Here is an 88368-nt window from a genome sequence, read left to right as displayed (position 1 = left end):
AAGGGTAAGGATTTCCTACAAGGTTGTATCCGTTTCCTGCCGTTGACAATGGAAAAGTCTGGGTGCCATTGTTGGGAACTCCTATAAATTTTACAGATGTCTCAAAGTAATTAGAGAGGGGTGTTTTAATAGAATATCCTTTACCAAATAAAGAAGCCGTAGAAGCTGCGTTTACGAAATAATCGGTTGCTGTATTATATTCTGTGATGAATTGGGGAGTACCTCCGCTTTCGTAAATGCTACTTAGATTTTGAGACATGACAGGAGATGACCAGAAAGCATATTGATCAACGTAGCTTGTTCCTTTTTTTCTTACGGTAAACACTCCTGAATAATTTAAAACAGAACCATCTCTTTGAATAAGATTTCCATCATTTTTTATTGTTACGTCAACAGCATTAACTGTATTCCCTGAAGTTATTTCTAAAACAGCATCCTTATTAACAATGATGTTTTTAGCCGTAAATGAAGGATTTGAAATAGTAGAATAAGGTGCATCAATTATTACATTCATATTTGCTGTAGGAGTTCCGTTTGACCATATTGTGCCATTCCATATTGTTGTAACAAGATTATTACAATTGCTTGAAAAATTGATATCAGGATAAGTATTCTGCATATCATTCAATTGAGCATCGTCTACACAAACTGATAAATTATTATTGTAATTGTAAAATTCAAAACCTTGCTCAATGGAGTTGTTTTTGACATTTAAAGATGTGAGATTTGTCATATTCCACAAAGAAAATATTTCTAAAACAGAAGCGTTTGAAAAATCTAATTGTGTTATTGACGGGCATTGATTAAAAAATACCGTTTTTAAATTAGTATTATTAATAGCATTTAATTGTGACAATACAGGTAATTCTTCTATATTTAGATTTTCTAAATTTATATTATTTGCAATAGATATTTGCGTCAAAAAATGACAACCGATTACATTCAAAGACTTCAAATCGGTACAATCTGTTAAGTTTAATGTATTTATTTTAGTGTTTCTGATGTGTAGTTCTTCAAGACCTGAACATTGGAGTAGGTTTAATGAGTTAAGTTCAGTAAACGAATTATAAAGTGTAGATCCCGGTAAATTGATACCAAGAGTAAGATTTTGCAGACTTGAACAATTTTGTAAATTCAAAGTTTTCACATCATAATTGCCTGAAATATTCAAACTAGCAAGTGAAGTACAGTTTTGTGCATTGATTTGTTGTAAATTTATGGGAAGGCTGTCATTAGGTGCTCCTCTGTAAGCATTTAAGGTAACGAGATTAGGCAAATTACTTACATCAACATCAGTCATAAAACAAACTGAGTTTAGCACATCAATCTCTTCAAGTAGTGGACAGGCTGTAAAGTTGATGCTGGTAATTGGTTGATTGTATGCTAAAAGTTTTTTTAGTTTTGGAAGTCCGGTAAGGTTTATAGAATTCACATTTCCCAATGTAACAGTTCCAATAGAGCTTCCTGTGTATCCGTAACGATTATAATATGCACAGTCTAATTCCTCAAGATTGATTAATCCCATGTTGGAAAGATCTATATTGGGATAGTTTAGTCCTTTAAGTTTTTTTAGATTTGAACATCCATTAACATTAATTGCTGATATATAAACCATGAAATTATTATAATAATCTCCAGAAGTAATTATTTGCTGAAGGTTGCTGCTGTTATTTGCAATTAATTCCACTCCTTGAGAAGGATAAAAATTAAACCCGCTAATCAATTCAATATTTACAAGACTATTTAAGTGCGGTACAGAAAGTTTTTTAAATTCTGTTCCAACATTAATGGTTAAGTTTGTAATGGGAGAGTTTTCAATATACATTTCCTCTAAAATACCTTCAATATTTTGATTTCCGTTTACCTGCGTACAATTTTTAACAGTTAAAATCTGTGGAATTGTCATGATTGCGGGTGGAGACGATGAAGCGTACGGAGAAGTTATTACATCATTCAGATTTTGTAATCCTGAACAATTATCAAAAGAATAATTTATTGTTGTAGGCATTACATCCCCGCTATATATAAATTTTACCTTTTTAATTTTACTGTTGTTTAAATAATTCAAAACAGCCGCATTTGTGTGATAAATGTAAAGTTCTTCTACATTGGTAAATAATGTTGCATCTGAAACGCTGTCAGGAACCAGGTTTGCCGAAAATGTGGGAAGCTGTACTGTTAAAATTTTTACCTGTTGCGCTTCCGAGAGCTGAATTTCGCCATCTCCATTGGCATCAATAGCTATAGAGTTTTCGCCATTGTCTTTTGCAATTCCATTGGAGGTGTCTGAGCTTAAAATTAAAGCTTTAAATTTTGAATCAGAAAAATTGAGATTTTGTGAATAAGCCAAAGAAAAACAGCTTATACAAAGACTGATGAAAATTTTTTTCATAGTTGTGTTTTTTTGTTAGAATGAATTTTGAGGTAAATTAACACCACAAAAGTACAAATATTTTTTCTCTGCTACAAAAAAATCACATTACAGTGTTTTTATTTTTATTTATAAATTTCTCAATATGAAGTCTAAATTAAAATTTTTCTTTGACTAAATTTTCAGCAGATTGAAGAAATTTGGCTTTTACAGTATTTTTATTAACGTATTCAAAAAACTGAGACGGATAAAATGCTTCTTCAATATGCTTTTCTTTCTTAAACTCAGGAATAATGACCTTTGCAGTTTTTCTGCTGTTTTTTATGCTTAATTTATATGGTTTTATCAGTAAATAATTTTCACTTTTTTTCTCATTTAGTTCAAATCCGTACCATTTTCCGTTTTCTTTTAAAACGATGGGTGTAAAATAAGTTCTCTTATGGACAAAATCTCCTTTATCATTTTTTACTACATAAATAATTGCATAATCGTAAATAGAGTAATGAATCTGATTCATGTGAGTAAAAGAATTGAAAACAATTGTATCTGCTTTTATTTCGTTATCGAAACTTTGCTCAACCTTATAAATGTTTTTATATTTCAGATAAAAACTGTCATCAGATTTTACTCTTTCCACAGAAATTTTCTTTCCAACAAAAGCATAAATTTTAGATTGTGAATAAACAATATTTGCCAGCAAAATCATTAGAACATTTATGAATTTTTTCATTTTTATAATTTATTGATTCTCCTTAGTCACTTATTTATTGCATTCAAATTAAAATAAAATCATCATTCATAACGAACGATTAATAAATTTTTTGCTGCTTAGACTAATCATTCTCTTCAAGCTCAAAAATTTCCTCAACCTTTTTACCAAAATATTTTGCGATTTTTAAAGCCAAAACCGTTGAAGGAACATACTTTCCGGCTTCCATAGCATTAATAGTCTGTCTTGAAACTCCTATTTCTTTAGCTAAATCTTCCTGAGTAATATTTTTAAAGGCTCTTGAGAGTTTAATAGTATTTTTCATTTTTTCATCAGTAAATAATTAAACCTGAAAACATACAAAACCAAGGGCAAAAACATAATGAGAATCATCAAGGTAAAAAATAAGACTCCAAAAACGGTTAAAAATAATACAAGAACTATTGTATAAGCAACGATCAGACTCCAGAAAACTGATTTTAACCGTAAACTTGAAATATATTCGTCTTCAATTTTTTCTTCAGAAAATCCAACAAGCATTCCGCCAATAATGATTAGAATGCCAAATAAATTTGGAAATAGATCGACTTCTGTGGTTCTCATAAAACCTGTTTCTCCGTGATTAAAAAAACCTGAATTATAGATCACGGGAAATGAAATCTGAAAATCAAAAACCCCTGAAATAGAGATTAATCCAAGAATAAGTGAAGGAATAAAAATAAACCAGCCAATCGTTTTGAATCGGTTCGGTAAAAGTGGTAATGTATTCATTTTGAAATTTTTAATAATACAAATGTAAAAAATATTTTACATTTTGTAAAGTTTTTTTTACTTTAATATTCAATAAGAATTATTCAGCCGCTAAACTTTGATTTAGAACCATAAAAAACGTAAAACAGAAAACCGCAGAATTTTTTCTGCGGTTTTAATATATTTATAGCAACATGTTTGTCACTTTTAACTTGAATCATCTATTAAGCCTCGCAAGCCGAACAAGTCACAAAATTCACCATCATTTCCTTAGAGACAGACGAACTTCTTTGGTAGTATAATGTTTTCACTCCTTTCTTCCAGGCTTCGATATACAGATAATTCACATCTTTCACAGGCATGGTTGAAGGAATCTGTAAATTCAGCGACTGAGCCTGATCAATGTATTGCTGTCTTTGTGCAGCCTGAGAAATAATCTCCATCGGAGAAATTTCTTTAAAGGTTTTAAATACTGATTTCTCCTCGTCTGTCAATTCATTAATGTGTTGTACAGAACCGTGATTCAGCATGATGGTTCTCCATGTCTCCTCATTATCAAGTCCTTTTTCGGCTAATAATTTCGCAAGATATTTATTCTTACGCATAAAATTTCCTTTTGCCAGACCTGCTTTGTAATAATTAGATGCAAATGGTTCAATTCCCGGTGAAGTCTGCCCCAAAATTGCCGAACTCGAAGTGGTAGGAGCAATTGCCATTAAAGTGGTATTTCTCATTCCGTAGCCTTTCAGAAGTTCCGGTTCGCCGTAGATATTTGCCAGTTCTTTAGATGCAATATCAGCCTGCTCTCTGATGTGTCTGAAAGCTCTTGCATTAAACTGAGTCGCTTCAAAACTTTCAAACGGAATCATATTTTTCTGTAGGTAAGAATGGTAACCCAAAACCCCTAAACCAAGCGCTCTGTGACGCATGGCGAAGTTTCTTGCACCCTGCAAATAATAATTTCCTTCCGTTTTTTCAATAAACTCTGATAAAACCGCATCAAGGAAATAAATAGCGAGTTTCACAGCATCCGTATCTTTCCACTCGTCGTATAATTCTAAGTTCATAGAAGAAAGACAGCAGATGAAAGACTCTTCTCTGGTTGACGGAAGCATGATTTCCGAGCAAAGATTACTTGCATTAACGGTCAGTCCAAGATCTTTATAAACCTGAGGTTTATTTCTGTTGACATTGTCTGTAAAGAAAATATACGGAAGACCTTTTTGTTGACGGCTTTCCAAAACTCTTGCCCAGACTTTACGTTTATCCATATCACCGTCAATCATATCCTGCATCCAGTAATCCGGAACACAAATTCCTGTAAATAAGTTCTGGATGGGACTTCCGATGTCTTTGATAGATAAAAATTCTTCAATATCGCCGTGGTCGATATCAAGATATGCCGCAAAAGCACCTCTTCTTACGCCGCCCTGAGAAACCACATCCATTGCGGTATCAAAAAGCTTCATAAACGAAACTGCTCCCGAAGATTTTCCGTTGTCGGTAACGGCTGTTCCTCTGTTACGAAGTTCCCCGAAATATCCTGAAGTTCCGCCCCCGATTTTGGTCTGCATGATCACCTCACCCATTTTATGGGTAATTCCTTCGATGCTGTCCGGAATATGAACATTAAAACAAGAGATTGGAAGACCTCTCTGCGTTCCCATGTTTGCCCAAACCGGAGAAGAAAAACTGATCCATCCTTTCGTGATCATTTCCTTGAAAGCAGGCTGCAGTTCGGGTTTGTATAATTTTTTTGCGGCTGCGGTGGTAATTCTTTCAATAGCACCGTCTACTGTTTCGCCTTTCAGAAGATAGCCTCTGTTCAGCATTTGCTCAGATTCTTCGTTGAGCCACCAGATATTATTGTTTTGTTCTTCCATTTTTTATATTGTAAAATGCCAATGCATTGTTTTGTTATTTTTTAGGAGCAGAAAATTTAGTCTTTTTTTTTCATTTGTGTACCTGCTTTCGCTACTCGCTTTTTTCTTTTGCAAAGAAAAAGAGCTCAGACATGCCGCTCAATCAGGGCTAAAATGATGATTTGTCTTTTTTTCGCTGATCTAAAATTGAGCTGTTTTGTTTTTACTAACGTTGACAAATTTCTTTTCGAATTAATATCTCTATTTCAACCAAAACCTAACGGGTTTTTAAAACCCGTTAGGTTTTACTTTTCCATCAATTTCCATTTTTATCATCGGCTACGCCGAATCTTCAATTTCCGAGAAACAAGGAATCTCATATTTTTTTTAAGATTCTTCACTTCGCTTTGCTACGTTCAGAATAACAGATCTCTAATGCTAACTGTTTCGACGCTCGCTTCGCTCGCGCCACTTATTCTATTTATTCAACTTCAACAGACTGTAAAACTTCTACTTTATGAGAATCATTCAATCCGCTTTCGTCCCTTAATCTCTGAAATTCTTTGAAGGACGGAATATTTAAAACCTCATTCTGAACTTCTTCGTTTTCATAATTTGAAAAATGAACAAACGTAACACCATCTTCTTTCACAAAAACTTTATAATCAAATTTTGTCTGATCCAAAGTTTTAAAATCATTCAAAAACTTCTGAATATTGCTTTTGTTTTCAGAAACAAACTCAGGTTTTACGGTATAAGTTACGACGACGTTAATCATATCTTCTATTTTTTTTGTCATTGCGAGGTATGAAGCAATCTCATCTTTTGTGCGGATGCTTCGACAAGCTCAGCATGACATCTCTAATACTAACTGTTTTTTTATTTTTAGATAATTTGAGCGGCAGTCAATTTTTTACGGTAATTTTCTTCCGTACCTTCAAAAAAAGATTTATAAAAATTATTATTAAATATTTTCAGTAAATCAACGAATGTGTTTAGTCTTTTAATTTTCTCCTGCAAATGAAGAAGTGAATTTGCTTTATAATTTTCATTAAACATTATAGTTTGTAAATCAGTCAAATCTTCTTCGTTTTGCTTATGCCAATTAGCTAAGAAACTTCCAATTAACTTAGTCTGTTTAGCAGTAAAAGTAAAGTTTAAATTATTCTTTTCAATTTGATTTACAATTATTTTCCCTTCTTCTTTACTCTTTTCATAATCATATTGCTGAATACCTAACAAACAAGATTCTTCAAGTATAGTGAGTTGGTTACTACTTAACTTCATTTTGATTAAAACAAATCATTCGCCGTAATACTCTTATCATGCTTCGTATAATCTACCGGTCTTTTGGCAAAGAAATCATCCATAGAATTGGCAAAAACTTCTTCTTCAAACCACATCAACGGACGGTACTCTTCAGGAGAAATTTTATATCTCGGTTCCATACCGATTTTCTTTAAACTGTCGTCAACACGGTATTTCATAAAATTGATCAGATCTTCTTTAGAGAATTTATCCAATTCGCCCAATTCAAAAATCCAGCTTAGGATTTCGCCTTCCAGTTCAACCGACTGGTCAACTAAAGTATAAATATCCTCAATGTCAGAATCGGTTAAAAGATCAGGCTGCTCTTCACGGATTTTGTTGATCAGATAAATTCCGCCATTTGCGTGAATCTGCTCATCAACGGAAGTCCATGCGATGATATTGGAAACATTTTTCATGTACCCTTTAAATCTTGTAAACGAAAGAATGATCGCAAACTGAGAAAACAAAGACACATTTTCAATCAGAATACTGAATAATAGAAGCGATGAAACATACTCTTTCGGAGTTGCAGAATTAGCGTGTTTCAAAACATTCGATAAAAACTCAATTCTCTTTTTCAGGGCAGGAACTTCAACAACGTGTGTAAATTCTTCGTTGTAACCCAAAACTTCCAGCAATCTTGAATATGCTTCCGAGTGACGGAACTCACATTCTGCAAAAGTGGCTCCTAAACCATTCAGTTCAGGCTTTGGAAGGTGGTTGTACAGGTTTCCCCAGAAAGATTTCACGGAAACTTCGATCTGAGCAATGGCCAGAAGTGCATTTTTCACTGCATTTTTTTCGTGTGGTTCCAGCTGAGAGTGAAAATCCTGAACATCAGCGGTAAAATCTACTTCCGAATGTACCCAGAAAGACTTGTTGATCGCTTCCACAAACTGCAGAACTTCAGGGTATTCAAATGGCTTATAACTAACTCTTTTGTCGAAAATTCCCATATTAAAAATTTATTTTTTTATTTACTAAAATCGGTGGTCATTGCACTTTAGAAAGTTGTGTATTTGAATAACTTATTGTTTATCAGTATTTTAAATGTAAATCTAATTTAGATTTCTGATTTGATACTCATATCACAAACTATGTACAAAGTTAGAAAACGAACCTCTATTTTGAAAGAGCTAAAGACTAATTGGCTGACTTTTAACCCTAAAAGTTTTCCACATTTACATGAAACTCCCTTTGCTATTGGATCAGAGCGATTTAACATATTAAAACAATTGTCTAGGCATGGTTCTGGTTAAACAAGCGATTTTAAAAAATTGAAATTCAGTATATTAAATATTAAACAAGCTAAAATGAAAAGAAATTTGAAATATTGTAACAAATGTTCTCTTAAAACTACTTATTGAAAATAAAAACAGTCTTAGCTTAATGTTAGTAATTCAGGATTTACATAAGTCATACGATACAGGGAAAAGTAAACTGCACGTTCTCAAAGGGATTAATCTCAATATTTCCGAAGGTGAATTTGTCTCTATTATGGGAAGTTCAGGTTCGGGAAAATCTACTTTGCTGAATATTATCGGAATTTTAGACGAAAAAGATTCCGGAATTTATGAGCTGGACGGAATTCCTATTGAGCATCTCAACGAAGTAAAAGCTGCAGAGTACAGATCCAAATTTTTGGGATTTGTTTTTCAGTCTTTTAATCTGATCGGGTACAAAACAGCCGTAGAAAATGTCGCGCTTCCTTTGTACTATCAGAATGTTCCCAGAAAAGAGCGAAACCAGAAAGCTTTGGAATATCTGGAAAAAGTAGGATTGGGACAATGGGCAAATCATCTCCCCAATGAGCTTTCGGGTGGACAAAAACAAAGAGTTGCCATTGCAAGAGCCCTGATTACAGATCCGAAAGTCATTCTTGCTGATGAGCCGACCGGAGCTTTGGATTCCAAAACAACGCATGATATCATGAAGCTTCTTCAGGATATTAATAACGAAGGAAAAACAATTATTGTTGTTACACACGAGCCGGATGTAGCTGCACAAACCAAAAGAAATGTAATACTCCGCGACGGAATCATTGAGAGTGATGAGTTTATTGAGCAGATTGTTTTGTAAGGTTGGATCAATCACGAAGAATGAATGATGTATTGATTTAAGAATTGTTGGAAACAATTACAGTTTATATTTAAAAAAATGAAAAATCAGCGGCGAGATTGGCGATCTCAATCATCCAGCTTCCCGCATCAAACCAAAAAATATGTTTGACTTAGATCGTTGGCAGGAAATCTTTAGTTCTATCCGCAGCAATATTTTGCGGACGGTACTTTCTGGCTTTACTGTAGCATTGGGACTGTATATTTTCATTGTGCTTTTCGGGATCGGAAATGGTCTTCAGAATGCCTTTCAAGAAGGCTTTACGAGAGATGCACAAAATCTGATCTCAATTTTTACCGGACGTACCAATATTGCTTATGGTGGTTTGCAGGCAAACAGAAATATAACCCTTAATAACTCTGATTATGAAGCCATCATCGGTTCTCAACCGGATAAAGTACAGTATTCTACACCAAGATATTCTACTAATTTTTTGGTAAAATATGGCAAGGAAAGCGGAAATTATCAGATTTCAGGTGCCAATGATGAAGAATCTTTTATTGAAAACCGTAAGCTGATGAACGGAAGATTTATTTCTAAAAGAGATATTTCAAATAATCAATATGTGGCGGTTATCGGAAGAATGGTTCAGCGGGATTTGATAAAAAATGGTGATCCTATAGGAAAAGAACTTGAAGTTAACGGGAGTATCTTTAAAGTCATCGGGGTCTTCAGTGATGATGGAGGTGACTGGGATGAAAGAATGATCAGTATACCTGTTTCCACTTTACAGCAGATTAAAAAAGGTTCTGATACGATAAGCAGTATTTATATTGCTTATAACGAAAATATGAAACCTGAACAGGCTATCGAATACGGTAAAAACCTGGAAAAAGAGCTGAAAGCAAGAAAAAAGGTATCTCCTGATGATGAAAACGCAATTTTTGTCAACAACCGTGCAGAAGGACTTAAAGATTCTTTCACTTTCCTTTTTGTGATTACCATGATTGTCGGTTTTATCGGAATGGGAACTTTACTGGCGGGAATTATCGGGATCAGCAATATTATGGTATATATTGTTAAAGAACGAACCAAAGAAATTGGGGTAAGAAAAGCTATTGGAGCCAAACCGAAAAGTATTGTAGGACTTATCATGCAGGAAAGTATCGTCATTACCGTTATTTCAGGTTTTATTGGAGTAGGAATCGGAGTTTTGACACTGGAGCTGATAGGCGATAGTCTTGAAAAGTATTTCATCAAGGATCCGAGTGTAGGATGGGGGTTAATCTTTACAGCTTTTATCTGTCTGGTTATTTCGGGATTAATTGCAGGATTTATTCCGGCGTACAGAGCTTCCAGGATCAGACCGATTGAAGCATTAAGAACAGAATGACAATAGTGAATGGTAAATAGTGAATTTTAAGTTTGAAATAATAATTTTGAATATCCGCTATACTCAAAGAATCTATACATGATTAGAAGTGGACAATCGTAATTATAATTCAGGAAAAATCAAATTCACTTTGTAAATAAAAAGTTGATATTTAGAAAATGAACATCATATTCAGAAAAGATACATGGCAGGAAATTTATTATTCACTCAAGAATAATAAGCTTCGTACCTTTCTCACCATGATTGGTGTGGGTTGGGGAATGTTTTTGTACGTAAGTCTTTTGGGTGCTGCAAAAGGCATGGAAAATGGTTTTGATAAACTTTTTTCAGGTTTTGCGACCAATTCTATTTTTCTTTGGGCACAAAATACATCAATTCCATACAACGGTTTTCCAAAAGGAAGACAAATGTCACTTCATTTGCCGGATATGGATTTGCTAGAAAGAAAAATTCCTCAGATTGATTATATTTCTCCACAGAATTCCAGAGGAAGTTTCGGAAATCCGGGAGAGCAGATGAGCAGAAACGGAAAAACCGCAGTTTATACCTTAACCGGAGATTATCCTGTAGGAAATAAAATTTCAGAAAAGAAACTGATTTTCGGACGCTATCTCAACGATGCCGATATTTCTGGAAACAAAAACGTGACGGTAATCGGCGAAGGTATTTACAAAAACTTTTTCGATGCCAAGAAAAATGAAAATCCTATCGGAAAATCAATCAACATTAAAGGGATATTTTTCAATGTCATAGGAGTTTATAAAGTAGCCAAAGCCGGAGGCCCAAATAATAATGATACCACTGCTTTTATCCCGCTTTCTACTTTTACGAGAATGTTTAATGATGGTGACCGTGTAGATTTTTTTGCTATCGTAAGTAAACCCGACGCAGATCTGGCAATTGTGGAAGATCAGGCAAAAGATGAGCTTAAAAGTAAAAACAGCGTTTCACCGGAAGATACCAATGCATTCGGAACATTCAATCTAGGTAAAATGTTTGAAAAAATGACAGGGTTTCTTACAGGAATGCAGCTTTTAACGATTATTGTAGGAACATTAACCATCATTGCTGGAGTTATTGCGATTTCTAATATTTTACTGATCACCGTGAAAGAACGAACCAAAGAAATCGGAATCCGCCGTGCATTAGGAGCAAAACCTTCCGAAGTAAGAAACCAGATTTTGTTAGAAAGTGTTGTTATTACTCTTGTCTCCGGGCTAATTGGTTTTATGTTCGGAATTATTTTGCTGATGATTATAGATATTTTGACAAAGAATCAGGATGCTTTTCCTTTTTACAATCCTACAGTAAATTATGGTGACGTATTTTCGGCAATGGGTGTGATGATTTTACTGGGACTCATTATCGGAATGATTCCGGCACAGAGAGCGGTGAAGATCCGACCTATTGAAGCATTAAGGAGCGAATAATCAAATGATGAATTGGTTTTACATTGATTATTATAAAAATTGTATTTGAATTATCTTTTATAAAATTAAAATTTAGACTATTAAACATATGAAAAAGAAGTTTACCTGGAAAAAAGCAATTTACATTCTGCTCGGGCTTATTTTTGCTGTTGCATTATTCGCCGGAATCAGCTACCTCGTAAAATCCAACTCAAAAGAAAGTGTAACTTTTCTTACCCGAAAACCAACCATCCAGAATATGGAAGATAAGGTAATGGCGACCGGAAAAATTATTCCAAAAGAAGAAATTGAAATCAAACCCAATATCGCAGGGATTATTGATAAAATTCTTGTAGACGAAGGCGATCGTGTAGAAGCAGGACAGCTCATCGCAACCGTAAGAATTGTTCCGAATATTGCAGAGGTAAACAATGCACAGCAAAATGTGCAGAATGCGCAGCTTCAGATCAACAATGCCAAAATGAATGTTTCTAATATGCAGACTCAGTTTACCATGTCTGAAAAACTATTTAAACAAGGAGTGATTTCAAAACAGGAATATTTGACCGCACAACAGCAATTATACACACAACAGCAGGCTTTGAAAAACGCTAATCAACAATTCGTAACAGCACGAAAAGCTCTACAGATCGCAAAAACAGGAGCTATTCCGGAATTGCAGGGTTTAGCAACTACTCAGATTCGTTCAAAAGCTTCAGGAACCGTTCTTGAAGTTCCGGTGAAAGTAGGAAGCCAGGTAATTGAAGCCAACTCTTTCAATGCGGGAACAACCATTTGCTCTATTGCAGATCTTAATTCTTTGATTTTTCAGGGAGAAATTGATGAAGCCCAAGCCGGAAAACTAAAACAGGGAATGGATATGAATATTGTGATCGGAGCATTGCAGAATAAATCTTTTCCCGGAAAACTTACGATGATTGCTCCTAAAGGAAAAGACAACAGCGGAACCATCAAGTTTCCTGTGGAAGGAGATGTTTTTAACCCTAATAATGAATACATCAGAGCAGGATTTTCTGCCAACGGAGAAATTGTTTTAAGTTCTCAAAAAAATGCTCTTCTTTTGGATGAATCTCTTATTCAATATGAAAAAAGCAATGGTAAAGACAAGCCTTTTGTAGAGGTAAAACAAAAGGACGGAAAATTCAAAAAAGTTTATGTAAAACTCGGAGCCAGTGACGGAATCAACGTACAGGTTCTCTCAGGAATTGATAAAAATGCAGAGGTAAAGGTTTGGAATCCTTCCGATAAGGACAAAGAAGAGCTGAAAGAGAAATCCGGTAAATAATTTAATTTTAAAAAAAATCCTGAATTGATCAGGATTTTTTTAAGTTTAATAAATATGAGGTTTACTTTTTTTAATTTAAAAACTTTTTTATATTAGTTCAATAATATTTTTATGAAGCCGATTTTAGGAATTTTAATTTCAGTATTTCTTTTGTTAAGCTGTCACGCTCAGAAGTTTAACGGTAAAAAAAGTGAAATCGTTTATCAATCTAAGGATTTGAAAATTATTCAGTTATCAAATCACGTTTATCAGCATATTTCTTATCTCAATACCGAATCGTTTGGGAGAGTGGAATGCAACGGGATGATTGTAGAAAATGAGAATGAAACCGTAGTTTTTGATACTCCTGTAGATGATAAAAGTTCTGCCGAACTGATTGTCTGGATTAAAAATAAACTTAATTCTAAAATAAATGCTGTGATAGCGACCCATTTCCATGATGATTGTGTAGGGGGTCTGAAAGAATTTGATAAAAATAAAATTCCTTCTTATGCCAATAATAAAACGATTGAGTTGACAAAAAATAACAGCTTTAATATACCCCAGAATGGTTTCGATGGTCAACTAACATTAATGGTAGGAAATCAAAAAGTTTATGCGGAGTTTTTGGGGGAAGGTCACACCAAAGATAATATCATTGGTTATTTTCCAGAAGAAAAGGCAATGTTTGGCGGTTGTCTTATTAAAGAAATGGAGGCAACCAAAGGCTATATCGGAGATGCCAATACAAATGATTGGTCTGAAACGGTCAAAAAAATCAGAGCAAAATATAATGACACCAAAATTATTATTCCCGGTCACGGAAATGCGGGAGGAACAGAATTATTAGACTATACCATTCAATTATTTAAGAATAAACAATAAATTTTTCAATAGTAAATACTAAAAGTCCCTAAATTTAGGGACTTTTAGTATTTACTTTAAGATCTGAATCAACTCAGAAATTTGATTTCTTTATCTTTAAATTTATTTTTATTAACCATCTTATTCATCGTTTTCAGCATCTTTCTGCGAAGTTTTGCCAGTTTTCTGATGTTTTTATCTTCGCTGTAATCGAATATATTGTCTTTGAAACTAAAAGTGTCTCCGTTTTTAAATTCAATCTTGCTTTTCTTCAATTCCCCAAACAACATCAGATTGGTCATACTTTCCAAGATATAATGTTCCGTATTTTCCAGTGACTTCAGAGTACTGATTAATTGCTTTTTATATTTTTTCTTTCCCATAATTTCAGATTAATTATTTCTCTGTTGATGATGCAAATATACATTTTTCAAGATAGATTATTTTTAAATCTTAAACAAGAAAATTTCAAGATTTGACGGTCTGCAAAATATCATTCTTAGTCTGATGAGACAAATTTTCATTATTTTATTAAAAAATTGTAGCTTTGCAACTCAATGAAAAAGACAGTACAAACATCCTCCCAAGTTACACCGCCTTGATCTAAGGTTAAACTGTTATTTTACCAATTATTTATTGGCTATCTATCGTGCCTGATTGTTTCGATCGGGAGTATTTCAAATTCTACAATTTATATATTATGCAGAAAATAATCAACTTGTTTGATTTCAAACAGAAGATTAATTATAAAAATGAAATTTTAGCAGGATTAACGGTCGCTATGACTATGATTCCTGAAAGCTTATCATTTGCTATTTTGGCAGGACTTTCTCCTTTAACCGGGCTTTATGCGGCTTTTTTAATGGGACTGGTTACTGCTGTTCTGGGCGGAAGACCGGGAATGGTTTCGGGAGGAGCGGGAGCAACTGTTGTTGTCCTTATTGCATTAGCTGCCGCACACGGCGTAGAATATCTTTTCGCTGCAGTAATTTTAGCGGGATTATTTCAGTTACTTGTTGGTATATTCAAGTTGGGAAAGTTTGTACGATTAATTCCACAACCGGTAATGTATGGCTTTCTTAACGGTCTTGCGGTAATTATTTTTATGGCTCAGGTCGCACAGTTCAAAATTCTCCAAAATGGCACTGAAGTTTGGATGCAGGGAAATGCACTGTATGTTATGGCAGGATTAACACTGCTTACGATTGCCATTGTTTTTATTCTTCCCAAATTAACTAAAGCTATTCCTGCTTCTTTGGTAGCAATTATTGCAGTATTCGGGATTGTTTATTTTTTCAATATAGATACGAAAAAGGTGGTTGATATTGCATCTGTAAGCGGATCTTTACCTTCTTTTCATATTCCGCAAATCCCTTTTAGTTTAGATACTTTCAAAATCATTTTTCCTTACGCATTGGTGATGGCAGGAGTTGGATTGATAGAAAGTCTTCTTACACTTAATATGGTTGATGAAATCACCAATACCAAAGGTCGGTCTAATCGTGAAGCCGCTGCACAAGGTGTGGCTAACATTGCCAACGGCTTTTTTGGAGGAATGGGAGGCTGCGCGATGGTTGCCCAAACCTTGGTGAATATTGGTGCAGGTGCAAGAGCCAGACTTTCTGCAATCATAGGTGCATTGACTATATTGCTTGTTATTTTGATAGGAGGTCCTGTTATTGAGCAGATTCCAATGGCGGCTTTGGTGGGTGTGATGATGATGGTTGCTATCGGGACTTTTGAGTGGGTTAGTTTCAGAATTATTAATAAGATGCCGCGTCACGACATTTTTATAGGCATTTTGGTGGCAGTGATTACTGTCGTTCTGCACAATTTAGCCTTGGCTGTACTAATCGGTGTTGTGATTTCAGCCTTGGTATTTGCCTGGGAAAGTGCTAAACGTATCCGTGCCAGAAAGTTTATTGATGAAAAAGGGGTAAAGCATTATGAAATTTATGGACCGTTATTCTTTGGTTCTGCTTCGGCATTTACGGATAAATTTGATGTGGCAAATGATCCGCAGGAAGTCATTATAGATTTCAAAGAAAGTAAAGTAGTAGACATGTCCGCCATTGAAACCCTTCATAAAATTACCGATAAATATCACAAAGCCGGAAAAACAATACGTTTAAGACATTTGAGTCCGGATTGCAGACAATTGCTTAAAAACGCAGAAGAAGTCATTGATGTCAACATCATTGAAGATCCCACTTATAAAGTAATGACGAATAATTAAGAGAATTGTTAAATTTTTCACGCTTTGTAAAGCAATTTATTGTTTTTGCATCTTAAAATAGTTTGAAGAGAAAGCTTTGCATAAAAAAAATCAATCAGGAATAAGCTAAATATCAATAAAATATAAAGAAGAATAAAAAAAATTTTGTTTGATATTCTGGAAAAAACTAGAAAATACTTTTTTTTAAAAGAATTTACATCGTAATATTGCAATATTAAACTATTCAAGAATGGGCGCAACCAAAACAGAACATTTCACAGAACAACAAAACAGGATCGCCAACATTGCCAAAGCACTTGGACATCCTGCGAGAATTGCCATCATCGAATATCTGATGAAAGTCAACGAATGCATCTGTGGAGACATCGTCAATGAGCTTCCTTTGGCGCAGCCGACCGTTTCACAGCATTTGAAGGAACTCAAAAACGCAGGGATCATCAAAGGAAATATCGAAGGAAATTCTATCTGCTATTGCATTGATGAAAAAGCGATCGAAGTTCTGAATGCCTATTTCTCGAAAATTATTGAAACGGTTTCCAAAACAAAATGTTGCTAGACATTTTTTGAAAACATTAATCGTAATATTGCAATAAAACATTAAATTTAAAATAGTAATCTTATGACATTAGAACAAATCAAAGAAATTCTGCCAACATTGGAGAATGTAGAATTTCAACTGGAAAACGGAACTTTTGTACCTGAACATTTCCACGTAACCGAGGTGGGAATGATTAACAAAAACTTTATTGATTGTGGCGGAACGATTCGTAACGAAAAAGTGGTGAACTTCCAGCTTTGGAATGCGGATGATTACGAACATCGTCTAAAACCCGCAAAACTTCTCAACATTATTAAACTTTCCGAAGAAAAATTAGGTATCGAAAATTCTGAAATCGAAGTGGAATATCAAGCTGATACTATTGGAAAATACGATCTGGATTTCAACGGACAACATTTCGTCCTTAAGAATAAAACGACGGCGTGCTTAGCTCAGGATGCTTGCGGAATTCCTGCGGAAAAACCTAAAAGAAATTTATCTGAGCTGAAAGTAAATTCTGCCAATTCGTGCAAACCCGGAAGCGGATGTTGTTAATTTAAAAATAGATCATCATGTTTCAGAAAATAAAAGAACGCTGCGAAATTCTCACCAAAAATTTTAAAGAAATCAGCCCTGAAAGAAAAGCTTTGCTTGAAAAATTAGCTGCTCATATTCAAGGGAAAATCAATGAAAACAACGAGATTAATTTAATTTATGTTTGCACGCACAACTCCCGAAGAAGTCATCTGGGGCAGATTTGGGCAAAAGTTGCTGCTGATTTTTATGGTTTTAATATTAATACGTTTTCCGCAGGAACGGAAGCAACAACTTTCAATCAGAATGTGATCAATGCTTTGATTTCTGGCGGTTTTGAAGTCAAAAAAGCAGACGGTACAGCCAATCCGAAATATGAAGTGTTTTTTGGCAACGGAAAAGTGAATCTTTGCTTTTCTAAAACGATCGACGATGAAAGTCTGCCCAAAGAAAATTTTGCAGCAGTGATGACTTGCGGCGATGCGGATGAAAACTGTCCATTCATTCCGGGATGTGATCTGCGAATTGGAACGACTTACTTTGATCCGAAATCTTATGATCATTCTGTTCTTCAAGACGAAAAATACACTGAACGAAGCAACCAGATTGCAATGGAATGTTTGTATGTTTTTTCTTTAATTAAAAAATAAAATGCAGCCAAAATTAAAATTCCTTGACCGATATTTGACGCTCTGGATCTTTTTTGCAATGGCAATCGGAGTGGGAATCGGGTACTTTTTCCCGGATTTTTCTAAAGTGACAGAAGCTCTTTCCGTAGGAAGTACCAATATTCCGCTTGCAATGGGCTTGATCCTGATGATGTTTCCTCCGCTTGCAAAAGTAGATTATTCGCTGTTGCCAAAAGCTTTCAAGGACAAAAAAGTACTTTCTATTTCTTTGATCCTCAATTGGATTATTGGTCCCGTTTTAATGTTCATTCTTGCTATTATTTTCCTCCGAGACGAACCGGATTATATGGTTGGGCTGATTTTAATCGGATTGGCAAGATGCATTGCAATGGTCATTGTCTGGAATGATTTAGCAAAAGGAAACCGTGAATATGCTGCGCTTTTGGTCGCCCTGAACAGTATTTTCCAGATTTTTTCTTACAGTTTTCTGGTCTGGTTGTTTATCAACGTGATTCCAAATTCATTGGGATTAGGAAATTTTTCAGTGAACGTTCCGATGAGCGATGTTACCGAAAGTGTGCTGATTTATCTCGGAATACCTTTTCTGTCCGGATTTTTAACAAGATATTTTTTAGTTAAAACAAAAGGCATAGAATGGTACAACCGAAAATTTGTTCCAGCTATTTCGCCTGTTACTTTGTATGCTTTATTGTTCACCATTGTTTTAATGTTCAGTCTGAAAGGCGACAAAATTATAGAATTGCCGATGGATGTGGTAAAAGTTGCTGTTCCTCTGATTATTTACTTTGTACTGATGTTTTTTGTAAGTTTTTTCATTAATAAATCAATGAATGTTTCTTATGATAAAAATGCAGCCATATCTTTTACGGCAACCGGAAATAATTTTGAACTTGCGATTGCAGTCTCTATTTCGGTTTTCGGAATCCATTCGGCACAGGCTTTTGTGGGCGTTATAGGGCCATTGGTAGAAGTTCCTGTTTTGATTTTATTAGTGAAATTGAGTTTATTTTTAAAGCAAAAATATTATTAAATAAATGGCATTTATCATCCTGATTCTTATTGAAATCGTGTGGGAAATTCCGTATATTTGGGCTTGAAAATTTTAAATCTAAAAATAAATGGACATTATTTTTGACCTTATCGAAAAAGAAAGAGCGAGACAGTCTCACGGATTAGAACTTATTGCTTCAGAAAATTTTGTTTCTGAAAATGTAATGAAAGCGATGGGAAGTGTTTTGACCAATAAATATGCAGAAGGCTATCCCGGAAAAAGATATTACGGAGGTTGTGAGGTGGTAGATGAGGTTGAAACTTTAGCAATCGAAAGAGCAAAACAACTCTTCGGTGTTGATTATGTGAATGTTCAGCCGCACTCCGGTTCTCAGGCAAATGCCGCAATCTATCTCGCAGTTTTGAAGCCTGGAGATAAAATCATGGGAATGGATCTTTCTATGGGAGGTCACCTTACTCACGGCTCTGCGGTTAATTTTTCAGGAATTCAGTATGATGTAGTTTCTTACGGAGTTCAGCAGGAAAGCGGTCTGATTGATTATGACCAAATGAGAGAAACGGCTTTAAGAGAGAAACCTAAAATGATGATTGCAGGTTTTTCGGCATATTCAAGAGATTTGGATTATGCTAAATTCAGAGAGGTGGCAGACGAGATTGGGGCAACACTTTGGGCTGATATTGCACATCCTGCCGGTTTAATTGCTAAAGGACTTTTGAATAATCCGTTTGAACATTGCCACGTTGTAACCACAACAACCCACAAGACTCTAAGAGGACCAAGAGGAGGGATGATTATGATGGGGAAAGATTTTGAAAATACTTACGGACACAAAACACAGAAAGGAGAAATCAAGATGATGAGTCAGGTTTTGGATGGCGCTGTTTTCCCGGGAATTCAGGGCGGTCCGTTAGAACATGTGATTGGAGCAAAAGCGGTTGCTTTTGGTGAAGCAATTGACGATAAATTCTTAACGTACGCAAAACAAGTGAAATCTAACGCACAAGCTTTGGCAAAAGCAATGATTTCTAATGGTTTTGATATAGTAAGCGGCGGCACAGACAATCATTTGATGCTTGTGGATCTGAGAAACAAAGGGGTTAACGGAAAAGAAACCGAGAAAGCTCTGGTAAAAGCAGACATTACGTGCAACAAAAATATGGTTCCTTTTGATGATAAATCTCCATTCACAACTTCCGGCATCAGGTTGGGAACTGCTGCAATTACAACACGGGGTCTTAAAGAAAATGATATGGAGACTATTGCTGCATTGATCTCTGAAGTGGTAGATAATATCAAAAATGAAGAAGTAATTGCTGATGTCAGAAAAAAAGTAAATAACCTGATGGAAGGTAAGGCTTTGTTCAATTATTAAATATGCTTTTAATAAATAAAATCAAAAAAGAGGTGCAAAGTATTTTGTACCTCTTTTTTGCAGTTGTAATTTTGCATCAATCATTAATGATCAACTAAAATGAATCCCGACAAAAAATTGTTCACCTTTGAAGAAACAAAACAGAAGCTGGTTAATTATTGCGTTTACCAAGACCGCTGTCATGCTGAAGTAGAGCAGAAAATGCGTGAATTTGTTTTGATTCCGGAAGCGAAAGAGGAAATTCTTCTGTATCTGATGAAAGAAAATTATCTAAATGAGGAAAGATTTACGCGTAGCTACATCCGCGGAAAATTTTACATTAAAAATTGGGGAAAGACGAAAATTAAGATTCATTTAAAACAAAAAGGCATAACTGATAAACTAATCTCTACCTGTTTTAATGAAATTGATGAAAATGATTATTTAAAGATAATAAATAAGATCAGCGAAAACTATACAGGTAAATTGAAAGGATTGAAAGATTATCAAAAAAAATCAAAAATTATTAAATATCTTTTAAGTAGAGGCTTTGAATATGACCTTATTTTGCGGGTAATTGAAAATTAATATATATGTAATTTTAAGTTTTATTAACAAATAGAAATATTTTTTTAGTTTTGCTAAAAAATAAATTAGTTATATATGAAATTAAAATTACACACGAAATCAAAGACGCTGTATGCATTTTTGATGGCTCTTTTCTCGGTTTGGGGATGGGGGCAAGCAATTTTACCTGTGTCAAGAACTACTTGGACTGGTGCTGAACCAACAGGTTGGACACAAAATGGTACAACTGATAGAACTAGTACAAGTGCTTGTACTGGAAATAATGCCTTAATATTTGGAAATAATAATTCTTGGATACAAGTTAATTTTGATACTATTCCTGATAAATTAAATTTTTCTTTAAAAAAACAAGGCACATCTGGACAGTCAAAGGTAACAGTAGAAGAGTCTGTTGATGCTATAAACTGGACAACGATTGGTAGTTATGGAACAGCGACAGGTTCAGTCGCTATTTCCGATTGTGATAATATCGAAATCGCATTATCACCTGATTCAAGATATGTTAAATGGACTTACACTAAAGCTACCGGAAATGTGGATATGGATGATGTTTCTATTACTTCTGGATGTTTAGCACCAACATTTTCTTTTGCTTCTGCAACTCTAAGCAAGACAACTGCTGATGCTCCTTTTACAAATGTATTTACAACTAACAATACTTCTACACAAACATGGTCAAGTAGCAATACTTCTGTAGCAACTGTAGATTCTAATGGACAAGTGACAATAGTTGGTATGGGTAATACAAATATAGTAGTCACTCAAGTTGCAGATGGAACTCGTTGTGCAGTAAATGCAAGTTACCAGTTAACTGTAACAGCACCAACTTTTCCTGTTTCTGCAACATCAAATAATACAAATTTTGGAACTGTGTCTGTTTCTAGTAACATAATTACAGCTACACCAACTGCTGGATATACATATGCTACACCTGCTTATACAATTATTAGTGGATCAGCAACAGTAACACAAAATGGAAATCAATTCACAGTTACTCCAAGCGCTGCAACTGAAGTTCAGATTAATTTTGAAGCGAAGCCGAATTATACATTATCATTGATGAACGATGGTGCTGCTTTCACAAATGCTAATTTTCCTTTCGTAACTTATGAAGGAAATACAATCACATTACCAACATTGGCTAATTGTGGAAATTATACATTTGCTGGCTGGGATACTAACAGTAATACTACTGCTGCACCTACTTATTCCGGAGGTGATGTATATAATACTACTGCGGGAAATGTTACTCTCTATGCAGTATATCAAACAACTTCCGGTACACCAGCGATTACTTATTCTTATGGATTTGAAAATAATGATACAGGATGGACATCAGATGCGACACAATCAGATGTTGAAGCTAAATTAGGAACATATTCTGGAAGAATAAATACAAACAATGTGCATGTTACCTATGATAATATTGTAGCATCTCCATCTTCAATAACATTCTCTTTGAAAAAAACATCTACCAATAATAATTATAATATTGCGGTAGAAACATCTCCAGATAATCTAACTTGGACATCTGTAGTTACCTATCCAATGAGTGATTTTACGAATGGTAGTTGGACTGAAAAAACAACAGACTTATCAAATTATCAAAATGTTTATGTACGATTATATTATTATGGTACAACGGCAATAAGATATATTGATGATATTAGACTCGTAAATGGTGGGTTTACTACAATTTATACTACTACTCCAAATTGTACTGCTACTACCACGTGGAACGGTACAGTATGGTCAAACGGTACTCCGTTAACAAATGTTGATGCAATCATTGAAGGAGTTTACTCCACAATATCACAGCCTGCTTTCACCGCCAATAATATCACCATTAAAAACGGAGGAGTTCTAGAGATCAACGGAACAAATACAATCAATGCAGAAGATGTAATAGTAGAAGACGGAGGGAATTTAGTGATCAAAGATTCAGGAGCTTTGAACCATAGCGGAACTTTCAAAGTATTGAAAAACGGAAGCAGCGTACAAGACAAATATGCATTCTGGTCATCTCCTGTTGCTTCACAGAATCTAACGGCTATGTATTCGGGATCAACTCCTTCATTCATTACAGAGTATGATACAGCGACTGATTATTTCGTAAACGCAGTTTCTACTACTTCAGTTTTTGCGAAAGGATACTCTATTAAAACACCTGTGGTTTCTAACGTAGAGTTTATAGGAGTTCCCAACAATGGCACCCAGACTTTTCCATTGTCAACGGCAGGAAACGGATACAACCTTGTAGGAAATCCTTACCCTTCAAACCTTGATTTAACAGCATTCTATAATACCAACTCAGGAAGAATCTCAAATACTTTCTATTTCTGGGATAACACCAGCAACAGCGTAACAGTACAGGGCGGTGCAACGACAACCAATATCGGATATGCAACATACAACCCGGTATCTCAAATTTGGACTCCGGCTCCGAACATTTCGGCTATTCCTGCGGAAAACAGCGTTAAGATCGGACAAGGATTTATCGTAAAAGCAACCAATGCAGCAGATACTTCGCTAAGTTTTAGCAATGACATGAGAACTGCAGCTGCGGCAACTTTTTATAACAAAAACAATTCATCTACAGAAGGTAAATTCTGGCTGAGATTAAACTCTTCTTACAATACCAACAACACATTTGCCGTAGCATATATCAACGGGGCATCTAATTCTTTTGACCCGTACGATTCAAAAGCAATAGGAACAGGTTCTGATGCATTTTATACATTGGCAGGTACTCAGAAACTTGTAATTCAGGGAAGAGAAAGCTTCAACATCAATGATGTGGTTCCGGTAGGTGCAAAACATTTCCAGAACGGAAACTTCACTATTTCATTGGTTCAGAAAGAAGGAATCTTCAATAACGGACAGGCAATTTATCTTCATGATAAAGTAACGGGAACTTATACTGATCTTCAGAATAACACTTACTCATTTGCAGCCAATTCGGGAGATGTTTCCAGCAGATTCGAGATTGTTTACAAACTGGGGATATTATCAACTTCGGAGGTGTCTAAAGATTCTTTTGAGGTGTATAGAAACGGAGAGAATTTCTTTGTAAGAAACAATAAAAATATTGACAGTGTAACTATTTACGATGCTTCAGGCAGACAGATTCAGGCTATTGAGGGCGGTTCTAAAGAAATCAGAATCACTTTGAATGCAAAAGGAGTATATGTTGTAAAAGCAGTATCTGAAGGTAAAGAATACACGAAAAAAATAATGAAATAAGAACAATGGATCGCCTCCTGACTTGATTTTAATTTAAAACCACAGGCAGGCGATACATATCACTTAAAAAAAAAGAAAATTTAGATATGAAAAAGATCATAATAGCCGGTTTGTTTGCTGTTTCCGGTTTTGCACTGGCGCAGGAAGCAACAGATAATCCTTATGTATATGAAACTACTCAGGATGAGGTAGCAGAAGAAGACGAGTATCCCGGAAATCCGGGAGATCCTAAGTCGGCTCCTATTGATGATTATATTCCTGCATTGTTTGTTTTAGCTGCTGCCATTGCTGTACGAGCTAAAATGAAAAAGAAGCTAAAGGAAAGCAATTAAGAACCAACATAATTAAAATGATAAAAACTCCCGAAGAGGGAGTTTTTTTATGTTAATATTTAAACTAACTTAAGGATAAGTTTTTCTTATTAGAATACTAAAACTTTAAGACAACTCAGATTAAAGAATTACTCATTAGGCTTTACAGGCTGTATTTCCCCTGTATTCATATGTTCAAAAATGGTTGGGAAAAACATAACGAGTACAAAATAAATAACAATCATCAGTGCTATCAAAGCAACTAGAATAAGAACTAAATTGTTGGGTCTGTTTCTTTTTTGTGGTTCCATGATTTTTTGTGGTATTGGATTAATAGAATTTTTTTATAAAAACTACTAAGCCAATTTCTTGCCACACTGTTTACAGTATCTCGCATCATCATCAATATCCTCATTTCCGCAGCGTTCGCAAATCTTTTCCAGATTTTGTCTTTTATTTCTCATTTCTGCAGTTACAATTCCCGTGGGCACAGCAATGATAGAATAACCGGCAAGCATCAAAATAACCGCAAAAAATTTCCCGGCAGGAGTAATTGGTGAGACATCACCGTATCCTACAGTCGTTACTGTCACTACCGCCCAATAAATAGACTGCGGAATTGTTTCAAAACCCTGTCTTCCACCTTCTACCATAAACATTAGAGAACCCACAATAACAGAAAAAATAACCAGAAATAAAAGAAAAATGTAAATTTTTCTGGAACTGTTTCGTAAAGCTCTCACAATCACAAAGCCATCATTCATAAAATCCAGAAGATTAAAAATTCTGAACACTCTCAGCATTCTCAACATTCTGAAAATCAAAAAATATTTGGTAACAGGAAAGAAAAAACTAAGATAAAAAGGAATAAGCGAAAGAAGATCTATAATTCCGAAAAAGCTGAAAATGTAATTTTTTTTATTCTTAACTACAGCTATTCTCGTTCCGTACTCAATTGTAAAAAGCATAGAAATAATCCATTCAATAATAATAAAATAAATATTAAATTTTTTATTCAGCTTTGGAATACTTTCCATCATAATAATAGAAGTACTCAGCAAGATAAGAATCAGCAAAACTACATCAAAAAGTTTCCCCATTCTGGTATCTGCCCGGTAAATAATACGAAACCATATTTTTTTCCAAAGCTTGTCTCCGGCAACCAGATCGTGTTCTTTTTCCATGAATGTTTTTTTTGTTTTAACTAAATTAATAACTATTTTCGTAACAAACTTACAGAATAAAATGACAATAAAGGAAGTAATTACGATCATAGAAAAACAGATTGCCATTCCGCAGGCGGAAGATTTTGATAATGTTGGATTATTGTGCGGAGTTCCGGCAAGAAACGTCAGCGGTATTCTTGTTTGTCATGACGCTCTGGAAAATGTGGTTGATGAAGCCATTGAAAAAAACTGTAACCTTATTGTTTGTTTTCATCCGATCATCTTTTCAGGATTAAAATCAATTACCGGAAAAAATTATGTAGAAAGAGCGGTTTTAAAAGCCATAGAAAACAAAATTGCCATATATGCCATCCATACAGCTTTCGATAATGATTTTTTTGGAGTCAATGCCGGAATATGCAATCATTTAGGCTTAAAAAATTTAAAAATTCTTCAGCCTAAAAAAAATAATCTGAAACAGCTAACAGTTTTCGTTCCGAATCATCATATAGAAGCTGTAAAGGAAGCCCTGTTTGAAGCAGGAGCCGGAAATATTGGTTTTTATGATGAATGCAGTTTTACCATTGAAGGAAGAGGGACATTCAGACCCAACCAAGGTTCCAATCCTTTTTCAGGACACCAGAATGTGCGTGAAAATGCGGATGAAAGTATGATTTCTGTGATTTTTGAAGCTTATAAAGAAAAAGCAGTTACGGCAGCCATGAAAAAATCGCATCCGTACGAAGAAGTTGCGCATCAGATTTACAGTCTGGACAATCATAATCAATATTCAGGCTTAGGAATGTTTGGTGAATTTGAAGATGAAATGGAGGAAAAAGATTTTCTGAAGTTGATTAAAAATAAATTTGATGTAGAAGTGATCAGGTATTCAGATTTTACGGGCAAAAAAGTCAGAAGAGTAGGGGTTTTGGGCGGTTCCGGAGCGAGCGGAATCAAATCTGCTTTGGCAAACCAATGTGACGCTTACATTACCGGAGATCTTAAATATCATGACTATTTTCTGGCAGAATCCCGAATGCTGATTTGCGATGTAGGACATTATGAATCTGAACAATGGGTTGCTCAACAAATATTTGAAATTTTATCACAAAAAATTAGTACATTTGCAGTCTTAAAATCTAGTGAAAAAACAAACCCAGTAAATTATTTCCTTTAGATATGGCAAAAACCACCGAAATTTCAGTCGAAGAAAAATTAAGAGCTTTGTATGATCTTCAAATCATCGATTCAAGATTGGACGAAATCCGTAACACAAGAGGAGAATTGCCAATAGAAGTAGAAGATCTTGAAATTGAGATTGAAGGTCTTGAAACGAGAGCTGAGAAATTTCATGCAGAAATAAAAGATCAGAACGATCAGATCAGTACAAAAAATGAAGTGATCAATCACGCCAAAACGCTTATTGAAAAATACAAATCTCAGCAAGATAACGTACGAAACAATAAAGAATTTGAAGCGCTAGGAAAAGAAATAGAATATCAGGAACTGGAAATTCAGCTTGCCGAGAAGAGAATCAAAGAATTTGGTGCTAAAATTGGTCATAAAGAAGAAACTTTAGGAGATCTGAACAATAAGATCAATGATCTTAAAAATCACCTTAAATTCAAGAAAGAAGAACTGAACGGTTTGGTTTCTGAAACGCAGAAAGAAGAAGAATATTTGATCGAAAAATCTAAAGAATTTGCTTCTAAAATAGACGAAAGATTATTGGCTTCTTATAACAGAATCAGAAGCAATTCTTCTACAGGTTTAGCAGTTGTAGGTTTGGAAAGAGGGGCTCCAAAAGGCTCATTCTTTACGATTCCGCCACAAAAACAGATGGAAATTGCTCAGAGAAAGAAAATTATCATTGACGAACATTCAGGAAAAATCCTTGTAGATGACGAATTGGTAATGGAAGAAACAGAGAAAATGAAATCTGTGATTAAATTCTAAATATTACTTAGTTTTAAAATACAAAAGCTGCCTCAATTAAAGGCAGCTTTTCTTTTTCTATTAAACTGTGGACAATAAAGCAAGCTGAAAAATCAAAAATTTCCATCCTTCGGAGGGGTGGTGGAAATTCAGAAAAGAATTTTTGACGGGTGGTTATTAATATGACTAAAAGTTATTTTACGAAACATCTTGTTTCCAGTTATTGATTACCGAAAAGTTAACCCAAAATATAAAAACCGCTTCTTTTGAAGCGGTTTGTTTTTATTCCTGATGTCCATACATCTTATTATACAAATCTATAAATTTCTCTTTAATTGCTTTACGTTTTAACTTCAGAGTAGGAGTGAGGAGTCCGCTTTCGATGCTCCAGACTTCCGGTGTTAATTCAATTTTTTTAATTCTTTCCCAATTGCCAAGGTGTTCGTTAATTTTATCAATCTCTTTTTCAATTCTGGCTTTTAGTTCTGGGTTTTGGGCAATTTCCTGTGGTGTTGTTCCAATAGTTAAATTATTTCTCAATGCCCAGTTTTTAGCAAACTCAAAATCAGGCTGTACAAAAGCGGTCGGCATTTTTTCGCCATCACCCACCACCATGATTTGTTCGATAAACTTTGAAGCTTTTGCAAGGTTTTCTATCGTTTGGGGAGCAATATATTTTCCGCCGGAGGTTTTAAACATTTCCTTTTTTCGGTCTGTAATCTGCAGGAAACCTTCACTGTCGATATGACCAATGTCTCCTGTTTTGAAAAATCCTTCATCAGTAAATGTTTCTTTGGTCATTTCTTCATTTTTAAAATAACTTTTAAAAACAGAAGGTCCTTTTACGGTAATTTCTCCATCTTCCTGAATTTTCACGGTTAAATTATCCAAAGGATGTCCCACTGTTCCCACTTTCATTTTTCCGAAAGAGTTAACGGATATTACGGGCGAAGTTTCCGTCAGACCATACCCTTCTAGAATGGGAATTCCGGCATTCTGAAACATTAAATTTAATCTTGTTGATAAAGCCGCAGATCCTGACACTAAGGTGATGATCTCACCGCCCAAACCTTCTCTCCATTTTTTAAACACCAATTTGTCTGCAATGATTTCCTGTAATCCGGAAGGTTTTGAAATCACTTTCTTTTTCTGAATTAAATTCAAAGCCCAGAAAAATATTTTTTGTTTCAATCCGCCTGCATTTGAGCCAGTATTGTAAATTTTATCATACACTTTTTCTACAAGTCGAGGAACCACACTCATGTAATGAGGTTTTACCTCTTTTACATTTTCTCCCATTTTTTCAATACTCTCTGCAAAATAAATAGAAAACCCATTGTATTGGAATAAATAGAAAAGCATTCTTTCGAAAATATGGCAAATGGGTAAAAAGCTTAAAATACGGGTGTCTTTATAGTCCAGACTTTTATTTTTAGGAATTCTTGGAACAGAACCCAACACATTTGACACGATATTTTCGTGAGTAAGCATTACTCCCTTTGGCTTTCCTGTAGTTCCTGAGGTGTAGATAATGGTAGCGAGTTCTTCAGGATTAATTCCTTTAGAAAGATCTTCTACTTCTATTTGGGTAGAGTCATCTTCACCCAGATCAATTATTTCTTTCCAGTTGGCCGCACCACTGATGTCGTCAAAAGTAAAAACACCTTGTAAGCTTGCTACATTGCGTTTTATTTTTCTTACTTTATCCAGCAATTCTTTGTCAGATACAAAGCAGTATTTTACTTCAGCATTATTGAAAATAAAGTCGTAATCCTCCGGAGAAATGCTTGGGTAAACAGGCACAGAAACTACGCCAATCTGTGAAAGCCCCAGATCCATTACAGCCCATTCTGTACGTGAATTGGTGGTAATGAGGGCGATTTTGTCCCCGGGTTTTATGCCTAGTTTCAGAAGTCCGCGAGAGATTTTATTCCCCTGATTAATAAACTCCTGTGTGGATGTTTTTTTCCATTCACCCTGATATTTTGTAACAAACATATCATTTTTGGGGAGATTTTGCAGAGCATAATATGGTATATCGAATAATCTTTTTATAGTCATGATATTTAATATAGTTAGAAACCTAAATATAAGAATTTTTTTTAATTGTGAAATTGTTTCCTATTAATTATAAATATTTAAAATGCTTGCCATAATACCGAAGATAATTGAATTGATTTTTATTTTTATTGAATATTTAAAAATTATCTATGATAAGTGTTTTATCTGTAATCATTAATTTTTTTTAACATTAGCCTAAAAAGTGTAAATTTACGAGCATATAATTCTTACATTTTATGGACTTTAATTTATCAGAAGAACAGCTGATGATTCAGCAGGCAGCAAGAGATTTTGCACAAAACGAACTATTACCGGGAGTTATTGAAAGAGACCGTGATCAAAAGTTCCCGACAGAGCAGGTTAAAAAAATGGGAGAAATGGGACTTATGGGAATGATGGTAGATCCTAAATATGGCGGTGCGGGAATGGATAGTGTTTCTTACGTCCTTGCAATTGAAGAAATTGCAAAAGTAGATGCATCTGCTGCCGTAGTAATGTCTGTAAACAACTCATTGGTATGTGCAGGACTTGAAAAATTTGCTTCTGAAGAGCAAAAAGTAAAATATCTTACACCTCTTGCAAGTGGTGAAGTAATTGGAGCATTTGCTTTATCTGAGCCGGAAGCAGGTTCTGATGCAACTTCTCAGAAAACAACAGCAGAAGATAAAGGAGATTACTATTTGTTAAATGGCATCAAAAACTGGATCACCAATGGCGGAACAGCTTCATACTACATCGTTATTGCACAGACTGATCCTGAGAAAAAACATAAAGGAATCAATGCTTTTATCGTTGAAAAAGGCTGGGAAGGTTTTGAAATCGGTTTAAAAGAAGATAAATTGGGAATCAGAGGAAGTGATACTCATTCTTTAATTTTCAATAATGTAAAAGTTCCTAAGGAAAACAGAATCGGTGAAGACGGATTTGGTTTTAACTTTGCAATGGCAGTATTGAACGGAGGTAGAATTGGAATTGCTTCGCAGGCTTTGGGTATTGCTTCAGGCGCTTACGAATTGGCTCTTAAATATGCTAAAACAAGAAAAGCTTTCAGAACCGAAATCATTAATCATCAGGCAATAGCTTTTAAACTGGCAGATATGGCAACCCAAATCACTGCTGCAAGAATGCTGTGCTTTAAAGCTGCTGCAGAAAAAGATCAGGGTAAAGATATTTCCGAAAGTGGAGCAATGGCAAAACTATACGCTTCTCAAGTTGCAATGGATACAACTATTGAAGCCGTACAAATTCATGGCGGTTACGGATATGTGAAAGAATATCACGTAGAAAGAATGATGAGAGATGCAAAAATCACGCAGATATATGAAGGAACTTCTGAAATTCAGAAAATTGTGATTTCGAGAAGTATTTCAAAATAATTAAAACAAAAACTAAAAAAACACTGCTATGAAAAAACCTTTGTGGATTACAGCCGGAGTTATTCTGCTTTTATTGGGAGTTTTCTTCTGGTATAAATTTTTTTTCGTCTTCGGAGAGGGCGTGAAATCTGGTTATCTTAACTATGCGATCAAAAAAGGATATGTTTTTAAAACCTACGAAGGCAAACTGATCCAAGAAGGTTTCGGAAAAGGGAAAACAGGAACAATTACCAGTTATGAGTTTGAATTTTCTGTTTCTGATCCGGAAGTTTTCAAACAGTTGGAACTCAATAGCGGAAAAGTTTTTGATCTTCATTACAAAGAATATAATGGTGCTCTTCCATGGAGAGGAAATACAAGATATGTTGTAGATAAAGTAGTGAATATGAAATAAACAGTAAAGGCTCTCAATCTGAGAGCCTTTTACTTTACCAACCAAATATTTAATAAATATTATGCAACAAAAGTACTGTGTTTTTTTATAATTTCATAATCATTGTGATTAAAAAATGATTAAAATTAACTATAATTTTAATTGTTTTTTTTTATACAAGCTATTTTTTGTCTTTTTATAAGAAATAAATTGAATATCCTTAATTAGTTATAAAATCTTTGCGGGTCTTTATGTTAAAACATTTTTTCAATAGATTAAAACGGACAATTATAAAAAATAATACCACATTATATATAAAAAAACTTTTTTTGTAAATACAATAATAATTACCTTTGCTTTTTGAGACTTTTAAATGAAAAACTCTTTTTTGTTAACAGTATCGTTTTTACTTATGGTTGCATTTGTGAGCTGTAGTAATTTTGTGGGATATAACAATGCAAATAACCAATTGATAGTGAACCACCAGCAAAAGGCAATTGAGTTTTCTGAAATTAAAAGATTTAATAAAGATGTTTCTCTACCGGAAATAACTCTTGTGACTACATTTGAAAAGGTTGTAGAAATATATGACCAACTGAGTGATAAGAATTTCTCAAGATCTGAACCTGTTCCGACTCTGGAAGAAAATGAATATTTACTTGTGATAAAACCCAAGCTAAATAAAATTGTTTACGGAGATATTGAAGTTGCGGAAATAGAGAGTAAAGATCAGGATTTAGTAGTTAAATACAGAGAAATAGAAAGTGAAGAATACAAATCTGGTAAACTTAAAAATCCGGTTCTAATAATAAAATTATCTGGGAAAACTCCGGAAAATATAAAATTATTAACCATCAATTGAAATTAAATAAAATTATATGAAGAAAAAACTATTCATTCTGGGTATGGTACTTGCCTTTTCGGCATCAGGATTTGCCCAGCAAAACCAATGGAAAAAGCTTAGCTCAAATCCTATTGGGGAGGTTCGTGATAGTAATATTAAAATTTCAGATTATTCTCTATTTACGCTTAATGTTAATAAGATTCAGGATAATCTGAAAGATGCTGCAGATAGAGACTATAAAAACTATAGGAAAGGTATTTTGCTTAGTTTTCCAAATCCCGCAGGAACATTTGATACTTATGAAGTTTATGAATCTTCAACCATGCATCGTGATTTGCAAAACAGGTATTCTGATATTAAATCATATATAGGATATAAAAAAGGTGACGAATCTGTAACTTTAAGATTTACTATAGATCCTTATTTTGGTTTTAACGGAATGATCGGCAGCAATGAAGGAACTTATTATATTGATTCTTATACCAGAGATAATCAGGTATACAGAATTTATAAAAGAAATGATGCTTCTTCACTCAGTCAGTTTAATTGTCTTTTCAATGGAGAAAGTGACATGACAAATTCTTCATCACTTGTTCAGAAAACGGTTATTGACGGTCTCAACAGAAAATACAGACTTGCTATCACAACAACAACAGAATATACTGCTTATATTGCCGGACAGGCAGGTGTAGGAGGCGGAACTGATGCACAAAAAAAAGCAGCAGTTTTGGCAGCGGTAAATTTAGCTGTTACCCGTCTTAATAGTGTTTTTGAAAGAGATATAGCAGTTAGATTACAGCTTATACCCAATACAGATGCTTTGTTTTTCATTAGCACAGACACATTTAATACATTGAATGCAAGCCAGATGCTTAATGAAAACATCACGGTAACCAACAATATTATTGGTTCTGCTAATTATGACATCGGACATCTGTTTTTTCAGGCTAATGCAGGTAATGATAACGGATTAGCGGCTACGCCTGCTATTTGCGGTAACAGCAAGGCGGGTGCTGTAACAGGTTCTGCTGTCCCTGTGGGAGATCCTTTTGTTATTGATTATGTAGCGCACGAAATGGGGCATCAGTTTGGTGCTATGCACACACAGAATAATAACTGTAATAGAAATACACCTACAACCGTAGAACCGGGAAGCGCAAGTTCAATCATGGGATATGCAGGTATCTGTCCGCCAAATGTACAGCAAAACTCTGATGCTTATTTTCACTCAATAAGCATTAATGAAATGTATACCAGACTTACAACAGGCAACACATCAACTTGCGGAACCAAAACACCTATTGCCAATGCAGAGCCGGTAGTAAATGCGGGTTTAGATAGAAGTATTCCTAAAAGTACTCCTTTTATGCTGACTGCAACCGCAACAGATGCTAACAATGATCCACTGACTTATACATGGGAACAGATTGATGCAGGGGTAGCACCTATGCCACCTCAGCCGGCAAGTACGGTGGGTCCGCTTTTCAGATCTGTAATGCCTACAGCGTCTGCTTCAAGATATTTTCCAAGATTATCAACTATTGTTTCCGGATATGATCCTGCAATTGTAAATCCTACAGATTACAGAGCATGGGAAAAATTACCATCTGGGGCAAGAGAGCTTAATTTTTCTGTTTTGGTGAGAGACAATAATGCGCTGGGAGGGCAAACAGGACGTGATGATGTTAAACTTACGGTAGTAAATTCTGCAGGTCCTTTCGTGGTCACTTCACAAAATACTCCTGGAACAATGTGGACAGAAGGACAATCTCAAACCATCACGTGGAACGTTGCCAATACCACAGCTGCTCCTGTAAGTACACCAAATGTCACTATTTTATTATCAACTGATGGTGGAGTTACTTTCCCTTTTGTATTGGTTCCAAGTACACCGAATGACGGAACTCATACACTTACAGTACCTGGTAACTTAGGAAATAGTACCAATGCAAGAATTATGGTAAAAGCAATTGATAATGTTTTCCTAAACGTAAATTCACAAAATTTTACGGTTAATTCTTCTGCTGTGGTTGTACCTCCGGTACCTAATCCTGGAACACCTGGGACTCCGGGTACACCTGGAACTCCGGGGACGCCTGGAACACCGGGTAATCCTGGTGCAACTCCATCTACTTTCTTCGAAGGAATGATGATTTATCCTGTTCCATCTTATGACGGATACGTATATATCAAATTAGACTTCCCAAGACAGGCACCACTTCGTCCGTATGCATTTAATTATACTATTTATGCAATGGATGGTAAATTGGTAATTCCTAAAAGATCAAGATTGTTCTTCTCTGATCATTTAGAGAAAATAGATTTAAGACATCTGCCGACAGAAACTTATATGATCGAAGTTGAGCTTGAAGGTAACCAGATTGTGAAGAAGCTAGTGATGGTTAACAGATAATTTTATAATTATTAAACATAAAAAAACCGTTCAGTTTAAAATAACTGAACGGTTTTCCTTTTTAATGTGTATGTCCCGAATCAGGATGAATATGAAAAAGGTGAATCACCAATGCTAAAGAGACTCCTAAAATGACTAAACCTATTTTAGACCAATTGATGTTATGATTTTTATTACTTTCAAAAATAATAACAGATGAAATGTGAAGAAAAATTCCTCCGACGACAGCTAAAAAATAAGGTTGCCATTCCGGATTAAAATAATTTCCCAAAAACATTCCGAATGGTGATGCTAAAGCAAATAAAGCAACAATTAAAATAGAGGGATAAGACGCTTTGCTACCCTTTCGGTTGAATAAAAAGGTTCCCAGTATAAATGAAATGGGAATATTATGAACCAGAATCCCCATCAGATACGGAGAAAACGGATTGGTTTCGTTAGCGAGCGGAATTCCTTCAATAAAAGCATGGATAAAGAGCCCCACCATCAAAGCCATCGGAAGGATATTACTTTCATTATGATAATGAAAATGACCATGTTCAAAACCTTTGGTAAGTGCCTCAAGAATCATCTGAAGCAAAACTCCTGCAATTACAAAAATTCCTAAATTTCCTGCTTCGGTATGATATACCTGCGGAAATACTTCATTAAGACAGATTGTAATAAGAAATCCTGCACTTACAATCAGTAGATTTTTAGCAAATTTTTCTTTTTTGCCAAAATATTTTCCCAGCAAAACTCCGGAAATGACGCTTAGTATTAGTAAAATGAAAATCATATTAATCGAAAATAGGTAAGAGGCAATATAAAACTATCGTTAGGTTTACAAATAAGCAAATTTATTATGTAATTAATTTTATTTTCAAGCAATTCAGATTTTGCAAAAATTATTTCTTCTTAAATAAATTAATGCAGCGTGGCGATTTCTCTGTCTCAAAATCATTGAGCTGATAATCTCCCCATATTTTTATTCTTTCAAAACCGCATTCTTTTGCGTAATTTTCAATAGTTTCTAACGTGTGTAGTTTTACTTTTTCAAAGAAATGGTGAGATTTTCCATCCGCTTCAAATCTTATGTCTTTTATGATATGTCTCCCTTCAATTTTTTTTGAAATATTAAACTCAATATCTTCTCTGATAATCGTCATTTCAGGAATCAAAGTGTTTCTTACAAACACCTCATTAAGATAATCTAAAACGAAATAACCTTTCGGTTGAAGAGAGTCATAAACAGACTGAAAAACTTTTTTGTCATCTTCTTCATTGTCAAAATATCCAAAGCTGGTAAAAAGATTGAAAACGGCATCTACCGGTTGATGATTGATTGGATTCCGCATATCATGCACTTCAAAACGGAGTGCCGGATTGGACGAATCAGAAAGTTTTTCAAACTTTTTATTATGTTCAATACTTTGGCGTGAAAGGTCTAAACCCAAAACATCGTATCCAAGTTTATTCAGAAAAACGGAATGTCTTCCTTTTCCGCAAGCCAAGTCGATAATTTTAGCCGATTGTGGAAGCTGCAGCTCCGATGTAAGTGCAGTAATAAACTGTTCTGCTTCTGTGTAATCTCTGTTGCTGTATAACAAATGATAATAAGGGGTATCAAACCAAGATTCAAACCATTCCATCCTGCAAAAGTACGGAATTTTGTTGGATGCATAATGCAATGTATGATCTCTGATTATTGTTTTTGAGACAAAGAAGTCAGTAAAAATCACAATATAATTTTAAAATCTGTAATATTTTAAATCATCCAACATCCAACTTCCATCACCCCGCAAAAAATCGCTATTTTTGCAGAATGGATACAGACAATCTCAAAATTCAGATCAAAACATTCTTCGGGCTGGAACCCATTCTTGCAGAAGAAATAAAAAAACTCGGCGGCAGAAACGTGGAAATTAAAAACCGCGCTGTCAACTGTGAAGGCGATCTGGGTTTTTTATATAAAATTAATTATTCTGCGAGAACAGCTTTAAAGATCATTATTCCTGTTTTAGAATTTAAAGCTTTTAACGAGAGTAAATTTTACGATAAGCTCTTCAAATTTGAATGGGATCAATTGATGGATGTTGATCAGACTTTTGCGATAGATTCTACGGTAAATTCCGAAAGATTTAAGCATTCTCAGTTTATGACTTTTAAAATGAAGGATGCCATTGTAGACTATTTTCAGAATAAATATCAGAAAAGACCCAATATAGAGACCAAATCTCCGGATATTAAATTTCATTTGCATATTGATCGTGAACTGGCTACCATTTCTTTAGATTCTTCAGGAGATCCTTTGTTTAAAAGAGGATATCGAAAAGAGCAGGGTGAAGCACCCATCAATGAAGTTTTGGCAAGCGGAATGCTGCAATTGGCAGGTTGGGACGGAAAAGGAAATTTCCTTGACCCGATGTGTGGTTCGGGAACGCTTCTCATTGAAGCGGCAATGATTGCATTAGATCTTCCTGCACAGATTTTCAGAAGAAGATTTGCCTTTCAGAATTGGAAAAATTATGATGCCGATTTATTTTCTAAAATAAAAGAAGTTCGTGTAAACCGCATAAAAGAGTTTAACGGGAAAATTGTAGGTTATGATATTGATGCAAGAATGCTGAATGCAGCACGAACCAACATCGAATCTGCAGAAATGGAAGATATTATTGAAGTGAGAAAACAAAATTTCTTCGATTCCAAGAAAGAGCTTTTTCCTTTGCTGATGGTTTTCAATCCGCCTTATGATGAGAGAATTTCAATTAATGATGATGATTTCTATAAAAAAGTAGGAGATACATTTAAAACACATTATCCCAATACCTTAGCATGGCTAATATCTTCTGATCTCGAAGCAGTAAAGAAAATAGGACTTCGCCCTTCCAGAAAAATAAAACTGTTTAACGGCAAGCTGGAAACAAGATTTTTACAGTACGAAATGTATGAAGGAACCAAAAAAGTACATAAATTGGAAAATAAATAGAAATAAATGCCCTTTGATTTTTTAGACGGAATCAATTTTTTAACAGATTTATTAAGTCTCAGCTTTTCGGGAAGTTCAGGTCATAAAAATGATGATGATTCCAAAAGATCAGGAAAAAAATGGAAATCCAGAACCCTTTTTTGGTCAGCTATATTCACATCGATTGCTTTAGTAACTTTTCTCACAGCAGTCGGTGATTTTAAAGCTGAAAATAATTTGAACATTCTTTTAATCTGCTCATTTACCGGAATAGCTGTTTCTTTTGTCTTTTTTTATTTTCTCTATCATTTAGGGTTGTATTATTTTCGAAATATATGGTTATTTTTATTTTTTAATATTTCATTCATATTAATGATGATTTCAATTGTTTTGCTTATTTATATAAAGTGGATGATTTAATTTAGCAGTCTATTCAAAGTTTTTTGGCAAACTTTTTACATTTTTTTTATCCAACCGAAAAATAATTATTATGAAAAATGAAAACTTCTTTGATGTCATTATAGTTGGAGGTAGCTATGCAGGGCTTTCTGCAGCCATGTCTTTGGGCAGATCACTCAGAAAAGTACTGGTTATCGACAGCGGAAAACCCTGCAACAGACAAACGCCACAGTCACACAACTTCCTGACACAGGATGGCAAAGCACCCGCTGAAATTTCTGAAATTGGAAAAGATCAGGTTAAAAAATATGAAACAATTACTTTTTTTGACGGTTTGGCAACAGAAGGAAGAAAAACTGAAAATGGCTTTGAAATTAAAATCGAAAATGGAGATAAATTTGAAGCCCAAAAACTGATTTTTGCCACAGGAATTACCGATGATGTTCCTGATATCAAAGGCTTTAGTGAATGTTGGGGAATTTCTTTGATTCACTGTCCATATTGTCATGGTTATGAATTCAGAAATAAAAAAACAGCAATTATTGCCAATAGCGATAGGGGATTTCATCTTGCTTCTCTGGTGAAAAATCTTACCGATGATCTTACGATTTTGACAAGAGGTAAATCTGATTTTACCGAAGAACAAATTCAAAAGCTATCACAGAACAATATTTCAGTCATTGAAACTGAGATTGAAGAAATGATTCACGAAAATGGAAATATCACATCTTTGGTGTTGACTGATGGAAGTATACTTTATCCTGAAGCTGTCTACGGAGCTTTTCACTTTAAGCAGCATTCTGATATTCCGGGTTCTTTAGGATGTGAATTTACAGAACACGGACATCTGATCATTGATAACAAACAAACGACCACAGTACCCGGAATTTACGCCTGTGGTGATAATTCGTGCCCGATGCGTTCTGTAGCCAATGCGGTTTATACAGGAAGCTTTGCGGGAGCTATGGTGAATATGGAGCTTGCGAATGAAGTTTTCTGAGATTAGTAGCCCGATAAAAGGTTGTTTAATTTACAAGCAGTGAGTAAGTATAGAATACCCGCATTTTTTGTATTAAAAATCAATAATATGATCAATCTTATTTTTCAATTAAATTTAAAACCATCAAATATTAATGAATATTAATTCTTTCGGATACGCTTCCATTTTATAATTTTGCGGCAATGGAAAGAGTGGCTTTTATCATTAATCCTTTTTCGGCAAAAAAAAATTACCATCCATTTCTGAATGATCTGAAAATGAAGGTAAATAATCCTTTATTTTATATATCAGAATCTATTGCAGGAACAGATGAGTTTATTCAGAATCATTTTAATGATATTGATATTTTCGTTGCCATAGGAGGTGACGGAACCATTTCTACCGTTGCAAAAAACCTGATTAATACAGAAAAAATTCTGGCGATTTTTCCTGCCGGTTCCGGGAATGGCTTTTCCAATGAGACACAGTTCAGCAAAGATCTGGACGAGCTTTTGCAAAAACTTCAGGATAAAAAATCTAGAAAAATAGATACTTTTACCGTTAACGGCAGACTTTCTATCAATGTTTCAGGAACAGGTTTCGATGGGAAAGTGGTAAAAGAATTTGAAAAAACCACGAGAGGATTTAAAAACTACATTAAAGTTTCACTGAAAACTTTTTTCAGCTACAAACCCATAAAGCTGAAATTTTTTGACGAAAATTACAAACAATACAATGGGAAGTATCTGATGGTCAACATTGCCAACACCCGTCAGTTTGGAAACAATGCGTATATTGCTCCGATGGCGAGTAAAAGTGACGGTTTAGTCGATATGGTTTTGGTGAAAAAGTTTCCCATTACGTATTCTCCGCTATTTGCGTTCAGAATGTTTACCAAAAAACTGAAAGAAGATGATTATATCACCTATCTTCCTGTTTCAGAAATTGAATTTAAAGTAAACACCAAAAACTGGCATCTCGACGGAGAATTCAACAAAATAAAATCCCCGATTCATATAAAAGTACAGCCTTCGAGCCTGAATATTTTGATATAGAAGATTATAGAAAGCCTTTTGAAGAAGTAAAAATTACAGTTTTTTCTTTTCAAAGTGAGACGTGTCAACCGATAAAGAGACACGTCTTATTTACCCAATGACACGCATGATTTGATCAATTCATCCGCATCAATTCAAAGATTAATGCGGATCAGTTTTTAAAGTTATTAAGACCCCTCAAAAAGGTTCGCATCTTTTTATTAAAACCTAAGCATCTTTCACTCAAAACCTAAGCATCTTTTTACCGGAAGATGCGGACGTTTTTTCAAATAGTTTTTTTCTTTGTAATAAATGAGGGTGCTGAGAAAAAAGTCAGTCAGACTTCCAGTTTCTCTTCAATTTCATTCGGGTTCTCAAGACAGTACTTCAGCTGGTCTTTATCCAGTTGTTTTTCCCAGTTAGCCACCACTACTGTTGCCACCGAATTTCCGATCACGTTGGTTAAAGCGCGGCATTCACTCATAAATTTATCAATTCCCAAAATCAATGTCATTCCGGCAATGGGAATTTCAGGAACTACCGCAAGAGTTGCCGCCAAAGTCACAAAACCGGCTCCGGTAACACCGGCGGCTCCTTTTGAGCTCAGCATAGCCACCAAAAGAAGCATCAGCTGTTTTTCGATAGAGAGATCAATGTTTAAAGCCTGCGCTATAAAAAGTGAAGCCAAAGTCATATAAATATTGGTTCCGTCGAGATTGAAAGAATATCCGGTAGGAACCACCAAGCCTACAATGGCTCTGGAACAGCCTGCTTTCTCAAGTTTTTCCATAACTCCGGGAAGCGCAGATTCGGAAGAGCTTGTTCCCAAAACGAGAAGCAATTCTTCTTTCAGGTAATACATCAGCTTAAAAATATTAAAACCATTGTACCACGCCACTGCCCCTAATACCAAAACAACAAATAAAATTGAGGTAATGTAAAATGTTCCGACAAGAAAAATTAAATTGAGAACAGAGGCTAAACCATATTTGCCTATGGTGAAGGCCATTGCTCCGAAAGCTCCGATGGGAGCCAGTTTCATGAGCATATGAACGATCTTGAAAACGGGAGCGGCAAGAGACTGTAGCAAGTCTGTAATTTTTCCGCTCTTTTCTTTGGTTAAAACCAAAGCAACCCCCATCAGAATAGCGACCAGAAGAACCTGCAGAATGTTATCCCCGATCAGCGGGCTGAATAATGTTTCAGGAATAATATTCATCACAAAACCGGTAAGGGTAGTATCGTGTGCTTTTTGCTGGTATTGCGAAATATCTCCTGATAAACCTGCAGGATCAATGTTCAGACCAGAACCCGGCTGGATGAGGTTCCCGACAATTAAGCCGATAATCAGAGCCAGAGTGGAGAAAGTGAAAAAATAGATCATTGCTTTTATGGCAATTCTACCTACTTTTTTCAGATCGGTCATGTGGGCAATCCCCAAAGTCAGGGTAATGAAAATCACCGGTGCGATAATCATTTTTACAAGTTTAATAAAGCCGTCACCGAGCGGTTTCATTTTCTCTCCGAGTTCAGGGTAAAATTTCCCTAATAAAATTCCTAACGTAATGGCAATAATTACCTGAAAATAGAGCTGCTGATAAAGTTTTTTTGTTTTCAAAAACGTATTTATTTAAAAATAATCCTGAAATGTAATCAATTTTACAATATTTATTGATATTAAATTATAATTCTGAAGCAGAAGATCAGCTAATATAAAAGCTCATTCGGACTTTAAACTGCTGAAAACAAAATAAATAAACGGCTTACCTTTCTTTAAATTCAAATAATAATCAAATTTTGCTGTTAATTCGTCATTTTGTTTTCTTATCGCAGTCAAAATTTTTACTTTTGCTTTTCATCAACTAATAATAAATAAAAATGGAGTCCTTCACGGAAAAAATACTTATTACAGGAGCTTTAGGGCAAATCGGAACTGAGCTTACCAACAGACTTGTAGAAATGCATGGGGCAGAGAATGTGGTTGCTTCAGGTTTAGACAGATATCAGCAGGGTATTACCTCAGCAGGATATTATGAAAGAATGGATGTCACCAATACTCAGCTGGTAAGACAGGTTATTAAGGATTACGAAATTACCACGGTTTATCATTTGGCTTCTCTATTATCCGGAACTTCAGAAAAACAGCCGATTTTTGCATGGAAGCTTAATCTGGAGCCTCTGCTGCAATTTTGTGAAATGGCAAAAGAAGGACTCATCAAAAAAATATTCTGGCCGAGTTCTATTGCTGTTTTCGGGAAAGGAATTCCTAAGGAAAACGTAGGGCAGGATGTAGTGCTGAATCCTACCACGGTGTACGGAATTTCTAAAATGGCAGGAGAGAAATGGTGCGAATATTACTTTGATAAGCATGGAGTAGATGTAAGAAGTATCCGATATCCTGGGCTTATTTCGTGGAAAACTCCTGCAGGTGGAGGAACTACAGATTATGCTGTTGAGATTTTTTATGAAGCCATTGAAAAAGGAAAATATACAAGTTTTATTTCCGAAAATACAGGAATGCCCATGCTGTATATGGACGATGCCATCAATGCTACTTTAAAGCTAATGGAAGCTCCGAAAGAAAACGTAACGGTTCGCTCTTCTTATAATCTTGGCGGGATGTCTTTTACCCCTAAAGAATTGGCACAAGAGATCAAAAAAGAAATTCCTGAGTTTGAAATTGATTATCAACCGGATTTCAGACAGGCAATTGCGGATTCCTGGCCGGCTTCCATTGATGATTCGGTAGCAAAGAAAGATTGGGGACTGTCTTATGATTTCGGAATTGCTGAAATGACAAAAGATATGATTAAAAACCTTAAGGTTAAATTAAATAAAAACTAATATTTCTGATACAATCCCTGCATGATATTACTTACTTTCAACATCATTACCATTGAAGCGGAAGCTAAAAAAGGTTTTGAAATTTCTGATGAAGAAAGAGTAAAAATCACAGAAAGCAATGTCAGAGCAATTCTCAGAATATTAGATCTTCATGATCTTAAAGCGAGCTTTTTTATAGAAATTTCTATTGCTGAAAAGCTGCAGCAACTTTTAAAGGCAATTTCGGTTCATGGGCACGAAGTTGCTTTTTATTATCAGCATGGCTCACTGGAATATGTAGAGGAAATTAAAAAAAACACTCAGGATTTTCTTGAAAAAAGCATCCGCGGAATCCGTTATAAAAATACAGGTTTTTCTTTGGATGAACTGAAGCTTTGCGGGTTCAATTATGTTTCCAGGATTGATCATGCGGATATACTTTTCCCTTTCAAAAGACTCAAAATATCTCCGGAAATTACTGAAGAAAATGGCTTAAGCATTATTCCCGAAAGTGTTTCTCCTTACAGTCAGCTTCCTTACAATGATTTTGTGTTTCAGGCTTTGCCAATGCAGTATTATCAGAATATGGTGTATGAAACACTGAAAAAAGATGATTTTGTTTTGATTTATTTAGACTCATGGCAGTTTACAGATGTAGAAAAATTTCATTTTAAAATACCTTTTTACAGAGCATGGAATACGGGGAAAAAAATGGAAGACAAACTTGAATCTTTTCTCAGCTGGATTAATGAAAAAGAATTAGCCACCTCCAGAATTAAAGATTATATTTTTTAAACAGTAAATTAAAGTCAAGCCAAATGAGAAAATATTTGTTAGCAATTGCCACTTTTCCTTCTATTCTTTTTGCGCAGGAAATCCCTAAATTTTCAGATGAAATGGCTGTAAAGCTTGCTGAAAAACCGCTTCATTGTATCAATCAGGAATATCCCAACAAAACGGCACATATTATCAACAATGAAAATGAGGTTGCTCTAAGTCCAAAAGATCTTCACCCCAGTTTTTACGGGTGTTTTGATTGGCATAGCTCTGTTCATGGTCACTGGATGTTGGTAAGGCTCCTTAAAACAAAACCAAACCTTTCGGTAGCAAAAAATATTGAGCAAATTCTGGATCATTCATTTAAAAAAGAAAATCTGCAGACCGAAGCAGATTATTTTACTAAATATCAGCTTACCGGAACTTTTGAAAGAACTTACGGCTGGGCCTGGCTTTTAAAGCTAGATGAAGAACTCACCACTTGGAATCATCCTAAAGCCAAAATATGGCATCAGAACCTAAAACCATTAACCGATAAAATTTTAAATTCCTGGAAAACTTATCTTCCCAAACAAACTTATCCTAACAGAACCGGAGTACATCCCAATACCGCTTTTGCAATGGCATTTGCGATAGACTGGGCAAGGGCAAACAAAGATTCGGAATTTGAAAAGCAGCTTACTGAAAAAGCAAAATATTTTTATCTGAAAGATGAAAAAACACCGGCATATCTGGAACCCGATGGTTCAGATTTTTTTTCTCCGAGTCTGGAAATTGCCGATTTGATGAGAAGAGTGCTTCCTCAAAAAAAATTTGTGCAGTGGCTGAATAAGTTTTATGATAAAAGGAATCTCGAAAATATTGAAAAAATTCCCGTTGTAAGTGATTTGAGCGATTATCAGACTGTTCACTTGGTGGGTTTGTCGTTTTCAAAAGCATGGTGTATGAAAGGCATTGCGAAGAGTCTCCCTCAAAATCATCCTCTGAAAAAAGATTTTTTGAAAACAGCCAATGTATTCCTTAATAACGGGTTGCCTTTACTTTTTCAGGGGAATTATGGTGGCGATCATTGGTTGGCGAGTTTTGCCGTTTATGCATTGGAGGATTGATGAAGATTTAGTGCATCAGATTTTTCAATTTTGATGACAGATTCATTTTCGTTGTTGGGACTTTTAAAATCAGCAAAATTTCTTATTTTTAAGAATTAAAGATGATTTTATGAAGTTAATACAGCTTGCCAAAGAACTCAATGTTTCCCCCGAAGCTATTAAACGTTTTATTCAGGATTTTGATCTGGTTCTCTCAGATTGTATCGCGACCAATTTTGAAGTAAAGGAAGATTTTGAAAAGTTTGCGCGGGAAAATGTTGGTTTTCTAAGGCAGTATGAGAAAGATTTAGATAAAAATAAAACCATTGATCAGATTGCGGAAAAGATCAATCAGCCCAAAGAAAGGATAGAAAAAGCAATAAAGGAAAAAAATATTTTTGATAATGGCTTTTACCGTTCTTCAATTTCAAGTTATGGAATTGATAATAAATTGGGCGGAAACTACAAATTCGTATATGATTATTTCGGAGATAAAACCAGTCTGCAACAACGTGATTTTATTGGTTACAGGGATTTGTTTTTTTATATTTCAGCAGTTCTGGAGCCTTTTCTCAATCCTCAGCAAACTAAAGACTGGGGCATTAATAAACCCGCAGGAATCATTTTATATGGGCCTCCCGGAAGCGGGAAGATTTTCTGGGCAAATAAAATTGCTGAGATCATCAATTATCAATTCAAAGAAGTCAAAAAATATTATCTGGGAACTTCTTTTGTGAATGGTAACCAGACCAATTTCAACGATTTTCTTTTAACAATGATGAAGGATGACCGCGTTTTGCTGTTTCTTGAAGATTTTGATGAAATAATGATGCAGAGAAAAGCTGAAAATGATATAGCTTATGCCAATCTTGAAACCCAGGAAATGGTTCTGCACCATATTTCTAAGTTTGAAAGTGAAAATCTGCTCATGGTAGGTTCTGCAAACTCTGTTGCAGAAATTGATGAGGAGATACTTGCTCCCGGAAGATTTGACGTGATGATTCCTGTTTTTCCGCCTAATGCGGCTGAAAGAGCAGAAATTATTTTGTTTCAAATCACCAGAAACCTTGATAAAGATTCTTTATTATACAAAATACTCAGAAATAATCAGGCAGATAAAATTCCGTTCTGGACTCAGGTTGCTTCCAAGATGAAAGTGTTTAGCAATACGATGCTGATAGATTTTACCCAAAGTCTTAAAAAAAGAATTAAGAATGCTTATCATCGTAGTAGAAATGAAAATCTTATCATTGACGAAATTCTTCTTAATGGCGCTTTGAGAGACGCTGCAGCTAAACTTACTCAGGAATATCTTAGTTTGGTTGCAAGATTTTTAAATGATGTAGTAATCAATAATTTTGATGATTTTCAGAAAAGAGTTCAGGATATAAAAGCAGAGCTTCAGACCTATCAGATAATAGAAGAACCCAGAAGAGCTATTGGTTTTCAAAACAAACAAGAAAAAGAGTAACAAAATTTCCTTCAGTAAAATTATGTTTTTAAGAAAATATATAGTATTTTAAATGATTGATTTTCATCTGTTTATTAGCTTAATAGCTAATGATTGTGTCTAAAAGCTGTTAATTGTATTAACTTTTTATCGCTTTTTTTAACATTTTTTAACACTATGCTCTAAATTACCTGTTTATAGGTATTTATAAAAAAAATTAACTTTTATTTTATATTTTGTTAACGCTTGTTAACATTTAAAATAGGCGGATAAAAAGTTTCCCTATACTTTTGCCTCGTCAAACAAGTAAAAGTTCAAAATGATGAAAAGATTCATTCTCGTAATCATAATGATGATTTCAACCTTCGGTATTTATTCATTCAAATATAATACCGCAGATGCGAAGAAAACAAGTTATGCATCGTACTACCACGATAAGTTTAACGGTAGAAAAACAGCCAGCGGAGATGTTTTTGATAATTCAAAACTTACTGCAGCGCACAGAACGATTCCTTTTGGAACTGAAGTAAAAGTTACCAATCTGAATAATGGGAAAGAGGTGATAGTAATAATTAATGATAGAGGACCTTTCCATTCGTCAAGGGTATTAGATATGTCTAAGGCGGCGTTCGACGAAATCGGGAATATTGATCATGGTACCATCCCGGTTGAATTTGAAATTGTCGATTAATTTATGATTTAAATTAAAAAAATCGGTCTCAATTGCTATTGAGACCGATTTTTATTTTATAGGTATTTTATTACTTATATGAATAATAATTTTTGTATTGTTATTAATCAGTACGTTTTGATATATTTCACATTGAATGATTACGTTTTATCATGTTCTATAAATTTTCATCAATCATCATCTTTGATGGTTTCGATAAAAAAATCACTAACTTTGAGGTTCAATTTTAGAAATGGAAAATTTAGTGCAGGATACAACCGTTCAGAAGCCAAAATGGATCAGAGTAAAACTTCCGACAGGAAAAAATTATCGTGAACTCAGAACTTTGGTTGATAAATATAAATTAAACACTATCTGCCAGAGCGGAAGCTGTCCTAATATGGGAGAATGTTGGGGTGAAGGTACTGCAACATTTATGATTCTTGGGAATATTTGTACCAGAAGCTGTGGATTCTGCGGAGTAAAAACCGGTAAACCTCTTGATGTCAACTGGGATGAGCCGGAAAAGGTAGCAAGATCTATTAAGCTGATGAAAATAAAACACGCGGTATTGACATCTGTTGACCGTGATGACCTGAAAGATATGGGGTCTATACTTTGGGCAGAAACAGTGAATGCTGTAAGAAGAATTTCTCCGGGAACAACCATGGAAACTCTGATTCCTGATTTTCAGGGAATTACAAAACATATAGACAGACTGGTTGATGTGGCTCCGGAAGTGATCTCTCACAATATGGAAACCGTAAAAAGACTGACCAGAGAAGTAAGAATTCAGGCGAAATATGAAAGAAGCCTTGATGTATTAAAATATTTGAAAGAAGCAGGACAAAGACGAACCAAAACCGGAGTAATGCTTGGTTTGGGAGAAACTAAAGATGAGGTTTTTCAAACTATTGAAGACATTAGAAATGCTGAGGTAGATGTTATTACTTTAGGGCAATATCTTCAGCCGACCAAGAAACACTTACCGGTAAAAAAATTCATCACTCCGGAAGAATTTGATGAACTAGGAGATTTTGCAAGAAGTTTAGGATTCAGACACGTAGAAAGTTCACCTTTAGTAAGAAGTTCATATCACGCAGAAAAGCATATTCACTAAAATAATGACAGCTCAGAAAATATTCTAAATATTCTGAGCTGTTTATTTATACTGCTGATGTTTGTACTTCGTTTCCGTTCTGGCACCAAAACAAAGCATTGTAAAGATTTCTTTTTGGGAAAGATTTGAATTCTCCGGGCATTAGCACACTAAAAATTTCCGTAAAATTTTGCACTCCTTCATTGTCTGTGACAATGGCTGCCCGATTCCATCTCGTAAGGTTTTTGATGCCCAATAAAGCGTCCTGAAACCATGCTCCTGCTGTGAAATTACCTAAATCAGTGTCTAAATATAACAAATAGTTGAGCTCATTAAATTGCTCTACCTTTTTCTTCACACGCGGAATTACAATATTTTCAAAATCTTCTTTCGTTATTTCACCTGTAGCACAGAATGCAGCTACGTTTTCCGGAGCATCATTAATAATTGTGATCATAAATTTAATTTTAAATGGTGTATATTAAATTAATTTATCAATAATTAAACCATAATTGTATATTAACCTTATTTAAGGCGTAATTATTGATAAGTCTTTGAAAAATATTTTTTATGAACCTTAAATCTAATGAACCTTTTTGGCTGATAAAAAATGGCTTGGTATCTTCTTATCCATCACTGAAATCAGACGAAATATGTGATGTGCTCATCATTGGCGGGGGAATCACAGGAAGTCTTATTGCGCATCAGATGATAAAAGATGGCTATAATACTATTTTGATTGATAAAAGAGAAGTTTGCAATGGCAGTACTTCTGCAACCACATCTATGTTGCAATATGAAATAGACACTCCTCTTTATGAATTAATAGAAATGATTGGTGAAAAAGCTGCGGTAGATAGCTACAAAGCTTGTTCAAAGGCAATTGATCAATTGGAGAAGCTGACAAAAGAAATCAAATCAAGGTCAGGATTCAAGAGAAAGCAGTCACTTTATTTTGCTTCTAAAAAGAAAGATGAAAAATGGTTGGAAAAAGAATTTGAAGCAAGAAAAAAAGCTGGTTTTGAAGTTTCATGGCTTGGAAACGAAGAGGTAGAAGACCGATTTGGTTTTCAGAATACCTACGGAGCTATTTTATCTAAGCAGGGTGCAAGTATTGATGCTTTTAAATTTGCACATGAGTTGCTTAGGTTTAATGTTAAAAAAGGACTCAAGGTTTTTGATAAAACAGAAATGAAATCGGTGAAATATCTAAGAGATCATAATTTAGCATTAACCACTGAAGGCTTTAATATCAAAGCAAAAAAAATCATTTATTGCGTAGGGTATGAAAGCAGTACTATGATCAAAGAACATTTTGTTGATCTGAAAGTTACATACGCTGTTGTCTCTGAAATAGATCAGAATCAATTTAAAAATATGGAAAACACTTTGGTATGGAATACGGATGATCCTTATATGTATATGCGCTCCACAGATGATCACCGGTTGTTGATAGGAGGGGGCGATGAAGATTTTTCTAATCCTGAAAAAAGAGATTCTCTATTAAATAAAAAAGAGAAAGAAATTTTGAGAATATTAAAGAAGATCAAACCAGATTATCCTTTTTATACAGATTTTGTATGGGCAGGAACATTCGGTGAGACAAAAGACGGGCTTCCTTACATTGGAACTCACGAGAATTTTAAAAATTCTTATTTTGTACTGGGTTTTGGCGGAAACGGAATTACCTTTTCGGTGACCGGAATGGAAATGGTTTCGACATATCTAAAGAATAAAAAACATCCACTTACAGAATATTTCAAATTTGGAAGATAACTTTACTTTATAAAAAAAATGTTTCATGGTTTGGCAAAGCCAAACCATGAAACTTATAACAGATTCAAGATTTTTCAATTACAAAGCTAAAAACTGTACCCGTTTTTCTTCGCAATTTCAGTAATAGATTGTTCAATTGCTTTTCCCAGATCATCAGCATTAGAGTTTCCCCTTTTCTTCATTTCATCATCTATGAATTGCTGTCTTTTTTTAGCTAAAATCTCAATCTCTTTTTGAATTTTTTCTCGTTCTGAAGCTTTTTGAGCAACAATTTTTGTAATTTCATCTTTAGTTTTACCTTTCAATTCAGAAGGCAGTTCCTCTTCTTTTATGGATGAAATGTAGGTTTTGTCTTTTTCAACTTTATCCACCAGATCCCAATGGTCATTTTTGTAGGCATTTTTTTTAGATTTGCTTACAGCTCTTTCTACGGCATTTGATGAGGAGAGAGATTCAGCATTTACGTCCTGCAAAGCTTGTTTGTTTTTCATTTCATAGCCACGATTTCCATAAGAAATATAAGTGTCGTTTAGCTGAGAGTTATATTGTGAGATTTTTATATCATAAGGTGTTTCAATATAAATAACCTTCTGATTGCTGTCGATATTGAAATATCTACCGTTTCCCAGATTTGCTCCGTTTTGCCAGAAACTTCTAATCCCTTCTTCTCTGTTTCCGCAAAAAATAGTATTGGTATAGATATTCTTATTTTTAGCAACCGTAATAACGTCTTTGTAATTGATATTTCCCTGATCGAAAGGTTCATTTCCTGCAATATAAATGAGTTTCATACTTTTTTCATTTCCATCCCATTTGAGATTATTGGATGCATCTCGAATAGCTGCTCCGCAATATTCGCTTCCGCCGTTGGTTCTCAATGCGAAAAGCTTTTCAGACACGAGATCCAGATCCTGCGTAAGTGGGGTGACCTGTCTTATGTAGTTTTCGTCCTGCAACCCGTCATTTCCGTATTCATAAAGAGAAATTTCGACCTGTGGTGCTTTTCCGTTATATTTTAAAGTTGTTAAAGTGTTGACAATGTTCCAGAGTCTTGATTTTGCCTGATCAATTAATCCATCCATACTGTTGGAGGTATCCAGAAGCAAAGCTACCTGAATTTTATTGTCTTTCGAAACTTCACTTTGCTGGTAACCTGCAATTCTACTTTCCTTCACTTCTTTCGGATAAGTTTTCTTGCTACATCGGTTGTCGGATACTTTACCTGCATTCAGAAAAGCAAGTGTACCGGCTGTTACTGTTAGAATTTTTAAAATATTCATATCATTTGTTTTTAAAGAATCTCATATTTTGTTTTAATACTGTACTTAAGTTTGATGTTCTCAATGTTGTCAAACGAATAATCAACACTTTGATCAGCGACTTCCAACTGTACATTTGCCATTTTGCTTTTGTAGGCAACAGGAAGAACAGAATCACTCATATAGTCTTCAACTTCTATGATTTCCATAGGATCACCTGTTTTTTTATTGATGCTTACTAAAAGATAATCTGCTTTTTCTTTAGCAGCTTTTAATGCATTTATTTTAACTGTTTTTCTGAAATCTGCAATCTTTGTATTTTTAATTTCAGCAATATTCAGGCTGCTGACCCACTTCTGGTTAAGCTCTTCCAATAGTTTGCTTACATTAGTTTTAGCATTTGCTTTAAACTGAAAACTTTTGGTGAATTTTGTTGTTTTTGAATATAAATTCTGATACATCGACTTAAACTTGATGTCTTCATTTTTTACACCGTTGCTTTTCAGGGTTTCAAATAAAAGTTTTTCATTGTCTGCCAATTGATTTTTGTTGTCGGCTTTTATTCCGATATTAAAAATAATTTCATCCGGTTCCACTTCCATTTCTGCAACTCCTGTTACTTCGATGAAGTTTTTCTTTATTTCCTGTGCATTCATCAGACTTGCTGTTGCGAAAATTCCTGCTAATAAAAGATGTTTCAGTTTCATAATATTTATTATTTAAATTTCTAAAGTAAAATTACCACGAATGAACGCTGAAATTTTGAAAACTTGGTGAACGGATGTTTTCACTTGGTGAATCTCACAAACAAAAAAAGACAACTCGTGAGAATTGTCTTTTATATCGAATAATTAATAGTTGTTAAGGAATTACGCCTATTTAAAATATGTAAAAAGGCTGTTTTATGGATTGGTAGAAAAAATTGAACCATTGGCAATCATTGCTCTTCTGTTCATTTTAAGAATATCTCTTACCCATTCTGCAAAATCTTCCGGCTGAAGTACTTTTTCAGGATTTCCATCGGTAAGACCTCCCTGAATCGACATATCTGAAGCAATAGTACTTGGCGTTAAGGTGATGACTCTTATGTTCTGTTTTCTCCATTCTGCCATCATTGATTGTGAAAGCGAAATTACGGCAGCTTTGGAAGCTGCATAGGCAGACATATTGGGTCCGCCTTTCAGACCTGCTGTTGATGCAACATTGATAATGTCGCCCTGTCCTTTTTCTTTCATGTAAGGATACACTGTTTTTGCAGCATAATAAACCCCGAAAAGATTGGTCTTTATTACCTGTTCCCAAGTTTCTGTCGGCATTTCTTCAATAGAACCAAAATCACCGATTCCTGCATTATTGATCAGAATATCTACGCCACCCAGCTGTTGAGCTAAAGTTTCTAATCCTGCTTTTACCTGAATTTCGTTATCCATACTGAAAATTGCATAATGTGCATTAACACCCAGTTTCTGGATCTCATCCACCGTCATTTTCAGATTTTCTTCATTCCTTCCGGTAATTCCTATGTTTACTCCTTCATTGGCAAGGATCAAAGCAACTGCTTTCCCTAAACCTCTTCCACCTCCTGTAATGATGGCATTTTTACCCTGTATTTTCATTAATAATAATTTTACGGTGCAAATTTACGCAAGAATAATTTTAATTATGTTAAATGAAAAAAACAATTTATCAATTGAGCTGAATAGTATTTTCAATGATTAGTTTCTAATCCACTTCCAGAGTTCTTTCAATGTTGCTTTATTTCCGTACATTAAAATCCCGACACGGTAAATCTTACCGGCAAGGAAAATCATAAAAATGGTGGTTCCCAGAAGAAGGGCAATAGAAAGTGCAATTTCCCAAGCAGGAACCCCAAATGGAATTCTTGCAATCATCGCAACAGGAGAAGTAAACGGAATGATAGACATCCAGAACCCTACAGGTCCGTCGGGATTGTTCAGAATAGAAAAACTTCCATACATTCCTAAAGTTAGGGGTAAAATTGCAAATAAAGTAAACTGTTGTGTTTCAGTTTCATTATCTACAGCCGAGCCAATTGCGGCATATACAGAGCTGTAAAAAATATATCCTAAAAGAAAATAAATGATAAAAACGAAAATTATCAACGGAAAGTTCAATTCCAACAGGCTATGGGAAACCTGTGTGGCAATTTGAGGAATATCAAGTTTGCTGAGAGCTGTTTCATCTCCGCCGGGAATATTTTTTTGTATAGAATTAAAACCTGTATTTAAAATAAGCGCACCAATTACAGACATTGAGATCCATACGAGAAATTGGGTAAGAGCAACCATAGTGACTCCCAAGATTTTCCCCATCATGAGTTCAAAAGGCTTTACCGATGAGATGATAATTTCTACCACACGGTTGTTTTTTTCTTCTAAAACGCTTCGCATAACACGTACACCGTAGATGATGATAAACATAAATGTAACATACATTAGAATCATGCTCAGTCCACTTTTGATTCCGACTGCAAGATCAGAATCTTCTTTGTTATTTTCAGAAACATTAATGGTTTTCAGGCTGAAACTCTTATCAAGATTTTTAAGCTGGCTTTCCTGTATTCCCAGCTGTTTTATTTTCTCTTTTTTGATGACATCGGTAATATCTGAAACAATTCGCTGCTTCGTATCAAAACCAATTTTTGTATTGATAACAAGGCGAGTATTTTTTTCAAGATCATCAAAGCTATTGCTCGTTAAAGGAGGTAAAACCAAAATTCCGTCAAGGTTTTTGTTACCTTTTAAAGTTTTAATTTTTGATTGTTCTTCTTGTGAAGAGATAAATTCATAGTTGATTTTATCGTCAGATTTCAATTGGTTTTTAAAAAGCCCACTGTTATCTACCACCTGAATTGCCACATGAGATTCATTGGCTTTAAACATCATCCCAATGACTGCTCCAAAAGCAATAATCATCAAAGGAGCCAAAAGGGTAAGTATAATAAAAGATTTTTTCTTAACCTGAGTAAGAAATTCTCTTTTGGTAATTAAAAAGATATTATTCATAAATAAGAATGATTGCTTACTGCATTAATAAATACTTCGTTCATGCTTGGGATTTTCTCGTCAAAGGATCTTACTTTACCCACATTGATGAGGTCTGATAAAATAAGATTCTGATCATTTTCATTCTTTAGATCAAATGAAATAAGCTGGTTTTCGTTGGTAATATTAAAGATACCGTATTTATCTTTGAAATAATCAAACTGTTGCTCGTTCACATCAGATAAGATCACTCCGAAAATATTTTTTTTAAATTTTTCGCGAACGTCAAAAACTCTTCCGTCAATAATTTTTTTAGAATTGTTGATTAGTGCTACATAATCACACATTTCCTCTACACTTTCCATTCTGTGTGTAGAAAGAATGATAGTGGTGCCGTTGTTTTTTAGTTCAATAATCTGGTCTTTTATCAGATTTGCATTTACAGGGTCAAAACCTGAAAAAGGCTCATCCAGAATCAAAAGACGGGGTCTGTGAAGAACTGTGACTACAAATTGTATTTTTTGAGCCATACCTTTCGAAAGTTCAGATAGCTTTTTTTTCCACCATTGATCAATGTTGAGTCTTTCAAACCATTTTTTAGCTTCATTCAAGGCATCATTTTTTTTCATTCCTTTCAGTTCACCGAAATATAGAATCTGGTCTCCGACACTCATGTTTTTGTAAAGACCTCTTTCTTCAGGCATATAGCCGATGTCTTTGATGTGGTCAGGATTTAGTTTTTGTCCGTTGATAGATACTTCTCCGGAATCTGCTTGCGTAATCTGATTAATGATTCTTATGAAAGACGTTTTTCCCGCTCCGTTGGGTCCTAGAAGTCCATAAATGCTCCCGTTTGGAACGTGGATGCTAAAATCATCCAAAGCAGTTTTCTTTCCTGCATTGTATGTTTTAGTAATGTGTTCAGCTTTTAACATGCAATTGTTTTTACAATTAGTTTAAAAATATTCCGAAAGTTACGGAATAATTAAAATAAATATTGCCAAAAGAAAAAATCCTGATGATTATCAGGATTTAAGTTTTATTGTTTAACTATTTGAGTAACCTTTTGGGTATTATCGCTCAGAATATATCTGATGAGATATTTCCCAGGCTTCAGTCTTTGGATATTAATCTCTGCACTATTGCTGTTGACATTGTAACTTGCAACCTGCGTTCCCAAAATAGAGTAGAAGCTCACATTTTTAATTTTTAAAGAAGAATCTTTGGCTTTCACCATCAGAAAATCTTTTGCCGGATTAGGATATGCGGTTAACACCCCATCATCAGACTTTTGAGAAAACGACGAAGGTTCTCTTGTTTGAGCTTTTGCACCGTCAGAAAAAGCGACAGAAGCGGTGATTAATATAATTAAAAGTAAAAATTTTCTCATCAATGAATAATTTGCTTACATATTACTAACAAAAATAATATATTCTACAATACAATGCAACAGTTTTTTGCTCAAGTTGTATTAAATTTGCAATAAATTATTCAAAAAGTATTCCAAAAATGATATATTCTAGAAACAGAAGGTTGAGAGTAAGCGATTCTATGAGAGGATTGGTGAGAGAATGCAGTCTTTCTGTCAATGATTTTGTAATGCCGGTTTTTGTGATGGAAGGTGAAAATAAACAAGAAGCCATTTCGTCAATGCCGGGAATTTTCAGAAGAAGTATTGATCTGACCGTGAAAGAATGCAAAGAGCTGTTTTCTTTAGGTGTAAAAGCCGTCAATCTTTATATGAAAGTTTCTGAAAACCTTAAAGACAATACCGGAAAAGAAGCCTGGAATAAAAACGGGCTGATGCAGAATACCATCAAAGCTATTAAAGACGCTGTTCCCGATATGATTGTAATGCCCGATGTTGCTTTAGATCCTTATTCTATTTATGGTCATGACGGAATCATAGAAAACGGAAAAATTGTAAACGATGCTACCAACGATGCCCTGGCAAAAATGGCAGTTTCGCAGGCAGAAGCTGGAGCTGACATTGTAGCACCGAGTGATATGATGGACGGCAGAGTTATGATTATCCGTGAAGCTTTGGAAGAAAGCGGTTTTCAGGATGTTGGCATTTTAAGCTATGCTGCAAAATATGCCAGTTCTTTTTACGGACCTTTCAGAAGTGCTTTAGACAGTGCTCCGAAAGATACTATGGAAATCCCTAAGGATAAAAAAACATATCAGATGGATTTTCACAATTCCCGTGAAGCTCTCAATGAAGTTTTCAAAGATGTGGAAGAGGGAGCAGATATTATCATGATCAAACCAGGACTTCCGTATCTGGATATTGTTTCAAAAGTTCGTGAAGCGATTGACTTGCCTATTGCGGTTTATAACGTAAGCGGAGAATATGCCATGCTAAAGGCGGCTGCCCAAAATGGCTGGCTTGATAATGATAAGGCAATTATTGAAAGTTTAACATGCTTTAAAAGAGCTGGAGCTGATATGATTTTTACATACGCTGCAAAGGAAGCAGCAATGATTTTAAATCAGTAATCATTAAAACATTAAAATCCCTGGTTTTTTTCTAGGGATTTAATTTGCTATCATTTACGACAAAAGAACTTCATGGAACAAATTATAAAAATACTTCAATCAGGCGGCACCATACTTTATCCTACAGATACTATTTGGGGAATTGGATGCGATGCGACAAATGTTGATGCAATCAATAAGATTTTTGATATAAAAAAAAGGGAAAGAAATAAATCAATGATCATTCTGGTAGAATCAGAAAAACGATTGCAGAACTTGGTAGATGTTCCGGAAATGGCTTGGGAAATTATTGATCTGAGTGAAAAACCCGTGACCATCGTTTACGAAAATCCGAAAGGCTTGCCCGAAGAACTTCTGGCAGAAGACGGAAGCATTGGAATTCGTCTCGTAAAAAATGATTTCTGTAAAAAACTGATTTCCAGGCTCAACAAACCTTTGGTTTCTACTTCTGCGAATTTCAGCGGAGATAAAAGTCCTTTGAAATTTTCTGATATTTCTCCCGAAATGATTGGGATGGTAGATTATGCCGTAGAAGAAGACAGAGAAAAAGTTTCAAAATATTCAGGATCATCTGTTATAAAAATCTGGAATGATAACCGCATCAAAGTTTTAAGGGAATAATCAATTTGTTACGGAAATTTTCACGATTCAATAGTTAGCTGTCTTTTGTGGTTTTTGCCTCAAATGGTTATCTTTGCCACTCTACAGCCATTATGAAACTTGAATAAAAAACTATTGTTTGATTTCTTAATGGTTCATATTTAGACAAATCTTTCAAAATAAGATAATTTGAAGTCTATGTCTTCAATCAAAAATTTAACATCCAAAAAAAATGTTCATCAATCTTGCTCAAAATAAAAATCTTACCCTTTTTAAGCTCATTTCTCAAGCTGCATCACGAAACAATCAATCGGTTTATATTGTCGGAGGATATGTTCGTGATCTGCTTATGAAAAGAAAAGCTTCTACCGATATTGATTTTGTGACCGAGCAGAGCGGAATTGCACTTGCCCAAAATGTAGGAAAAGAAATTGATCCTAAAATGAAGGTTTCTGTTTTTAAAACCTACGGAACAGCCATGATCCGTTATAAAGATTTGGAACTTGAATTTGTGGGTGCAAGGAAAGAAAGTTATACTGAAAACAGCCGTAAACCAGAAGTGGAAGGAGGCACTATTGAGGATGACCAGAAAAGGCGTGATTTTACAATCAACGCAATGGCAATTTCCCTTAATCAGGATAATTTTGGAGAATTGATTGATCCTTTTAATGGAATGGAAGATTTGGAAAAAGGAATTTTGAAAACACCGCTTGAACCAGAACAGACGTATTCGGATGATCCGCTCAGAATGATGAGGGCAATTCGGTTTGCATCAACTTTGGATTTTCAGATTGAAGAAAATTCCTTGAATGCGATCAAAAAGGAAGCAGAAAGAATCAAAATTGTTTCTACGGAAAGAATTATGGTTGAATTTAATAAAATTATGCTTTCCGGAAAACCTTCAGTCGGACTCAAACTGATGGCAGAAGTAGGTTTAATGAAACTTATTATTCCTGAGCTGATTGATTTGAAAGGGGTGGAAGAAGTAGAAGGACAAACCCATAAAGACAATTTTTATCACACTCTGGAAGTCGTAGATAATATTTCTGAAAATACCGATAATCTGTGGCTTCGATGGTCTGCCTTGCTGCACGACATAGGAAAAGCTCCTACCAAAAAGTTTGTGGAAGGAACAGGTTGGACTTTTCACGGACACGAGTTTTTAGGTTCGAAAATGGTGAAACATCTTTTCCAGCGGTTAAAGTTGCCATTGGGAAGTGATATGAAGTATGTTCAGAAAATGGTTAAGCTTTCATCAAGACCCATCGCTTTGATTACTGATGATGCCTCAGATTCTGCATTGAGAAGACTGCTTTTTGATGCGGGTGAAGATATAGAAGATCTTTTTACGCTTTGCAAAGCTGATATTACCACCAAAAACTCCAGAAAGCAGGAAAAATTTAAAAAGAATTTTGAATACGTTGCAGTAAAAATAAAAGAGGTGGAAGAAAAAGATCAGGTAAGGAATTTTCAGCCGCCTATTTCAGGAGAAGAAATTATGACGATGTTTAATTTACAGCCGGGTCGTGAAATAGGTATTTTAAAAGAAAAAGTAAAGGAAGCTATTCTGGAAGGTGAAATTGCCAATGACAGCGAAGAAGCTAAGAACTTTGTGATTTCAGAGGCCGAAAAGCTCGGGTTGAAGGTGGTTTAAATTTTTAATGATAAAATAATATAACTTCGGCGGCATCTTTGATGCCGCCGAAGTTTATTAAAAGTGATTGGTAACTAGTTAGAGTAAACTCCGTTTGCACCCATTCCTACAGTAAATTTCTTGATCAAAGTTCCTGAAGTTGTATAGACACTCATTTCACTTACCTGAGAAAATCCTTTTACATCAGACGTGAAAATTCTTCCATCCATAACATTGAAGCCGTACAAAGTGTAATATTGTCCGCCATCAACTGCTGTGATAATTGGAGCAGTAGGAGCAGCTGTCGCATTCATATTCATAGAATAGATTTTGTTTGCTGAACTGAAGAAAAATTTTCCACTTTCAATCTGCAGATTGGTTGCGTTGGGAATGTTTAACGTAATATTCTTTGTAATACTTCCTGCAGGAGAAATTTCATAAAGAAATGAGCTGGCAGCTCCTTCTGCAATTACATATACATTGTTGTTGTAAGCAATTGTTTTATTGATATTTCCATTAGGTACAGAGATAGGTGTGCCGTCAATTTCATTGGTTGTAGTATTTATTTTAGTAAGGGTATTCCCAAAACCATAAGTAGCATTTTGCACAAAAATACTTCCACCTGCTGATACAACTCTTTCTGCGGTATCAGAGAACGGAATTTTTTTCACTAAGGAAAAATCGGAAGTTTTATAAACACTTACATATTTCGCTCCCATATACTGGTCATTAGAAACATACAGCATATTATTGGCAATTGCCATATAACGAGGCTGGTTGATCTCATTTGTAATAGTTCCAATTTTTTTGAATGTATAACGGTTAACTACCTGAATTTTGTTGGAATTATTTAATAATAAAAATGCTTTGTCTCCGCTGATTACCATCGTCTGAAGAACATCACCTAGATTTTCATTATTATTGTTGGCTTTGTATAAATCGTTTTGCAGCACATTAAGATCCTTCGTAATAAAGCTTACTTCTGCATTGGGCTGTCCGAAATTTCCTTCATTGGTAATGAAATATCCGTTTTCGTAAGTAGCTTCAGGAATAATTTCCTCATATTCTGAAGTACATGAAAGTGAAAATAGCAATACAAATCCGAAAATAATTTGTAGTAATCTGTTGAATTTCATAAGTATATATTTTAATTGTTTTTAAAAGTTAATGCTTGCATAAATACTGTAATTTCTTTTAGGCATGAAGTAAAATGCTACCGTTTCGTAAACTGTATTAGTAATGTTATTCACTCTTAATCCTATAGTGTATTTTTTTGCTATGGTTGCCGAAGCTCCTGCGTTCATCACAAAATACGGATAGATCGCATATTTTTTACTTTCATCAGAAGTAGTATAAGTCAGCCCGTTAAATAATCCCTGTGCATATATTTTTACAACATCATATTCATAATCTATATTGGCAGAAAGCTTATGCAGCGGGACATACATGAGCTGGTTCTGTGTTTCCATATCAGTAGATTTTGCGTAGACATAACCTGCGGCTAATCTCAATTGATGATGATTCAGTTTTTTTTGATACGTCAATTGTGATTCTAAACCGTAAGATTCTACCTTTCTGGTGTTAAATGCAGACCAGTAGCCAAAAGGTGTTGGAAGCCAACGGATCATTTGGTCGATTTTCATGTAATAAGGACTCACTTTCAACGTGAAATCTGAGACTTTAAACTCATGAGTCATATCTGTTTGGATAGAGGTTTCTGGTTTCAGGTTGAGATTTCCGCCTGGTTCCCAGTATAAGTCATTAAATGATGGAAATCTGAAATTTCTTGAAAAATTAAGTGTAAGGCTATACCATTTGTTCGTATTCCATTTCCCTGAAAAAGAATACAAAAACGGTGAATCTATATCTTCTACAAAATCCTGTTTTACCCCGGCTTCAAAAGAAAGTGTAGGCGAAGCGAAATATCTTAATAACCCTGCAGCAGAGCCAATATTTCTACTTACATCACCAATTCCGGATTTATATCCTTCCCCTTCGTTATGCTGAAATTCTCCAATGATATTAAGATTCAATTTTGGAATGATAAAGAAATTAAAATCATTTTTTATAATATAATTTTTACCTTTTCCTCCGCTGGTTTTCTGAGCTTTTTCAATCCCGAAATACTGGAAATTTTCTTCCGTGTAAGCTGCTTTCAGGCTGTTGGATGTTTTTTTATGATTGAAATCCCAGGCGAGCAAACTTCTAATAGTCTGCGATTCATACTTTGTACGGTTTCCTTTATTTTCAAAAACAGGATAATTTTGTACAGCGTCATACCATTGGCTTTGCCAAGAGATTATATTTTTTCTTGAAATCCTGTATGAAGTTCCGAGGTTGAAAGTAGTATTGTAAAATTTTCCGTTTCGGTTGATGTAATTTTCTTCCTCCACCTGATAATTGTTTTCACTGATCAGATAATTACCGGAAACTTTAAAACTGAAACGATCATTGCTGAAAGATCCTTTTGCTAAATTATTGTAGGTGTTAAACGAACCAGCTTCAGTATGAATTATTCCGTGAAAACCTTTGTTAAAGTTCAGTTCATTATTTAGGTGAATACTTCCTCCAATAGCACCACTTCCGTAAATGACACTTCCGCCGCCGGATTTTATTTCCATTTGGTCATATCCGAAAAGTGCAATATTATTTACATCCCCTTGTCCGAGAAACTGAGAATTAATGTTGATCCCGTTCCATACAAAAGCAGTCTGCTGTGCAGTCGTTCCTCTGAATGAAGGTGAAGAAACAGCTCCACGACCATTTTCTTTAATGTAAACGGGAGACTGAAACCTTAAAACTTCAGATAAATTGGAAGAATTTTTTTGAATATCTGATGCACTTAAAGTAGTAACCTCATGAAAAAGTTTAGCCTTTTTCATTTGGTTATCAAAAATGTAAACCGTATCAATTGGGGTTTCCTGACCGAAATACAGGTCTAAACAGAAAAACGCAGAAACGAGAACGAATGATTTCTTTAAACTCATAATACATTTGCCTTTCCTCCGAAAGCAATTTTTTTTATGTTTAAATTCTGGCAGGTCTCCTGACTTTCGTTTTTCTGCACCTTCCCGTTGTTCACAGTGGTTTTTACAGAAAATTTTTGTACGATTTACAGTTGCGGGGACAGTTTGGGATTTTCACCCAATTCCCTCTTAGTTCCAATCTCTTGGAAACCAAAATTTTTTGCAAAGATAAGTTTTTAAATGAATCTGACAAATGGAGCACTTCAGACATCAAAGAGTTTTTTAGTCATCAAACTTAAATCAAGAATCATTATTAAATTTATGATTTTAATAATGATTGATCATAATTGCTTATTTTGCGTTAAGTTAAATAGCATGATTAATAACAGTAAATATTTTAATACTCGTTCTAATCAAATTAAATTTTGAAGAATTAAATAAACACCTATGGAAAATTATCTAGAGATCAACAAAAACTCATGGAATGCCAAAGTAGAAACACATCTTCAATCTGATTTTTATTTTGTTGGTGAGTTTATAAAAGGACGTACTTCTTTAAATCCTATAGAACTGGAACTGTTGGGTGATCTTAACGGTAAATCAGTTTTACATCTTCAATGCCATTTCGGACAGGATTCTATTTCACTTTCAAGAATGGGAGCAAAAGTGACCGCGGTAGATCTTTCCGATAAAGCCATTGAGGCGGGAATAAGTCTGGCTGAAAAATGTAAAGAAAAGGTTGAATTTATTTGTTCTGATATTTACAATCTACCAAATGTTTTAAATAAAAAATTTGATATTGTTTTTACCAGTTATGGAACCATTGGCTGGCTTCCTGATCTTGAAAAATGGGCAAATGTAGTTTCACACTTTTTGAAACCAGACGGATATTTTATCATGGCTGAGTTTCATCCTGTCGTTTGGATGTACGATGATGATTTTACAGAAGTATCTTATAATTATTTTAATGAAAAACCAATCTCAGAGACCTATGAAGGGACCTACGCAGATTTTTCAGCAGACATTGTTCAGGATTATGTGATGTGGAATCATTCTTTATCTGAAGTTTTGCAGAATTTAATCAGTAAAAATATAGAAATTCAAAATTTTAAAGAGTTCGACTGGTCTCCTTATCCATGTTTCAAGGATATTGAAGAATTTGAAAAAGGAAAATGGCGCACCAAAAAATTTGGGAACAGAATTCCGATGGTTTATTCTATTAAAGCACAAAAAAAGCCATCGTAATGATGACTTTTTCTGTATATGAATGTTTTGAATAATATATATATATGTTGCCGGTTAAATATTGGAAGCCGTATCTTCTACTTTCGTTTTGGCTTCATCCATTTTATTTTGTGCCTGAGAGACAACTTCATTCGCTTTATCTTTCAGGTCATTTCCCCATTTGTTGATATTGTCTTTTGCATTGTTGATTTTATCTTTTACAACCTGTTGTTGTTCTGGAGTAGATTTTTTATACTTCCAATAAGCTAATGCACCCAATCCTAATAATGCTAAAAGACCACTTGTTTTATTTCCCATGATTTCTGATTTTTAAAATGTTATAATATTAAATTTGTTAATATTAAGTATGTAAAATACGTGCCAAAAAATCAGGAGTTAGTAATAAAAATATGTTAAATTTTATTTAAAAACCTCAAAATCAGTTCCGTCGAAACTTGCGAAAACCATGGTAGGATAAGAGTCCTGATGAAAAATATTTCCGTTTTTATCAATGGCAATAGCACCTGCGAAACCATCAATAGTTTTTAATTCAGAAAAAGTTTTATTAAAAGCTTCCTGTATATTAAAACCATCTGTTACTCTGGTTACGATTTTAGCAGCAGTTGCGTTGCTTACAATATCTTCACCTACTCCTGTGCAGCTTACAGCACAAAATTCATTAGCATAATTTCCGGCTACAGTAGCAGAATCTGAGATTCTTCCGGGAATTTCAAACCCTTTTCCGCCCGTTGAGGTAGCAACAGCCAATCTACCTTGTTTATCCAAAGCTACACAGCCCACAGTTCCTTTTCCGCCATTTTGAAGTTTAGCTTCATATTCATTTCTGCGTTGAGGAATTTCTGTAGAAAAATTGTCAAAACCATGTTCGGAAGCATATTTTTTGGCTCCGCTTCCACCCAAAACTCTGTCATCCTCTTTCATCAGTTCCTGAGCAACAAAAACAGGGTTTTTTACATCCTGAATATTGATTACACCACTCATTTTCTGGGTATTTCCATCCATTAAAGCAGCACTCATCCTGATGATGCCGTCACTCTGAATCTGCGAACCGATTCCAGCATTATATAATTCATCATCTTCTAAAAGCGAAACAGCATAGGAAACAGTTTCAACTGCAGAATGATTTTGTAAATACTGATAAGCCTTTTCTATAATACTTTTCAATGAATTCTGCTTGGCAGTTTTTGTATCTTTGCTTTGATCGCTTTCAGAGAAAAATCCGCCGTGTATGATGATTTTCATAATTTGGTTAGATAAATGTTTATGTTTGTGGAATTGGGTTAAACTGAGAATTTTCAATCGTTAATGTTTTTGTCTTCAGGTCATAGTGATCATTCATAGACATTACGTGAACGGTAAGGTTATCAATTGAAATAGGTTCTCCCAGATTGATATTGGTGAGATTGGTATCTTTAATGAATCTTCCATCGACAATGATCACAAGTCCAGATCCAACTGCAGTCATCACGTCGTTATGAATAAAAAGACCAGTGTCTTCCCCAAGACCGATTCCCAGAGTTCTAGGATTGCTTACCACAGCCTGAAAAAGTCTTCCTATTCTTCCTCTCTGAACAAAATGAGTATCTACAATCACATTATCAATAAGACCTAATCCCTGCGTTGTCTTTATTTCTCCTTTCAGTAAGGCTTCAGAACTGCTTCCCTGATATATCATGTTTTCAGAAGCTGCTGCTGCTCCTGCAGAAGTTCCGGAATAGATAAAATCCTGCTCCTGATATTTCAGTAAAATAGCATCGTGAAATCTTGTTCCTCCGAGAATAGATGTCAGTCTGAGCTGATCACCGCCTGTAAACATTACCACATCTGCTGCATTGGCTCTCGCTACAATAGCATCGGAATTGGCTTCTTCACGATTGTAGATATCCAGAATATTTACATTTTTAGCTCCCAAAAATTCAAAAGCTTTTTTGTATTCTGCTCCTACAATTTGCGGAATTTGCGAAGCAGTAGTTACCACTTCAATAATAGAATTTTCTTTGTTTTTAGATTCAGTAATGATTTTTCTTAGAATTCCTCTCTCAAAAAAGTTAAGATTTTTTTCAACATTCTGATCGTAATCTGTTTCGGTAAAGCTGCCCTTATTCACAGCTCCGCCGATAATAATTAATTTTCCAACAGGTTTCATGCTTACAAAAGTAGAAAATTATTCATTGTTGATGAAATTTAATGAAGCTTTTTAAAGTAATTAGTTTGATTTTAAAGATCTTAACGAGTAAATATTTTTTTTCATAAATCTTCAATAGAGGTGCGTATTTTTTTCATGTTTTGCATTATCTTTGATTTGAAATGATGTATTTATTAATTAAAAAAAATTATTTGAACTAAACTATGAAAATTGAAAAAATACAGGCGCTTCGCGGTCCGAATATCTGGAGTATAAGAAGAAAAAAACTAATCCAGATGAGACTGGATCTTGAGGAAATGGAAAATTTTCCTACTAATAAAATTGATGGCTTTAGAGAAAGAATTGAAGAGCTTTTGCCTTCACTCATTAGCCATCGCTGTTCAGAAGGAGTAAGGGGCGGATTTTTCCATAGAATAGAAACCGGAACCTGGATGGGACATGTTATTGAACATATTGCTCTCGAAATTCAGACGCTTGCAGGGATGGATACCGGCTTTGGACGAACAAGAGAAACAAAAACTCCCGGTGTTTATAATGTTGTATTTGACTATATTGAAGAAAACGCTGGGATTTATGCTGCCGAACAATCTGTAGCAATAGCTGAAGCACTGATTGAGAATAAAGAATACGATATCAACGCCTGTATTCAAACGCTTAAAGAAATCAGAGAACGTGTAAGACTGGGACCTTCTACGGGAAGCATTGTAGAAGAAGCAGTTTCTAGAAAAATTCCATGGATAAGATTGGGAAGCAATTCATTAGTACAATTGGGATACGGTGTTAATCAACAGCGTTTTCAGGCAACAATCACAGGGAAAACCAGTTCAATTGCCGTTGATATTGCCTGCAATAAAGAGCTTACAAAGAGAATGCTTCACGATGCTGCCATTCCTGTTCCGATGGGAGATTTAGTAGTAGATGAAGATCAACTAAGAAATGTTATCAAAAAAATTGATTTTCCTATAGTTATTAAGCCTTTAGACGGTAATCACGGAAAGGGTTCTTCTATCAATATAAGTGATTTTGAATCTGCACTAATAGGTTTGGAACATGCACAAAAATATTCTAAAAAAGTAATTGTTGAAAAGTATATCACGGGTTACGACTTCAGAGTTTTGGTTATCAATAATAAAATGGTGGCTGCAGCAAGAAGGGTTCCTGCTCATGTGGTCGGAGATGGTGAATCTAACATACAAATGCTTATCGACAAAGAAAACCAGGATCCCAGAAGAGGTTACGGACATGAAAATGTTTTAACGGAAATCAATGTTGATAAAGATACAATGGAATTACTGGAAAAGCTTCAGTATACTTTAGAAACAATTCCTCAAAAAGGAGAAGTGGTTTATTTAAAATCTACAGCCAATCTTTCTACAGGCGGAACTTCCATTGATGTAACCGACATGGTGCATCCTGAAAATATTACAATGGCTGAAAGAATATCCAAAATTATCGGACTTGATGTCTGCGGAATTGATATCATGGCAGAAAATCTAACTCAGCCATTGAAAGAGAGTGGTGGTGCTATTATTGAAGTCAACGCTGCGCCAGGTTTCAGAATGCACTTAGCACCGAGCGAAGGGCTTCCGAGAAATGTGGCAGCTCCTGTTGTTGATATGCTGTATCCACAGGGAAAACCTTTTACTATTCCTATTATTGCAGTAACAGGAACCAACGGAAAAACAACTACAACCCGACTTATTGCTCATATTGTAAAAAGTAACGGTTATAGAGTAGGCTTCACAACTTCAGACGGAATTTATATTCAGAATACGATGCTGACAAAAGGAGATACGACAGGTCCTATTTCAGCGGAATTTATTCTAAAAGATCCAACGGTGGAATTTGCAGTGCTTGAAACCGCAAGAGGAGGAATTCTTCGTTCAGGTTTGGGTTTCGGGCAGTGTGATATCGGAGTTTTAACCAATATTAAAGAAGATCATTTAGGAATGAATGATATTCATAACCTCAAAGATCTTACAAAAGTAAAAAGAGTAGTTCTGGACAGTGTAAGGAAAAACGGATGGAGTGTAATGAATGCAGATGATGAATATTCTATGCGTATCATTAATGATTTACCAAGCCAGGTAGCTATTTTTAGTTTGGATGAAAATAATGAGCATATCAAAAAATTTGCAAAAGAAGGAAGAACTACCTGCGTTTATGAAGAAGGTTTTGTGACCATCAAAAAAGGCGACTGGAAGATAAGAATAGGCAGGGCTAAAGATTTTCCTATTACGATGGAAGGTAAGGCTAAATTTATGATATCTAATGTTTTAGCAGCAAGTTTGGCATGTTATCTTTATGGCTTTGGAATTGAGGATATTTCCAATTCACTGCGTACTTTTATCCCGAGTGCACAGCTTACACCCGGAAGACTGAATGTCTTTAAATTCAAAAATTTTAAAGTTTTAATAGATTTTGCCCACAATCCTGCGGGTTATGAAGCTATTGAAGATTACCTGAAAAATGTAGAATCTACCAAGAAAATAGGAATCATTTCCGGAGTTGGCGACAGAAGAGACGAAGATATCAAACTCTGTGGAAAGATTGCAGGAAGAATGTTTGATTATATTATCATCCGTAATGAAAAACATTTGCGCGGAAGAACGGAAGATGAGATCAATGGTTTGATTATAGATGGTATTCAGCAATCGGGTAGAGATGTAAGTTATGAGATTATTCCAAAAGAAATTGAAGCGCTGAAACATGCAATGAGTATGGCCGAAGAAGGTACTTTTATTACTGCTTTGAGTGATGTGATTTCGAATGCTATTGATCTGGTACAGGATTATCAGGCAAGAGAACTTTTGGAGGATGATAAATTTTAATAATATTCAATCCCTTTAATAAATTTCGGCGGCATCGAAGATGCCGCCGAAATTTATTTTCAAAATATGATTATTCTTCAGCAAAAAAAGCATTAGAACTTCCAATCCAAATCGCATCTTTTTTATTGAAATCTACATTTACCATGGCTGCTTTCGTCATTCTTCCGAGATTTTCTAACAGAATGGGGCGGTCTTCGTTTTCTCTCCAGATATACAATAAACGGATTTCAGCTTTTGAAAATTCACCGTTGATATCTTCAAAAATCGGTTCGTAGTTTACTTTTCTTTGTAAGATGTAATTTTCTTTATCCTTAATAGCATCGGTTATTTCTTTTGTTGGGTTTAGGTTTACTCCGCTCCCTGCAAATGAAAATAGAGGCTTCAATACAAAATTTTCAAGATTTTCAGTTTCCGGAAATTCATGCAGGAAGTAACTTTTCGGAACAAACTGATGATTCAGCATGGGTAAAAGAAATTTTGAAATTTTAAAAAACCAGTTAGGATGGGTGATCCATTTTACATCTGCCTCTTCACGAAAATCAAATTCAATTTTAAGATCAGGAATTTTATCCAGTTCATCAAAAATTACCCGGTTATAAATGCGTTTGATCTCAGTTTTCTTTCCTTCATTTTCGTAGAACAGTTTTTTGTCTTCTTTTTTTACTTTGGTAAGGCAAACCGTTTTTATTCCTAATAATTTTTCAGTTAAAACAAAATCAATCAATGTTTTTTGTTTTTCAGGAAAAATTTCAAGTAAAATAACATTTTCTGGATGTTCGTCACCGATAATTAATTCTGTTAAATGTTGTTTCAGTTCTTCCGAAGTCATTTTATTTTTGATTTCATAAAGAAAAGGGTAAACTTCACAAAGTGTATCTTCAAAAATTTTCTGAAAAGCATACAAAGAAGGAAATGCCTGAAGTTCTATCAGTTGAGGTTCAATCTTGCCATTCTCACTTCTGCAGATTCCAAAATCTATGGTGAAAAAATGCGGCTGTTTGGTATCGTTAGGTACATTACAGTTTTCAGGAATTGCTTTCTCCAGAATGCCTTCCTGTAAGCTTTTGATTTGGTTGATGATGCTTTCGCTTGCGTCCAAAAGTTTGGCTTCAAATTCTTTAGTCAAAAAGAGAGGGCTTTCTGAAAGACGAAATCCTGCTTCGATGCCGCTTTTTTCTTTGATTAAATTTTTTACCTTTTCGTATTTTTCCTGTGAAAATTCCTGATTAAACAGTTTTCTATATTTTGAAATCATATTCTTTTTCTTTTTTGTGATTTAAAAAATCGAGCAGTGGTGCTCGATTTTCATTGTTTATATTTAATTTTTTCAGACTAAAACTTCATTTTTTTTTAAAATATTCTTTTTTGCTGAACGTAAAAATCTTGGTAAAATCTGAGCTTGTGTCAAAACAATTTTATCTTCATCATTCATCCTGTCAACCGTCTCAAGATATTTTTCCATGCCGTAGTTTTCAATCATTGCTTCCTTGTTTTTTTCGTCCTTAAGATTTTCAATCATTCCTGAAGGATTGGCTTCCGGATGGAACTGGGTTCCGAAAATCTCATCAGAAAAACGAACTGCCATTACTGCTCTTTCCAGATTAATATGCGGCCTGAATTTTTCTATCGCCACAACCTGCATTCCCAATTCTTCAAAACGCTCTGCATCCGGTTCTATAAACTGGTATGCTCTGGAATCTACTGCATAAAAAGGATCCGGAAGATTTTTAAATAAAAATTCGCTTTCGCCTTCCTCTGTTTTATGAACAGGCATTACACCGAAAGAATAAGATTTTCTCTTGCAAATATTGCCCAATTTCCAATGAATGCTTGCCAATTGGAAAGAATGACAAATCAGGAAAAGATATTTTTTGTTTTCGTTTTGAAGGTTATGGTTATACACTGCATCTAAAAAATCTGCAAACTGATCTTCCCATTCATGTCCTTCTTTGTGAGGATTTCCAGGTCCTCCTGAAGAAATAAATACGTCAAAATCTTCTATTGCCGGAATTTCGTTTTTATATCTTACATCAAAAGTCTGAATAGAAATTTCTTCTGTTGACTCTTGCTTAAAAGCTTCCGAAATTTCCTTAATATTTCTAAATCCCTGATTGACATGGTTATTGTTCATATCCAGCAACGCAATTCTTACCTCTGTCATAATTTTAAATTTAGGCAAAGTTATTAAAAAATTACAAAGCAGTTTCGTTGTGAGTGATTCCGTATTCCGTTTCAGAAATCATATAATCAACCACTTTTTTCAGATCTCCTGTTTCCTGATATACTCTAAGCTGCCTGTCGGCTCCTGTTCCGTTTTCCAGTATTTTCCATGCGTATTCTACTTCCTTTCTGCATCCCAGATCATCTACTACATCATCAATAAACTCAAGAAGTTCTTTCAATAGATCAGGATAAGGTACAGATTCTTCTTTGCCGAAATCTATCAGTTTAGAATGAATTCCGTCTTTGGAAGCTCGCCATTTATTTTCATTCAAAAGCAGTCTTCTGTAGCTTCGGAAGCTTAGGTTTTGCTGGTGAAGTTTATAAATTTTTGCTACAAGACTTTGCATGATAGCAGCAAGGCAGACGGTTTCCTCAATCCTTAAAGGCATATCGCAGATTCTGAACTCAATGGTGGGATAGAAAGGGTGAACTCTCAGATCCCACCAGATTTTTTTGGCATTATCAATAGTTCCGGTTTTTACCAATAGATCTACATAGCTGTCAAACTCAGCCAAAGAGTTGAAAAAACTTGGAATACCCGTTCTCGGAAATTTTACAAAAATCTCCTGACGGTAAGATTTAAAACCTGTATTTCTTCCGATCCAGAAAGGTGAATTTACTGAAAGTGCGTAAACATGAGGAAGAAAATAACGCATAACATTCTGAATTCTTACCCCTTCTTCACGGTTTGGAATCCCAATGTGAACATGCAGGCCGAAAATCAGGTTTCCTCTTGCGACATCTCCCATATCATCAACAATTTTGTTATACCTTTCACCGTTGGTAATTGTATTGTGTTCCCAATTGGAAAAAGGATGGGTTCCACCTCCGGATACACGCAGTCCCTGTTCGTGAGCGGTTTTAATAAGATGTCTTCTCAGGTTGGTAAGCTCAGCTTTTGCCTCCTGAATGTTCTGGCAGATTCCGGTTTCCATCTCAATCATAGATTCGTGCATTTCATGCTTTAAGTTTTCACTTAAAACAGATTTTCCGCCCTCAATGATTTTCGAAACATGAGATATTAAATCGCGGCTTTCAACATCAATAATCTGATATTCTTCCTCGATTCCGATAGTAAACTGATGCATTTTTGTGCTTTTTTTATGGTATGATTGGTTTATTTAACTGAGTTTTTTACAAATGTTCCCCAAGAGATATTGGGTTGTCCCGGAACGTATTCTTTAGCTTTTTCAATAGCTAATTTGGCAGCATGCTCTACAATCCATGCAAAATTTTCCTCTCCTACAGAATTTTTATCAGCATCAGGAGCTGGGTTGCAGAAATCAATAGCGTAAGGAATGCCGTCCCTTACAGCAAATTCTACTGTATTAAAGTCATATCCCAAAGCCTGATTCATTTTAAGGGTATAATCATGAATTGTTTTTAGTAATTTTTTCAATTCTTCACCTTCTGTCTGATGTGTTGTAGCATATCTCAAATGATGAGGGTTTCTTGGTTCGTAAGGCATAATGTGTACATATTTTTGTCCTAAACAATACACTCTGTAATAATCCTGAAAGACAATTTCTTCCTGAACCATCATCACCAGTTGCTCGGTTTCGCTTAGTTTTTCCCAAAGATCGTCAGGATTTTCTACTCGGTAAACGCTTTTCCAGCCTCCGCCATCGTGTGGTTTCATATAAGCAGGAAATCCGACATAATTGAATATATAATCCCAGTCATGGGGAAATTTCAGGTTTCTGAAAGAGGTTTCTGAAGTGTTGGTCGGTCTTTCATGAGAAGGTAATAAAACTGTTTTCGGTAAAGGAATTCCCAATTTTGACATCAATGCATTATTGAAAAATTTTTCATCTGCGCTCCACCAAAATGGGTTATTGATGACATAGGTTCCGTTAAGAGCTGCATTTTTTAAATATGCCCTGTAAAAAGGAACATCCTGGGAAATTCTGTCGATAATAACAGCATATCCGTAATCAGCACCCTGTTCAAGTTTATCAATATTTACAGGTTCGGCAATTACTTCTCCGCCTCCCATTTCGTTCACTTTATCAATAAATGCCCAGGGAAAAGTATCTTCCATTCCGAACAAAATTCCTACTTTTTTTGCCATAATTTTATTTTTTTAATGTTTTTATTTTAAGTTTATTTTTAAGAGAAAAAAGTTTCTATGTAATTAGGAAAAGTCATTCTCCATAAAGGCCAGTCGTGGTTGATCCATTTTTTTTCATCATACCAGAAATCTATTCCTTTTGAAGCTAAAATTTCCGCCATTTCAATATTTTTATCTTTACAGATGTCTTCGTCTGAAGTGCTCAGAACAATATGCATATGTTTGTATTTCCATGCTTCATCATTTCTCACAAATTCGCGCGGACAATTAAAATACACCAGCTCATCAGAATATCCGTCCATAAAGTTTCTGATGCTGAATGCACCGGAAAGACAGAATAAATGTGAAACAACATCAGGAAATCTGAAAGCAAAATTAGCAGCATGATAGCCTCCAAAGCTTGCTCCCGCAACAGCAACTCTGTGTGTTTGATGAAGCTTTTGGATGTAAGGAACAAACTCCTGTATTAAGAATTGTACATATTTTTCATAATTTCTGATTCTTTGCTGTGGAGAAATTTTTTCATCATAAAAACTCCATGCATCAATAGTCTGAATATTATAAAGCTTAACTTTCCCCTGTTCTACAAAATAATTGATGCTGCTGTTAAGGTGAAAATCATGGTTTTGGGTATATTGTCCCTGTGAAGTCGGAAACATGATGATCGGATAGCCGTAATGTCCCGTAACTTCTACTTTAAGACTTGTTCCGAGAATATGCGAGTAATAATCAGTGTGTTCTATTTTTGGCATATATAGTTGTAAATAATATTTGATTTTAATAATGACAGAATATCTTGAAGTACAAAAATAATTTTGCTAACTTCTAACTTTTTAGCTTGTCGGTTTGTCTTTAGGAGCAATGATATTAAGAAGTTCTGCATGAATTTTTTCTGCAGTAGTATCAAGTCTTTGCTGAACGATATTGGCATCGGTAGATTTGTAAACGATTCCAACGTGATAATCAATAGGAATGAATTTTACAGCTTCTTCACATTCAAACTCATTGTAATTCGGAGCAAGATCTTTGATTAAAGCGACAATTAATCCTGAATAATAACCGGTAGGTTTAGCTACTTCGTAATCTTTTCCTTTAAGAAGTGCATCTTCTATTTTTGCCCACTCACGCCAGATATTGATGCTGCTTGATGCTTCCACAAGATCTGGAATATGCGCCCCACCTACACGGGACGAAGTTTCAAGGAAATACCATTTTCCGTTTTCTTTACTACGGATAAACTCGGTGTGAGTGGCTCCGTTTTGCAATCCGAAACTTGATAAAACTGTAGCATTAATGTCATCCAAAGCCTTGAATTCTTCTGAGTATCTTCCTAAGGTTTTGGTTCTGAAAACCCCGCCTTCATGTGAAACCTGCATAGGCGGAGCGAGATATTTTGAAGCTGAAGTAAATACAGTTTTTTTATTAAAAGTAAGGCTGTCAACATGATAAACATCACCGGGCTTGAAGCTTTCCAACAGGAATAGGTGTCTTTCTTCGCCCAGTTTGTTAAGCGCTGCCCAGAGTTCTTCCTGAGTTGTTAGTTTTTTGATTCCTGATGCAGAAGCTTCAGATCTTGGCTTTAAAACCCATGGAGCAGGAATTTTTTCAATAAAAATTTTTACTTCCTGATCATTAAAAACAGCTGTAAACTCCGGAACATTGATGCTTGAATCTTTTGCTTTTTGCCTCATGGCAAGTTTATCTCTGAAATAGCGATGGGTAGTTTGTCCCATCCCAGGAATTCGGAAAGTTTCTCTTACCAGAGCAGCTTTTTCTACATCGTAATCATCCAGTGCAATTACAGCATCTATTTTGCGGCTTTTCATCAGGTGAGAAAAGCCTTGTACGAGATGATCAAGATTCCATACCGAAGGTTTTATTTCGGGCATATAGAAAACCTCATCTATTGCGTGCCACGGCCAGTTTTTCTCTTTTAAATTTTCGGATGTTATCAGGATAATCTTATTGCCGAGGTTCTTCATTTCGTCTATAAAATCGTATCCTTTATAGTAGCACGAAATACATACAATGTTTTTCTCCTTCATATAGTGATTTTTAAATTTTGTTAAATTATAAAAAATAAAAGCTTTTATTTGTTGATTATTTAATACTAAATTTTATTAATCACTGAGCTTTTGAAAATTTACTAATCAATTATACAGAGAAATTTTGAGAAAAACTAATTTTTAATAATAATTTTCAATTAAATCGACTAATAATTGCACTCCGTACCCAGTTGCAGCCTTTTCTTTTGAGTATTCTACATTTCCAAAAGCGACTCCGGCAATGTCAAGATGCGCCCAATTAGGGTGGTTTTCTATAAATTGTTCTAAAAATTTTGCTGCAACAATGCAATCTCCGATAGGTTTCATTGAGATATTTTTAAAATCTGCAACATCTGATTTGAAATCATCCATCCATATATCCCAAAGCGGCAGATTCCAAAGTTTTTGATTGGTTTTGTCTCCGCTTTTGATTAGAATGTTTTTTAGTTCTTCATTGTTTGAAAACATTGCCCCGCAAGTATCGCCAAACATTCTTACAGAGCTTCCGGTAAGCGTTGCCAGATCAATAAGAACATCTGTCTTGTAATTTTTGACCATATATGATAGCCCGTCTGCTAATGTCATTCTGCCTTCTGCATCGGTATTGAGAACTTCAATGGTTTTGCCGTTGTAAGCGGTAATCACATCACTTGGGAGATAAGAGTTTTCTGAAACCGCATTATCAGTTATTGGTAAAATAGCTGTAATGTTTACCGGAAGCTTCATTTTTGAAGCATAGATCAGTGTTCCGATGACCGCTGTAGCGCCACCCATATCAGATTTCATGTAGTGCATATTGTCTGAAGGTTTAATGGAGATTCCGCCGGTGTCAAATAACACGCATTTTCCAATCAATCCGAAAGTTTTTGCATTTTTTTCTGGAGATTTGTATTCCAGAATAGTAAAAGCGGCATCGTAAGCACTTCCCTGATTAACTGCCAAAAAAGCTCCTAAACCTAATTCTTTACATTTTTTTCTATTGAATACAGTATGTTTCAGATTGTTTTTTGTGGCTAAATTTTTCAGATAATCGCTAATAGCTTCAGGCTTTTTAAAATTAGCAGGTTTATTGAGCCAATCCTGAGATGCGAACTGACCTTCGCAAATTGCTGTTGTTTTTTCTGAAATTTTATCTAATTTTTTCTGGCTTAAATTTCCGAAATGCAGTTCAAAAGAGTCGTTCCAAACTGGATGGGTTTTTTGAAAAGGGTAATGATAGGTTCCTAGATAAAGTCCTTTGATGAATTCTGCAGACTGCTTTTCTGAAATGAAATCTGCACATAAAAGAGTAGGAACTGCTTGGATATTGCTTTTTTGGGACTGGGAAAATTTTAAACCTATCTTTTGAAACTCAAAATTTTTGATCCCTTCTTTTCCTATTCCGATGAAATAAGTAATGTTTTCTTCACTGGTCTGAACGAAAATTTCATTTTTTTTTCCCGAAAAGAAATGGGCTGTATTTTTATTGTATTTCTTTGAATTGATGTTCCATGATTCTTCTGTAAAAAGCTGAAATATTTGATTGTATTGCTTATTTATTTTGTTGTATAGTTTCATTTTTTTGAGTTTATTTTTGTGTTGCTTGTTGATGAGGTTTTACTTCCACAGGATTTTCTGTGTTGTTATAGAAAAGCCATTCTACGGCTCTCGGAAATTCCTGTGACCAGAAAAATTCGCTGTGCGAACCATCTGGATTGATGCTTGTTTTAAATTCAAAATCAAAAAGATTTTTTTCTTCCCATTTTTTAAGAGAATTTTCGAAAATTTTTATTCTTTTTACCATTTTTGATCCTTCCTGCTCACCTCCGTAAAGATAAATTTTGGTCTTATACGGAGTCCTGAAATTCATCATCGGGAAATTATTATTGGGTTCCACCCAAAGTGAAGGAGAGAAAATAAGCAGTTTAGAATATACTTCAGGATAAAGAAATCCGCTGTAAATACTGATAAGTCCTCCTAAAGAACTTCCACCGATTCCTGTATTTTCGCGGTCTTTTTTTGTGCGGTAATGCTGATCTACAAAGGGTTTCAGTGTGTCGGTAATGAATCTGATGTATTTTTTTCCTTCAGATCCGTTAGCAATATGGTCGTTATCAAAAATATATTCTTTTATCCTATCTTCGCTGCCATGTTCTACTGCGATTACGATCAGATCGCCCCTTCCATATTCCGAAAGAATAGAAAGTTTTTTGTCGATTTCCCAATTTCCGTAAGGACTGCCTTCGTTAAATAAATTTTGAGCATCCTGAAGATACAGAACCGGGTATCTTTTTTCTGATATATGATAATCATAAGGTAAAAGCGCCCAGACTTTACGGTATCGATCCAGCTGAGGAATATAAAATTCCTCTGAAATTACTTCAACAATAGGGAAAAACTCTTCTTTGAAAGGTCCCCAATTGAACCTCCATTTTTCTACGAAATCTGTGATTTCATTATCAATTTTTTTTACTTTTCTGTTGGCTGTAATACTTCCGTATTTGTCTAATTCTACATTTTCCCAACCTCCTTTGGTAAATTTATAATCTATAACTTCAGGGAGTATTTCGTCGTCTATTTCAATACAGTAAGTATAGTCTTTTGATTTTTCCAATTGAAAATTATAGTCTTTAGGATTCCAATTGTTGAAATTTCCTGTTATGAAAAGAGGTCTTGCGTCATTTTCAGCAGTTGTAAGTATAAACTTCATCTCGTGTTTTATCTGTTATAAACTCATAAAAGTATAAATTATTTTTTAATAAACACTTTTAAAATTGACTTAAAAAATACACGCCTAAAGTAAAATTTTGTATATATTTGATTGTTATCGCATGATTTTGGATGCTGTGATGTTGTGCAGAATGTAAAAACCAATTATGATGAATTTTGTTAAGCCTTTTACCCTTTTTACAGATCAGGATATTTATCTCTTCAAAGAAGGTAAACATTATAAACTCTATGAAAAATTTGGGTCGCACTCAGTGGAAAAAGAGGGTGTAAAAGGGGTGTACTTTTCAGTATGGGCTCCAAATGCAAAAAAAGTTTCTGTTATAGGAAATTTCAACAACTGGAACCACCGTGAACATATTTTATATCCAAGATGGGACGAATCCGGTATTTGGGAAGGTTTTATTCCTGCACTTGCATGGGGAACTCTATACAAATATGCGATTGAACATCAGGGGAAAATCTTAGAAAAAAGTGATCCTTATGCATTAAGCTGGGAACAAAACCTTCAGGCAGCTTCTATGGTCTCTACCAACTGGTATGAATGGAATGATAGTGAATGGATGGGAGAACGGTGGAAAAAAAATAGTCTGGAATCACCGATTTCTGTTTACGAAATTCATCTAGGCTCGTGGCTTAGAAACGAAAATAATCCTGAAAAATTTCTGAATTATCGTGATATTGCCTCAAAGCTCGTTCCGTATATTAAAGAGATGGGTTTTACTCATGTTGAATTCATGCCGGTGATGGAATATCCTTATGATCCGAGTTGGGGATATCAGATTACAGGTTTTTTTGCTGCTACCTCAAGGTTTGGTTCTCCTCAGGATTTAATGTTTTTAATAGATGAGCTTCACAGAAATGATATTGGAGTGATCTTAGACTGGGTTCCTTCACATTTTCCGGGAGATGCCAATGGTTTGCATCTTTTTGATGGCACTTATCTTTATGAACATGAAGATCCTAGAAAAGGTTTTCACCCCGACTGGAAATCATATATTTTTAATTACGGAAGAAATGAAGTAAAATCTTTTCTCATTTCCAATGCTGTTTTCTGGCTTGACCGTTATCATGCAGACGGACTCCGTGTGGATGCTGTAACTTCTATGCTGCATCTGGATTATTCAAGAAATGAAGGAGAATGGGAACCTAATATTTTTGGTGGAAATGTGAATCTTGAAGCCAAAACTTTTTTACAGGAATTCAACACTGCTGTGTACAAGGAATTCGGCGATAATATCATTACTATTGCCGAAGAAAGTTCAGATTTTCCTATGCTTACGAAACCTGTTCACGATGGTGGAGTCGGTTTTGGCATGAAATGGATGATGGGATGGATGCATGATACACTATTTTATTTTAAAGAAGATCCCGTCAACAGAAAGCACTTTCATCATAAGCTTACTTTTTCATCCATGTATATGTACAATGAAAATTATATGATTCCTCTTTCTCATGATGAGGTGGTGCATGGAAAAGCCAGTTTAATTTACAAAATGAAAGGCGATGAATGGCAGAAATTTGCCAATTTGAGGGCTTTATATGTTTATATGTATACACATCCGGGAGCTAAGCTTCTCTTTATGGGTGATGAATTCGGGCAAACCGGAGAATGGAATTTTAAACAAAGTTTAGACTGGCATCTGCTACAGTATCCTGTTCACAGAGGTTTGCAGAATCTAGTAAAAAATATCAACCATTTGTATCGAAGTGAGACAGCTTTATTTGAAAATCAATTTAAGCAGGAAGGTTTTGAATGGGTAGAAGCCGATGATTCAGATCATTCGGTTTACATTTATCTCAGAAAAGGAAAAAGAAGAGATGATGCTCTGATGATTGTCCTGAATCTCACTCCTCAGGTTTTAGATTATAGGATTGGAATCAATGCAGGCACATCTTGGGAAGTAATTCTAAATTCTGATGACAGAAAATACGGAGGAAGTGGAGTAGAAGCTAATATTTTTAAAGAAACTCCTGAATCATGGATGAATCGTAAACATTCAATATTTATCAATTTACCTCCATTATCAGGATTGGTTTTAAGGCAGAAAAAAGATAAAAAGTATAAATTAAACAGAATCAAACAGCATAAAAAATAAAATGACAATATTTCATCTCAGTACAGAATGTTATCCTGTCGCTAAAGTGGGCGGGCTTGCTGATGTTGTAGGAGCACTTCCAAAATATCAGAACAAAATAAAAAATATTGATGCCAAAGTTGTAATGCCTTGGTACAACAAACATTTTGTTTACGATTATGATTTTGAGCTAGTTTTTGACGGCTTTATTCATCAGGGACCCAATATGCTGCAGGTTCAGGTAATGAAAGAGCGCACGAATGTTTTAGGATTTGAGCTGTATATGGTGAAAATTCCGGGATTGCTTGATCGTGAAAATCCGTACGGCTATCAGGATGAAAGTTTTCAGTTTTTAGCTTTTCAGCACGGAATTCTTCATTGGCTCTCAGCGATGAAAATCCGTCCTGACGTTTTGCATTGTCACGATTATCATACAGGTTTAGTTCCTTTTATGATAGAAAACTGTCCTGAATTTGACTTTTTAAAAGGAGTGAAAACGATCGGAACTATTCATAATGGTGAATATCAGGGAATGATGAGCTGGGAAATGGCGCGGTATATACCTTCTTTCGATCAATATAAATGGGGACTTCTAGACTGGAATGGTTTAATCAATCCTTTGGCAAGCATGATTAAGTGCTGCCACGCTTTTACAGCGGTTTCTGAAGGATATCTTGAAGAACTTTTTGTAAGCTTCAGAGGCTTGGAAAGTCTTGTACGGGAAGAGTTTTCAAAGGCTTTCGGGATTATCAACGGAATTGATACCGATGTCTGGAATCCGCAGAGTGATCCAATGATTGATTTTAATTTTAATATTAAAAATGCACTCAAAATAAAAAGAAAGAATAAAGAAAAACTTTGTAATGAATATGGTCTTAACCCCAATCTCCCGCTTTTTGCATTTATCGGGAGGTTTGCTACCGAAAAAGGTGCAGATCTCCTTCCGGATGTGATATGGCGAAGCATAAAACAAAGCTTTGGAGGTCTGAATATTATCGTACTAGGCTCAGGAAACTCTTATCTGGAACAACAGCTCAAAGAATTAGATTCTGTTTATTCTAATTTTGCGTCAGATATTGGATATAAAGAACATCTTTCGCACAAAATATACGCTTCGGCAGATTTTTTGTTGATGCCTTCACGAGTAGAGCCTTGCGGACTCAATCAGATGTATGCCATGAGATACGGAACAGTACCTGTTGTAACTTATACAGGAGGTTTGAGAGATACGGTGAAAGATATTTCGACAGGCGGCTCAGGGCTTAATTTCACTTATCCGGGAGTAGATGATATTGTTCATGCGATGAGCAGAGGTCTTCAGATTTACAAAGACAAAACGAAAATGGATGAATTGGTTATTTCTAATATGAAATTTGATTTTGCATGGGAGAAATCAGCAGAAAAATACATAGCTTTATATAAAAACTAAAACCAGTATAATGAGTCTTCGATTTTTGTCTGCTACTGCATTTTTAATTTTGTCTAAAGGATTAATGGCTCAAAATCATAATACAGAGAATATGATGCGCACGATGCAGCAGCAAAACCGAATGATGATGATTAATGAGGAACAAAGGAGGTTTAACAGGTTTATGACTTCCCAGCCAATGATGTCTTCAGAAAAGATGTTGTCATTTTATCAAAAATATCTTGATAAGCTTAATGAAAGATCTTCAAAAACGGAGACTGAACTACAAACAGAATATAACAGATCCGAACAGAAAAAAATTCTGAAACAAATAGAAAAGAAAGAACAAAAACTGGCAGAGCTTAATAAGAACAGGAATATGATAGAAGCTGAAATGGAAAAGCTCGAAGCTAAAAAATTACAGGAAATTAATAAAATAAATAATAAATAATTCAATAGATTCTAAATCTACAAATAAACCACAAATAACTATGAACCGAAATGTTATTTCAATTGTTTTAGGAGGAGGCAGAGGAACGAGACTTTTTCCCTTAACGTATTCAAGATCAAAACCTGCAGTTCCAATTGCAGGAAAATACAGACTGGTTGATATTCCTATTTCCAACTGTTTAAATTCAGGATTAAACAAAATTCTTGTCCTTACACAGTTTAACTCTGCATCTTTAAATTCACACATCAAAAACTCATATCATTTTGATATTTTCAGTAAAGGTTTTGTGGATATTCTGGCTGCTGAGCAGAATGTTGACAGCGACAGCTGGTTTCAGGGGACAGCAGATGCTGTAAGGCAGTCTATGAAACATTTGGAAAAGTACGATTATGAATATATTTTAATTCTTTCGGGAGACCAATTATATCAGATGGATTTCAGAGAAATGCTGAATTTCCATATCGAAAAAGGGGGTGATGTTACTATTGCAACAATTCCTGTAAATGCTAAAGATGCGACAGGTTTTGGGATTTTGAAATCTGATGATGAAGGAAATATCACCTCGTTTATAGAAAAACCGGGCTTTGAAGCATTAAACGGTCTTCAGTCGGAAGTTTCTGAAAACAACAGAATGCAGGGTAAGGAATATCTTGCTTCAATGGGAATTTATATCTTCACTAAATCTATACTCAAAAAAATGTTTGAGGAAGGAGCGGGTGATGATTTTGGAAAAGACATTATCCCAAGTTCTATCGGAAAATATACTACATTGAGCTATCAGTATGAAGGGTACTGGACAGACATCGGAACTATTGAATCTTTTTATGAAGCCAACTTGGATCTTTGCCAGGATTTTCCTCAGTTTAATCTGTTTTCTTCTTCACCGATTTTTACCCGTGCAAGAATGTTACCGCCATCTAAGGTAAATGGATCTTATGTGAGTAAAGCGGTTTTTGGAGACGGTTCCATCATTATGGCAGATAAAATCGAAAATTCGGTAATAGGAAACCGTACTAGAATTGATAAAGGAAGTACCATTGTTAATTCTTACATTATGGGCGCAGATTTTTATCAGAACACCGCTGAAATTGTTCAAAACGATAAAAAAGGATTACCCAACATGGGAATCGGAAAATACTGTTACATTGAGAGAGCAATTTTAGATAAAAACTGCTACATTGGTGACAATGTTAGAATTATCGGCGGAAAACATCTTCAGGATGGTGATTATGGCACTCACTCTGTACAGGACGGCATTGTTGTGGTAAAAAAAGGAGCTGTCATTACATCTGGAACGCACATAGGATAAAGCGGAAATCTTGATACTGGATGTCGTGCGTGTGTGAAATAATAACTTGAGGTTTAATTATTTTATTAAAAAAATTAACAGCCGAATATCAAGCATCCAACACCAAACTTCCAACACCCAGCAAAAATAAAAAAACAAGAGTGATCAACATATTGGTCACTTTTTTTATTTGTATTACTTTTGTGCAATGCGTTTTATCAAAATTACAACGGTTATTATAGCTTTGCTGGTAGGGGTTTATGCAGCTTCTATGTATTTTTTTGTGGATGAAAGCAAGAAATTTACCATTGAAAAAGAAATTGATTTTCCCTTGGAGAAAGTTTTTAATCAGTTTGATAATCTCCAGAATTTTACCCGGTGGAATAATTTTTTTGCAAGTTCAAAAAACATCGTTATAGACTATTATCTTCCCTATGAAGGGCAGGGTAGCGCAATTAGCTACAATGATCCAATGAGCGAAGATGGAGGTGAAATGTTTATCAGATACTCAAATCCGAATAAAACTTTAAGGTATCAGCTTTTTGAAGATGAAGACGAAAACCCTACACTTATTGATGTGAAATTTACTCCTGTTTCTGCCGAAAAAACAAAAATAACCTGGTTTGTACATACTCCAAAACTACCGCTTTTATCAAGAGCTCAGAATTTTTGGACAGAAGATAAATTTGCAGATAATATTGATAAAAGTATGCTCAATCTTAAAAATGTTCTGAGTAATAAAGTTGAAAAAGATAATATGCTCGCTACCATTAAATATGACAGCGTGATGGTTGAAAAAGAAGATGAAAAAATGATTTTGGGCGTTAATGTAAGCACATCAAACAAAAAAGATGCTTTATATAAAAATATCGTAATGAATTTTAATAAAGTCAACAACTTTGTGACGATGGATCTTGGTAAAAAAAATGATGAAATCGGGTATCCTGTTTTGATTACCGATGCAGATAATTTCAAAGATAAAGAAGTTTCTTATTTCCTGGGTATACCGTTGTCTAAAAAAATAGGAATTAATGATAACAATTTCAACTTCAGATCAGTAAGCGCAACCCAAAACTATGTGATTTATTATAAAGGATCTTACGAAGGAAGAATAAAAGCAATTCAGCAGCTCATCCAACAGGCAAAAAAAGACGAAATGAGATTTGGAGATGTGTATCAGACTTTTATAGAATCTCCTTCCGAAGGAAATTCGGTCAATATGAAACTTTCATTATCAGTCTATAAATAAAATTCAGACAAAAAAAATCATATTATTTTTGTCATTCCCAAGTCGGTTTTTTTTATTAAATTTGAGGATTAATACGTTGAACAAAATTTAATAATAGATAAACTGTAATAATGGACAGATTTTCATTCCTAAACGCAGCTCATTCTCAGTTAATTGAGGATTTATACCAACAATATTTAAAATTTCCTGACTCTTTAGAACCATCATGGAAAGCCTTTTTTCAAGGGTTTGATTTTGCACTGGAAAACTACGGTGATGATGAAAGCATCCAGTATGTGCAGAATACGGGAAATTCTGCATCAGTAGTACAACAGGTATCTCAGGCTGCATCTAATGGTGAAATTCCTGACCATATAAAAAAAGAATTTAAGGTGGTAAACCTTATCGAAGCATACAGAACTAGAGGTCATTTATTTACCAAAACAAATCCTGTTCGCGAAAGAAGACATTATACCCCCACTCTGGATATAGAAAACTTTGGTTTAAGTAGTGCAGATCTGAACACAAAATTCAACTGTGCTACCGAAACAGGAATGAAGGAACCATCAACTCTTCAGGATATTATCACTCATTTGCAGAATATTTACTGCGATTCGATTGGGATAGAGTATATGCATATCAATAATGTTGAGGAGAAAGATTTTATCAAAAGATGGATTCAGGTTAATGAAAATCACCCTATACTCAATGAAAATGAGAAAACTGAGATTTTATTAAAATTAAATCAGGCAGTTGCATTTGAAAATTATCTTCACACCAAATTTGTAGGACAGAAAAGATTTTCACTGGAAGGGGGAGAAACTTTGATTCCTGCATTAGATCAACTGATCTCCAAATCTTCCATGCTGGGAGTAGATGAGGTCGTGTTGGGAATGGCGCACAGAGGAAGGCTAAACGTGTTGACAAATATTTTTGGTAAATCTTACAAGCAGATTTTCTCAGAGTTTGAGGGTAAAGAATTTGAAGAGGATGTATTTTCTGGTGATGTAAAATACCATTTGGGTTCATCCAAAAAAGTTAAAACGGCTTCAGGGGAAGAAGTTTCTATTAATTTAACACCAAATCCATCTCACCTTGAGACGGTTGCAGCTCTTGTGGAAGGAATCTGCCGCGCAAAAGTAGATGATAAATACGAAGGAGATTATTCTAAAATATTACCGATCGTTATTCACGGTGATGGTGCAATTGCAGGACAAGGAATTGCTTACGAAGTTGCTCAGATGATGACTTTGGAAGGATATAAAACCGGCGGAACTGTTCATATCGTGGTAAATAATCAGGTTTCTTTCACTACTAATTATATGGATGCAAGATCTTCTACCTACTGTACTGATATTGCAAAAGTTACCGAATCTCCTGTAATGCACGTGAATGCAGATGATGCGGAAGCTGTAGTTCATGCCATTCATTTCGCCGCTGATTTCAGAGCTAAATTTGGAAAAGATGTATATATTGATTTATTAGGATACAGAAAATATGGGCATAATGAAGGTGATGAGCCAAGATTTACACAGCCTAATTTGTATAAATTAATTTCCAAGCATCCCAATCCTAGAGAAATTTACAAAGAAAAACTCCTGAAAGACAGTGTTACTTCTAATGATGTAATCGCTAAAATGGAGACGGAATTTAAAGCTCTTTTAGATGAAAACTTTGATGCCTCAAAAGAAATTGAGAAAAACGTAATGGATGTTTTCATGGCGGAAGACTGGACGAATTTTCCAATCGCTAAAAGAGGTGCAGTACTAGAACCTGTGGATACAAAATATGATCTTGAAAAACTGAAGGAACTTGCTGTTAAAATGTCTACACTTCCGGCTGATAAAAAATTTATCAATAAAATTACCAGACTTTTTGAAAACAGAATAAAAGCGATTGAAGCTAATAATTTAGACTGGGCAATAGGAGAATGGCTGGCTTATGCAACACTTTTGGTGGAAGGTCATAATGTAAGAATTTCCGGAGAAGATGTAGAGAGAGGAACTTTCTCTCACAGACACGCTGTTGTAAAAACTGAAGATTCAGAAGAAGAATATATTCCGTTAAGACACGTTTCTGAAAGCAGATTTGATGTTTACAATTCTCATCTTTCTGAATATGGTGTTCTTGGGTTTGACTATGGTTATGCAATGGCATCACCAAATACTTTAACAATTTGGGAAGCACAGTTTGGAGATTTCGTAAACGGTGCCCAGATTATTGTTGACCAATATTTGGCTGCAGCAGAAGAAAAATGGAAGATTCAGGATGGTTTGGTCATGTTACTGCCTCACGGTTCCGAAGGACAGGGTGCAGAGCATTCTTCAGCCAGACTGGAAAGATTCTTAACACTTTGTGCAAATGAAAATATGGTGGTAGCAAATGTTACTTCTCCTGCCAACTATTTCCACTTACTGAGAAGACAGTTAAAATGGTCATTCAGAAAACCTTTAATTGTTATGAGTCCTAAATCTTTGCTGAGACATCCGAAGGTGGTTTCTCCGCTTGAAGATTTTGCGAACGGAAGTTTCCAGCCTATTTTGGATGATCCGAATGCAGATCCTAAGAAAGTAGAAAAATTAGTGTTTTGTTCAGGTAAATTATATTTTGAACTTATCGCTAAGCAGGAAGAATTGAATTGCGAAAATATTGCCATAGTAAGATTTGAACAGCTGTATCCTTTACAAAGTGATGCAATAGAAGCCATTTTTGCGAAATATAATAATGCGACATCAATTATCTGGGCACAGGAAGAGCCTGAAAATATGGGAGCTTGGTCTTATATATTAAGAAACTTCAGAGATACAGGAATTCAGGTAGTTGCTCCGGTTCCTAGCGGTGCACCTGCTCCGGGAAGTCACAAAATGTTTGAGAAAAATCAAAATTTAGTAATCAACCGAGTGTTTGACAGAGATGATGCTCCTGCAAAAAGACCTGTTACAGCTTAGTTAGAATAAAATAATATTCAATAAAAAAATAAAAAATACGATATGTCAGTTTTAGAAATGAAAGTTCCTTCACCGGGCGAATCAATCACAGAAGTTGAAATTGCAACCTGGCTTGTAAAAGATGGTGATTATGTTGAAAAAGATCAGCCCATCGCTGAAGTAGATTCAGATAAAGCAACTCTTGAATTGCCTGCTGAAGAAAGTGGTGTAATTACTTTAAAAGCTGAAGAAGGTGATGTGGTGCAGGTAGGGCAAGTGGTTTGTTTAATCGACAGAGATGCCGCAAAACCTGAAGGAAATTCAGCTACTGCTGAAGCTCCAAAAAAAGAAGAAGAAACCCCAAAAGCTGTTGAACCTGCAAAAGAAGAAGCACCAAAACCTGCAGCTGCAACACAAACGTATGCTACAGGAACTCCTTCGCCTGCTGCTAAAAAAATTCTTGACGAAAAAGGAATTGATGCTGCTCAGGTTTCAGGTTCAGGAAGAGATGGAAGAATATCTAAATCTGATGCGGAATTAGCTGCTGCTCCTGCATTGGGAGGAAATCCGATGACGGCGACAGGTTCGAGATCTACTACAACTACTAAACTTTCAGTTCTAAGAAGAAAAATCGCTCAGAGATTAGTTTCCGTAAAGAACGAAACTGCAATGCTGACAACTTTCAATGAAGTGGATATGTCTGAAATATTCAGACTTAGAAAACAATATAAAGAAGAATTTGCTCAGAGACACGGAGTAGGATTGGGTTTCATGTCCTTCTTCACAAAAGCAGTGACAAGAGCATTGCAGATGTATCCTGATGTAAATGCATCAATAGACGGAGACTTTAAAGTAAACTATGATTTTTGTGATATTTCAATTGCGGTTTCTGGTCCTAAAGGATTAATGGTTCCTGTTTTGAGAAATGCGGAAAATATGTCTTTTGCTAGTGTTGAGGCAAATATCAAAGATTTGGCTATAAAAGTAAGAGACGGTAAAATCACTGTTGACGAAATGACGGGCGGAACATTTACGATTACAAACGGCGGAACATTCGGCTCTATGATGTCTACACCAATTATCAATCCCCCTCAATCTGCCATTTTAGGAATGCATAATATTATCCAGAGACCGGTTGCTGTGGACGGACAAGTAGTTATCAGACCAATGATGTATGTGGCTATGTCTTATGATCACAGAATTATTGATGGTAAAGAATCGGTAGGATTCCTTGTTGCAGTAAAAGAAGCGATCGACAATCCTGTAGAAATTTTAATGAACGGAGACGAAAGAAAAGGTCTGGGCTTATAATAGATTATTTCTTTTATCATTATTTAATAGAGTCTCGCCTTCAAAAAAGGCGAGATTTTTGTATCTTTTACCTCAAATTGAATGAGATGTTTTCTAAAATTACTTCGAATATAAAAGTTTCGGTAGTGCCGGAATACGATGCCAAAAACAGTTATCCCTCAGAAAACCGTTTCGTTTTTAAGTACAATATTATCATTGAAAATGAAGGTGATTTTCCAATCAAAGTTCTCAAAAGAAAGTGGCTGATTTTTGATGTGGGTTTTGGTTTTACGGAAGTTGTAGGAGATGGAGTCATAGGGTTAACTCCGGATATAGAACCTGATGGAAATTTTGCTTACTTTTCTAATGTAATGCTGCGGTCAGGAGTAGGCAATATGTCAGGCAAATACATTGTCAAAAATATGGAAACTGAAAAAACTTTTGAAATTGATATTCCTAAATTTGATCTTCTTTCTGAAGTTCTGAGCAATTAACTTTAAATAGATTTAATTTTCCCTTTCATAAAATCGGATATTTCTTCATTGGTTGTAAGAAATAATTTTTCAAAGGCTAAGAGCGAAATCTTTGCACAGACTTCAGCATCATCTCCGGCTCTATGATGTTTAAATTGAATATTATGATACTCTGCCAAATGCTTTAATCCGTATCTTGGTAGATAATTCCATGATTTTTTTGCGAGCTGAATACTGCATAGATAGTGGATTTTAGGAGCGAAAATTCCAAAATGATTAAAGCAGCCTCTCAAAACTCCGGCATCAAAACT

79 protein-coding genes and 1 riboswitch (1 of these 80 cut by a window edge) are annotated in these 88368 nt (G+C 35.0%); of the genes, 43 read left to right on the top strand and 36 right to left on the bottom strand.

Annotation, left to right across the window (positions count from 1 at the left end; translation table 11 throughout):
- The 8 genes from FOL89_RS08890 to FOL89_RS08855 form a co-directional block, all read right to left on the bottom strand.
- Positions 1–2392: hypothetical protein (locus FOL89_RS08890; protein ID WP_144282468.1), on the bottom strand; the 2392-nt coding region annotated here is incomplete at its 3' end.
- A gap of 136 nt (positions 2393–2528) precedes the next feature.
- On the bottom strand, positions 2529–3101 hold the full coding sequence (locus tag FOL89_RS08885) for a hypothetical protein (RefSeq protein ID WP_144282467.1): 573 nt from the start codon (positions 3099–3101) through the stop codon (positions 2529–2531).
- A gap of 103 nt (positions 3102–3204) precedes the next feature.
- On the bottom strand, positions 3205–3405 hold the full coding sequence (locus FOL89_RS08880; protein WP_144282466.1) for a helix-turn-helix transcriptional regulator: 201 nt from the start codon (positions 3403–3405) through the stop codon (positions 3205–3207).
- Positions 3402–3851 carry a hypothetical protein gene (locus FOL89_RS08875; RefSeq protein ID WP_144282465.1) on the bottom strand — a complete coding sequence of 150 codons (450 nt, stop codon included), beginning with the start codon at positions 3849–3851 and terminating at the stop codon, positions 3402–3404. Before FOL89_RS08875 ends, FOL89_RS08880 begins: the two co-directional genes overlap by 4 nt.
- A 203-nt stretch (positions 3852–4054) precedes the next feature.
- A complete protein-coding gene (locus FOL89_RS08870) occupies positions 4055–5713 on the bottom strand; it encodes a ribonucleoside-diphosphate reductase subunit alpha (protein WP_144282464.1) in 1659 nt (552 codons plus the stop codon).
- Between the two features lie 460 nt (positions 5714–6173).
- The gene (locus tag FOL89_RS08865) at positions 6174–6470 is read right to left on the bottom strand and encodes a hypothetical protein (RefSeq protein ID WP_144282463.1); all 297 of its coding nucleotides are present in this window, start codon (positions 6468–6470) and stop codon (positions 6174–6176) included.
- A 107-nt stretch (positions 6471–6577) separates the two neighbouring features.
- On the bottom strand, positions 6578–6979 hold the full coding sequence (locus tag FOL89_RS08860) for a hypothetical protein (RefSeq protein ID WP_144282462.1): 402 nt from the start codon (positions 6977–6979) through the stop codon (positions 6578–6580).
- Positions 6980–6984: 5 nt separating this feature from the next.
- Positions 6985–7959, bottom strand: coding sequence for a ribonucleotide-diphosphate reductase subunit beta (locus tag FOL89_RS08855; RefSeq protein WP_144282461.1), 975 nt, complete (start codon positions 7957–7959; stop codon positions 6985–6987).
- Between the two features lie 433 nt (positions 7960–8392).
- On the opposite strand from FOL89_RS08855, the gene FOL89_RS08850 reads away from it, so the two are divergent.
- The 5 genes from FOL89_RS08850 (at position 8393) to bla (ending at position 14033) form a co-directional block, all read left to right on the top strand.
- A complete protein-coding gene (locus FOL89_RS08850) occupies positions 8393–9082 on the top strand; it encodes an ABC transporter ATP-binding protein (RefSeq protein WP_143885595.1) in 690 nt (229 codons plus the stop codon).
- Between the two features lie 142 nt (positions 9083–9224).
- On the top strand, positions 9225–10454 hold the full coding sequence (locus FOL89_RS08845; protein ID WP_144282460.1) for an ABC transporter permease: 1230 nt from the start codon (positions 9225–9227) through the stop codon (positions 10452–10454).
- Positions 10455–10612: 158 nt separating this feature from the next.
- On the top strand, positions 10613–11884 hold the full coding sequence (locus FOL89_RS08840; RefSeq protein ID WP_185146947.1) for an ABC transporter permease: 1272 nt from the start codon (positions 10613–10615) through the stop codon (positions 11882–11884).
- An 88-nt stretch (positions 11885–11972) separates the two neighbouring features.
- Positions 11973–13169 carry an efflux RND transporter periplasmic adaptor subunit gene (locus FOL89_RS08835; protein ID WP_144282459.1) on the top strand — a complete coding sequence of 399 codons (1197 nt, stop codon included), beginning with the start codon at positions 11973–11975 and terminating at the stop codon, positions 13167–13169.
- A 111-nt stretch (positions 13170–13280) separates the two neighbouring features.
- A complete protein-coding gene (gene bla, locus FOL89_RS08830) occupies positions 13281–14033 on the top strand; it encodes a subclass B1 metallo-beta-lactamase (RefSeq protein ID WP_144282458.1) in 753 nt (250 codons plus the stop codon).
- Positions 14034–14101: 68 nt separating this feature from the next.
- On the opposite strand, the gene FOL89_RS08825 is transcribed toward bla, so the two are convergent.
- Entirely contained in the window at positions 14102–14395 is a 294-nt protein-coding gene (locus FOL89_RS08825) for a hypothetical protein (RefSeq protein WP_144282457.1), read from the bottom strand.
- 317 nt (positions 14396–14712) lie between these two features.
- Here FOL89_RS08825 and FOL89_RS08820 point away from each other — a divergent pair, with 317 nt between their 5' ends.
- The 9 genes from FOL89_RS08820 (at position 14713) to FOL89_RS08780 (ending at position 24496) form a co-directional block, all read left to right on the top strand.
- Complete coding sequence (locus FOL89_RS08820; protein ID WP_144282456.1) at positions 14713–16248, top strand: SulP family inorganic anion transporter; 1536 nt, start codon at positions 14713–14715, stop codon at positions 16246–16248.
- Between the two features lie 229 nt (positions 16249–16477).
- Positions 16478–16804, top strand: a complete 327-nt coding sequence (locus FOL89_RS08815) for an ArsR/SmtB family transcription factor (protein ID WP_144282455.1) — start codon at positions 16478–16480, stop codon at positions 16802–16804.
- Between the two features lie 63 nt (positions 16805–16867).
- On the top strand, positions 16868–17341 hold the full coding sequence (locus FOL89_RS08810) for a DUF6428 family protein (RefSeq protein ID WP_144282454.1): 474 nt from the start codon (positions 16868–16870) through the stop codon (positions 17339–17341).
- Positions 17342–17358: 17 nt separating this feature from the next.
- Positions 17359–17970, top strand: coding sequence for a low molecular weight phosphatase family protein (locus FOL89_RS08805; protein ID WP_144282453.1), 612 nt, complete (start codon positions 17359–17361; stop codon positions 17968–17970).
- A 1-nt stretch (position 17971) separates the two neighbouring features.
- The gene (gene arsB / locus FOL89_RS08800) at positions 17972–19000 is read left to right on the top strand and encodes an ACR3 family arsenite efflux transporter (RefSeq protein ID WP_144282452.1); all 1029 of its coding nucleotides are present in this window, start codon (positions 17972–17974) and stop codon (positions 18998–19000) included.
- Positions 19001–19088: 88 nt separating this feature from the next.
- Positions 19089–20354, top strand: a complete 1266-nt coding sequence (glyA, locus tag FOL89_RS08795; protein WP_144282451.1) for a serine hydroxymethyltransferase — start codon at positions 19089–19091, stop codon at positions 20352–20354.
- A 99-nt stretch (positions 20355–20453) separates the two neighbouring features.
- The gene (locus FOL89_RS08790; RefSeq protein ID WP_144282450.1) at positions 20454–20921 is read left to right on the top strand and encodes a regulatory protein RecX; all 468 of its coding nucleotides are present in this window, start codon (positions 20454–20456) and stop codon (positions 20919–20921) included.
- A 75-nt stretch (positions 20922–20996) separates the two neighbouring features.
- Positions 20997–24164, top strand: a complete 3168-nt coding sequence (locus FOL89_RS08785) for a T9SS type A sorting domain-containing protein (RefSeq protein ID WP_144282449.1) — start codon at positions 20997–20999, stop codon at positions 24162–24164.
- An 86-nt stretch (positions 24165–24250) separates the two neighbouring features.
- Positions 24251–24496 carry a hypothetical protein gene (locus FOL89_RS08780; protein ID WP_144282448.1) on the top strand — a complete coding sequence of 82 codons (246 nt, stop codon included), beginning with the start codon at positions 24251–24253 and terminating at the stop codon, positions 24494–24496.
- A 128-nt stretch (positions 24497–24624) separates the two neighbouring features.
- Here FOL89_RS08780 and FOL89_RS17545 read toward each other — a convergent pair whose 3' ends face one another.
- Together FOL89_RS17545 and FOL89_RS08775 are read right to left on the bottom strand one after the other, a co-directional pair.
- On the bottom strand, positions 24625–24786 hold the full coding sequence (locus tag FOL89_RS17545; protein WP_185146946.1) for a hypothetical protein: 162 nt from the start codon (positions 24784–24786) through the stop codon (positions 24625–24627).
- A 45-nt stretch (positions 24787–24831) separates the two neighbouring features.
- Positions 24832–25659, bottom strand: a complete 828-nt coding sequence (locus tag FOL89_RS08775) for an ion transporter (RefSeq protein ID WP_144282447.1) — start codon at positions 25657–25659, stop codon at positions 24832–24834.
- Positions 25660–25720: 61 nt separating this feature from the next.
- Here FOL89_RS08775 and FOL89_RS08770 point away from each other — a divergent pair, with 61 nt between their 5' ends.
- Positions 25721–26818, top strand: a complete 1098-nt coding sequence (locus FOL89_RS08770) for a Nif3-like dinuclear metal center hexameric protein (protein ID WP_144282446.1) — start codon at positions 25721–25723, stop codon at positions 26816–26818.
- 2 nt (positions 26819–26820) lie between these two features.
- The gene (locus FOL89_RS08765) at positions 26821–27597 is read left to right on the top strand and encodes a zinc ribbon domain-containing protein (protein ID WP_144282445.1); all 777 of its coding nucleotides are present in this window, start codon (positions 26821–26823) and stop codon (positions 27595–27597) included.
- Positions 27598–27858: 261 nt separating this feature from the next.
- On the opposite strand, the gene FOL89_RS08760 is transcribed toward FOL89_RS08765, so the two are convergent.
- Complete coding sequence (locus FOL89_RS08760) at positions 27859–29637, bottom strand: AMP-dependent synthetase/ligase (RefSeq protein WP_144282444.1); 1779 nt, start codon at positions 29635–29637, stop codon at positions 27859–27861.
- A 236-nt stretch (positions 29638–29873) separates the two neighbouring features.
- Here FOL89_RS08760 and FOL89_RS08755 point away from each other — a divergent pair, with 236 nt between their 5' ends.
- The 4 genes from FOL89_RS08755 to FOL89_RS08740 all read left to right on the top strand — a co-directional run bounded on the left by FOL89_RS08755 (position 29874) and on the right by FOL89_RS08740 (position 34643).
- Positions 29874–31013: an acyl-CoA dehydrogenase family protein gene (locus tag FOL89_RS08755; RefSeq protein ID WP_144282443.1), complete on the top strand. Its 1140-nt coding sequence runs from the start codon at positions 29874–29876 to the stop codon at positions 31011–31013.
- 28 nt (positions 31014–31041) lie between these two features.
- On the top strand, positions 31042–31407 hold the full coding sequence (locus FOL89_RS08750; protein ID WP_144282442.1) for a hypothetical protein: 366 nt from the start codon (positions 31042–31044) through the stop codon (positions 31405–31407).
- Between the two features lie 352 nt (positions 31408–31759).
- Entirely contained in the window at positions 31760–32248 is a 489-nt protein-coding gene (locus FOL89_RS08745; RefSeq protein WP_144282441.1) for a hypothetical protein, read from the top strand.
- Positions 32249–32264: 16 nt separating this feature from the next.
- The gene (locus FOL89_RS08740) at positions 32265–34643 is read left to right on the top strand and encodes a reprolysin-like metallopeptidase (RefSeq protein ID WP_144282440.1); all 2379 of its coding nucleotides are present in this window, start codon (positions 32265–32267) and stop codon (positions 34641–34643) included.
- Between the two features lie 61 nt (positions 34644–34704).
- Here FOL89_RS08740 and FOL89_RS08735 read toward each other — a convergent pair whose 3' ends face one another.
- Together FOL89_RS08735 and FOL89_RS08730 are read right to left on the bottom strand one after the other, a co-directional pair.
- Positions 34705–35421, bottom strand: a complete 717-nt coding sequence (locus FOL89_RS08735) for a ZIP family metal transporter (protein ID WP_144282439.1) — start codon at positions 35419–35421, stop codon at positions 34705–34707.
- Positions 35422–35530: 109 nt separating this feature from the next.
- Positions 35531–36274, bottom strand: a complete 744-nt coding sequence (locus tag FOL89_RS08730; RefSeq protein WP_144282438.1) for a class I SAM-dependent DNA methyltransferase — start codon at positions 36272–36274, stop codon at positions 35531–35533.
- Between the two features lie 173 nt (positions 36275–36447).
- Here FOL89_RS08730 and FOL89_RS08725 point away from each other — a divergent pair, with 173 nt between their 5' ends.
- From FOL89_RS08725 to FOL89_RS08715, 3 genes are all read left to right on the top strand, one after another.
- The gene (locus tag FOL89_RS08725) at positions 36448–37611 is read left to right on the top strand and encodes a THUMP domain-containing class I SAM-dependent RNA methyltransferase (protein ID WP_144282437.1); all 1164 of its coding nucleotides are present in this window, start codon (positions 36448–36450) and stop codon (positions 37609–37611) included.
- A gap of 469 nt (positions 37612–38080) precedes the next feature.
- Positions 38081–38989 carry an NAD(P)/FAD-dependent oxidoreductase gene (locus tag FOL89_RS08720; RefSeq protein WP_144282436.1) on the top strand — a complete coding sequence of 303 codons (909 nt, stop codon included), beginning with the start codon at positions 38081–38083 and terminating at the stop codon, positions 38987–38989.
- Positions 38990–39171: 182 nt separating this feature from the next.
- The gene (locus FOL89_RS08715; protein WP_144282435.1) at positions 39172–40023 is read left to right on the top strand and encodes a diacylglycerol/lipid kinase family protein; all 852 of its coding nucleotides are present in this window, start codon (positions 39172–39174) and stop codon (positions 40021–40023) included.
- 316 nt (positions 40024–40339) lie between these two features.
- Here the strand turns inward: FOL89_RS08715 and FOL89_RS08710 are convergent, their stop codons facing one another.
- Complete coding sequence (locus FOL89_RS08710) at positions 40340–41620, bottom strand: dicarboxylate/amino acid:cation symporter (protein WP_144282434.1); 1281 nt, start codon at positions 41618–41620, stop codon at positions 40340–40342.
- A gap of 260 nt (positions 41621–41880) precedes the next feature.
- Between FOL89_RS08710 and FOL89_RS08705 the strand changes: the two genes are divergently transcribed.
- From FOL89_RS08705 to lipA, 6 genes are all read left to right on the top strand, one after another.
- Positions 41881–42846: an NAD-dependent epimerase/dehydratase family protein gene (locus tag FOL89_RS08705; RefSeq protein ID WP_144282433.1), complete on the top strand. Its 966-nt coding sequence runs from the start codon at positions 41881–41883 to the stop codon at positions 42844–42846.
- A 21-nt stretch (positions 42847–42867) separates the two neighbouring features.
- Complete coding sequence (locus tag FOL89_RS08700) at positions 42868–43620, top strand: polysaccharide deacetylase family protein (protein WP_144282432.1); 753 nt, start codon at positions 42868–42870, stop codon at positions 43618–43620.
- A 23-nt stretch (positions 43621–43643) separates the two neighbouring features.
- Positions 43644–44711 (top strand): DUF2891 domain-containing protein, encoded by a 1068-nt coding sequence (locus tag FOL89_RS08695; RefSeq protein WP_144282431.1) that lies wholly within the window; start codon positions 43644–43646, stop codon positions 44709–44711.
- Between the two features lie 109 nt (positions 44712–44820).
- Entirely contained in the window at positions 44821–46161 is a 1341-nt protein-coding gene (locus FOL89_RS08690) for an AAA family ATPase (RefSeq protein WP_144282430.1), read from the top strand.
- Between the two features lie 298 nt (positions 46162–46459).
- Entirely contained in the window at positions 46460–46831 is a 372-nt protein-coding gene (locus tag FOL89_RS08685; RefSeq protein WP_144282429.1) for a septal ring lytic transglycosylase RlpA family protein, read from the top strand.
- A gap of 232 nt (positions 46832–47063) precedes the next feature.
- A complete protein-coding gene (lipA, locus tag FOL89_RS08680) occupies positions 47064–47930 on the top strand; it encodes a lipoyl synthase (RefSeq protein ID WP_144282428.1) in 867 nt (288 codons plus the stop codon).
- A gap of 46 nt (positions 47931–47976) precedes the next feature.
- Here lipA and FOL89_RS08675 read toward each other — a convergent pair whose 3' ends face one another.
- The gene (locus FOL89_RS08675) at positions 47977–48366 is read right to left on the bottom strand and encodes a SpoIIAA family protein (protein ID WP_144282427.1); all 390 of its coding nucleotides are present in this window, start codon (positions 48364–48366) and stop codon (positions 47977–47979) included.
- Between the two features lie 113 nt (positions 48367–48479).
- Between FOL89_RS08675 and FOL89_RS08670 the strand changes: the two genes are divergently transcribed.
- A complete protein-coding gene (locus FOL89_RS08670; RefSeq protein WP_144282426.1) occupies positions 48480–49685 on the top strand; it encodes an NAD(P)/FAD-dependent oxidoreductase in 1206 nt (401 codons plus the stop codon).
- An 86-nt stretch (positions 49686–49771) separates the two neighbouring features.
- Here FOL89_RS08670 and FOL89_RS08665 read toward each other — a convergent pair whose 3' ends face one another.
- The 6 genes from FOL89_RS08665 to FOL89_RS08640 all read right to left on the bottom strand — a co-directional run bounded on the left by FOL89_RS08665 (position 49772) and on the right by FOL89_RS08640 (position 55339).
- Positions 49772–50965 (bottom strand): hypothetical protein, encoded by a 1194-nt coding sequence (locus FOL89_RS08665; protein ID WP_144282425.1) that lies wholly within the window; start codon positions 50963–50965, stop codon positions 49772–49774.
- A gap of 11 nt (positions 50966–50976) precedes the next feature.
- Positions 50977–51651 (bottom strand): SIMPL domain-containing protein, encoded by a 675-nt coding sequence (locus tag FOL89_RS08660; protein ID WP_144282424.1) that lies wholly within the window; start codon positions 51649–51651, stop codon positions 50977–50979.
- 195 nt (positions 51652–51846) lie between these two features.
- The gene (locus tag FOL89_RS08655) at positions 51847–52560 is read right to left on the bottom strand and encodes a 3-ketoacyl-ACP reductase (protein ID WP_144282423.1); all 714 of its coding nucleotides are present in this window, start codon (positions 52558–52560) and stop codon (positions 51847–51849) included.
- 99 nt (positions 52561–52659) lie between these two features.
- Positions 52660–53970 (bottom strand): ABC transporter permease, encoded by a 1311-nt coding sequence (locus FOL89_RS08650; protein ID WP_144282422.1) that lies wholly within the window; start codon positions 53968–53970, stop codon positions 52660–52662.
- Positions 53967–54884 carry an ABC transporter ATP-binding protein gene (locus FOL89_RS08645; protein ID WP_144282421.1) on the bottom strand — a complete coding sequence of 306 codons (918 nt, stop codon included), beginning with the start codon at positions 54882–54884 and terminating at the stop codon, positions 53967–53969. Before FOL89_RS08645 ends, FOL89_RS08650 begins: the two co-directional genes overlap by 4 nt.
- Before the next feature lie 104 nt (positions 54885–54988).
- Complete coding sequence (locus FOL89_RS08640) at positions 54989–55339, bottom strand: T9SS type A sorting domain-containing protein (protein WP_144282420.1); 351 nt, start codon at positions 55337–55339, stop codon at positions 54989–54991.
- Positions 55340–55458: 119 nt separating this feature from the next.
- On the opposite strand from FOL89_RS08640, the gene hemB reads away from it, so the two are divergent.
- The 3 genes from hemB (at position 55459) to FOL89_RS08625 (ending at position 58702) form a co-directional block, all read left to right on the top strand.
- Positions 55459–56448, top strand: coding sequence for a porphobilinogen synthase (gene hemB, locus FOL89_RS08635; RefSeq protein ID WP_144282419.1), 990 nt, complete (start codon positions 55459–55461; stop codon positions 56446–56448).
- Positions 56449–56490: 42 nt separating this feature from the next.
- On the top strand, positions 56491–57069 hold the full coding sequence (locus FOL89_RS08630) for an L-threonylcarbamoyladenylate synthase (RefSeq protein ID WP_262710805.1): 579 nt from the start codon (positions 56491–56493) through the stop codon (positions 57067–57069).
- Between the two features lie 211 nt (positions 57070–57280).
- The gene (locus FOL89_RS08625; protein ID WP_144282417.1) at positions 57281–58702 is read left to right on the top strand and encodes a CCA tRNA nucleotidyltransferase; all 1422 of its coding nucleotides are present in this window, start codon (positions 57281–57283) and stop codon (positions 58700–58702) included.
- Positions 58703–58776: 74 nt separating this feature from the next.
- Here the strand turns inward: FOL89_RS08625 and FOL89_RS08620 are convergent, their stop codons facing one another.
- Together FOL89_RS08620 and FOL89_RS08615 are read right to left on the bottom strand one after the other, a co-directional pair.
- Positions 58777–59817, bottom strand: coding sequence for a YncE family protein (locus FOL89_RS08620; protein WP_144282416.1), 1041 nt, complete (start codon positions 59815–59817; stop codon positions 58777–58779).
- A 21-nt stretch (positions 59818–59838) separates the two neighbouring features.
- Positions 59839–61668, bottom strand: a complete 1830-nt coding sequence (locus FOL89_RS08615; protein ID WP_144282415.1) for a TonB-dependent receptor plug domain-containing protein — start codon at positions 61666–61668, stop codon at positions 59839–59841.
- Between the two features lie 32 nt (positions 61669–61700).
- Positions 61701–61877, bottom strand: a riboswitch (cobalamin riboswitch).
- 217 nt (positions 61878–62094) lie between these two features.
- Here FOL89_RS08615 and FOL89_RS08610 point away from each other — a divergent pair.
- A complete protein-coding gene (locus FOL89_RS08610; protein WP_144282414.1) occupies positions 62095–62892 on the top strand; it encodes a class I SAM-dependent methyltransferase in 798 nt (265 codons plus the stop codon).
- Between the two features lie 54 nt (positions 62893–62946).
- Here FOL89_RS08610 and FOL89_RS08605 read toward each other — a convergent pair whose 3' ends face one another.
- From FOL89_RS08605 to FOL89_RS08595, 3 genes are all read right to left on the bottom strand, one after another.
- Positions 62947–63189, bottom strand: a complete 243-nt coding sequence (locus FOL89_RS08605; protein WP_144282413.1) for a YtxH domain-containing protein — start codon at positions 63187–63189, stop codon at positions 62947–62949.
- Between the two features lie 102 nt (positions 63190–63291).
- Positions 63292–64134, bottom strand: coding sequence for an isoaspartyl peptidase/L-asparaginase (locus tag FOL89_RS08600; RefSeq protein ID WP_144282412.1), 843 nt, complete (start codon positions 64132–64134; stop codon positions 63292–63294).
- Between the two features lie 19 nt (positions 64135–64153).
- A complete protein-coding gene (locus FOL89_RS08595) occupies positions 64154–65038 on the bottom strand; it encodes a cyanophycinase (RefSeq protein ID WP_144282411.1) in 885 nt (294 codons plus the stop codon).
- 203 nt (positions 65039–65241) lie between these two features.
- Here FOL89_RS08595 and cphA point away from each other — a divergent pair, with 203 nt between their 5' ends.
- Entirely contained in the window at positions 65242–67869 is a 2628-nt protein-coding gene (cphA, locus tag FOL89_RS08590; protein WP_144282410.1) for a cyanophycin synthetase, read from the top strand.
- Between the two features lie 70 nt (positions 67870–67939).
- Here cphA and FOL89_RS08585 read toward each other — a convergent pair whose 3' ends face one another.
- From FOL89_RS08585 to FOL89_RS08550, 8 genes are all read right to left on the bottom strand, one after another.
- A complete protein-coding gene (locus FOL89_RS08585) occupies positions 67940–69124 on the bottom strand; it encodes a hypothetical protein (protein ID WP_144282409.1) in 1185 nt (394 codons plus the stop codon).
- A 72-nt stretch (positions 69125–69196) separates the two neighbouring features.
- Positions 69197–70030: a type 1 glutamine amidotransferase gene (locus FOL89_RS08580; protein ID WP_185146945.1), complete on the bottom strand. Its 834-nt coding sequence runs from the start codon at positions 70028–70030 to the stop codon at positions 69197–69199.
- A gap of 31 nt (positions 70031–70061) precedes the next feature.
- The gene (locus FOL89_RS08575; protein WP_144282408.1) at positions 70062–71180 is read right to left on the bottom strand and encodes a carboxylate-amine ligase; all 1119 of its coding nucleotides are present in this window, start codon (positions 71178–71180) and stop codon (positions 70062–70064) included.
- A 29-nt stretch (positions 71181–71209) separates the two neighbouring features.
- The gene (locus FOL89_RS08570; RefSeq protein WP_144282407.1) at positions 71210–72163 is read right to left on the bottom strand and encodes an ATP-grasp domain-containing protein; all 954 of its coding nucleotides are present in this window, start codon (positions 72161–72163) and stop codon (positions 71210–71212) included.
- Positions 72164–72201: 38 nt separating this feature from the next.
- Complete coding sequence (locus tag FOL89_RS08565; protein WP_144282406.1) at positions 72202–72915, bottom strand: alpha/beta hydrolase-fold protein; 714 nt, start codon at positions 72913–72915, stop codon at positions 72202–72204.
- An 81-nt stretch (positions 72916–72996) separates the two neighbouring features.
- Positions 72997–74208 (bottom strand): ATP-grasp domain-containing protein, encoded by a 1212-nt coding sequence (locus FOL89_RS08560; RefSeq protein ID WP_144282405.1) that lies wholly within the window; start codon positions 74206–74208, stop codon positions 72997–72999.
- Positions 74209–74349: 141 nt separating this feature from the next.
- Positions 74350–75765: a leucyl aminopeptidase family protein gene (locus FOL89_RS08555; RefSeq protein ID WP_144282404.1), complete on the bottom strand. Its 1416-nt coding sequence runs from the start codon at positions 75763–75765 to the stop codon at positions 74350–74352.
- Positions 75766–75775: 10 nt separating this feature from the next.
- Positions 75776–76897, bottom strand: coding sequence for an alpha/beta hydrolase (locus FOL89_RS08550; RefSeq protein WP_144282403.1), 1122 nt, complete (start codon positions 76895–76897; stop codon positions 75776–75778).
- A gap of 169 nt (positions 76898–77066) precedes the next feature.
- On the opposite strand from FOL89_RS08550, the gene glgB reads away from it, so the two are divergent.
- The 8 genes from glgB (at position 77067) to apaG (ending at position 88078) form a co-directional block, all read left to right on the top strand.
- Complete coding sequence (glgB, locus tag FOL89_RS08545; protein ID WP_228444883.1) at positions 77067–79013, top strand: 1,4-alpha-glucan branching protein GlgB; 1947 nt, start codon at positions 77067–77069, stop codon at positions 79011–79013.
- A 1-nt stretch (position 79014) separates the two neighbouring features.
- Positions 79015–80421: a glycogen synthase gene (locus FOL89_RS08540; protein ID WP_144282401.1), complete on the top strand. Its 1407-nt coding sequence runs from the start codon at positions 79015–79017 to the stop codon at positions 80419–80421.
- Positions 80422–80431: 10 nt separating this feature from the next.
- The gene (locus tag FOL89_RS08535) at positions 80432–80851 is read left to right on the top strand and encodes a hypothetical protein (RefSeq protein ID WP_144282400.1); all 420 of its coding nucleotides are present in this window, start codon (positions 80432–80434) and stop codon (positions 80849–80851) included.
- A 40-nt stretch (positions 80852–80891) separates the two neighbouring features.
- Positions 80892–82160: a glucose-1-phosphate adenylyltransferase gene (locus tag FOL89_RS08530; RefSeq protein WP_144282399.1), complete on the top strand. Its 1269-nt coding sequence runs from the start codon at positions 80892–80894 to the stop codon at positions 82158–82160.
- Between the two features lie 187 nt (positions 82161–82347).
- Positions 82348–83388 carry an SRPBCC family protein gene (locus tag FOL89_RS08525; RefSeq protein ID WP_144282398.1) on the top strand — a complete coding sequence of 347 codons (1041 nt, stop codon included), beginning with the start codon at positions 82348–82350 and terminating at the stop codon, positions 83386–83388.
- 110 nt (positions 83389–83498) lie between these two features.
- Positions 83499–86315 (top strand): 2-oxoglutarate dehydrogenase E1 component, encoded by a 2817-nt coding sequence (locus tag FOL89_RS08520; protein ID WP_144282397.1) that lies wholly within the window; start codon positions 83499–83501, stop codon positions 86313–86315.
- Positions 86316–86357: 42 nt separating this feature from the next.
- Positions 86358–87605: a 2-oxoglutarate dehydrogenase complex dihydrolipoyllysine-residue succinyltransferase gene (gene odhB, locus FOL89_RS08515; protein WP_144282396.1), complete on the top strand. Its 1248-nt coding sequence runs from the start codon at positions 86358–86360 to the stop codon at positions 87603–87605.
- Between the two features lie 86 nt (positions 87606–87691).
- Positions 87692–88078: a Co2+/Mg2+ efflux protein ApaG gene (gene apaG / locus FOL89_RS08510; RefSeq protein WP_144282395.1), complete on the top strand. Its 387-nt coding sequence runs from the start codon at positions 87692–87694 to the stop codon at positions 88076–88078.
- A 2-nt stretch (positions 88079–88080) separates the two neighbouring features.
- Here apaG and FOL89_RS08505 read toward each other — a convergent pair whose 3' ends face one another.
- A protein-coding gene (locus FOL89_RS08505; RefSeq protein ID WP_144282394.1) for a 3'-5' exonuclease crosses the window boundary here: on the bottom strand, positions 88081–88368 show its 3' portion. 267 nt of this gene lie beyond the right edge of the window; the window shows 288 of its 555 coding nt (coding positions 268–555); its start codon lies beyond the right edge, outside the window; its stop codon occupies positions 88081–88083.

This window comes from Chryseobacterium echinoideorum (genome assembly GCF_007474535.1).
GTDB lineage: Bacteria > Bacteroidota > Bacteroidia > Flavobacteriales > Weeksellaceae > Chryseobacterium > Chryseobacterium echinoideorum.
Note: the sequence above shows the minus strand (reverse complement) of the source record. Positions and strands in the feature narration are given on the sequence as shown.

What these genes read in the sequence shown, in the direction of transcription:
- FOL89_RS08885 (WP_144282467.1), bottom strand. Translation starts at nt 3,101, where the DNA reads ATGAAAAAATTCATAAATGTTCTAATGATTTTGCTGGCAAATATTGTT.
- FOL89_RS08880 (WP_144282466.1), bottom strand. Translation starts at nt 3,405, where the DNA reads ATGAAAAATACTATTAAACTCTCAAGAGCCTTTAAAAATATTACTCAG.
- FOL89_RS08875 (WP_144282465.1), bottom strand. Translation starts at nt 3,851, where the DNA reads ATGAATACATTACCACTTTTACCGAACCGATTCAAAACGATTGGCTGG.
- FOL89_RS08870 (WP_144282464.1), bottom strand. Translation starts at nt 5,713, where the DNA reads ATGGAAGAACAAAACAATAATATCTGGTGGCTCAACGAAGAATCTGAG.
- FOL89_RS08865 (WP_144282463.1), bottom strand. Translation starts at nt 6,470, where the DNA reads ATGATTAACGTCGTCGTAACTTATACCGTAAAACCTGAGTTTGTTTCT.
- FOL89_RS08860 (WP_144282462.1), bottom strand. Translation starts at nt 6,979, where the DNA reads ATGAAGTTAAGTAGTAACCAACTCACTATACTTGAAGAATCTTGTTTG.
- FOL89_RS08855 (WP_144282461.1), bottom strand. Translation starts at nt 7,959, where the DNA reads ATGGGAATTTTCGACAAAAGAGTTAGTTATAAGCCATTTGAATACCCT.
- FOL89_RS08850 (WP_143885595.1), top strand. Translation starts at nt 8,393, where the DNA reads ATGTTAGTAATTCAGGATTTACATAAGTCATACGATACAGGGAAAAGT.
- FOL89_RS08845 (WP_144282460.1), top strand. Translation starts at nt 9,225, where the DNA reads ATGTTTGACTTAGATCGTTGGCAGGAAATCTTTAGTTCTATCCGCAGC.
- FOL89_RS08840 (WP_185146947.1), top strand. Translation starts at nt 10,613, where the DNA reads ATGAACATCATATTCAGAAAAGATACATGGCAGGAAATTTATTATTCA.
- FOL89_RS08835 (WP_144282459.1), top strand. Translation starts at nt 11,973, where the DNA reads ATGAAAAAGAAGTTTACCTGGAAAAAAGCAATTTACATTCTGCTCGGG.
- bla (WP_144282458.1), top strand. Translation starts at nt 13,281, where the DNA reads ATGAAGCCGATTTTAGGAATTTTAATTTCAGTATTTCTTTTGTTAAGC.
- FOL89_RS08825 (WP_144282457.1), bottom strand. Translation starts at nt 14,395, where the DNA reads ATGGGAAAGAAAAAATATAAAAAGCAATTAATCAGTACTCTGAAGTCA.
- FOL89_RS08820 (WP_144282456.1), top strand. Translation starts at nt 14,713, where the DNA reads ATGCAGAAAATAATCAACTTGTTTGATTTCAAACAGAAGATTAATTAT.
- FOL89_RS08815 (WP_144282455.1), top strand. Translation starts at nt 16,478, where the DNA reads ATGGGCGCAACCAAAACAGAACATTTCACAGAACAACAAAACAGGATC.
- FOL89_RS08810 (WP_144282454.1), top strand. Translation starts at nt 16,868, where the DNA reads ATGACATTAGAACAAATCAAAGAAATTCTGCCAACATTGGAGAATGTA.
- FOL89_RS08805 (WP_144282453.1), top strand. Translation starts at nt 17,359, where the DNA reads ATGTTTCAGAAAATAAAAGAACGCTGCGAAATTCTCACCAAAAATTTT.
- arsB (WP_144282452.1), top strand. Translation starts at nt 17,972, where the DNA reads ATGCAGCCAAAATTAAAATTCCTTGACCGATATTTGACGCTCTGGATC.
- glyA (WP_144282451.1), top strand. Translation starts at nt 19,089, where the DNA reads ATGGACATTATTTTTGACCTTATCGAAAAAGAAAGAGCGAGACAGTCT.
- FOL89_RS08790 (WP_144282450.1), top strand. Translation starts at nt 20,454, where the DNA reads ATGAATCCCGACAAAAAATTGTTCACCTTTGAAGAAACAAAACAGAAG.
- FOL89_RS08785 (WP_144282449.1), top strand. Translation starts at nt 20,997, where the DNA reads ATGAAATTAAAATTACACACGAAATCAAAGACGCTGTATGCATTTTTG.
- FOL89_RS08780 (WP_144282448.1), top strand. Translation starts at nt 24,251, where the DNA reads ATGAAAAAGATCATAATAGCCGGTTTGTTTGCTGTTTCCGGTTTTGCA.
- FOL89_RS17545 (WP_185146946.1), bottom strand. Translation starts at nt 24,786, where the DNA reads ATGGAACCACAAAAAAGAAACAGACCCAACAATTTAGTTCTTATTCTA.
- FOL89_RS08775 (WP_144282447.1), bottom strand. Translation starts at nt 25,659, where the DNA reads ATGGAAAAAGAACACGATCTGGTTGCCGGAGACAAGCTTTGGAAAAAA.
- FOL89_RS08770 (WP_144282446.1), top strand. Translation starts at nt 25,721, where the DNA reads ATGACAATAAAGGAAGTAATTACGATCATAGAAAAACAGATTGCCATT.
- FOL89_RS08765 (WP_144282445.1), top strand. Translation starts at nt 26,821, where the DNA reads ATGGCAAAAACCACCGAAATTTCAGTCGAAGAAAAATTAAGAGCTTTG.
- FOL89_RS08760 (WP_144282444.1), bottom strand. Translation starts at nt 29,637, where the DNA reads ATGACTATAAAAAGATTATTCGATATACCATATTATGCTCTGCAAAAT.
- FOL89_RS08755 (WP_144282443.1), top strand. Translation starts at nt 29,874, where the DNA reads ATGGACTTTAATTTATCAGAAGAACAGCTGATGATTCAGCAGGCAGCA.
- FOL89_RS08750 (WP_144282442.1), top strand. Translation starts at nt 31,042, where the DNA reads ATGAAAAAACCTTTGTGGATTACAGCCGGAGTTATTCTGCTTTTATTG.
- FOL89_RS08745 (WP_144282441.1), top strand. Translation starts at nt 31,760, where the DNA reads ATGAAAAACTCTTTTTTGTTAACAGTATCGTTTTTACTTATGGTTGCA.
- FOL89_RS08740 (WP_144282440.1), top strand. Translation starts at nt 32,265, where the DNA reads ATGAAGAAAAAACTATTCATTCTGGGTATGGTACTTGCCTTTTCGGCA.
- FOL89_RS08735 (WP_144282439.1), bottom strand. Translation starts at nt 35,421, where the DNA reads ATGATTTTCATTTTACTAATACTAAGCGTCATTTCCGGAGTTTTGCTG.
- FOL89_RS08730 (WP_144282438.1), bottom strand. Translation starts at nt 36,274, where the DNA reads ATGGAATGGTTTGAATCTTGGTTTGATACCCCTTATTATCATTTGTTA.
- FOL89_RS08725 (WP_144282437.1), top strand. Translation starts at nt 36,448, where the DNA reads ATGGATACAGACAATCTCAAAATTCAGATCAAAACATTCTTCGGGCTG.
- FOL89_RS08720 (WP_144282436.1), top strand. Translation starts at nt 38,081, where the DNA reads ATGAAAAATGAAAACTTCTTTGATGTCATTATAGTTGGAGGTAGCTAT.
- FOL89_RS08715 (WP_144282435.1), top strand. Translation starts at nt 39,172, where the DNA reads ATGGAAAGAGTGGCTTTTATCATTAATCCTTTTTCGGCAAAAAAAAAT.
- FOL89_RS08705 (WP_144282433.1), top strand. Translation starts at nt 41,881, where the DNA reads ATGGAGTCCTTCACGGAAAAAATACTTATTACAGGAGCTTTAGGGCAA.
- FOL89_RS08700 (WP_144282432.1), top strand. Translation starts at nt 42,868, where the DNA reads ATGATATTACTTACTTTCAACATCATTACCATTGAAGCGGAAGCTAAA.
- FOL89_RS08695 (WP_144282431.1), top strand. Translation starts at nt 43,644, where the DNA reads ATGAGAAAATATTTGTTAGCAATTGCCACTTTTCCTTCTATTCTTTTT.
- FOL89_RS08690 (WP_144282430.1), top strand. Translation starts at nt 44,821, where the DNA reads ATGAAGTTAATACAGCTTGCCAAAGAACTCAATGTTTCCCCCGAAGCT.
- FOL89_RS08685 (WP_144282429.1), top strand. Translation starts at nt 46,460, where the DNA reads ATGATGAAAAGATTCATTCTCGTAATCATAATGATGATTTCAACCTTC.
- lipA (WP_144282428.1), top strand. Translation starts at nt 47,064, where the DNA reads ATGGAAAATTTAGTGCAGGATACAACCGTTCAGAAGCCAAAATGGATC.
- FOL89_RS08675 (WP_144282427.1), bottom strand. Translation starts at nt 48,366, where the DNA reads ATGATCACAATTATTAATGATGCTCCGGAAAACGTAGCTGCATTCTGT.
- FOL89_RS08670 (WP_144282426.1), top strand. Translation starts at nt 48,480, where the DNA reads ATGAACCTTAAATCTAATGAACCTTTTTGGCTGATAAAAAATGGCTTG.
- FOL89_RS08665 (WP_144282425.1), bottom strand. Translation starts at nt 50,965, where the DNA reads ATGAATATTTTAAAAATTCTAACAGTAACAGCCGGTACACTTGCTTTT.
- FOL89_RS08660 (WP_144282424.1), bottom strand. Translation starts at nt 51,651, where the DNA reads ATGAAACTGAAACATCTTTTATTAGCAGGAATTTTCGCAACAGCAAGT.
- FOL89_RS08655 (WP_144282423.1), bottom strand. Translation starts at nt 52,560, where the DNA reads ATGAAAATACAGGGTAAAAATGCCATCATTACAGGAGGTGGAAGAGGT.
- FOL89_RS08650 (WP_144282422.1), bottom strand. Translation starts at nt 53,970, where the DNA reads ATGAATAATATCTTTTTAATTACCAAAAGAGAATTTCTTACTCAGGTT.
- FOL89_RS08645 (WP_144282421.1), bottom strand. Translation starts at nt 54,884, where the DNA reads ATGTTAAAAGCTGAACACATTACTAAAACATACAATGCAGGAAAGAAA.
- FOL89_RS08640 (WP_144282420.1), bottom strand. Translation starts at nt 55,339, where the DNA reads ATGAGAAAATTTTTACTTTTAATTATATTAATCACCGCTTCTGTCGCT.
- hemB (WP_144282419.1), top strand. Translation starts at nt 55,459, where the DNA reads ATGATATATTCTAGAAACAGAAGGTTGAGAGTAAGCGATTCTATGAGA.
- FOL89_RS08625 (WP_144282417.1), top strand. Translation starts at nt 57,281, where the DNA reads ATGTTCATCAATCTTGCTCAAAATAAAAATCTTACCCTTTTTAAGCTC.
- FOL89_RS08620 (WP_144282416.1), bottom strand. Translation starts at nt 59,817, where the DNA reads ATGAAATTCAACAGATTACTACAAATTATTTTCGGATTTGTATTGCTA.
- FOL89_RS08615 (WP_144282415.1), bottom strand. Translation starts at nt 61,668, where the DNA reads ATGAGTTTAAAGAAATCATTCGTTCTCGTTTCTGCGTTTTTCTGTTTA.
- FOL89_RS08610 (WP_144282414.1), top strand. Translation starts at nt 62,095, where the DNA reads ATGGAAAATTATCTAGAGATCAACAAAAACTCATGGAATGCCAAAGTA.
- FOL89_RS08605 (WP_144282413.1), bottom strand. Translation starts at nt 63,189, where the DNA reads ATGGGAAATAAAACAAGTGGTCTTTTAGCATTATTAGGATTGGGTGCA.
- FOL89_RS08600 (WP_144282412.1), bottom strand. Translation starts at nt 64,134, where the DNA reads ATGAAAATCATCATACACGGCGGATTTTTCTCTGAAAGCGATCAAAGC.
- FOL89_RS08595 (WP_144282411.1), bottom strand. Translation starts at nt 65,038, where the DNA reads ATGAAACCTGTTGGAAAATTAATTATTATCGGCGGAGCTGTGAATAAG.
- cphA (WP_144282410.1), top strand. Translation starts at nt 65,242, where the DNA reads ATGAAAATTGAAAAAATACAGGCGCTTCGCGGTCCGAATATCTGGAGT.
- FOL89_RS08585 (WP_144282409.1), bottom strand. Translation starts at nt 69,124, where the DNA reads ATGATTTCAAAATATAGAAAACTGTTTAATCAGGAATTTTCACAGGAA.
- FOL89_RS08580 (WP_185146945.1), bottom strand. Translation starts at nt 70,030, where the DNA reads ATGACAGAGGTAAGAATTGCGTTGCTGGATATGAACAATAACCATGTC.
- FOL89_RS08575 (WP_144282408.1), bottom strand. Translation starts at nt 71,180, where the DNA reads ATGCATCAGTTTACTATCGGAATCGAGGAAGAATATCAGATTATTGAT.
- FOL89_RS08570 (WP_144282407.1), bottom strand. Translation starts at nt 72,163, where the DNA reads ATGGCAAAAAAAGTAGGAATTTTGTTCGGAATGGAAGATACTTTTCCC.
- FOL89_RS08565 (WP_144282406.1), bottom strand. Translation starts at nt 72,915, where the DNA reads ATGCCAAAAATAGAACACACTGATTATTACTCGCATATTCTCGGAACA.
- FOL89_RS08560 (WP_144282405.1), bottom strand. Translation starts at nt 74,208, where the DNA reads ATGAAGGAGAAAAACATTGTATGTATTTCGTGCTACTATAAAGGATAC.
- FOL89_RS08555 (WP_144282404.1), bottom strand. Translation starts at nt 75,765, where the DNA reads ATGAAACTATACAACAAAATAAATAAGCAATACAATCAAATATTTCAG.
- FOL89_RS08550 (WP_144282403.1), bottom strand. Translation starts at nt 76,897, where the DNA reads ATGAAGTTTATACTTACAACTGCTGAAAATGACGCAAGACCTCTTTTC.
- glgB (WP_228444883.1), top strand. Translation starts at nt 77,067, where the DNA reads ATGAATTTTGTTAAGCCTTTTACCCTTTTTACAGATCAGGATATTTAT.
- FOL89_RS08540 (WP_144282401.1), top strand. Translation starts at nt 79,015, where the DNA reads ATGACAATATTTCATCTCAGTACAGAATGTTATCCTGTCGCTAAAGTG.
- FOL89_RS08535 (WP_144282400.1), top strand. Translation starts at nt 80,432, where the DNA reads ATGAGTCTTCGATTTTTGTCTGCTACTGCATTTTTAATTTTGTCTAAA.
- FOL89_RS08530 (WP_144282399.1), top strand. Translation starts at nt 80,892, where the DNA reads ATGAACCGAAATGTTATTTCAATTGTTTTAGGAGGAGGCAGAGGAACG.
- FOL89_RS08525 (WP_144282398.1), top strand. Translation starts at nt 82,348, where the DNA reads ATGCGTTTTATCAAAATTACAACGGTTATTATAGCTTTGCTGGTAGGG.
- FOL89_RS08520 (WP_144282397.1), top strand. Translation starts at nt 83,499, where the DNA reads ATGGACAGATTTTCATTCCTAAACGCAGCTCATTCTCAGTTAATTGAG.
- odhB (WP_144282396.1), top strand. Translation starts at nt 86,358, where the DNA reads ATGTCAGTTTTAGAAATGAAAGTTCCTTCACCGGGCGAATCAATCACA.
- apaG (WP_144282395.1), top strand. Translation starts at nt 87,692, where the DNA reads ATGTTTTCTAAAATTACTTCGAATATAAAAGTTTCGGTAGTGCCGGAA.